The 115,343-nt window shown below is 69.1% G+C and carries 93 protein-coding genes, 1 tRNA gene, 1 other RNA gene and 1 riboswitch (2 of these 96 cut by a window edge); of the genes, 53 read left to right on the top strand and 42 right to left on the bottom strand.

Going from position 1 to position 115,343, the window contains the following annotated elements; all coding sequences use genetic code 11:
- Window positions 1–702, bottom strand: the 5' portion of a protein-coding gene (locus tag BLTE_RS00215) for an acyl-CoA dehydrogenase family protein (protein WP_126396493.1). It extends 1,089 nt beyond the left edge of the window; 702 of the gene's 1,791 nt are visible here — the first part of the coding sequence; the start codon lies at window positions 700–702; its stop codon lies beyond the left edge, outside the window.
- 401 nt (window positions 703–1,103) lie between these two features.
- On the opposite strand from BLTE_RS00215, the gene BLTE_RS00220 reads away from it, so the two are divergent.
- The 11 genes from BLTE_RS00220 to BLTE_RS00270 all read left to right on the top strand — a co-directional run bounded on the left by BLTE_RS00220 (window position 1,104) and on the right by BLTE_RS00270 (window position 16,025).
- Window positions 1,104–2,108, top strand: a complete 1,005-nt coding sequence (locus tag BLTE_RS00220) for an L-threonylcarbamoyladenylate synthase (RefSeq protein ID WP_126396495.1) — start codon at window positions 1,104–1,106, stop codon at window positions 2,106–2,108.
- 95 nt (window positions 2,109–2,203) lie between these two features.
- Window positions 2,204–2,280 (top strand) — tRNA-His (locus BLTE_RS00225).
- Window positions 2,281–2,421: 141 nt separating this feature from the next.
- Window positions 2,422–4,050 (top strand): hypothetical protein, encoded by a 1,629-nt coding sequence (locus BLTE_RS00230; protein ID WP_126396497.1) that lies wholly within the window; start codon window positions 2,422–2,424, stop codon window positions 4,048–4,050.
- 33 nt (window positions 4,051–4,083) lie between these two features.
- Window positions 4,084–6,501 (top strand): glycosyltransferase family protein, encoded by a 2,418-nt coding sequence (locus tag BLTE_RS00235; RefSeq protein ID WP_126396499.1) that lies wholly within the window; start codon window positions 4,084–4,086, stop codon window positions 6,499–6,501.
- Window positions 6,502–6,902: 401 nt separating this feature from the next.
- Window positions 6,903–7,664, top strand: coding sequence for an acylneuraminate cytidylyltransferase family protein (locus BLTE_RS00240; protein ID WP_244600054.1), 762 nt, complete (start codon window positions 6,903–6,905; stop codon window positions 7,662–7,664).
- Between the two features lie 26 nt (window positions 7,665–7,690).
- Window positions 7,691–9,622 carry a transketolase family protein gene (locus tag BLTE_RS00245; protein ID WP_126396501.1) on the top strand — a complete coding sequence of 644 codons (1,932 nt, stop codon included), beginning with the start codon at window positions 7,691–7,693 and terminating at the stop codon, window positions 9,620–9,622.
- Complete coding sequence (locus BLTE_RS00250; RefSeq protein ID WP_244600055.1) at window positions 9,619–11,304, top strand: capsular polysaccharide export protein, LipB/KpsS family; 1,686 nt, start codon at window positions 9,619–9,621, stop codon at window positions 11,302–11,304. The genes BLTE_RS00245 and BLTE_RS00250 overlap by 4 nt, the downstream gene beginning before the upstream one ends.
- Before the next feature lie 91 nt (window positions 11,305–11,395).
- Entirely contained in the window at window positions 11,396–12,436 is a 1,041-nt protein-coding gene (locus BLTE_RS00255; protein WP_244600056.1) for an N-acetylneuraminate synthase family protein, read from the top strand.
- A gap of 3 nt (window positions 12,437–12,439) precedes the next feature.
- The gene (locus tag BLTE_RS00260) at window positions 12,440–13,255 is read left to right on the top strand and encodes an SDR family oxidoreductase (protein ID WP_126396505.1); all 816 of its coding nucleotides are present in this window, start codon (window positions 12,440–12,442) and stop codon (window positions 13,253–13,255) included.
- 50 nt (window positions 13,256–13,305) lie between these two features.
- Window positions 13,306–14,769 carry an aldehyde dehydrogenase family protein gene (locus BLTE_RS00265; RefSeq protein ID WP_126396507.1) on the top strand — a complete coding sequence of 488 codons (1,464 nt, stop codon included), beginning with the start codon at window positions 13,306–13,308 and terminating at the stop codon, window positions 14,767–14,769.
- Window positions 14,770–14,978: 209 nt separating this feature from the next.
- Window positions 14,979–16,025, top strand: coding sequence for a glycosyltransferase family 4 protein (locus BLTE_RS00270; protein ID WP_126396509.1), 1,047 nt, complete (start codon window positions 14,979–14,981; stop codon window positions 16,023–16,025).
- A gap of 22 nt (window positions 16,026–16,047) precedes the next feature.
- Here the strand turns inward: BLTE_RS00270 and asnB are convergent, their stop codons facing one another.
- The 10 genes from asnB to BLTE_RS00320 form a co-directional block, all read right to left on the bottom strand.
- Entirely contained in the window at window positions 16,048–17,955 is a 1,908-nt protein-coding gene (gene asnB / locus BLTE_RS00275) for an asparagine synthase (glutamine-hydrolyzing) (RefSeq protein ID WP_126396511.1), read from the bottom strand.
- A gap of 136 nt (window positions 17,956–18,091) precedes the next feature.
- Window positions 18,092–18,997: a class I SAM-dependent methyltransferase gene (locus tag BLTE_RS00280; RefSeq protein WP_126396513.1), complete on the bottom strand. Its 906-nt coding sequence runs from the start codon at window positions 18,995–18,997 to the stop codon at window positions 18,092–18,094.
- 132 nt (window positions 18,998–19,129) lie between these two features.
- Window positions 19,130–20,923 carry an ABC transporter ATP-binding protein gene (locus BLTE_RS00285; protein WP_126396515.1) on the bottom strand — a complete coding sequence of 598 codons (1,794 nt, stop codon included), beginning with the start codon at window positions 20,921–20,923 and terminating at the stop codon, window positions 19,130–19,132.
- On the bottom strand, window positions 20,920–22,053 hold the full coding sequence (locus BLTE_RS00290; protein ID WP_126396517.1) for a polysaccharide pyruvyl transferase family protein: 1,134 nt from the start codon (window positions 22,051–22,053) through the stop codon (window positions 20,920–20,922). The genes BLTE_RS00285 and BLTE_RS00290 overlap by 4 nt, the downstream gene beginning before the upstream one ends.
- 87 nt (window positions 22,054–22,140) lie before the next feature.
- Window positions 22,141–23,196 carry a pseudaminic acid synthase gene (gene pseI / locus BLTE_RS00295; RefSeq protein WP_126396519.1) on the bottom strand — a complete coding sequence of 352 codons (1,056 nt, stop codon included), beginning with the start codon at window positions 23,194–23,196 and terminating at the stop codon, window positions 22,141–22,143.
- The gene (gene pseG, locus BLTE_RS00300) at window positions 23,193–24,734 is read right to left on the bottom strand and encodes a UDP-2,4-diacetamido-2,4,6-trideoxy-beta-L-altropyranose hydrolase (protein ID WP_126396521.1); all 1,542 of its coding nucleotides are present in this window, start codon (window positions 24,732–24,734) and stop codon (window positions 23,193–23,195) included. The genes pseI and pseG overlap by 4 nt, the downstream gene beginning before the upstream one ends.
- Window positions 24,735–24,738: 4 nt before the next feature.
- Window positions 24,739–25,449 (bottom strand): cytidylyltransferase domain-containing protein, encoded by a 711-nt coding sequence (locus tag BLTE_RS00305; protein ID WP_126396523.1) that lies wholly within the window; start codon window positions 25,447–25,449, stop codon window positions 24,739–24,741.
- Complete coding sequence (gene pseC, locus BLTE_RS00310; protein WP_244600057.1) at window positions 25,446–26,636, bottom strand: UDP-4-amino-4,6-dideoxy-N-acetyl-beta-L-altrosamine transaminase; 1,191 nt, start codon at window positions 26,634–26,636, stop codon at window positions 25,446–25,448. The genes BLTE_RS00305 and pseC overlap by 4 nt, the downstream gene beginning before the upstream one ends.
- Window positions 26,637–26,650: 14 nt before the next feature.
- A complete protein-coding gene (gene pseB / locus BLTE_RS00315; RefSeq protein WP_244600058.1) occupies window positions 26,651–27,676 on the bottom strand; it encodes a UDP-N-acetylglucosamine 4,6-dehydratase (inverting) in 1,026 nt (341 codons plus the stop codon).
- Between the two features lie 297 nt (window positions 27,677–27,973).
- Window positions 27,974–29,077, bottom strand: a complete 1,104-nt coding sequence (locus BLTE_RS00320) for a LysR family transcriptional regulator (protein WP_126396529.1) — start codon at window positions 29,075–29,077, stop codon at window positions 27,974–27,976.
- A gap of 461 nt (window positions 29,078–29,538) precedes the next feature.
- Here BLTE_RS00320 and BLTE_RS00325 point away from each other — a divergent pair, with 461 nt between their 5' ends.
- Window positions 29,539–29,763 carry a hypothetical protein gene (locus BLTE_RS00325; RefSeq protein ID WP_126396531.1) on the top strand — a complete coding sequence of 75 codons (225 nt, stop codon included), beginning with the start codon at window positions 29,539–29,541 and terminating at the stop codon, window positions 29,761–29,763.
- Between the two features lie 193 nt (window positions 29,764–29,956).
- Here BLTE_RS00325 and BLTE_RS00330 read toward each other — a convergent pair whose 3' ends face one another.
- Complete coding sequence (locus tag BLTE_RS00330) at window positions 29,957–32,362, bottom strand: ATP-dependent helicase (RefSeq protein WP_126396533.1); 2,406 nt, start codon at window positions 32,360–32,362, stop codon at window positions 29,957–29,959.
- A gap of 494 nt (window positions 32,363–32,856) precedes the next feature.
- Here BLTE_RS00330 and BLTE_RS00335 point away from each other — a divergent pair, with 494 nt between their 5' ends.
- Complete coding sequence (locus BLTE_RS00335) at window positions 32,857–33,777, top strand: 50S ribosomal protein L11 methyltransferase (protein ID WP_126396535.1); 921 nt, start codon at window positions 32,857–32,859, stop codon at window positions 33,775–33,777.
- A 378-nt stretch (window positions 33,778–34,155) separates the two neighbouring features.
- Here BLTE_RS00335 and BLTE_RS00340 read toward each other — a convergent pair whose 3' ends face one another.
- Window positions 34,156–34,665, bottom strand: coding sequence for a thioesterase family protein (locus BLTE_RS00340; protein WP_126396537.1), 510 nt, complete (start codon window positions 34,663–34,665; stop codon window positions 34,156–34,158).
- A gap of 141 nt (window positions 34,666–34,806) precedes the next feature.
- On the opposite strand from BLTE_RS00340, the gene BLTE_RS00345 reads away from it, so the two are divergent.
- On the top strand, window positions 34,807–36,210 hold the full coding sequence (locus BLTE_RS00345; protein ID WP_126396538.1) for an FAD-binding oxidoreductase: 1,404 nt from the start codon (window positions 34,807–34,809) through the stop codon (window positions 36,208–36,210).
- Between the two features lie 396 nt (window positions 36,211–36,606).
- A complete protein-coding gene (locus BLTE_RS00350; protein WP_126396540.1) occupies window positions 36,607–39,105 on the top strand; it encodes an AsmA-like C-terminal region-containing protein in 2,499 nt (832 codons plus the stop codon).
- Here BLTE_RS00350 and BLTE_RS00355 read toward each other — a convergent pair.
- The 3 genes from BLTE_RS00355 to ssrA form a co-directional block, all read right to left on the bottom strand.
- Window positions 39,083–39,595 (bottom strand): dihydrofolate reductase, encoded by a 513-nt coding sequence (locus tag BLTE_RS00355; RefSeq protein ID WP_126396542.1) that lies wholly within the window; start codon window positions 39,593–39,595, stop codon window positions 39,083–39,085. The genes BLTE_RS00350 and BLTE_RS00355 overlap by 23 nt on opposite strands.
- A gap of 4 nt (window positions 39,596–39,599) precedes the next feature.
- The gene (locus BLTE_RS00360; RefSeq protein WP_126396544.1) at window positions 39,600–40,187 is read right to left on the bottom strand and encodes an SspB family protein; all 588 of its coding nucleotides are present in this window, start codon (window positions 40,185–40,187) and stop codon (window positions 39,600–39,602) included.
- 73 nt (window positions 40,188–40,260) lie between these two features.
- Window positions 40,261–40,624, bottom strand: a transfer-messenger RNA (tmRNA) gene (ssrA, locus tag BLTE_RS00365).
- A 96-nt stretch (window positions 40,625–40,720) separates the two neighbouring features.
- Between ssrA and BLTE_RS00370 the strand changes: the two genes are divergently transcribed.
- Window positions 40,721–41,515 (top strand): thymidylate synthase, encoded by a 795-nt coding sequence (locus BLTE_RS00370; protein WP_126396546.1) that lies wholly within the window; start codon window positions 40,721–40,723, stop codon window positions 41,513–41,515.
- A 318-nt stretch (window positions 41,516–41,833) separates the two neighbouring features.
- Here BLTE_RS00370 and fumC read toward each other — a convergent pair whose 3' ends face one another.
- Window positions 41,834–43,234 carry a class II fumarate hydratase gene (gene fumC / locus BLTE_RS00375; protein ID WP_126396548.1) on the bottom strand — a complete coding sequence of 467 codons (1,401 nt, stop codon included), beginning with the start codon at window positions 43,232–43,234 and terminating at the stop codon, window positions 41,834–41,836.
- Window positions 43,235–43,925: 691 nt separating this feature from the next.
- Here fumC and BLTE_RS00380 point away from each other — a divergent pair.
- The 7 genes from BLTE_RS00380 (at window position 43,926) to BLTE_RS00410 (ending at window position 49,433) form a co-directional block, all read left to right on the top strand.
- Complete coding sequence (locus BLTE_RS00380) at window positions 43,926–44,108, top strand: DUF4169 family protein (RefSeq protein WP_126396550.1); 183 nt, start codon at window positions 43,926–43,928, stop codon at window positions 44,106–44,108.
- A 1-nt stretch (window position 44,109) separates the two neighbouring features.
- Window positions 44,110–44,331 (top strand): ribbon-helix-helix domain-containing protein, encoded by a 222-nt coding sequence (locus BLTE_RS00385; protein WP_126396552.1) that lies wholly within the window; start codon window positions 44,110–44,112, stop codon window positions 44,329–44,331.
- Window positions 44,332–44,909: 578 nt separating this feature from the next.
- Complete coding sequence (hflK, locus tag BLTE_RS00390; protein WP_126396554.1) at window positions 44,910–46,034, top strand: FtsH protease activity modulator HflK; 1,125 nt, start codon at window positions 44,910–44,912, stop codon at window positions 46,032–46,034.
- Window positions 46,031–46,927, top strand: coding sequence for a protease modulator HflC (gene hflC / locus BLTE_RS00395; RefSeq protein WP_126396556.1), 897 nt, complete (start codon window positions 46,031–46,033; stop codon window positions 46,925–46,927). Before hflK ends, hflC begins: the two co-directional genes overlap by 4 nt.
- Before the next feature lie 19 nt (window positions 46,928–46,946).
- Window positions 46,947–47,132 (top strand): DUF2065 domain-containing protein, encoded by a 186-nt coding sequence (locus BLTE_RS00400; RefSeq protein ID WP_126396558.1) that lies wholly within the window; start codon window positions 46,947–46,949, stop codon window positions 47,130–47,132.
- 130 nt (window positions 47,133–47,262) lie between these two features.
- Window positions 47,263–48,765: a Do family serine endopeptidase gene (locus tag BLTE_RS00405; protein ID WP_126396561.1), complete on the top strand. Its 1,503-nt coding sequence runs from the start codon at window positions 47,263–47,265 to the stop codon at window positions 48,763–48,765.
- A gap of 203 nt (window positions 48,766–48,968) precedes the next feature.
- The gene (locus tag BLTE_RS00410; protein ID WP_126396563.1) at window positions 48,969–49,433 is read left to right on the top strand and encodes an Lrp/AsnC family transcriptional regulator; all 465 of its coding nucleotides are present in this window, start codon (window positions 48,969–48,971) and stop codon (window positions 49,431–49,433) included.
- 34 nt (window positions 49,434–49,467) lie between these two features.
- On the opposite strand, the gene serB is transcribed toward BLTE_RS00410, so the two are convergent.
- Window positions 49,468–50,385 (bottom strand): phosphoserine phosphatase SerB, encoded by a 918-nt coding sequence (gene serB, locus BLTE_RS00415; protein WP_425290283.1) that lies wholly within the window; start codon window positions 50,383–50,385, stop codon window positions 49,468–49,470.
- A 75-nt stretch (window positions 50,386–50,460) separates the two neighbouring features.
- On the opposite strand from serB, the gene miaA reads away from it, so the two are divergent.
- The 7 genes from miaA (at window position 50,461) to BLTE_RS00450 (ending at window position 57,781) form a co-directional block, all read left to right on the top strand.
- The gene (miaA, locus tag BLTE_RS00420) at window positions 50,461–51,372 is read left to right on the top strand and encodes a tRNA (adenosine(37)-N6)-dimethylallyltransferase MiaA (protein WP_126396565.1); all 912 of its coding nucleotides are present in this window, start codon (window positions 50,461–50,463) and stop codon (window positions 51,370–51,372) included.
- Between the two features lie 296 nt (window positions 51,373–51,668).
- Window positions 51,669–53,429: an acetolactate synthase 3 large subunit gene (locus BLTE_RS00425; RefSeq protein WP_126396567.1), complete on the top strand. Its 1,761-nt coding sequence runs from the start codon at window positions 51,669–51,671 to the stop codon at window positions 53,427–53,429.
- A gap of 113 nt (window positions 53,430–53,542) precedes the next feature.
- Window positions 53,543–54,079, top strand: coding sequence for an acetolactate synthase small subunit (ilvN, locus tag BLTE_RS00430; protein WP_126396569.1), 537 nt, complete (start codon window positions 53,543–53,545; stop codon window positions 54,077–54,079).
- 169 nt (window positions 54,080–54,248) lie between these two features.
- A complete protein-coding gene (ilvC, locus tag BLTE_RS00435) occupies window positions 54,249–55,268 on the top strand; it encodes a ketol-acid reductoisomerase (RefSeq protein WP_126396571.1) in 1,020 nt (339 codons plus the stop codon).
- Between the two features lie 96 nt (window positions 55,269–55,364).
- A complete protein-coding gene (locus BLTE_RS00440; RefSeq protein ID WP_126396573.1) occupies window positions 55,365–55,679 on the top strand; it encodes a BrnT family toxin in 315 nt (104 codons plus the stop codon).
- 19 nt (window positions 55,680–55,698) lie between these two features.
- On the top strand, window positions 55,699–55,899 hold the full coding sequence (locus tag BLTE_RS00445) for a hypothetical protein (protein ID WP_126396575.1): 201 nt from the start codon (window positions 55,699–55,701) through the stop codon (window positions 55,897–55,899).
- Window positions 55,900–56,074: 175 nt separating this feature from the next.
- Complete coding sequence (locus BLTE_RS00450; RefSeq protein WP_126396577.1) at window positions 56,075–57,781, top strand: carbamoyltransferase C-terminal domain-containing protein; 1,707 nt, start codon at window positions 56,075–56,077, stop codon at window positions 57,779–57,781.
- Between the two features lie 64 nt (window positions 57,782–57,845).
- Here BLTE_RS00450 and BLTE_RS00455 read toward each other — a convergent pair whose 3' ends face one another.
- A complete protein-coding gene (locus tag BLTE_RS00455; RefSeq protein WP_126396579.1) occupies window positions 57,846–58,334 on the bottom strand; it encodes a hypothetical protein in 489 nt (162 codons plus the stop codon).
- Window positions 58,335–58,600: 266 nt separating this feature from the next.
- Window positions 58,601–58,707, top strand: a riboswitch (TPP riboswitch).
- 157 nt (window positions 58,708–58,864) lie between these two features.
- Here BLTE_RS00455 and thiC point away from each other — a divergent pair.
- The 3 genes from thiC (at window position 58,865) to BLTE_RS00470 (ending at window position 62,481) form a co-directional block, all read left to right on the top strand.
- Complete coding sequence (gene thiC / locus BLTE_RS00460; protein ID WP_126396581.1) at window positions 58,865–60,703, top strand: phosphomethylpyrimidine synthase ThiC; 1,839 nt, start codon at window positions 58,865–58,867, stop codon at window positions 60,701–60,703.
- A 216-nt stretch (window positions 60,704–60,919) separates the two neighbouring features.
- On the top strand, window positions 60,920–61,783 hold the full coding sequence (gene pdxY / locus BLTE_RS00465; protein WP_126401968.1) for a pyridoxal kinase PdxY: 864 nt from the start codon (window positions 60,920–60,922) through the stop codon (window positions 61,781–61,783).
- Window positions 61,780–62,481: an NUDIX hydrolase gene (locus BLTE_RS00470; protein ID WP_126396583.1), complete on the top strand. Its 702-nt coding sequence runs from the start codon at window positions 61,780–61,782 to the stop codon at window positions 62,479–62,481. Before pdxY ends, BLTE_RS00470 begins: the two co-directional genes overlap by 4 nt.
- A 3-nt stretch (window positions 62,482–62,484) precedes the next feature.
- On the opposite strand, the gene BLTE_RS00475 is transcribed toward BLTE_RS00470, so the two are convergent.
- Together BLTE_RS00475 and BLTE_RS00480 are read right to left on the bottom strand one after the other, a co-directional pair.
- Window positions 62,485–63,858, bottom strand: a complete 1,374-nt coding sequence (locus tag BLTE_RS00475) for a patatin-like phospholipase family protein (protein ID WP_126396585.1) — start codon at window positions 63,856–63,858, stop codon at window positions 62,485–62,487.
- Window positions 63,859–63,916: 58 nt separating this feature from the next.
- Window positions 63,917–64,318, bottom strand: a complete 402-nt coding sequence (locus BLTE_RS00480) for a hypothetical protein (protein WP_126396587.1) — start codon at window positions 64,316–64,318, stop codon at window positions 63,917–63,919.
- A 521-nt stretch (window positions 64,319–64,839) separates the two neighbouring features.
- On the opposite strand from BLTE_RS00480, the gene BLTE_RS00485 reads away from it, so the two are divergent.
- The gene (locus BLTE_RS00485; RefSeq protein ID WP_342211502.1) at window positions 64,840–66,372 is read left to right on the top strand and encodes a DEAD/DEAH box helicase; all 1,533 of its coding nucleotides are present in this window, start codon (window positions 64,840–64,842) and stop codon (window positions 66,370–66,372) included.
- Between the two features lie 17 nt (window positions 66,373–66,389).
- The gene (gene infA, locus BLTE_RS00490; protein ID WP_126396589.1) at window positions 66,390–66,665 is read left to right on the top strand and encodes a translation initiation factor IF-1; all 276 of its coding nucleotides are present in this window, start codon (window positions 66,390–66,392) and stop codon (window positions 66,663–66,665) included.
- Window positions 66,666–66,698: 33 nt separating this feature from the next.
- Here infA and BLTE_RS00495 read toward each other — a convergent pair whose 3' ends face one another.
- On the bottom strand, window positions 66,699–67,271 hold the full coding sequence (locus tag BLTE_RS00495) for a DUF1003 domain-containing protein (protein WP_126396591.1): 573 nt from the start codon (window positions 67,269–67,271) through the stop codon (window positions 66,699–66,701).
- A gap of 385 nt (window positions 67,272–67,656) precedes the next feature.
- Between BLTE_RS00495 and BLTE_RS00500 the strand changes: the two genes are divergently transcribed.
- The gene (locus tag BLTE_RS00500) at window positions 67,657–69,249 is read left to right on the top strand and encodes a 2-isopropylmalate synthase (protein WP_126396593.1); all 1,593 of its coding nucleotides are present in this window, start codon (window positions 67,657–67,659) and stop codon (window positions 69,247–69,249) included.
- 272 nt (window positions 69,250–69,521) lie between these two features.
- Here BLTE_RS00500 and BLTE_RS00505 read toward each other — a convergent pair whose 3' ends face one another.
- The gene (locus BLTE_RS00505; protein ID WP_126396595.1) at window positions 69,522–71,378 is read right to left on the bottom strand and encodes a phosphoenolpyruvate carboxykinase (GTP); all 1,857 of its coding nucleotides are present in this window, start codon (window positions 71,376–71,378) and stop codon (window positions 69,522–69,524) included.
- Window positions 71,379–71,563: 185 nt separating this feature from the next.
- Window positions 71,564–73,009 (bottom strand): O-antigen ligase family protein, encoded by a 1,446-nt coding sequence (locus tag BLTE_RS00510; RefSeq protein WP_126396597.1) that lies wholly within the window; start codon window positions 73,007–73,009, stop codon window positions 71,564–71,566.
- A 124-nt stretch (window positions 73,010–73,133) separates the two neighbouring features.
- On the opposite strand from BLTE_RS00510, the gene BLTE_RS00515 reads away from it, so the two are divergent.
- Window positions 73,134–74,171, top strand: a complete 1,038-nt coding sequence (locus BLTE_RS00515; protein ID WP_244600059.1) for a metallophosphoesterase family protein — start codon at window positions 73,134–73,136, stop codon at window positions 74,169–74,171.
- A gap of 49 nt (window positions 74,172–74,220) precedes the next feature.
- Here BLTE_RS00515 and BLTE_RS00520 read toward each other — a convergent pair whose 3' ends face one another.
- On the bottom strand, window positions 74,221–74,910 hold the full coding sequence (locus BLTE_RS00520) for a transglutaminase-like cysteine peptidase (protein ID WP_126396600.1): 690 nt from the start codon (window positions 74,908–74,910) through the stop codon (window positions 74,221–74,223).
- 186 nt (window positions 74,911–75,096) lie between these two features.
- Here BLTE_RS00520 and BLTE_RS00525 point away from each other — a divergent pair, with 186 nt between their 5' ends.
- Window positions 75,097–76,053 carry a 1-phosphofructokinase family hexose kinase gene (locus BLTE_RS00525; RefSeq protein WP_126396602.1) on the top strand — a complete coding sequence of 319 codons (957 nt, stop codon included), beginning with the start codon at window positions 75,097–75,099 and terminating at the stop codon, window positions 76,051–76,053.
- Here BLTE_RS00525 and BLTE_RS00530 read toward each other — a convergent pair.
- Window positions 76,046–76,525, bottom strand: a complete 480-nt coding sequence (locus BLTE_RS00530; protein WP_244600060.1) for a hypothetical protein — start codon at window positions 76,523–76,525, stop codon at window positions 76,046–76,048. The genes BLTE_RS00525 and BLTE_RS00530 overlap by 8 nt on opposite strands.
- Before the next feature lie 632 nt (window positions 76,526–77,157).
- The gene (locus BLTE_RS00535; protein ID WP_126396604.1) at window positions 77,158–77,724 is read right to left on the bottom strand and encodes a carboxymuconolactone decarboxylase family protein; all 567 of its coding nucleotides are present in this window, start codon (window positions 77,722–77,724) and stop codon (window positions 77,158–77,160) included.
- 511 nt (window positions 77,725–78,235) lie between these two features.
- Here BLTE_RS00535 and BLTE_RS00540 point away from each other — a divergent pair.
- From BLTE_RS00540 to BLTE_RS00575, 8 genes are all read left to right on the top strand, one after another.
- Window positions 78,236–78,937, top strand: coding sequence for a hypothetical protein (locus BLTE_RS00540; protein ID WP_126396606.1), 702 nt, complete (start codon window positions 78,236–78,238; stop codon window positions 78,935–78,937).
- Between the two features lie 469 nt (window positions 78,938–79,406).
- Window positions 79,407–81,788: a polysaccharide biosynthesis tyrosine autokinase gene (locus BLTE_RS00545; protein ID WP_126396608.1), complete on the top strand. Its 2,382-nt coding sequence runs from the start codon at window positions 79,407–79,409 to the stop codon at window positions 81,786–81,788.
- Window positions 81,789–82,109: 321 nt separating this feature from the next.
- The gene (locus BLTE_RS00550) at window positions 82,110–82,853 is read left to right on the top strand and encodes a hypothetical protein (RefSeq protein WP_126396610.1); all 744 of its coding nucleotides are present in this window, start codon (window positions 82,110–82,112) and stop codon (window positions 82,851–82,853) included.
- A 44-nt stretch (window positions 82,854–82,897) separates the two neighbouring features.
- On the top strand, window positions 82,898–83,419 hold the full coding sequence (locus tag BLTE_RS00555; protein WP_126396612.1) for a lysozyme inhibitor LprI family protein: 522 nt from the start codon (window positions 82,898–82,900) through the stop codon (window positions 83,417–83,419).
- A 275-nt stretch (window positions 83,420–83,694) separates the two neighbouring features.
- Window positions 83,695–83,988, top strand: a complete 294-nt coding sequence (gene groES / locus BLTE_RS00560) for a co-chaperone GroES (RefSeq protein ID WP_126396613.1) — start codon at window positions 83,695–83,697, stop codon at window positions 83,986–83,988.
- Window positions 83,989–84,091: 103 nt separating this feature from the next.
- Window positions 84,092–85,726: a chaperonin GroEL gene (gene groL, locus BLTE_RS00565; protein WP_126396615.1), complete on the top strand. Its 1,635-nt coding sequence runs from the start codon at window positions 84,092–84,094 to the stop codon at window positions 85,724–85,726.
- Window positions 85,727–86,344: 618 nt separating this feature from the next.
- Complete coding sequence (locus BLTE_RS00570; RefSeq protein WP_160140476.1) at window positions 86,345–86,611, top strand: PilZ domain-containing protein; 267 nt, start codon at window positions 86,345–86,347, stop codon at window positions 86,609–86,611.
- A gap of 417 nt (window positions 86,612–87,028) precedes the next feature.
- Window positions 87,029–88,816, top strand: coding sequence for an ABC transporter ATP-binding protein/permease (locus BLTE_RS00575; RefSeq protein ID WP_126396619.1), 1,788 nt, complete (start codon window positions 87,029–87,031; stop codon window positions 88,814–88,816).
- Here the strand turns inward: BLTE_RS00575 and BLTE_RS00580 are convergent, their stop codons facing one another.
- Complete coding sequence (locus BLTE_RS00580) at window positions 88,817–89,641, bottom strand: ChbG/HpnK family deacetylase (protein ID WP_126396621.1); 825 nt, start codon at window positions 89,639–89,641, stop codon at window positions 88,817–88,819.
- Window positions 89,638–90,660, bottom strand: a complete 1,023-nt coding sequence (locus BLTE_RS00585; protein WP_126396623.1) for a glycosyltransferase family 2 protein — start codon at window positions 90,658–90,660, stop codon at window positions 89,638–89,640. Before BLTE_RS00585 ends, BLTE_RS00580 begins: the two co-directional genes overlap by 4 nt.
- A gap of 779 nt (window positions 90,661–91,439) precedes the next feature.
- On the opposite strand from BLTE_RS00585, the gene BLTE_RS00590 reads away from it, so the two are divergent.
- A complete protein-coding gene (locus tag BLTE_RS00590) occupies window positions 91,440–92,267 on the top strand; it encodes a universal stress protein (protein ID WP_126396625.1) in 828 nt (275 codons plus the stop codon).
- Window positions 92,268–93,100: 833 nt separating this feature from the next.
- Window positions 93,101–95,821, top strand: a complete 2,721-nt coding sequence (locus tag BLTE_RS00595; RefSeq protein ID WP_126396627.1) for a bifunctional acetate--CoA ligase family protein/GNAT family N-acetyltransferase — start codon at window positions 93,101–93,103, stop codon at window positions 95,819–95,821.
- A gap of 40 nt (window positions 95,822–95,861) precedes the next feature.
- Here the strand turns inward: BLTE_RS00595 and BLTE_RS00600 are convergent, their stop codons facing one another.
- From BLTE_RS00600 to BLTE_RS00610, 3 genes are all read right to left on the bottom strand, one after another.
- Window positions 95,862–96,281 carry a DUF3597 domain-containing protein gene (locus BLTE_RS00600; RefSeq protein ID WP_126396629.1) on the bottom strand — a complete coding sequence of 140 codons (420 nt, stop codon included), beginning with the start codon at window positions 96,279–96,281 and terminating at the stop codon, window positions 95,862–95,864.
- Between the two features lie 84 nt (window positions 96,282–96,365).
- Window positions 96,366–97,349, bottom strand: a complete 984-nt coding sequence (gene hisG / locus BLTE_RS00605; RefSeq protein ID WP_126396631.1) for an ATP phosphoribosyltransferase — start codon at window positions 97,347–97,349, stop codon at window positions 96,366–96,368.
- On the bottom strand, window positions 97,346–98,488 hold the full coding sequence (locus tag BLTE_RS00610; protein WP_126396633.1) for an ATP phosphoribosyltransferase regulatory subunit: 1,143 nt from the start codon (window positions 98,486–98,488) through the stop codon (window positions 97,346–97,348). The genes hisG and BLTE_RS00610 overlap by 4 nt, the downstream gene beginning before the upstream one ends.
- 272 nt (window positions 98,489–98,760) lie before the next feature.
- Between BLTE_RS00610 and BLTE_RS00615 the strand changes: the two genes are divergently transcribed.
- The 3 genes from BLTE_RS00615 to BLTE_RS00625 all read left to right on the top strand — a co-directional run bounded on the left by BLTE_RS00615 (window position 98,761) and on the right by BLTE_RS00625 (window position 100,410).
- The gene (locus tag BLTE_RS00615; protein ID WP_126396635.1) at window positions 98,761–99,072 is read left to right on the top strand and encodes a hypothetical protein; all 312 of its coding nucleotides are present in this window, start codon (window positions 98,761–98,763) and stop codon (window positions 99,070–99,072) included.
- 61 nt (window positions 99,073–99,133) lie between these two features.
- Window positions 99,134–99,607 (top strand): low molecular weight protein-tyrosine-phosphatase, encoded by a 474-nt coding sequence (locus tag BLTE_RS00620; RefSeq protein WP_126396638.1) that lies wholly within the window; start codon window positions 99,134–99,136, stop codon window positions 99,605–99,607.
- The gene (locus tag BLTE_RS00625) at window positions 99,604–100,410 is read left to right on the top strand and encodes a fructosamine kinase family protein (protein WP_126396641.1); all 807 of its coding nucleotides are present in this window, start codon (window positions 99,604–99,606) and stop codon (window positions 100,408–100,410) included. Before BLTE_RS00620 ends, BLTE_RS00625 begins: the two co-directional genes overlap by 4 nt.
- A gap of 105 nt (window positions 100,411–100,515) precedes the next feature.
- Here BLTE_RS00625 and BLTE_RS00630 read toward each other — a convergent pair whose 3' ends face one another.
- The 3 genes from BLTE_RS00630 to BLTE_RS00640 form a co-directional block, all read right to left on the bottom strand.
- The gene (locus BLTE_RS00630) at window positions 100,516–102,297 is read right to left on the bottom strand and encodes a potassium/proton antiporter (RefSeq protein ID WP_126396643.1); all 1,782 of its coding nucleotides are present in this window, start codon (window positions 102,295–102,297) and stop codon (window positions 100,516–100,518) included.
- Window positions 102,298–102,396: 99 nt separating this feature from the next.
- On the bottom strand, window positions 102,397–102,969 hold the full coding sequence (locus BLTE_RS00635) for a copper chaperone PCu(A)C (RefSeq protein ID WP_126396644.1): 573 nt from the start codon (window positions 102,967–102,969) through the stop codon (window positions 102,397–102,399).
- Between the two features lie 222 nt (window positions 102,970–103,191).
- Window positions 103,192–104,673, bottom strand: a complete 1,482-nt coding sequence (locus tag BLTE_RS00640) for an EAL domain-containing protein (protein WP_126396646.1) — start codon at window positions 104,671–104,673, stop codon at window positions 103,192–103,194.
- 49 nt (window positions 104,674–104,722) lie between these two features.
- Here BLTE_RS00640 and BLTE_RS00645 point away from each other — a divergent pair, with 49 nt between their 5' ends.
- Together BLTE_RS00645 and BLTE_RS00650 are read left to right on the top strand one after the other, a co-directional pair.
- Window positions 104,723–104,923: a hypothetical protein gene (locus BLTE_RS00645; protein ID WP_126396647.1), complete on the top strand. Its 201-nt coding sequence runs from the start codon at window positions 104,723–104,725 to the stop codon at window positions 104,921–104,923.
- Between the two features lie 256 nt (window positions 104,924–105,179).
- Complete coding sequence (locus tag BLTE_RS00650; protein WP_126396649.1) at window positions 105,180–105,377, top strand: heavy-metal-associated domain-containing protein; 198 nt, start codon at window positions 105,180–105,182, stop codon at window positions 105,375–105,377.
- A gap of 43 nt (window positions 105,378–105,420) precedes the next feature.
- Here BLTE_RS00650 and BLTE_RS00655 read toward each other — a convergent pair whose 3' ends face one another.
- The 7 genes from BLTE_RS00655 to BLTE_RS00685 form a co-directional block, all read right to left on the bottom strand.
- Window positions 105,421–107,277: a [FeFe] hydrogenase, group A gene (locus BLTE_RS00655; protein WP_126396651.1), complete on the bottom strand. Its 1,857-nt coding sequence runs from the start codon at window positions 107,275–107,277 to the stop codon at window positions 105,421–105,423.
- Window positions 107,278–107,279: 2 nt separating this feature from the next.
- The gene (locus tag BLTE_RS00660) at window positions 107,280–109,280 is read right to left on the bottom strand and encodes an FAD-dependent oxidoreductase (RefSeq protein ID WP_126396653.1); all 2,001 of its coding nucleotides are present in this window, start codon (window positions 109,278–109,280) and stop codon (window positions 107,280–107,282) included.
- A gap of 242 nt (window positions 109,281–109,522) precedes the next feature.
- A complete protein-coding gene (locus BLTE_RS00665) occupies window positions 109,523–110,668 on the bottom strand; it encodes a hypothetical protein (RefSeq protein WP_126396655.1) in 1,146 nt (381 codons plus the stop codon).
- A gap of 98 nt (window positions 110,669–110,766) precedes the next feature.
- A complete protein-coding gene (locus BLTE_RS00670; protein WP_126396657.1) occupies window positions 110,767–111,405 on the bottom strand; it encodes an ATP-binding cassette domain-containing protein in 639 nt (212 codons plus the stop codon).
- On the bottom strand, window positions 111,402–113,075 hold the full coding sequence (locus tag BLTE_RS00675; RefSeq protein ID WP_126396659.1) for an ABC transporter permease: 1,674 nt from the start codon (window positions 113,073–113,075) through the stop codon (window positions 111,402–111,404). The genes BLTE_RS00670 and BLTE_RS00675 overlap by 4 nt, the downstream gene beginning before the upstream one ends.
- A 7-nt stretch (window positions 113,076–113,082) precedes the next feature.
- The gene (locus BLTE_RS00680) at window positions 113,083–114,291 is read right to left on the bottom strand and encodes an ABC transporter substrate-binding protein (protein ID WP_126396660.1); all 1,209 of its coding nucleotides are present in this window, start codon (window positions 114,289–114,291) and stop codon (window positions 113,083–113,085) included.
- A 60-nt stretch (window positions 114,292–114,351) separates the two neighbouring features.
- Window positions 114,352–115,343 carry the 3' portion of a radical SAM/SPASM domain-containing protein gene (locus BLTE_RS00685; protein WP_126396662.1) on the bottom strand. The gene runs 76 nt beyond the window's last position, so only the last 992 of its 1,068 coding nucleotides appear in the window; the start codon falls outside the window, past its right edge — the gene reads right to left on this strand; the stop codon is at window positions 114,352–114,354.

Below are 115,343 nucleotides of genomic sequence, written 5' to 3' on the forward strand. Positions count from 1 at the left end.
CAGCACCTTGGGCACCAGGAACAGCGACAGCCCGCGCGTGCCCTCGGGCGCGTCCGGCAGGCGGGCCAGCACGAGGTGGATGATGTTGTCGGTGAGGTCGTGCTCGCCATAGGTGATGAACACCTTGGTGCCGTGCAGCCGGTAGCTGCCGTCGGGCTGGCGCTCGGCGCGGGTGCGCAGCGCGCCGAGGTCGGAGCCCGCCTGCGCCTCGGTGATGTTCATCGTCCCCATCCATTCGCCGGAGACGAGCTTGCCGAGATAGATCCGCTTCAACTGGTCGCTGCCATGGGCGGCAATCGCCTCGACGGCGGACATGGTGAGCAGCGGCCCCAGGCCGAAGGCCATCGAGGCGGCGTTCCACATCTCGATGCAGGCGGCGTTGACGAGGTGGGGCAGGCCCTGGCCGCCGCAGTCGACCGGTGCCGACACGGCGTTCCAGCCGGCGTCGCACCAGGCGCGGTAGACTTCGCGCCAGCCGGGGGGCATGCGAACCGCGCCATCCACGAGTTGGGCGCCGCAGCGGTCGCCGATCTGGTTCAGCGGCGCGATCCGCTCGCCGGCGAACTTGCCGGCCTCCTCCAGGATCTGGCCCACCAGATCGGGCGTCAGATCGGGGAAGGCGCCCTCCTCGGCCAGACGGTCGAGACCGGCGACGTGACGAAGGGTGAAGGCGATGTCGGCGACCGGCGCGTGGTAGCTCATGTGTGGCAGCTCACGGGTGGCAGCGAATCTCGGACAGCGGAATTCGAGCAGGTCATCTTGGGCAGGTCACCTTGAGCAGGTCATTTTGGGCAGTTCATGGCAGGCTCCTGCCCCCGGCGGTCCCCCATTTTCTGCACGAGCGGGTCACGCGGGGAGGTTCTTGCGTGGCGCTCGCGGTGGCGTTAGAGCCTGCGCCGATCCGCCTGGATCACGCGGACGCTCTTGGTTTCTCGTCTGTCGCATTCTCTTTCGCAAAACCGGTATCCACTTTTGCGGAGAATGCCCCAAGTTCCCAACGAACGCCCCAGGTCCCCAACTCCTGCGGTTGTCTTTTATCGGGCGCAGGCGTGCGTGCGTCAACGCGACGTTCGGCCCGCGAAGCCCTTTGGAATCCGTTCACCGTGACCGATCCGTCCACGACGCCGGCCCGCTGCCTGTCCGCCACGCCCGAGGCGATTGCCGAGGCCGTCGCCGTGCTGCGCGCCGGCGGGCTCGTCGCCTTTCCCACCGAGACGGTCTACGGGCTCGGCGCCGATGCCACCAATGAGCGGGCGGTGGCCCGGCTCTATGCGGCCAAGGGCCGGCCGCGCTTCAACCCGCTGATCGCCCATGTCGACAGCGCCGAGGCGGCGGCCGCGCAGGGGCTGCTCGGCCGCCGCGCCCGCGTGCTGGCCGAGGCGTTCTGGCCCGGGCCGCTGACGCTCGTCGTGCCGGCCTCCCGCAACTGTCGGGTGTGCGAGCTGGCGCGCGCCGGCCTCACGACCATCGGCCTGCGGGTGCCGGCGCACGAGACGGCGCGCGACCTGCTGACGGCGTTCGGCGGGCCGGTGGTGGCGCCCTCGGCCAACCGCTCGGGCCACGTGTCGCCGACCACGGCGGACCATGTGATCGAGGATCTCGGCGGGGCGGTCGATCTGGTGCTCGATGGCGGCTCGACGCCGCTCGGCATCGAATCGACCATCGTCGCCTGCCTCGGCGGGCCGGTGCGGCTGCTGCGGCCGGGCGGCATCCCGCGCCGCGAGATCGAGCGGACCCTGGACGAGCGGGTGGCGCCGCCGGACCTGCGGCCGGCCGAGGCGATGGACGGCGACGGGCCGCTGGCGCCGGGGCAGCTCGCCTCGCACTATGCGCCGCGGGCGCGGCTGCGGCTGCTGGCCCGCGAGGTGCGCCCCGGCGAGGCGCTGCTCGCCTTCGGCCCGGCCGAGATTGCGGGCGCGGCCGGCGCCGTGGCAAGGCGGGATCTGTCGGCGGCGGGCGATCCGGTCGAGGCGGCGGCCAATCTCTATGCGCATCTGCGCGAACTCGACGCCACCGGCGTGGCGTCGATCGCGGTGGCGCCGATCCCCGAGGAGGGGCTGGGCGAGGCGATCAACGACCGGCTGCGACGGGCCGCCGCGCCGCGGTGAGATCGCACACCGGATCGGGATTTTGCCGGGAGAGGCACCGGCATGCTTGAATTCCGGCTGCCCCCGGCTTACAGAACGCCCCTCGACGGCCGCGTGCAGCTGTAGCTCAGTTGGTTAGAGCGCCTGACTGTGGATCAGGAGGTCGGTGGTTCGAGTCCACCCAGCTGTACCATTGCCCGCGCCGATCCCCACCCGTCCAAGTCTCTCGGTTTTCCGGCGCAAGGTGTTGGCGCACTGCGGCCCTGCGCGATCCGGGCGAGCGGCCGTCCTGCCGGCCGGCCCGGGCCGGCGCCTTCCAGCTTTCGGGTGACACGTGAAGTATTTGGTCGTTCTGCGCCATCCCCTGTTCCTGAAGAACGTCACACCGGGACTGGGCCGGCTGATCGCGCGCGGCCATCAGGTTCGGCTGGTGTTCAGCGAGCCGCCGCGCGGGCGGGTGGGCGAGGAGCTCATCGCCCAGGCGCGCGAGATGCTGCCCGCGCTCGAGATCGGTCATGCGCCCTCGGCGAGGAACGCCCGCTCGGGCGCGGCGTCCATCGTCGCCACCGCGCTGGACGCGCTGCGCTACGACCTCGACATGTACAGGAATTCCCGCTTCCTGCGGCAGCGCGCGCTGACCATGGTCACGCTGGCGCCCGGCGCCAATGTGTTCCTGCGGCTGGCGCGGCGGGATGCCGAAAAACGCGGCTATCAGGCCGCCCATGACGCGCTGATGGGCGTGCTCGACAGCCTGCCGGCGCCGCGCCATCTGGTCGAGTTCCTCAAGAGCGCGCAGCCGGACGTGATGATCGTCTCGCCGCTGACGCCGTTCGGCTCGGAGCAGGCGGCGTTCATCCTGGCGGCGCGGGCGTGCGGCATTCCCACGCTCTACAGCATGTACAGCTGGGACAATCTCACCAACAAGGGCATGCTGCGGCCGCTGCCCGACTATGGGCTGGTGTGGAACGAGTCGCACCGGCGCGAGGCGGCCGAGTTGCACGGCCTCGCGGCCGAGCGCACGGTGCTGACCGGCGCGCCGGGCTTCGATGCCTGGTTCGAGCCCCAGCCGGCGGGGGAGCGCGCCGCGTTCTGCGCCGCGGTCGGCCTCGATCCCGCCGTGCCCTTCATTCTCTACACCTGCTCGTCGGTGGCGATCGGCGGCCGGGGCGAGGCGGGCTTCGTCGAATCCTGGCTCGCGGCGATCCGCGCAAGCGGCGACGAGCGGCTGGCCCGCCTCGGCGTGCTGGTGCGGCCGCATCCGCAGAATGCGGCGATCTGGAACGCCATCGATCTCAGCCGGTTCGGCAATGTCGCGGTCTATCCGCGCGCAGGCGCCATTCCGTTCGCCGGCGGGGCGCGGCAGGACTTCTTCCTGTCGATCCACCACGCGCTGGCGGTGGTCGGCATCAACACCTCGGCGATGATCGAGTCGGCGATCGTCAACCGGCCGATCATCGCCTTCGAGGATCCGACCTTCGGCGAGGGGCATCTCGGCACGCTGCATTATTGCGAGCTGCTGAAGCACGACTTCATGATCCGCACCCCCGATCTCGCGTCCAACATCGCGGTGCTGCGCCGGTTGGCCGGGGGCGATCGCGAGATGCTTGAGCGCAGCCGCGCGGCCAACGCCCGGTTCATCGATTATTTCATCCGGCCGCTTGGCCGCGGCCGGCCTGCGGCCGAGTGCTGGGCCGAGGCGGTGGAGCAGGTGTCGGCGCGCGCCGTTGCCGAACAGGGGGCAGGCCGCAGGCCCGGCGGGGGAGGCGCGGCGCCGCGCCTCGCCATCGGCTTCGCCCTGGTGGCGGGATGGCTCTATTCCGTCGTGGTGCAGCCGGCCGAGGATCTGATGTTCAAATATGTCTGGCGGCGCTCGCCGCGCGACATCGCCGCCAATGTGCTGCGCGGCCTGGGCCTTCGCCCGACGACCGAGGCGGGCCAGGACGTGGACAACCGGCCGGGGTGATGGGGTTTCCGGCCGCTTCTTGAATGCGGGATCGTGGCGATGGCTTCCCTGTGCAGCGCGTTCGGCCTGCGATTGCTGGTGGTGCTGCCGGCGCCCAACGAGGTGCGGCGCTTCATGCTGGCGCGCGCCTTCGGCGGGCTCGCACCGGAATTCGCCATCACCTATGTGCTGCCGGCCGCATCGCGCGCCGAGTTCGAGCCGCTGATCCGGGCGATCGATCCCGAGGCCGATCTGCGCTTCGTCGAGATCGACACGGGCCGGCTCAAGGCGTGGCGGCGGCTGTTCAAGGCGGCGTGCTACCGCTACGCCGAGCGCTCGCCGTCCTTCGCCCTCCAGGCCGATGCGCGCTATGCGGGGCCCGGGGGGGCTGCGGCGCTGAAGGATGACCGTACGCTGTTCCGCCAGCCGGCGGGTTTCGTCGGCAATACCCGGATGCGGCGGGTTCTGGCGCGGATTCTGGCCCGGGTGCAGGCGCTCTGGCAGCGGCTGCGGCGGGCGCCCGTCCGCGTGGTTGCGCCCGAAGATCCCCGGCGCATGCTGGATGCCCGTGCGTTCGAGGCGTTCAAGGCCCGCACGCTCGCCCGGCTCGGTCCGGACCGCGCGCTCGCGGCGCTGATCGACGAGATCGAGCCTGCGCTGGTCATCGTGCCGACCGCGCTGTCGTTCGGCGTCTGCAACGACGTACTGTGGCTGTGCGCCGAGCGGCGAACCGGCACGGTCGTGCTGCAGAGCGGCTGGGACCATCTCTCCAGCCGCGGCGTCCTGTTCCACCGGCCGGATTTCGTCGGCGCCTGGGGGCCGCAGGGCGCGCGCCACGCCGCCGGCATCCAGGGCCTCGATGCGTCCCGCGCGGTGGCGCTGGGCGCGCCGCATCTTGACGCGATCCAGCCGGATCCGGCCGCGCGCGCCGAGCTTCGCCGCAAGCTTGGCGTGCCGGAGGATCGCAGGCTGATCCTGGTCGCCGGATCGCTCGGCCAGTTCGACGAGCTTGCGGCCCTGCGCCGGCTCGACGAGCTGATCGCGGGGCAGGGGTGGGATGTCACGCTGGTCTACCGGCCGCACCCGGACCGGCCGGCGGCTGGCGTTCTTGCTCAGGCATGGCGCAACGTGATCGTGGCGCGGGAGCCCGAGGCCGCGCTGCTCTCCGCCGCCGATGCGGTCATCGCGCCGCTGTCGACGCTGCTGGTCGAGGCGCTGCTGAGGGGCCGACCGGTGCTCGCCATCGCCTTTGGCGATGCGCCGCAGGGCGGCGCGGCGCTCGCGGCGGAGATGGCGCATTTCGAGCCGCTCAAGCGCAGCGCGGCGGTGATCTGGTGCGACGACGCCAAGGCGCTGGCCGACGACGCGGCCCGGCTGGTGGCGCGGATCGAGTCGGGCGTCGACGACGAGGCCCGCCGCGCCGTGCTGGCCGACATCCTGGTTCGCGCGCCCGGCAGCTATGGCGAGCGCCTCGCCGCCTTCGTCCGCGATGTCGCGGTGCCGTTCGTCCTGCGCCGGGCCGAAAGCGACACTGGGCCTTATGCCACGTCGATCTCCCACCATTACGGCGCCGACGCCATCGCCAAAATCCATGTCGGGCTCGACCCCGACGCCGCTGTCGCCGTGCCCGGCTACTGGATGCACGGCTGGCTGCCGGCCTCCTGCAACCGGCACGCCGGGCTGGTGGCCCAGCACAAGATGGACGGCGTCGACCGCGTCGCCCGGCGCAGGCAGATCGGCTGGGAGAAGCAGGAGATCTGGCAGTGGGTCGGCCGGCCGGATCAGGCCGAAAGCCTGAAGGCCGCCGGCTATCGCAAGGTCGAGGCGATCGGCGTGCCGTTCGCCTATCTTCCCGCGGTGGAGGTGGAGCGCCGGCCCGGCTCGCTGCTGGTGATGCCGCCGCATGGTCTCAAGACGTTCTACGATCCCGCTCTCGCCAGCCGGTACGCCGCCGAGATCGCCGCCATCCGCGGCGAATTCTCCGAGGTGGTCGTCTGCCTCACCGAGCGCGACTATTATCGCGGCGAGTGGCGCTGCGCCTTCCAGTCGTTCGGCATCCCGGTCATCGTCGGCGCCGACCATCGCCAGCCCAACACGCTGCTGCGGATGAAGCGGATGTTCTCCAGCTTCGAGTTCGTCACCACCAATGCGATGGGCTCGCAGATCGCCTATGCCGCGCACTGCGGCGCCAAGGTGTCGGTCTATGGCCCGTTCGTCGGCTGGGACAAGGGGCGCTCCTCGACCGCCATCCGGCTGTTTCCCGACTCCGCCGTCGTGCTGCAGGCGTCGCTGTCGGAAGAGGGCATGCGGGCGGAGATGCCGTTCCTATTCTGCCACCCGGCCCGGGCCGAGCTGCGCACGGCCTGGGGCGACGCGCAGATCGGCTGGCCGTGGCGGCGCCCGCCGCACGAGCTCAAGCGGCTGTTCGGCTGGGAGGATGCCGAGCGCGAGGACGCCCTGTTCATGGAGTGAACGCGGCGGCGGGGGCGCGTCGTTGCCGCCCCGGCGTCAGCTTGACGGGTCAGCTTGACGCCTCGGACCCCGGCGCGTAAGCCGGCGCCGTTGCCGCCGATGTGATGCGTCAAGATGTTTCCGGCGGATCGGTTCGGGCCAACCGCTGGCCAAGGGGCGCGCTCTTTCCCTCTCCCCTTGCGGGAGAGGGTGCCGAGCGATCATCAGATCGCGAGGCGGGTGAGGGGTGACATCAAGCTGGCTTGAAGCGACCCCTCACCCGGCTCGACCTCGCTTCACTCGGTCTCGCCACCCTCTCCCACAAGGGGAGAGGGAAGAAGGGCCGCGCCAATCAGGCGCGTTTTCGGCGAGACCGTTTCCGGTATCCTGAGGGGATCGACCGGAAACCTTATGAGGGCATCGTGAAGATTGTTGCACTTGTGCCGGCCCGGTCAGGTTCCAAGCGGGTGCCCCACAAGAATATCCGCCTGCTGAACGGCCATCCCGTTTTGGCCTATACCATCTGCGCCGCGCGGGCCTCGGGGATCTTCGATGACGTCATCGTCTCGACCGATTCCGAGATCTATGCCGATGTCGCCCGCCACTATGGCGCTGAGGTGCCGTTTCTGCGCCCGGCCGAGATCGCCGGCGACCGCTCGCCGGACATCGACTGGGTCAAGCTGACCATCGCGCGGCTGGAGCAGGCCGGGCGCGTCCACGACGCCTTCTCGATCCTGCGGCCGACCTCGCCCTTCCGCAAGCCGGAGACCATCCGGCGGGCGTGGCAGCGCTTCCAGGCGGCCGAGGGCATCGACTCGCTGCGCGCGGTCGAGCGCGTCGAGCAGCACCCCGGCAAGATGTGGGTGGTGCGCGGCGACCGCCTGCTGCCGCTCCTGCCGCTGTCGCCGGAGGACGCGCCCTGGCACAGCCAGCAGATGGCGGCGCTGCCGGCGGTCTATGTCCAGAACGCCAGCCTGGAGATCGCCTGGACGCGGGTGGCCCACGCCTCGACCATCTCCGGCACCGTGATGCTGCCGTTCTTCACCGAGGGCGACGAGGGCCTGGACATAAATCGGCCGAAGGACTTGTGGTATGCCGAGCTCTTGATCGAGCGCGGCGAAGCCAGCCTGCCGCATGTCGACCGCGATCCCTATCCGGCCGATCGTCTTCCCGCCGACGTCTGAAATTCCCTGCCCCGAGGAGCCTTGCCGTGGGTGATCTGATCGGATCGGTCGTCGATTCGGAACTCTATTACATTCCCCAGCCGGAATTCGGCCGGGTGCGCAGCCTCAACGGTGCCCGCGAGGACGTGGTCGCGCTCTATGCCGACATGGCGCGGCTGAATGCGCTCTACATGATCGCGCGGGCGGGCTCCGGCCATATCGGCTCCTCCTTCTCCGCGCTCGACATTCTCAGCCGGCTCTACATCGCCGAGATGGCCGGCGACGACCTGTTCTTCTCATCCAAGGGCCACGACGCGCCGGGGCTCTACGCCGTGCTGATCGGGCTCGGCCGCCTGCCTGAGGACAAACTGCATGTGCTGCGGCGGCTCAACGGCCTGCCCGGCCATCCGGACGTGTCGATCGACGGGCTCGCCACCAACACCGGCTCGCTCGGCATGGGCATCTCCAAGGCCAAGGGCATGCTGATGGCCGACCAGCTTGCCGGCCGGCGCCGCCGCATCTTCGTGATGACCGGCGACGGCGAGCTGCAGGAAGGCCAGATCTGGGAATCGCTGTTGTCGGTGCCCAAGGCGATCGCCGGCCGGCTGACGGTGGTGGTCGACCACAACAAGTTCCAGTCGGACTTCTCGGTCGAGCGCACCTCCAGCCTCGGCGATCTCGTGGCCAAGTTCGCCGCCTTCGGCTGGCACGTGGTGCGCGCCGACGGCCACGACCCGCAGGCGCTGGCAAAGACCTTCGCCGAGCTGTCCGCCATCGACGACAAGCCCAAGGTGTTCATCGCCGACACGGTGAAGGGCAAGGGCGTGTCCTTCATGGAGGGCACCTCGATCGATTCCGACGTCGAGATGTTCCGCTACCATTCCGGGGCGCCGAAGGCCGACGAGTACCGGCGGGCGGTCGAGGAGATCGAGGCGCGGCTGTCGCGCCTCGCCGCCGCGGCCGGGGCCGGCGCCATCGCGGTGCGCCGCACCGACCGGCCGGCGGTGGTGCCGATGCCGGCCGAGAGCGTGCGGCTGTTTCCCGCCTATACCGAGGCGCTATTGGCCGCCGCCGGCCGCCATCCCGAACTGATCGCGCTCGATGCCGACCTCAGCCTCGACATGGGCCTTCTGCCGTTCAAGGAGAAGTATCCCGAGCGCTTCGTCGAATGCGGCATCGCCGAGCAGGACATGGTGAGCCGGGCCGGCGGCATGGCGCTGGCCGGCGCGCTGCCGGTGGTCCACTCGTTCTCGTGCTTCCTGTCGACGCGGCCGAACGAGCAGATCTTCAACAACGCCACCGAGCGCACCCGCATCGTCTATGTCGGCGGCCTGTCGGGCGTGCTGCCGGCCGGGCCCGGCCATTCGCACCAGAGCGTGCGCGAAATCTCGGCCGTCGGCGGCATCCCCAATCTGGTGATGGCCGAGCCGTGCTGCCCGGAGGAGGTGGGGCCGCTGCTCGACTGGTGCCTCGCCTATGACGGACCGAGCTTCCTGCGGCTCGCCTCCATCCCCTTCGTCACCGCGGCGAAGCTGCCGGCCGGCTATGTGCCGAAGCTCGGCACCGGCGTGACGCTGCGCAGCGGCGCTGAGGCGGCGATCGTCACCTCAGGGCTGGTCGGGGTGGCGCAGGCGCTGGCCGCGGCCGAGCTTTTGGCAGGCGCCGGCCGCTCGGTCGGCGTCGTCCATCTGCCGTGGCTCAACCGGGTGGATGCCGACTGGATCGCCGGCCTCGCCGCCGAGGTGCCGGCGCTGATCACCCTCGACAATCATTTCCGGGCGGGCGGCCAGGGGCAGTATGTGCTGGCGGCGCTGGCCGCCGCCAATGTGGCGCGCATGCCGCGCTGCCTGCAGATCGGGCTGGAGGACGTGCCGCCCTGCGGCCGCAATGACGAGGTGCTGCGCGAGATCGGGCTCGATGCCGCGGGGCTGGCCGCGCGCATCGGCCGCTTCCTCGACGGGGCGCAGGCGCCCCGATGAGCCTCGACCTGCGCACCCTGCTGCGGTCCTCGCCCAAGGCGCTGCTGGCGCGGCTGGTGCGCCTCAATGTGCTGGCGCGTACCGGCCTGCACCAGGATCTGCGCCCGCTCCTCGCCACCGATGCGCCGGCGTGGCAGGCGGCGCTCGACGCGGCCCGCAATGGCCGAAAGGTGGTGATTGCCACCAACAATGGCGGGCAGTTCGGCCTGTCGGCGATCGACCGGCTCTTGGCGGTGGCGCTGACGCTGCGCGGCGCCAGCGTGCATACCGTGCTGTGCGACCGGGCGCTGCCGGCCTGCATGATGTGCGAACTCAATCTGCAGCCCGATCCGGCGCGGTTCGCCGCCAGCGGGCCGTCGCGCCTGCTGTGCGGCTATTGCCACGGCCCGGCGGCGGCGGCGCAGCACAGGCTTGGACTCGCGGCCGAGCGGCTGGGGGATTTCATCACGCCGGAGGATCGTGTCGAGGCCGAGCGCATCGCCGGGGCCCTCGACCTCGACGCGCTGCGCAACTGGACCTGGGACGGCCTGCCGCTGGGCGAGCACGCCTATGCCGGCACGCTGCGCTATTTCGCCCGCGGCACGCTGGAGGATGAGCCGCAGGGGCTGGCGGTGGCGCGCCGCTACCTCGCCGCGGCGGTGATGACGGCCCGGGCCTATCGCCGCCTGTTCGAGCGGCTGAAGCCCGAGGTGGTGGTTGCCCATCACGGCATCTATTCGCCGCAGGGGGTGGTGGCGGCGGTAGCGCGCGCCGCAGGCATCCGGGTGGTGACGTGGAACCCGGCCTATCGCCGGCACTGCTTCATCTTCAGCCACGACGACACCTATCACCACACGCTGATGACCGAGTCGGTGGCGCGCTGGGCCGACACGCCACTCACCGAGGCGCAGCGGACGGGGATCATCGACTATCTGCTGAGCCGCCGCGAAGGCCGCGAGGACTGGATCCGCTTCCACAAGGATCCCGACTATGCCACGCGGGCGCGGCTCGCCGAGCTAGGCCTGGCGCCGGACAAGCCGCTGGTGGTGGCCTTCACCAACGTGTTCTGGGACGCCCAGCTCCACTATCCCACCAACGCCTTCGCCAGCCAGATCGACTGGCTCGCCGCCACCATCGAAGTCTTCGCCGGCCGGCCGGACCTGCAGCTCGTCATCCGCGTCCATCCGGCCGAGGTGTCGGGCAGCCCGGCCTCGCGCCAGCGCGCCGCCGACGAGATCGCCAAGCGCTTCCCGGTGCTGCCGGCCAATGTGGCGATCGTGCCGCCGGAGAGCCCGCTGTCGTCCTACCAGCTCGCCGACCTCGCCAATGCGGTGCTGATCTATGCCACCAAGATGGGGGTGGAGCTGACCGCCATGGGCATTCCGGTGGTGGCGGCCGGCGAGGCGTGGGTGCGCAACAAGGGCATCACTGAGGACGTAACGTCACCCGAGCACTACCGGGCGATCCTCGCCCGGCTGCCGTTCGACCGGGTGGACGAGCCGGCCCGGCGCGAGCGCGCGCTGCGCTATGCCCATCATTTCTTCTTCCGCCGCATGATCCCGCTCGCCTTCGTCATGCCCGAGCATGGGCCGCGCCGCTTCACCGTGGCCGCGCGCACGCTCGACCAACTGCGCCCGGGCGGCGATGCCGGGCTTGAGACCATTTGCCGGGGGATTCTGGCGGGTGCGCCCTTCGAGGCTTGAACAAGCCGGACTAGGCTTCTATCAGCACCGGCATCGGCCGGGGCAGGGAGGACAACCGTTGCAACGGGTTTTTGTTTTTGGCGACAAGAAGGTGACGGACGACAGCCCGTCCTTCGTCATTGCCGAGGTGGGCCACAACCACCAGGGCAATCTGGAGCGGTGCAAGGCCATCTTCCACGCTGCGGCCGAGGCGGGTGCGGACGCCGTCAAGATCCAGAAGCGCGACAACCGCACGCTGTTCACCCGCGAGATGTACGATTCTCATTACGACAGTGAGAACGCCTACGGGCCGACCTACGGCACCCATCGCGAGTTCCTGGAGTTCGATGCGGCGCAGTATCGCGAGCTCAAGGTCTATTGCGACAAGCTCGGCATCCAGTTCTTCTCGACCGCGTTCGACGATGCCTCGGCCGACTTCCTCGCCGAGCTCGACATGCCGGGCTACAAGATCGCCTCGGGCGACCTGACCAACACGCCGCTGCTGAAGAAGGTCGCGGCCTTCGGCAAGCCGATCATCGTCTCGACCGGCGGCGCGACGATGGACGACGTCCAGCGCGCCTATGACGCGATCATGCCGATCAATCCGAACCTGTGCATCATGCAATGCACCTCGGGGTATCCGCCGCCGCACGAGGAGCTCAACCTGCGGGTGATCGAGACCTTCCGGCGCGCCTTCCCGGACATCATCATCGGCTTCTCGTCGCACGATTCCGGCATCGCCATGCCGCTGATCGGCTACATGCTGGGGGCGCGGGTGTTCGAGAAGCACTTCACCCTCAACCGTGCCTGGAAGGGCACCGATCAGGCGTTCTCGCTGGAGCCCGCCGGCCTCAAGCGCGTGGTGCGCGACCTCGATCGCGCCCGCATCGCGCTCGGCGACGGCAACAAGTGCCCGTATCCGTCCGAGACCGGGCCGCTCAACAAGATGGTCAAGCGCGTGGTGGCGGCGCGCGAGCTGCCGGCCGGCACCGTGCTCGCCGCCGACGATCTCGCCTTCCGCATCCCGGTAAGCGCCAAGATCACCGCGGCGGCGCTGCGGCCGTTCGAGGCCGAGCGGCTGGTCGGCCACCGGCTCAATCGCAGCGTGTCGGCCGAGGAGATCGTGACGCTGGCCGATGTCGGGATCGGTTAGGCGATGACGTCGCCCTTCGACATCCAGGGCCGGGTGATCGTGGTCACCGGCGGGCTGGGGCAGCTCGGTCGCCGGTTCGCCACGGCCCTGCTCGCCGGCGGCGCCCGCGTGGCGCTGATCGACCAGAGCGTGCCGGCCGATCTCTCGCTCGGCGGCGCGGTGCCGGCAGCGCTGCAGGACAATCTCCTGTGCCTCGCCAGCGACGTCACCTCGCGGGAGGCGCTGGAGGCGGCGCTGGCCGCGATCGAGCAGCGCTGGGAGGCGCCGTTCGGCCTGATCAACAATGCGGCGATCGACTCGCCGCCCAACGCGCCGGCCACCGAGAACGGCCCGTTCGAGACCTATCCGGAAGCGTCGTTCGACCGGATCATGGACGTCAACGTCAAGGGCGTGGTGCTGTGCTGCCAGGTGTTCGGCGGCCGCATGGCGGCGCTCGGCCGCGGCTCGGTCATCAATATCGGCTCGATCTATGGCGTGGTGTCGCCGGATCAGGCGCTCTACCAGTACCGGCGCGACGACGGCGAGGTGTTCTTCAAGCCGGTGGCCTATTCGGTGTCGAAGTCGGCGCTCTACAATCTCACGCGCTATCTCGCGGTGTATTGGGGGGCGCAGAAGGTGCGGGTCAACACGCTGACCTTCGCCGGCGTGTTCAACCGCCAGGATCCGCGCTTCCTGGAGCGCTATCTGCCCAAGGTGCCGCTCGGCCGCATGGCAGAGCCCGACGATTATGTCGGCCCGATCATCTTTCTCCTGTCGGATGCCGCCCGCTACATGACCGGCGCCAACCTCGTGGTCGATGGCGGCTTCACCGCGATGTAGTGCCCAGTCCGGCTGATCAACCGGATTTGGTGTGACGCAGGATGGACCCGATGACCCTCATTCCCGACTTCGTGCCCAACCGCATCGGCGGCATCGAGCCGCCGCGCGGCGGGCTGGCCGCGATCGACGTCGTCAACCCGCACGATGCCCGGGTGCTCGCCGCCATTCCGCGCTCGGGCACGGCTGAGATCGACGCTGCGGTGGCGGCGGCGCGGGCGGCGCAGCCGGGCTGGGCGGCAACGCCCGCCGTGCAGCGCGGCGAGGTGCTCCACCGCATCGCCAACCTGATCGAGGCGCGGAAGGACGACCTCGCCCGCATCGTCGCGCTGGAGGCCGGCAAGCGCCTGCCGGACGCGCTGGGCGAGGCCGGCGCCGCCATCCAGTGTGCGCGCTTCTTCGCGGGCGAAGGCCAGCGGCTGTTCGGCCGCACCACCACCAGCGGCATGGCGCTGCGCTGGGCGATGACGGTGCGCCGTCCGTGCGGGGTGGCCGGGCTGATCATCGCCGCCAACACGCCGGCCCCCAATTTCGCCTGGAAGGTGTTCCCGGCGCTGATCTGCGGCAATGGCGTGGTGCTGAAGACCGCCGAGGACACGCCGGTCTCGTCGTGGTTCCTGGCGCGGCTGTGCGAGGAGGCAGGGCTGCCCGCGGGCGTGCTCAATGTCGTGCACGGGCTCGGCGCCGAGGCCGGCCAGGCGCTGGTGGAGCATCCGGGCGTCGACGTGCTGAGCTTCACCGGCTCGACGCGGGTCGGGCGGATGATCGCCGAGGTCGCCGGGCGGCAGCTCAAGAAGGTGTCGCTTGAACTCGGCGGCAAGAACCCGCTGGTGGTGTGCGACGATGCCGACCTCGACAACGCGGTGCGCTGGGCTCTGCTCGCGGCCTTCTCCAATGCCGGCCAGCGCTGCGCCGCGGCGAGCCGCATCATCGTGTTCGACAGCGTGTTCGAGGCGTTCGCCGCCAAACTGGTGGCGGCGGCGCGCGGCCTCAAGCTCGGCGTCGCGCCCGATTGCGACCTCGGCCCGGTGATCAATGCCCGCCAGCTTGCCAACATGCTGGCCGCCATCGACCGCGCCCGCGCCGAGGGTGCCGAAATCCTGTGCGGCGGCGCACGGGCCACGGCGCCGGGGCTCGCCGACGGCTTCTATCTGCAGCCGACGGTGATCTCGGGCCTCGCCCCGGAGGCCGAGATGTCGTGCACCGAGCTGTTCGGGCCGATCACCTGCCTCTATCGCGCCGCCGGCTTCGAGGCGGCGGTCGAGCTTGCCAACAACACGCCCTACGGCCTCACCGCGGCGATCCACACACGCGATATCGACCGGGCGCTGGCCTTCGCCAGCCGGGTGCGCAGCGGCGTCGCGGTGATCAATGGCGGCACCCACGGCTCGGAGCCGCACATGCCGTTCGGCGGGGTGAAGGCGTCGGGCAATGGCACGCGCGAGCCGGGCACCGAGGCGCTTGACGTCTATTCGGACTTGCAGGACGTCTATCTCAACGCCCAAATGCCGCGATAGCGGATCCCCGCAAGTTGCCGGCTCGACCCCATTGATACGGTTTCCGGCCGATCAGGCCGGAGAACCGTATTCCGATCGCCGAAAATCCCGTTATCGAACAGGGGATTTTCGGCGAGACCGTTTCCGGTATCCCGAAGGGATCAACCGGAAACCGGATAAGGATTGACGTCTTGCGCGTTCTCTTTCTGTTTTGGGGTCGGCGCGGCGCGATGAGCCAGCATCTGCTGGATATCGGCGCAGCGGCGCGCGAGCTGCCGGGGTTGGAGGTGCACTTCTCGGTCTCCACCGGCTGCGAGCAGTTCCAGGAGATCGCCGCCACCGGGCTGCCGCTGTTCGCCGTCGACACTTTCTCCGGCCCGCTGTCGCTCATGGGCCGCACGCTGATGCTGCCGGGCCTGCGGCGCCGGCTCGCCCGCTACATCCGGGAGAACCGGATCGAGCGGGTGGTGGTCGCCATGTCCCACGTGTGGGGGCCGCTGGTGGCCTCGGCGGTGCGCGATGCCGGCGCGAAACTCACGGTGGTGGTGCACGACGCCGAGGGCCATCCGGGCGATCCCACCGGGGTGGTCGCGCGTTGGCTGCTGCGGGAGGCGCGGCAGGCCGATCTGGTGGTGACCTGGAGCCGCCACGTCGCCGAGCGGCTGGCCGCCACCACGCCGATTCCGCGCGAGCGCATCCGGCCGCTGTTCCACCCGCTGCTGAACTATGCTGCCGACGGCCCGGCCGCCGCGGCGCGCGGCGCGGGGCCCTGCCAGTTCCTGTTCTTCGGCCGGCTGCTTGCCTACAAGGGGCTGGCGGTGCTGGCGGCGGCGGCGGAGATGCTGCGGGCCTGGGGCGTGCCGTTCCGGCTCGCGGTGGTGGGCGACGGCGATCTCGGCCCGCTGGCGGACCGGCTGGCCGCGGCCGGCGCCGAGGTCGAGAACCGCTGGGTGGCCTCGGGCGAGATCGCCGGCCTGCTCGCCCGCCACGACGTGCTGGTGCTGCCCTATCTGGAGGCCAGCCAATCGGGCGTGGTGCCGGCGGCCTGGGCGGTCGGCTGCCCGGTCATTGCCAGCCGGGTCAGCGGACTGGCGGAGCAGGTGACGGACGGGGTGAACGGGCTCCTGGTGCCGCCGGGCGACGCCGCGGCGCTGGCCCAGGCCATGCGGCGGCTGTGCGAGGATGCGGACCTGCGCCGCCGGCTCGCCGACGGCGTGGCGGCGACGCGCGACAGCCTGAGCGTGCGGTCCTATCTGCGGGCGCTGCTGGAGATGTGAGCCGCCGGGGGTGGCGGGTGGATCACATCCACCGCCGCCGCCACGCCTCGAACATCGCCAGCGTCCAGAGAGCATAGGCGTGGTTGCGCCTGCCGGAGAGATGTTCGCGCCACATCGCGCGGGCCGGCGCGGGGTCGAGCACGCCGGCGTCGCTCTCGATCAGGTCCGCCGCCCAGTCACGCAGGGGCCCGCGCAGCCAGTCGGCCAGCGGCACGCCGAACCCCATCTTCGGCCGGTCGATCAGCGCGCGCGGCACGTAGCGGTCGAGCACCCGGCGCAGGATCCATTTGGTCTCGCCGCCGCGCACCAGGAAACGGGGCGGCAGCCGCCAGGCGAATTCGACGATGCGGTGGTCGAGCAGCGGCGGGCGCGCCTCCAGCGCCACCGCCATCGAGGCGCGGTCGACCTTCTGCAGGATGTCGTCGGGCAGATAGGTCACGGTGTCGGCAAAGCGCATGCGGTCGAGCAGGTCGAGCCCGTCCGGCGGCGTGCCCAGGCCCGCCACGCATTCCGGCGCGGCGAGATGGAGCGCGGGATCGGGCCCTTGGCTCACCAGCCGCCGGTAGAGCGCGTCGGGGTCGAGCGCCAGGATGCCGGCGAGCTTCGCGATCTTGTCGGCCGGCTGCGCCGGCACCAGCCGGCGCGGCAGCAGGCGCGCCGCGCCATCCACCAGTTGCGGTGGCAGCGCGCCGAGCCCGAACGCCGCGATCCGGCGCAGCGGCAGCGGCAGGCGGGCGATGCGCGGCCAGTCCCGCGCCGCCACCAGATGGCGATTGTAGCCGGCAAACAATTCGTCGCCGCCGTCGCCCGACAGCGCCACCGTGACGTGGGCGCGGGTGAGCTTCGAGACGAGATGGGTCGGGATCTGCGAGGAATCGGCGAACGGCTCGTCGAACATGTCGGCGAGTTGCGGCACCACGGCGAGCGCGTCGGCGGCGGTGACGACCAGCTCGGTGTGCTCAGTGCCGAGATGGCGGGCGACGGCGGCGGCGTGCACGGATTCGTCGAAGCCGAACTCGGGAAAGCCGATCGAGAAGGTGCGCACCGCGCCCTTGTTGGCGCCAACCATCAGCGCCGCCACCGTCGAGGAATCGACGCCGCCCGACAGGAACGCGCCGAGCGGCACATCGGCGATCATCTGGCGGCCGATGGCATCGGCGAGCAGGGCGGCGAGCCGGTCCTCAGCCTCGCCATCGGGCACATCGAGCGGATCGGCGCGGCCCGCCGCCACAGCATCCTCAAGCCGCCAATAGCGCGACCGGGTGAGCGTGCCGTCGGCCGAACAGGTCACGGTCTCGCCCGGCAGCACCTTCTCGACGCCGACGAAGATCGCGTGCGGCGCCGGCACGTAGCCGAGGCGCAGGAAGCTCGCCACCGCACCGGGGTTCAGCTGGCGCGGGCCTTCGTCGATCGCCCGCAGCGCCTTCAGCTCCGAGCCGAAGGCGAGGCGTCCGTTCGATGCCTCGAAGAACAGTGGCTTGATGCCGAGCCGGTCGCGCACCAGATGCAGCCGGCGCTGGCGCCGGTCCCACAGCGCGATGGCATACATGCCGTTGAGGTCTTGAAGCGTTTCCGCGAGCCCGCGCCGCGCCACGCTCTCGACGATCGCCTCCGTATCGGAATGGCCGCGCCAAGCGATGCCGTCCAGCGCCGGGTGCCGGCGCAGCTCGGCGGCATTGTAGATCTCGCCATTGTAGCTGATCGCCCAGTTTCCATCGGCCGAGACCATCGGCTGGGCGCCGGCCGGCGACAGATCGACGATGGCGAGGCGGCGATGGGACAAAGCGAGCCCCGCCGCGGCATCGACCCACACGCCCGCGCCATCCGGCCCGCGATGGGCGATTGCATCGGCCATCGCCTGGACGGCGCGCGCCAGCGCCGGCTCATCGCCGCGGCGGCGGGGATCGATCAGACCGGCAATGCCGCACATGACGGGTGTCCTGGGTTGATACGGTTCTCCGGCCCGGTCGGCCGGATCTGGACTGATGGATCGAACGGCATCATCCGCAAGCGGCCGACCCGGGACGATCCGATCCGGCAAGACATCGGACTGGAAACACGCCGCATCAAAACGACATCGCCGATGTCATCACCGCGGCGTCCGCGCGCAGGATCGGGATGCCGCCGATGATCGGGTAGGCGAGCTTCGACCGGTCGCTGAAGAAGCAGTCCGAAAGCCGCGTCATCGGCAGCCCGGCGGAGGGACACTGCCAGGGCTCGTCGACCTGGGCGGCGTCGCCCGGCACGCGGACGATGAGAGCCTCGGTGGGATTGAGCGGGTTCGCCACATAGTCCAGCATCAGCCGGCCCTCGATGATGCCGCCCTCTGCGGTCACCGCGTCGGCGAGCCCGCGGACATAGCCCAGCCGCTCCATGCGCGCGCGCCCTTCGGCGGTGTTGTTGTCGAAGGACGGCTCGAACAGCACGACATGGCGGCGCGCCACCCGAAGCAGCTCGCGCGCGGCCTCGCGCTCGCGCCCGCCGTTCGGCTCCAGGGCATGGTAGGTCCACACGACATCGACCGCATTGTCGCGCAGGGGCAGGCCGAACAGATCGGCGACGAACGGCGTGAGGCGCGGGCGCTTCGCGGGCGACAGCCGTTCCTGGGCGAAGCGCGCGCCGACGCTGAGCCGGCTCCAGCTCAGGTCGCAGGCATAGGAGGCGGTGGCGTCGTCGTAGCAGGCGTTCGCGACGCCGACGAGCGTCGTCATCTCGCCGGTGCCGACCTCGATGGCGGAGGCGGCGCCCGCGACCAGCGGGCGCAGGATGCCGGCGATCTCGGCGGTCTTGCGCTGCCACCCCGCCTCGTCCTGGCGCACGGCATCGACATAGCTGCCGGCCTGAAGATCATAGGCGATCTCGATGATCTGCGGCGTGTTGACGGGCGAGTCGAGGAGGCGCCGCAACGTCGCCGTCACGTTCTCCCCGCGCTGAAAGGCGTCGATGGCGGGTTGCAGGTCGCAATAGCGCATGGTGGCCGATGTCCCGGTTCCGGCGTCAGGTCCGATATGACTTCCTCGGGATCATTGTGTGACCCCCGTGGGCAGGCGTGAATCCGCCCTCATACGGTTCCCGGTTGATCCCTTCGGGATCCCGGAAACGCATCAGCCAACGGGCTGTTGGCTGACCGACAGCACGCCCTTCTTGATCTCCACCCGCATGTCGCAGCGCTCCACGGTGCGCAGGCGGTGGGCGATCATGATGATGGTGCGGTCGCGGTCGAGCGCGTCGATCGCCGCCATCACCGCGTCCTCGGTGGCGGAGTCGAGTGCGCTCGTCGCCTCGTCGAGGACGAGGATGGCCGGATCGCCATAGAGCGCGCGGGCGATGCCGAGGCGCTGGCGCTGGCCGCCGGACAGCCTGACGCCGCGCTCGCCGACGCGGGCGTCGTAGCCGCCGGGCAGCTCGTTGACGATGAAGTCGTGCAGTTGCGCGGCGCGGGCGGCGCGCTCCACCGCCGCGCGGTCGATCGCCTGATGCGGGCGGCCGAAGGCGATGTTGGCGGCCACCGTCTCGTCGGCGATGAAGATGTGCTGGGGCACGTAGCCGATGCCGGCGCGCCAGCGGCGCAGCGTCTCGTCGCCGTCGAGCGGGCAGTCGTCGGCGAGGATGCGGCCCTCGCTTGGCACGATCAGGCCGAGCAGCAGGTCGATCAGCGTGCTCTTGCCCGATCCGGTGGGGCCGACCACGCCCACCCGCGCGCCGCGCGGGATCTCGAGCTCGACCTCGCGCAGCGCCGGCCGCTCGGCATTGGGATAGGCGAAGGTGACCGTCTCGAAGCGGATCGCCCGGGTCAGCGGCAGCGGGGCGGCGGCCTCCACCGGCTTGGCCGGCGGGCGCATCGTCGTCAGGTCGCGGTGCAGCGCCTCGATGGTCGGCGCGGCGAAGCGGATGGTGGTCAGGCTGGCATAGATCTCCTGCAGGCCGGGCAGGATGCGGTAGCCGGCGAAGGCGAACAGCGCCACCACCGGCAGCGCATTCTCCAGCGACTGGCGGGTGTCGAGCAGATAGAGCACGAGGCCGAGCACGCCGCCGAAGGCGATGGCCTCCAGGCTGTGGCGCGGCGCCAGCGAAATGATCTGGTTGCCGGCCTGGGTGCGGGCGAAGCGTTCGGACGGGCCGGCGAAGCGCGCGGCGTAGACGCTCTCCAGGCCGAGCATCTTGATCTCCTTGATGCCGGCGAAGCCTTCCGAGACCACGTGGTAGCGGAGCTGGTTGGCCTCGTAGCGCACCTGGCCGCTGCGGGCGATGACGCCGCGCAGCGCGAGGAAGATGAGCGAATACGCGCCGCCCAGCACGACGACGACCAGGAGCGCGACCAGCGGGTCCGCCATCACCAGCACGGCGCCGATGAACACCGTCACCACCAGCCGCGACAGCACCAGCATGGCGGGCTGGATGATGCGGTTGGTGACCTGGGACACCTCGTCGAGAATGCTTTTCGCGAACTCGGCCGAGTGGCGGGTGAGAAAGAAGGCGTAGGGCTGGGACAGATAGGCGCTGACCAGCCGCAAAGACAGCTCGTGGCCGACAAGATTGGTGAACAGCGCGATCCGCCACGCGGTGAAGGTCCTGAAGGCGTTGCCCAGCACCAGGACCGCCAGCACCGCGAAGCCGACCAGGAGCAGGAAGCTGCGCTCGCTCGTCACGCCGGACATCGCATAGGCGGTGCCCAAGAGCCCGCCCTTGGTCAGCGCCGCCGGGTTGGCGACCAGCGAGATGAACGGCACGATCGAGACGACCGACAGCGTCTCGACCAGCGCCGTCAGGGTGATGAGCACCGACACGCCGAGCGCGCGCCGGCGCTGCCAGGGTTCGAGAATCTCCCAAACGCGGCGGAAGATGGCCGAAAAGCCGCCCGGCGGCAGCTTGCGCGTGCCTGTGCGGGGCGCCTTCATCGCGGCATGCTCTCCGCGCGCGCTGCCGCGCAGCTGCCTGCGGCAGCGGACTGCGCCTGCCACCAGTCGCGAATGGTGCGCTGGTTGGCGCGGCTGAAGCCCAAGAGCTGCTCCTCCAGATTGGCGAACTTGGCGAAGCCGTTCGACTGGTCGGCGGCCAGGATCAGCAGCATCTTCTGGATGGCCTCGATCGGCTCGTTGCGCAGGAAGTTGGCCATGAAGCGGTAGCGCGGCTTGCGGTCCTTCAGCTTCATGTAGTGCGGGGCGGAGATGTTGCGGTTGAGGGTCAGGCTGTAGTCGGCGCCGCGCCCGTCCTGCTCCAGCAGATAGGAGGGCTTGCGGCGCTTGAGCGCCGAGACGTGGCCATGCACGCGGTAGCCGACGTGCAGGTCGTAGTCGTCATAGAGGTCGAGCGCGCCCTCCGGCGACACGAACAGCTTGCGGATCGGCAGCGACAGGTCGGCGGCGAGCTGCTCGATCACCCAGTTCCTGGAGTGCATCAGGAGGTCGATCTCCGCCTTGGGGAACAGCTGCCGGAGGCCGTGGCAGAGCGCCGCGAACGATTTCCGGTAGCGGATCGAATGGTGCGGGTCGGACACGGCGATCCGCCGGACCCGCTCGACCGGACGGAAGACGCGGTCATCGAAGCGCGGATCGTAGAAACAGACGTCGCCGCCGAACCGGACGTTCTCGCAGCCGGCATCGCGCAGCAGGTATTGGCTGATCACGCCGCGGCTGGTGAAGAACTGCGCCTTCCGGTCGAACTCGCGCAGGAAGGCGAGCGAGGTGTCGGTGAACTCGGTGGCGGCGGAGATTGTCGTCGCGTTCATGTTGGCCGAGGTGCCCGACGCGATGGCGCCGAACGGCACGCCCGAGCGGATGATCTCGAGCCCGGACGGATAGATCGCCTCCATCCGCCGGCGCGCCGACAGGCAGGCGAACAGCACGAAATCGGCGGCGAGGACGGTGGCCTTGATGTCGTCCCAGCCGGAGCCGCAGAAGACGCGCGTGAAGCCGACATCGACGCCGCAGACGTCGCGGATCAGCCGCTCGGTCGTGACGGTGATCAGCCGGTCGCCGACGTTTCTAGACTTGTGCTCCGGATAGGTCGAAACCAGACAGATCTTCATGGGGTCACCTGTATCGGGAGCAGTCTTCGCAAAACCGGTTCCCGCCTTTGCGGGGGAGGTTCAGGAGCGTCCGCCGATCCGGTTGGATCAGGCGGGCGCCAGATCGTTTTCTGCGAGCGGCGTGCCGCGGGCGAGCGCGCGCGCCGCGCGGGCACCGAGCACGCGGGGCAGCTCGCGCGGCGGAAGGCCGAAGCCGGGCCGGATCACCCGCACATTGGCCGGCGTGAACGGCTCGCCCGCGGCGATGTCGGCCACCACATAGATCGAGCGGCGGAACACCAGGCTCGCGGCCTCGGCCTCGGCGCGCGCGGGCGTGCCGGAGCCCAGCGCGAGATGGGCCGTCCGCACGCTCCTGCACAGGCGCTCCAGCTCGTGCGGCTCCAGCGAGAAGGCGGCGTCGGGGCCGCCATCGGCGCGCGCCAGCGTCACGTGCTTCTCGATCACGCTGGCGCCCAGCGCCACCGCGGCGATCGCCGTCTCGTCGCCCAGCGTGTGGTCGGAGAGGCCGAAAGCGCAGCCATGGTCGGCGCCGAGACGCGGCATGCGGCGCAGATTGGCCTGCTCGGCCGGCGCAGGGTAGGCGCTGATGCAGTGGAGCAGCACCAGTGGTCCGCCGCCATTGGCGCGGAAGGTCTCCACCGCCTCGGCGATCTCGGCCGGCGAGGCCATGCCGGTGGAGAGAATGGTCGGCTTGCCGGTGCGGGCGACGCAGGCGATCAGCGCCAGATCGACCGCTTCGAACGAGGCGATCTTGTAGGCCGGCGCATCGAGGCTTTCGAGGAAGCCGACGGCGGTCTCGTCGAACGGCGTCGAGAAGCAGGCGATGCCAAGCTCGCGGGCGCGCGCGAACAGCGCCGGGTGCCAATCCCAGGGCGTGTGGGCCTCGGTGTAGAGGTCATAGAGCGTGGAGCCGCCCCACAGCCCGCCCTCGATCCGGAAACCCGGGCCGTCATGGTCGATGGTGAGCGTGTCAGCGGTGTAGGTCTGCAGCTTCACCGCATCCGCCCCGGCGCGGTGGGCGGCCTCGATCAGCGCCAGCGCCCGGCCGAGGTCGCCATTGTGGTTGCCGGACATCTCGGCGATCACATAGGGGGCGTGGCCGGGGCCGATGGCGCGGCCGCAAATGGCGAAGGGCTGGGTCATGGCTGCGCCTCCGTGCTGGTGGCATTGTCGATGCGTCCGGCCGGCGCCTCGTAGCGGTGAAACCCGTTCTCGTCGCCGGACGCTGCGGCCATGACAAAACCGGCAGAGAGAAAGGCGCGGTGGGAGGCAATGTTGGTGGCCTTCACCGCCGCGATGAGGCGTCTGGCGGGAAGCGCCTCGCGGATGAGGCGCAGGGCCATCCGGCCAAACCCGCGGCCGCGGTGGCGTTCGGCGATCAGGATCGAAATCTCCAAGGCGCCGCCGTCGAGCTCATCGAGGCGAAGGCTGCCGACCGTCTCGCCCTCGGCGCGCATCAGGAACAGCCGTCGGCGGCCGGAGGTCAGGGTCTGGGCGAACCAGCGGGCGTGCCCATCGCGCGACGGCGGCCGGGGATCGCGCGACTCGGCGCGGGCGCCGGGCTCGGACTGCAGCGCGAAGGTCACCTCTTCGTCGTGGGCGGTCGCTGGCACCAGGGTGAAGGGGCGGTTGCGGGTGGCCTCGCGAATGTGCATCAGCGCGAGCACCCTCTCCACCACCCGCCCGCAGCCCCTGCCGTCGCAAATGCCGGCGGCCGCCGCGCTCATCGCGCCGAGCCGCACCGGATCCGCCGCGAGCGCGGCGATCCGCCCGGCCGCGGTGGACGGATCGAGCGCATCCGCCTCGCCCAGCAGCAGCACGGCGCCGGCCTGCTCGAGGGCCGACGCGATGGCGCGCTGGTTGTCGGCGGTGATGACCATCGCCGCCGGCAGGCCCAAAGCGCAGCGCTCCCAGCTCATGCCGCCGGCCGCGCCGACCGCGAGATCGGCCTCCGCCATCAGCGATGCCATGTCGTCGATGCGCTCGATCAGCCGCACGCGCTCCGGGGCGGTGGCGGCGGCGCGGGCGAGGGCGTCGGAAATGTGCCCTCCCGCCACGACGTCGAACATTGTGCCGGGCAGGGCGGCGAGCAGCGGATCCAGCAGGCGCGCCGCTGTGCCAGTGGGATCGCTGGCGCCGAACGACAGCAGGATGCGCCGGGCGGGTGTGGCGTCGTTGCGGCGCGCCAGCGAGGCCGCCCGCGCCGCGGCGAAGGCCGGGCGCAGCAGCGCATGATCGGGTCCGAGCAGCAGGGTCGCGGTGGCCGGCACCAGCGGCCGGTAACTGGCTTCGGTGCGCCCCAGGGTCGGATCGACCAGCCAGTCGCAATCGTGCGGGCGGTCGGCGAGATCGTCGATCGCCAGGATCGCGCGGGCGAAGCGGCGGCAGGCGCGCTCGAACGCCGCGTCGCGGCGATAGTGATCGACCACCAGCAGATCGACGCCGCCGGGGTGAAGCCTCGCCAGCGCTTCGGCCTCGTCGGGCGCGTCGCAGGCGATGACGTGGTGGCGGTGGCGCGCGAGCCCCGGCACCAGCGCGGCCGCCTCCGGATTGGTGGCGAAGCTGCACGCCGCGCCGTGCTCTGCGAATGCATCGGCCAGCGCGAGGCAGCGCATGGCGTGCCCGCCGCCGAGGGCGGGCGAGGCGTCGCAGCGGATCAGCACGGTGTGCGCCACGGCCATGCCCTCAATATTGCCGGTGCATGGCGTTGATGTCGCGCAAGGACGGCTCGGCGGCGAGTACGGCCAGCACATCGGCGGTCGTGGCGATGCGGTCCGTGGGAAGCCGGGCGAACACCGCGCGCAGGAATGCCAGATCCTCGGGATGGTCGAGCGTCCAGCGTTCGGAGACGTGCGACGGATCGGCCGCGGCGAGGTTGACGCCGTTGAGCGTGCGGCGCAGCCAGGGCGTGACGTGCTCGCGATCGAACGGCTCGGCTGTCGCGCGGTCGGCCCGCGCCAGCGCCTCGGTGGTGAAGGCCTCGCAGTCGAGCCCGTGCGGAAAGGTCCGGGTGAGATTGTTGGCGGCGTAGTCGGCGCCGGTGCGGGCGCGCAGCGCCAGAACGTCGGCGCAGATCGCGGGGTCGATCAGCGGGCAGTCGGAGGTCACCCGCATCACCACGTCGGCGGAAACGGCGCGGGCGGCGGCGAGATAGCGGCCGAGCACGTCGGTCTCGTCGCCGGCCACGGCGGCGCAGCCCAGCGCGCGGGCCGTCTCGACGATCAGCGCGCTCTCGGGCGCGTCGGGCACCGCGCACACCACGATGTCGGCGCCGACGACCGCACGGCAGCGCTCCAGCACGTGGGAAAGCGCCGGCTTGCCGGCGAGGTCCATCATCACCTTGCCGGGCAGCCGGGTCGAGGTCATGCGCGCCTGGACGATGATGGCGGTGGTCATGCGCCGACGCTCCGTTTGAGCGCCGCGGCGACGCGGGCGACGTCGTCGTCCGTCATCTGCGGGAAGAACGGCAGCGACAGGCAGCGCGCATAATAGGCGTCCGCGCCCGCAAGCCGGCGGGGGCCGTAGCGGTCGCGGTAATAGGGCTGCTCGTGCACCGGGATGTAGTGGACCTGCGTGCCGATCGCCTCGCGCCGCAGCGCCGCCATCACCTGCGCCCGGGTGGTGCCGAAGCGCGCAAAATCGATCAGCGCGACGAGAAGATGCCAGCCGTCCGGCCGCTCGCCGCGCGGCACCAGCGCGATGCCGGGGGCCAGCGGCGCCACGAGGCGCGCATAGAGCCCGGCGAGGTGGGCGCGGCGGGCGTGCAGGCGCGGCAGCTTGGCAAGCTGGCTCAAGCCCAGCGCGCACAGCACGTCCGGAATGCGGTAGTTCCAGCCGATCTCCGGCAGCTCGTAGTACCAGGGCTGCGTCTGCCCGTCCTCGAACGCCATGTCGGGCCGCATGAAGGATGCCGGCTCGCGCACCAGCCCGTGCGAGCGCAGCCGGCGCATATGGTCGGCGAGCGCGGGATCGGCGGTGGTGGTGACGCCGCCCTCGCCGGTGGTGATGCCCTTCACCGGGTGGGTGGAGAAGGCGGCGGCCCGGCTGTGGCGGCAGGCGCCGGCGGCGGCCGCGCCGATGGCGTGGCAGGCGTCCTCCACCAGCCACAGGCCACGTTCGGCGGCGAGCGCGCCGAGCCCCGCCATGTCGCAGAGCTGGCCGTTGAGATGGACCGGCATGGCGCCAACGATGCGCGTGCCGGCGGGCGGCGTCTCGGCCAGCGCGGCGCGCAGCGTGTCCGGCGTCATCAGGCCGGTCATGGGGTCGACATCGGCGAACACCACCTCGGCGCCGGTCATGCGCACCACATTGGCGGTGGCGACGAAGGTGATGCTGGGCACCACCACGGCCTCGCCCGGCCCGAGGCCGAGCGCCAGCAGCGGCAGGTGCAGCGCCGCGGTGCCGCTGTTGGAGGCGACGGCATGGGCGGCGCCGGCCGCCTGGGCGAAGGCCGCCTCATAGGCCTCGACCCGCGGTCCGGTGGTCAGATAGTCGTCCGTCAGCGCCGCGGCGACGGCGGCGACGTCGTCGGCCTCGATGGTCTGGCGGCCATAGGGCAGGAAATCCGGCATCGCGTCACCCATGCCCGAACGGCGGCTCAGGCGGCCAGCATGGCGTGCAGGCCGGCGGCGTCCAGCCATTCCGCGTTCTGGTCCGACGAGTAGCGGAAGCCGTCGGCGACCCGCGCCAGCGTGCCCTCCGTCAGCCGGCGGTCGTCGCCCGGCAGGATGATGTAGCGGTCTTCGAGCTCCACCGTGGCGCGGGCGTCGTCCTCGGTGATCATCACCTCGTGCAGCTTCTCGCCGGGCCGGATGCCGACGATGCGGTGCGGCAGGCCGGGCGCCAGCGCGGTGGCGAGATCGACCATCTTCATCGACGGGATCTTCGGCACGAAGATCTCCGAGCCGGTCATCATGGCGAGCGAGGAGACGACGAAATCGACGCCCTGCTCGAGCGTGATCCAGAACCGCGTCATGCGCGGGTCGGTGATCGGCAGGCTGTCCGCCCCCTCGCGGATCAGCCGCTGGAAATAGGGGATGACCGAGCCGCGCGAGCCGACGACATTGCCGTAGCGCACCACCGAGAAGCGGCAGCCATTGGTGCCGGAGAGATTGTTGGCGGCGACGATGATCTTGTCGGCGGCGAGCTTGGAGGCGCCGTAGAGATTGATCGGGTTGGCGGCCTTGTCGGTGGAGAGCGCCACCACGCGCGAAACGCCGGTGCGCAGCGCCGCCTTCACCACGTTCTCGGCGCCATGCACATTGGTGAGAATGCACTCGAAGGGGTTGTACTCGGCGGTCGGCACGATCTTGAGTGCTGCGGCATGCACGACGGTGTCCACCCCGCGCATGGCGAGCTCCAGCCGGCTCTGGTCGCGCACGTCGCCGATGAAGAAGCGCATCCGCCGGTCGGGGTCGATGCCGGTCTCGCGGATCGCCTGTTCCATCTCCCACTGCTTCTGCTCGTCGCGCGAGAACACGACGAGGCGGCGCGGCGGCATCGTCGCGAGCAGGTGGCGCACGAACGCCTTGCCGAAGGAGCCCGTGCCTCCGGTGACGAGAACGGACCGGTCGGCGAGATCGCCGCCGGACAGGGCGAAACGGCGCAGGGAAATGGAGGTCACGGGCGTGGAACCTGCTTGAAAAGGAGACGAGGCGGACGGCGAGATGGCTGGTACACGGGATCGTTGGGACGCGAGCTTTCTTGACGTGGGGTCTTCGGGACGAGATGCCCTTGACGGCCGGGACGCGCCCGGGAGGCGGGGCGGCGGCGTGACCGCACGCCGCGCCGGATTGCGGCGGAGGACGGCCCGGCCCGGCCCAACGACGCCGCGCGTGTTCACGCTTTGAACGGCGGATAGCAGCATCGGCCCGGTTCGGCAACGGTTGGCGGCCGGCCGGGGGTGCCCTAACGGAACGCCCTACAGGCCGAACGGGTCGCCGGACGGAGCCCCATCCGGCACGCCGCCCACACCACCACCCATCCCGGCAAAGCCCTCGAACAGGCTCGCCACCGGCGCCCCGGCGAGGTCGGCGGGGAAGTCGCGCGGATGGATGAAGTCGTCGCGGAACCAGGGAAATCGCTCGGGGTCGAAGGCGGCGATCATCCAGTCGATCAGCCGGCGCACGCGCGCGATCTTGGCGGCGTCGGGGTGGTAGGTCAGGCAGATGTCGCACTGCATGCGCAGCGGCAGGTCGACCGGCACCACCCGCGCGCCGATCGCCTGGGCGTAGGTCGGCAGCAGGCCCAGGCCGGCGCCGCGGGCGATCGCCCAGTAATGGGTGCTGCTGACATTGGAGCGGATGGCGACGAAGCCCGGCTGGGGAATGCCCGGGAAGATGCGGTCGTAGTCGGCGAAATCGGCGACCTGATCGGCAAGCTGCAGCACGATCCTGTGCTTCAGCAGATCCCCGAAGGTGGTCGGCGTGCCGTGGCGCTCGAGATAGGCGGGGGCGGCGAACGGCATCACGTGCAGGCGGCCGATCTTCACCACCTTCAGGTCCTTGGCGGTGGGGCGGGTGAGCTGGATGGCGACGTCGGCCTCCATTCGCAGCACGTCGGCCGACTTCATGGCGCAGGAGATATCCACCAAGAGGCCGGGATTGTGGCGCTGGAACTCGACCAGCCGCGGCACGATCCAGAAGGCGCCGAGCCCCTCGGTGATCGCAAGCCGCACCTCGCCGGTGATCGACGGGTCGATCTGCTCGCGCTCGCGCAGCACGCCGAACGAGGCCTGCTCCATGCGCTGGGCGGCGGCGAGGATGCGCTTGCCCTCCTCGGTGGCGCGCACGCCATCGACGTGGCGGGTCAGCAGCACGATGTCGAGGGCGCCCTCCAGGTCGCCGATGCGGCGGCGCAGGACGTTCACCGACACGCCCAGCACCTCGGCGGCGGCGCGGAAGCTGCCGCGGCGCGCGACCTCCAGGAACACCCGGATCGCCTCCCAGTCGAAGGCGGCCGGCGCGCCTGCGCCGGAGCCGCCGTGTTCCTCCTTCGGCACACGCCGTTCACGCTGCGGATACATACAGGGGCGCCTCCCTGGCGTTAGTCTAATTCAAATGTACGGCACTGGCCGTGACCGCAGATGCGAACGTCCCGACCGCGGTCGCGGCGCAGCAGATTCGACGGGCACGTACGGTCACGCCCCGTCAGGCAGGGTCATGGTGCGGTCGCGGTCCGGGCGATCTTCGCAATCCAGCGTGGAGCCCTACAGCAACCGCCGGGCGGCGGGAATCCGGATCCCGCCGGTGGGGTTGCGGTGGCGCGCGGGTTCAGGATGCCGGCCCAGACCGCGCGCGATCTTCTCGGGAATTTTCGGCAAAACTGACGTGCGGTTTTCCGGAGATTTGAAAGGTCGTGTCAGCAAGAATGCACTGAAATAGGCCCGCTTCGGCGCGGTCTGACGTGTCGGTTCGATTGGGTTGCTGTGACTGTCGAATAAAAACGTTCCAGATTTGAAGAGTTCCGAATTCCGAGGGGGAGACGATGAGCCAGACGCTGCAAGCAAAGCTTGATGGCATGTGCCAGTCGCTCGGCGATTACATTTCCACCGCCAAGGACTACAATCTTCAGGATATCGCTATGTATTTGAAGATGGCGCGTCTGGCGATCCAGATGGAAATGAACATGGTCTCCAATGACGAGCTGAAGCAGTTCTGCGAGGCGCTCGGCGACTGCCGCAGCGTGCCGCCGTCGCACGCCAACCATTGAGACTAGTAGCCTCTCCACGGTTGCCGCCGTCCTGAAGGCGTCGAGCCGAGATCGCACCGTCCGGGCCGCGGTCGTCCCCGGCGAGCATCGCGACAGCGATGCGAGGGAAGGGGACCCATCAACGGCGTGGTGAGGGATCGCATGTTGCAGAACTCGGACTGCAAACGCTTGGTTCTGCGGGCCGGAAACCGTCTCACACCCGCTCGACGAACGTATCCAGCACCCGCTTCTCGCCGGCCTTGTCGAACTGCACGGTGAGCTTGTTGCCGTCGAGCCCGACGATCTCGCCATAGCCGAACTTGACGTGGAACACCCGCTCGCCGCGAAGGAAACCGGAGGCGCCCGAGCTGCCATTCGGCGCGGCGGCCGATCGCGACACCACCCGGCCCTCGATCAGCTTGCCATTGCCGCCGCGGCCGCCATTGGCGGGGCCGCGATAGGATGAGGCGGCCTCGCTGAAGCCCGAGCCGGAGCGGGCGCGCTGCCAGCCGGGCGTGGTGTAGTCTGATCCGGTGAACGCCTCGGCGCTGTCGAACCGGCTTGCGAACCGGCCCGCCATGCCGCCGCCGCCCCAGCCGGGCTTGCCCTTGCTCTCCTCGACCTCGACGTGATCCTCGGGCAGCTCGTCGACGAAGCGCGAGGGGATGGTCGAGGACCACAGGCCGTGGATGCGGCGGTTGGCGGAGAAATAGATCTTCGCCCGGCGGCGCGCCCGCGTCAGCCCGACATAGGCGAGGCGGCGCTCCTCCTCGAGGCCGGCGCGGCCATTCTCGTCCAGCGCGCGCTGGTGCGGGAACAGCCCTTCCTCCCAGCCGGGCAGGAACACGGTGTCGAACTCCAGCCCCTTGGCGGAATGCAGCGTCATGATCGAGACGGCCTCGGCGCCGTCGGCGCGGTCGCTCTCCATCACCAGCGACACGTGCTCCAGGAACGCCGGCAGCCCGGCGTAATCCTGCATCGAGCGCACCAACTCCTTCAGATTCTCCAGCCGGCCCGCGGCCTCGGGCGAGCGGTCCTGCTGCCACATGCCGGTGTAGCCCGACTCGTCGAGGATGATCTCGGCCAGCTCGGTGTGCGGCTTGGCGTCGAGCTCGCCGCGCCAGCGCGCGAAGCTCTGCAACAGTTCGCGCAGCGCCAGGCGCTGCTTGGGCTTGAAGCCGTCGGTGTCGATGAGGTCCTGGGCGGCGGCGATCAGCGGAATCTCGGCGGCGCGGGCATGGTCGTGGAGCAGCTTGAGCGCGGCGTCGCCCAGGCCGCGCTTGGGCACGTTGACGATGCGCTCGAACGCCAGATCGTCGGCCGGCTGCACCACGCAGCGGAAATAGGCGAGCGCGTCGCGAATTTCGGCGCGCTCATAGAAGCGCGGGCCGCCGATGACGCGATAGGGCAGGCCGAGCGTGACGAACCGATCCTCGAACTCGCGCATCTGGAACGAGGCGCGCACCAGAATGGCGATCTCGTCGAGCGTCAGGCCAGTGCGCTGCAGCGCCTCGATCTCCTCGCCGACCGCGCGCGCCTCCTCCTCCGAATCCCAGGTGGAGGTGACGGTTGGCTTCTCGCCCGGCGCGTCGTCGGTGAACAGCGTCTTGCCGAGCCGGCCCTCATTGTGGGCGATGAGGTGGGAGGCCGCCGCCAGGATGTGGCCGGTCGAGCGGTAGTTTCGCTCGAGGCGGATCACCGCGGCGCCGGGAAAGTCGTGCTCGAAGCGCAGGATGTTGTCGACCTCGGCGCCGCGCCAGCCATAGATCGACTGGTCGTCGTCGCCGACGCAGCAGATGTTCTTGGCCTCGAGCGCCAGCAGGCGCAGCCACAGATACTGCGCCACGTTGGTGTCCTGGTACTCGTCGACCAGCATGTAGCGGAAGCGCCGCTGATAGTCGGCGAGTACGTCGGGGTGGGCGCGGAACAGCCGGATCGGCTCCAGCAGCAGGTCGCCGAAATCGGTGGCGTTCAGCGTCTTCAGCCGCTGCTGGAACATGGCGTAGAGCGCGGCGCCGCGGCCGTTCGCGAACACCGCGCCTTCGCCGGCCGGCACCTGCTCGGGGGCGAGCCCGCGGTTCTTCCAGCCGTCGATCATCCCGGCCAGGGCGCGGGCCGGCCAGCGCTTCTCGTCGATGTTCTCGGCCGCCAGGATCTGCTTGATCAGCCGGATCTGGTCGTCGGTGTCGAGAATGGTGAAATTGGGCTTCAGCCCCACCAGCTCGGCGTGGCGGCGCAGGATGCGGGTGCCGATGGCGTGGAAGGTGCCGAGCCAGGGCATGCCCTCCACCGCCTCGCCGACCATGGCGGAGATGCGCTCCTTCATCTCGCGCGCCGCCTTGTTGGTGAAAGTCACGGCCAGGATCTGCGAGGGGTAGGCGCGGCCGGTGGCCAAGATGTGGGCGATGCGGGTGGTGAGAACCCGCGTCTTGCCGGTGCCGGCGCCGGCCAGCACCAGCACCGGGCCGTCGAGCGTCTCCACCGCGCCGCGCTGCTCGGGGTTGAGGCCGTCGAGATAGCTCGGCGCACGCTGCGTCAGCGCCGCGGCGCGGGCGGCGAGCCCGCCCGGCCGTGGGGCGGGCGGGGCGGCGCTAGGCGACGGGTCGCGATGGTCGGTCAATCCGGTCTCCCGGCCGCGACAGGCGGCCTGATTCTGTTTTCGGGAACAAAATGGCACCGGCAGGGCGCAATGGCGAGGGCCGGGGGTATGTTGGGGGTATAGAGCGGCGCCCACCCGGGCGGCGAGGCAGAGTTTGATTTGGCCGCGGTTTCATCGCAGAACCACGTTGAACGGATTCCGGGTGATTGGCCCGGCTCTTTCTTCCCCTCTCCCCTTGCGGGAGAGGGTGCCGAGCGATTGAAGATCGCGAGGCGGGTGAGGGGTTCATTCTCCAGAACACGCCGTATGTACCCCTCACCCGGCTCGACCTCGCCTTGCTCGGCCTCGCCACCCTCTCCCACAAGGGGAGAGGGAAGAGGCGGCTTCCGGCCGAAGGCCGCTTCGAGCCGATCAGCCGGGGTTCGCTTCACAGGTTTGCGGAAAACGCTCCGGTTTCCGGTTGGTCGCGTTTTCTGTCGCAAAACCGCTTCACACTTTTGCGGAAAACGCTCCCCATGCGCGAAGGTCTCCAGCCCGTCAGCCCCTCCACCCTTGCCCGGCTTCTCACCAGCGAGGCGGATGCCCGCCGCGTCGCCGACCTGATCGGCGAGAGCTTCGATCCGGCCGAGACCGCGGTTGCGGCGTTCGAATTGCCCGATGAGTCCGGCTGGAGCGTCGAGGCCTATTTCGCCGATCCGCCGGATGAGGCGGCGGTGCGTGACCTCGTGGCGCTGGCGGCCGGCGCGGAGGCCGCGGCTGCCCTCGTCTTCGAGGCGCTCACGCCCAAGGACTGGGTGGCCGCCTCGCTCGACGGGCTGAAGCCGGTGCAGGCGGGGCGCGTGGTGGTGCACGGCGCGCACGACCGCCACCGCGTGCCGGCCAATGCGCTGGGCATCGAGATCGAGGCGGCGCTGGCCTTCGGCACCGGCCACCACGGCACCACGCGTGGCTGCCTGATCGGCTTCGATCAGTGGAACAAGGCGCGGCGCGCCGGCGGGGCCACTCTGCGGGCGCTCGATGTCGGCACCGGCACCGGCGTGCTGGCGCTGGCGGCGGCGCGGGCGGCGCGGCTGCCGGTGGTCGCCACCGACATCGATCGCGATGCCGTGGTCACCGCCCGCGCCAATGTCCGCTTCAACAAGGCGGCCGATCGGGTGCGGGTGCTGCAGGCCGGCACGCTGACGCGCGCCGGCGTGGTGGATGCCGGCCCCTATGATCTGGTGTTCGCCAATATCCTGATGCGGCCCTTGATCGGGCTCGCGCCGCAGATCCGCCGGCTCTTGGCGCCCGGCGCGCGGGTCATCCTGTCGGGGCTTCTGCCCGGCCATGCCCGCGCGGTGGTCGCGGCCTATCGCGGCCAGGGCCTGCGACTGATCCGCCGCCGCACGCTGGAGGGCTGGGTGAGCCTCGACATGGAGCTGCCGCGGTCATCGTGAGGGGCTGTCGTCCCGGACGGCGCGTCGCGCCGAGCCGGGATCGTTGTGGCGTTCGTCTTTGTTCTGCGGACGATCCCGGGTCTCGCAGCTTCGCTGCTTGCCCGGGATGACGCGGGGGAGGGTTGTCATCCCGGCCAAGCGGCCAAAGGCCGCGCGAGCCGGGATCGTTTTGGGAGTTCGTGTTCTTTCGGCGGACGGTCCCGGGTCTCGCTTTGCTCGCCCGGGACGACGAAGCTCTCCCCAGCAATCGTAGGGCGGAATAGCGCAGCGTATTCCGCCATTTGGCCATGACCGCCGGCCGGCCTGACCGGCGCAATACGCTTTCGCTATTGCGCCCTACGCGCCGGCGCTATCGCTCGCCCGGGACGACGGCTTCCCTCACGCCGGGCGCGGCATGGCGATGCGGCGGCCGGCGCCTTGAGGCGGCGTCAGCCGGTCGTGCGCCTGCTTCATCAGCGCCAGCCGGCCAAGGATGTCGTCGGGGAAGTGCGCGGTCTTCTTGCGCATCAGGTCGACATGCAGCGCCATCTGCTCGGAGGTGGCCGAGATCCAGCCTTCGGTGGCGTGATAGAGCTGCTGGAAGACGTGCACGCGCTTGTCGTCATAATCGAGCAGCTGCACCGTCACCCGTACCGGGTCGTCGGCCTTCAGCTCGCGCATGTAGCGCACGTGCACCTCCGCCGTGACGTAGGACGCGCCCTTGTGGCGGACATAATAGGGGCCGAGCCCGACCAGCAGCATCGCCTCGTCCATCGCGCGATCGAACAGCACGTTGTAGTAGGCCATGTTCAAATGGTCGTTGTAGTCGATCCAGCCGGGATCGACCACCATCGGCGAAGAAACGAACGGCGCGAAAAAGACAGGCACGAAGTCGACGCGGTCAAGCATCGGACCCTCCGCATTCATGGTCCGTGGGGCGGCATTGTGCCTCCTTTTCCGTCGAACGGAAACGGTCGCATGACTGACGGTTGTTTTGCTAAGAGGAAACGGTGGAACCGCGGCACGGGTTCCGGATCCGGAAGGGCCATCATGTCCGCATCATTCTGCCGGCCGCCCGCGGAGGCGGTCGAAGCCGTCGTCTCCGCCCTCGGCCAACGCTTCGGCGCCCGCTGCACCACGTCGCAGGCGGTGCGCGACCAGCACGCCCACACGCTGACCTGGGTGGCGCCGCAGCCGCCGGATGCGGTGGTGTTTCCGCATTCGACCGAGGAGGTGCAGGAGATCGTGCGGCTGTGTGCCGCGCACCGCGTGCCGGTCATTCCCTACGGCACCGGCTCGTCGCTGGAAGGCCAGGTCAATGCGCCGTTCGGCGGCATCTCCATCGACACCCGCGAGATGAACCGCATCGTCGCGGTGCATGCCGAGGATCTCGACGTGGTGGTGGAACCCGGCGTCACCCGCTCGACGCTGAACAGCTATCTGCGCGACGCCGGCCTGTTCTTTCCGATCGATCCCGGCTTCGATGCCTCGTTCGGCGGCATGGCGGCGACGCGAGCCTCCGGCACCAATGCCGTGCGCTACGGCACGATGAAGGACAATGTGCTGGCGCTGAAGGCGGTGCTGGCCAATGGCGAGGTGATCACCACCGCCAGCCGCGCCAAGAAATCCTCAGCCGGCTACGATCTCACCCGCCTCTTGGTCGGCTCCGAAGGCACGCTCGGCATCATCACCGAGCTGACGATCCGGCTGTCCGGAATCCCCGAGGCGATCTCGGCCGGCATCTGCCCGTTCCCGTCGATCGAGGCGGCGTGCGAGGCGACCATCGCCACCATCCAGAGCGGCATTCCGGTGGCGCGCATCGAGCTGCTCGACGAGGTCGCGGTCTCTGCCTCCAACCGCTACTCCAAGCTCGATCTGCCGGTCACGCCGATGCTGTTCCTGGAATTCCACGGCACCAAGGCGTGGGTGGCCGAGCAGGCGCAGCGCTTCGGCGAGATCGCCGCCGAGCTGGGCGGCGGCCCGTTCGACTGGGCGACCGAGCCCGAGCGCCGCTCCAAGCTGTGGCAGGCGCGCCATGACGCGTTCTGGGCGGCGCTGGCGCTGCGCCCCGGCTGTTCGGGCCTGTCGGGCGACGTCTGCGTGCCGATCTCGCGGCTCGCCGACTGCGCCGCCGAGACCAAGCGCGACGCGGCCGAGCTCGGCCTCACCGTGTCGATGGTCGGCCATGTCGGCGACGGCAACTTCCATGCGCTGGTGGTGATCGACAATGACGACGCCGACGAGGTGAAGCGCTGCAAGACGTTCCTGAAGCGCATGGTCGACCGGGCGATCGCCATGGAGGGCACCTGCACCGGCGAGCACGGCGTCGGCCAGGGCAAGATGGGCTATATCGGCGCCGAACTCGGCGACGGCGCGCTCGACGCCATGCGCGCGGTCAAGCGGGCGCTCGACCCGCACAACATCCTCAATCCAGGCAAGATCTTCGCGCTGTAGATCTTTGCGCTGCAGATCTTGGCGCTCCGAATCTTGGCGCTCCGAATCTTGGCGCAACAGGATGTTGACGCTGTAGCCGGCAAACGATCCCGCCCTCGCAGCAGGCCGGGCGGTTTGGGCCGCCCGGGCCGCCTCCGGCCGTCCTTCGCGACCCCGGAAACCGCCATGGCGGCGATCCTTTGTTCGCCAAGGGCGATTTTCGGTGGCCGGAGTGCGGCTCGAAGGCTTGTGCGGCCGGAGCCCTATTCTTCATTGTGACACGTCTGCGTGATATTCTTTGCGGTCACAATTCTTGCGCGAGACCTGTTCTTGCGCGGAGGGTGGCTGTGCGGACCATCACCGTCGCAGCCGGTCCGACGGCCGACGCACCGGAAAATCCATCGCGCCGGAGTATCCATGAAGTCGACGCTGCTCGGTCTCGCCATCGCCGCCGTGGTCACCGCGCTCGGCGCGCTGGCGGCGGCGTTCCTGATCGACTGGGGGGCGCAGCGCGCGCTGTTCGAGTCGCGGCTCGCCACGGCCTTCGGCGCGCGGGTCACCATCGCCGGGCCGATCGATGCCCAGCTTTTGCCGACGCCGCGCTTCGTGCTGCGCGAGGTCGCGATCGGCGGCGAGGGCCGGCGGCTCGATGCGGCCGAGGCGTTCGGCAGCCTCGAACTGTGGCCGCTGCTGCGCGGCGAGATCCAGGCGCGCGAGCTGGTGCTGGTCGAGCCCCGCATCGAGATCGATACCGAGGCGCTCGGATCGCCGGGGCTCGCCATTCCCATCGCCGCCCGCCGGCTGGTGGTGGAGGGCGGGGCGGTCGCGATCCGCGACCGCGCCGCCGGCCGCACGCTCGCCATCGACGATCTCGATGTCACCGGCGATTTGCGCGGGACCGAGGCGCTGGCGCGGCTGCAGGGTCGGGCGACCGTCGCCGGGGTCGGCGCCACGCTGCGGCTCATCGCCTCGGCCGCGCCGGACGGGGTGCGGCTGCGGTTCGCCGCCGACGATCTCAGGCTGGACGGTCCGCGCGGGCGGCTGACCGGCCGGCTCGCCTGGGACAGCGCGGGCGCGCCCGGCGGCCTGCTCACCGCCGAGCTTGACGCAACGTCGCTCGATCTCGATGCCCAGCCGGCGCTGGCCGATGCCGCCGGGTTCCTGCGGGCGCTGGCGCGCGGCGGCGAGGCGCGGCTGAACTTCGGCGCCGATGCGCTGCGCTACGCCGATGCAACGGCGCGCCGCGTCGAAGCAAGGCTCGTCTACGGCGCCGCAACGCTGGCGATCGAGCGTCTCGGCGTCGCCGATTTCGGCGGGCTGACGGCGACGGCGCAGGGCCGGCTGGAGCGGCTCGACGGCGAGGTCGATGGCCGCATCCGGCTCGATCTCGCCGCCGACGGCACGGCCGGGCTCGAGGCGCTGGCGGCGGCCGCAGGCCTGCCACAGGCCTTCGCCCGGCGGCTGGTGCCGGCGCTGGTGCCGGCGCGGCTCACGGCCGATATCGTCGCCGGCAACCTGTTGGTGGAAGGCGATATTTCTCCCGAGGAGGCGGCCCGCACGCTGGCCCTCGGGCTGCGTGGAAGCACCGGTTTGGGTGCCGTCAATATGCGGGCCGGCGTGCCGCTCGACGCGCCGGAGACGGTGGTCGCCGCCGTGACGCTCTCGGGCGGCAGCGCCCGCACCTGGGCGTCGCTGGCCGGCCTCGATCTGCCCGCGGGCGACGCCCGGCTCGGCCTCAACTGGAACGGCCAGTCCGGCGGTGCCGGCGAGGTGGAGGCGCGCCTGTCGCTGCCGGCCTTCGAGGCCGACGCACGCGGCCGGCTCGCCCTCCGCGACGGGCGGCTCGACCCCGATCTGGGACTCGCCATCGCCAAAGGCGATCTCGCCAAGCTCTTGCCGGCGCAGGCGGATTCACCCCTGCCGGTGTTCGGCTCGCTGTGGCTGACGCGCGCCGGCGACACCCTGCGGGCCGAGGCGATCGACCTCCAGCTTGCCGGCACGCCGGTGAAGGGGGCGCTCGAGATCGGCGCGGGCGATCCGCTGCCGCTGGCCGGCGCGCTGGCGGCCGGGCGGATCGACCTGCCGCAGCTCCTGGCGGTGCTGGGCCGCGACACGCTGCCCGTGGCGCTCGACCTGACACTGTCGACGCCGCAATTGATCCTGCCGCTGGGCTGGACGGTCGCCGATGCCAAGGGCACGCTCACCCATGCCGCGCCGCGCAGCGAACTCATTGTCAACGAAGGCAGATTTGCCGGCGGTCAGGCGCGGGGCCGGCTGGCGATGGCGACGGCGGAAGACGGCGTGAGCGCCGATCTCGCCGTCTCGCTCAGCGGCGCCGACCTTGCGCTGCTGCCGGCTCAGGAGGGGGGCGCCAAGCCGGCCGGCCGGCTCGATGCCGAGATCGAAGCGGCCGGCACCGCCCGCACGCCCGCCGACCTTCCGGCCGCGTTCACCGGGCACGGCACGCTGAAGGTGGCGGCACTGTCGTGGCCGGGGCTGTCGCCCAACGCGCTGGCCGTCCTCGCCGGCCTTGCCGGCAAGACCGCGCCGTCCGAGAGCGCGGTGCGCGCCGCGGCCGAGGCCGCGCTGGCGGCGGGGCCGCTCGACCTGCCGCGCGTCGCGGCGACGCTCGCCCTTGCCGGCGGGCAGGTGCGCATCGGCGATGTGCAGGCGGAGACGGCGGAGGCCACGCTGCGCGGCTCGGCCGAGCTCGATCTCGGGGCGCGCAAGCTTCAGGCCCGGCTCGATATTTCGCCGCGCGCCACCGCTCTTCCCGGCTCGCCGGAACTCGCGGTGCGCTGGGCCGGGCCGTTCCTGGCGCCGCGCCGGGAGATCGACGTGTCCGCGGTGATGGCGGCCCTCGCGCGGGCCGCGGCCGAGCGCGCGCCCTCGGTCAGCCGGCGCGGCAATAGGTGACGAAGCTCATCGCCGCCTCGTCGGCCTCGCCTTGGACCGGGCCGACGCGCGCGGTCTCCCGCCACCGGCTGCGGTCGAACGGCGGAAAATGGACGTCGCCCTCCGGCCGCGCCGCCACCTCGGTCAGCACCAGCCGGTCGGCCAGCGGCAGCGCTTCGGCATAGAGTTCGCCGCCGCCCACCACCATGATCTCGCCGGTGCCGCGGCGCAGCGCCTCGCCCTCGGCCGCCCGCAGCGCCGCCGTCAGCGATGCCGCAGCCAGCACGCCGGGCGCGGCGAAGCCGCGGTCGCGGGTGACGACGATGGAAAGGCGCCCGGGCAGCGGCCGGCCGATGCTGGCATAGGTCTTGCGGCCCATAACCAGCGGCCGGCCCAGGGTGGTGGCCTTGAAATGCTTGAGGTCGCTGGGCAATCGCCACGGCAGGGCGGCGTTCCGGCCAATCACGCCGTTCTCGGCGACCGCCGCGACGATCACGATCGCCGCCGCCATGCCGTCATTTCTTCCGGAAGGTGTCGAGCCGCACGATGGTGGCGCCGCCCTCGGGCTGGCTCTCGCCGGTGCCGGTATCCTGGCCGATGGGCGTCTCGCCCGCCTCATGCACGGCATGCACCTGCGGCGTGCCGGTCAACGGGACCGAGCCACGCGGCCTGCCCTCCTGGGCTTCAGTCGCCGGCTTCGGCTCGGCCTCGGCGCTCCCGGCCTCCGCATCGGCCGGTGCGGTCTCGTCGACCACCTCGAACTGCAGGCCGAACTGCACAGAGGGATCGAAGAACCCCTTGAGCGCGCTGAACGGCACGAACAGCCGCTCGGGAATGCCGGCGAACGACAGACCCACCTCGAAGCCATAGTCCGAGACCGACAGGTCCCAGAACTGGTGCTGCAGGATGATGGTCATCTCCTCCGGATAGCGCTCCAGGAGGCGCGGCGACAGCCGCACGCCCGGCGCCCGTGTGTCGAAGGCGATGTAGAAATGATGCTCGCCCGGCAGGCCGTCGCGCATCACGTCCTGCAGCACGCGGCGCACGACGCCGCGCAGCGCGTCCTGGGCGAGAAGATCGTAGCGGATATGGTCGACGGTCATGCGTTGATCAAATTTTTTACGCCCGTGCGGCGTCACGCCCAGTAGACTTCAGGGAGGCCACGCCGGGGGCGTGAGTGGAGGCTTCTGTTGCCAGGTGCCTCCGAACCCCGCCTAGTACGCGCAAGGCACTAGGACTTTGAGTGGTCTTTCAAACCGCGTCACGCGGCCTGAGCAACCGGCGCATAGTTGTCATTCGCAACTACACTAATGGCCCGATAACGGCGGAACCATGCCGAGCGAAAGCACATCCTTTACGCCCTCGTCGATCCTATTTCGCCCCCGCCGCAGCCGGCTCGCGCCGTCGCGCAACCGGCTGGGGTGGAGGCGCCGGGTACCGCCCCCGGGTCCGATGGGTTTATTCCGATAGCCATTTATCGCCATAGCCGGCTTGCGCCGGCCCGCTGAATATAGGGGTGGACGGCCGGCAAAGGAAGGGCGCAAGCGCGCTGCGTCGCACGTCGTCATCCACAGGGTGGCTGAAACCTCCGACATGGACGGGCTATAGAGAGCCGTCCGACACGCGAGCAGCCCCCATGCGCCAGTATCTCGACCTGATGGCCCGCATCCTCGACCAGGGGGTGGAGAAGCGCGACCGCACCGGCACCGGCACGCGCTCGGTGTTCGGCCATCAGATGCGCTTCGACCTCGCCGACGGCTTTCCGCTGGTCACCACCAAGAAGCTGCATCTGAGATCGATCATCGTCGAACTGCTGTGGTTCCTGCGCGGCGACACCAACATCCGCTTCCTGCACGATCATGGCGTCACGATCTGGGACGAGTGGGCCAATGCCGAGGGCGAACTCGGTCCAGTCTATGGCCGGCAGTGGCGCTCGTGGCCGGCCGGCGACGGGCGCACCGTCGACCAGATCGCCGATCTCCTCGACCAATTGCGCCGCAATCCCGATTCGCGCCGGCTGATCGTCACCGCCTGGAATCCGGCGGAGGTGCCGGACATGGCGCTGCCGCCCTGCCACTGCCTATTCCAATTCTATGTCGCGGAGGGGCGGCTGTCCTGCCAACTCTACCAGCGCTCGGCCGACGTGTTTCTCGGCGTGCCGTTCAACATCGCCTCCTACGCGCTGCTCACCCACATGGTGGCGCAGGTGGCGGGGCTTGAGCCGGGCGAATTCATCCACACCTTCGGCGACGCCCACCTCTATCTCAACCATCTCGATCAGGCGCGACTGCAGCTTTCCCGCTCGCCGCGGCCGCTGCCGGCGCTGCGGCTGAACCCGGCGGTGCGCGACCTCTTCGCCTTCCGCCTCGAGGACGTCGCCGTCGAGGGCTACGATCCCCACCCGCACATCAAGGCTGTTGTGGCGGTGTGAGACGGACGCCGGAAGACGACGGCGGGACCAAAGCGGAGGAAGTCGGGTCGACAGTCGTCGTCCCGGCCAAGCGGCGGGATGCTCAGCATCCGCCGCGCGAGCCGGGACGTTTTCAAGAAGAGATCCATTTTTCGGATGACGACCCCGGGTCTCGGCTCCGCCTCGCCCGGGGTGACGCGGAAAGAGTCGTCGTCCCGGCCAAGCGAAGCGCGAGCCGGGACCGTTTTCAGGAATGGGACTTCTTCTGCATGACGATCCCGGATCTCACGGCTTGGCCGTTCGCCCGGGACGACGAGCGGATTTCCCGTTTAAGCCAGGTCACTCCGGCGCGATCATCTTTTCCGGCCGGACGATGGCGTCGAACTCGGCGTCGGTGACATAGCCGCCGCCCACCGCCTCCTGGCGCAGCGTGGTGCCGTTCTTGTGCGCGGTCTTGGCGATCTTTGCGGCGTTGTCGTAGCCGATCTTCGGCGCCAGCGCGGTGACCAGCATCAGCGAGCGGTCGAGCGCCGCCTTGATGTTGTCCTCGCGGGCCTGGATGCCGACCACGCAATTGTCGGTGAAGCTCACCGCCGCATCCGCCATCAGCCGGACCGACTGCAGGAGGTTGTAGGCCATCACCGGATTGTAGACGTTGAGCTCGAAGTGGCCCTGGCTGCCGGCGAAGGTGATGGAGGCCTGATTGCCGAAGATGTGGGCGCACACCATGGTCATCGCCTCGCACTGGGTCGGGTTGACCTTGCCGGGCATGATCGACGAGCCGGGTTCGTTCTCCGGCAGCGACAGTTCGCCGAGGCCCGAGCGCGGGCCGGAGCCGAGAAGCCGGATGTCGTTGGCGATCTTGAACAGCGAGGCCGCCACCGTGTTGATGGCGCCGTGGGTGAACACCATGGCGTCGTGCGCGGCCAACGCCTCGAACTTGTTGGGCGCCGAGGTGAAGGGCAGGCCGGTGATGGCGGCAATGCGCTCGGCCACCTTCTCGGCGAAGCCCTTCGGTGCATTCAGCCCGGTGCCGACCGCGGTGCCGCCCTGGGCAAGCTGCATCAGTCCCGGCAGGGTCATCTCGATGCGGGCGATGCCGTTCTCGACCTGCTGGGCGTAGCCCGAGAACTCCTGGCCGAGCGTGAGGGGCGTCGCATCCTGGGTGTGGGTGCGGCCGATCTTGATGATGTGGGCGAACGCCTTGGCCTTTTCGTCGAGGGCGGCGTGCAGGTGGCGCAGCGCCGGCAGCAGGCGGCGGACGATCTCCTCGGCGCCGGCGATGTGCATCGCCGTCGGATAGGTGTCGTTCGACGACTGGCTCATATTGACGTGGTCGTTGGGATGCACCGGCGTCTTCGAGCCCATCACCCCGCCCAGCATCTCGATGGCGCGGTTCGAGATCACCTCATTGGCGTTCATGTTGGACTGGGTGCCCGAGCCGGTCTGCCACACCACCAGCGGGAAGTGGTCGTCCAGCCGGCCGTCGATCACCTCCTGGGCGGCGGTGACGATGGCGTCGGCGAGCTTGGGGTCGAGCCTGCCGAGGTCGCGATTGGTCTCGGCGGCGGCGCGCTTGACGATGCCGAGCGCGCGCACCACCGGCAGCGGCTGACGCTCCCAGCCGATCTTGAAATTGCCGAGCGAGCGCTGGGTCTGGGCGCCCCAGTAGCGGTCGGCCGGAACCTCGATCGGGCCAAACGTGTCGGTTTCGGTGCGGGTCTGAGGGCGCGTCGTCATGTCGGGAACGGTCCGTTGGTCTGAGGCGGGAAGCGGACGACCGCGGTGCGGTTGCGGCTCCCCAGGTCGCCGCGAAGGCGCGGTGGTGACACCGGGCTTCTCGGCGCGCGGAAGGCGAAGCGCCGGCGCGCAGGCGAGCCGGCATCCGTGAAAGGCGGAGCGCTCATATCACACAGGCTGCGTGCCACACAGGCTTGCCGATACGGCGCGGCACCCGTCCGCTCGAGGTTCGGCCGAAGGGTGTTGCCCGGGAACGGCTTTTCGGCCTGGGGAGAAGGCTTGGCCGCGCCGTCTCGCCGCAGTCCGTTTCGCGCGGTTTTCGGTCAGAAATGGAAATGGCCGGTGCGAATCTGCCGCACCGGAAGTCGGGCTGGGAATCCGCGTGCGATACCTGGGAATTGGGTCCGTGGCGAAGGATATTCGATATTGCGAAATGATTGTATGGCTGCGCTTTTCGCATCAGCGGTATTCTGCTGGAGAGTCTTCCGGAAAGTGCTGGCTTGGAATACATCAATATCGTTCAGCGCTTAACCTTGGCGGAGCGGAGGGGGGAAGAGCGGGTGACGGAACTTTACCTTGACGCGCAGAATCGGTATAAATTCACAACATCCAGGATGTGCATCGCTTCGGCCTGCATTCGTCTTGCCGCAGGCGCATCCGACTTGGCAGTGGGGCACCGGGCCTGTCGTCCATGACTGAGGTGATCAACCTGCGGCAGGCGCGCAAGAACAAGGCGCGCGCTGCAGCCGGGGAGGCTGCTGCCGAAAACAGGCTGCGCCACGGCCGAACCAAGGCCGAACGAGAGACTGAGGAGGCGCGGCGGACCAAGGCCGCCCGCGTTCTCGATGCGCACAAGCGTGAAAAGGGCGAATGAAATGAAGAGTCCGGTCGTCAAGCGATCGATCGTGATCGCGGGCCACAAGACCAGCGTGAGCCTGGAAGATGCCTTCTGGGACGCGCTGAAGGAGATCGCCTCGCTGCGCAGAACGACTCTGTCCGAGCTGGTCGCCTCCATCGATGGCGGCCGCAACCACGGCAACCTGTCTTCCGCCATCCGGCTGTTCGTGCTCGACTATTACCGTAATCGCCCGCGCTGAGCGCCTGCGGCGCCAGTGATCTCTGCCGGCCTGCACCGGCGGCAGTTCCCGCTCAAACCGATTTTCCGGCCATTCCCGTCGCTGTCCGTGGCACGTGCCGCCGCCTTGGGCGGGCCGTTGTGCAGCGGGCCTCGCTGGCGGACGGCGGGCGGAAGGCTGTCGCAGCCGGATGCGCGCCTTGACGCGTCCGCTCCGAGTTCGCTCCAAACAATCGACCTGTCCCATTCGCGTTCGCAGAATCGGCTGCCGCTGTTGCGGAGCAGGCTCTGGCGCAGACGGATCAAGACGATCCCCGCCGTAAGCCGGTGATCCGCACTGATCTTTGGCGAAGTTTTTTTTACTTGTTTCAGTTCGACGTGGGTTGCGCCGGTGCTGTTTCGGCGCAAACCGGGCCATCAACCTTCCGCTCGCGCGCCGTGCCGAACTTTTGCGGCGGTCCGTTGAAAGGGCTTGCCTCCTTCCTATATCCCGGCCAAGACCGATATCTTGGCCAAGACCAGTGCCGGCCAGGATCGCGTGCGAGGACCGCGTCATGCCCGGCGTCGGTCGCGAGATGCGGTGACAGGAAGGAACACTCAATGCCCTGGAGCAACCAGAGCGGCGGCGGCGGACCGTGGGGACAGGGGCCGCGCGGCCCCTGGGGCAGCGGCCCCCAACCCAGCGGACCCACGCCCCCCGATCTCGAAGACCTCATCCGCAAGGGACAGGACCGCTTGCGCAGCGTGCTGCCCCCGGGCGGCTCGCTTGGCGGGCGCGGCTTGGCGCTGGCCAGTCTGGCGCTGGTTCTGCTGTGGTTGGCGACGGGATTCTATCGGGTCGAGCCGGACGAGCAGGGGGTGGTGCTGCGCTTCGGCAAGTATGTCTACTCCACCGACGCCGGTCTGAACTATCACTGGCCCTGGCCGATCGAGACGGCTCTGACCCCGAAGGTCACCACCGTCAACCGCATCGATATCGGCATGCGGCAGTTCGACGATTCCCGTCGCAACACCATCACCCGCGACGTGCCCGAAGAAAGCCTGATGCTGACCGGCGACGAGAACATCGTCGACATCGATTTCACGGTGTTCTGGCAGATCGCCAAGGCCGGCGACTTCCTGTTCAACATCCAGAACCAGGAAGGCACCATCAAGGCGGTGGCCGAGAGCGCCATGCGCGAGGTGGTCGGCCGGCGCGACATCCAGCCGATCCTCACGGGTGCGCGTCAGGCGATCGAGTCCGGCGTGCAGGAGTTGATGCAGAAGACGCTCGACGAATACGGTGCCGGCGTCCTGGTCCGCCAAGTCCAGTTGCAGAAGGTTGACCCCCCCAATCAGGTGATCGATGCGTTCCGTGACGTGCAGGCGGCGCGCGCCGACGCCGAACGCCTGCAGAACGAGGCTCAGAGCTACGCCAACCGGGTGGTGCCGGAGGCGCGCGGCGAGGCGGCCCGCGTGATCCAGTCGGCCGAGGGCTATCGCGAGCGGACCGTGGCGGAAGCGCGCGGCGCGGCCAGCCGCTTCACCCAGATCTTCGACGAGTATCGCAAGGCGCCGGAAGTGACGCGCCAGCGCATCTATCTCGAAACCATGGAGCGTGTGTTCGGCGGCATGGACAAGGTGATCATCGACCAGCGCGGCGGCCAGTCGCAGGGCGTCGTGCCCTTCCTGCCGCTCGATGCCCTGCAGCGGCGCGCCGCTCAGCCGCAGGGGGGTGCGCGATGAAGGGGGGCATTCTCAGCGGCATCGCCCTGGTGGTGCTGACGGCGTTGGTGATCCTCGGCTATTCGTCGGCGTTCATCGTGCACCAGACGCAGCAGGCGCTGGTGCTACGGCTCGGCGAACCGGTGCGGGTGATCACGCAGCCCGGCCTTGCCTTCAAGGTGCCGTTCGTCGACAGCGTGACCTTCTTCGACAATCGCGTGCTGGACCTCGATGCCCAGCCGCAGGAAGTGATCGCCTCGGACCAGAAGCGGCTGGTGGTGGACGCCTTCGCCCGCTACCGCATCTCGAACGCGCTGCGCTTCTTCCAGACGGTGGGCACGGTGCAGGGCGCCAATTCGCGCCTGTCGGTGATCCTCAACTCGGCGGTGCGCCGCGTGCTGGGCGAGGCCACCTTCACCCAGTTGGTGCGCGACGACCGCGCCGGCCTGATGTCGCGCATCCGCCAGCAGGTGACACCCGAGGCGCAGAACCTCGGCGTCGAGATCGTCGACGTGCGCATCCGCCGCGCCGATCTGCCGGAGGCCAACAGCCAGGCGGTGTTCGAGCGCATGAAGACCGAGCGTCAGCGCGAGGCCAACGAGATCCGTGCCCAGGGCCGCGAGCAGTCGCAGCGCATCACCGCGCGGGCCGACCGCGACGTGACGGTGCTGATCGGCGAGGCCAACGCCAAGGGCGAGCAGGTGCGAGGCGAAGGCGATGCCGAACGCAACCGCATCTTCGCCGAGGCGTTCGGGCGCGACCCCGATTTCTTCACCTTCTACCGGTCGATGCAGGCCTACGAGGCGGGCCTCAAGGCTGGCGACACCCGCATGATCCTGGCACCGGATTCGGCCTTCTTCCGCTACTTCGGCGACCCCGCCGGAGGCCGGAAGCCGGAGCCCGGAAAGCCCTGAGGCGGGACGTCCCAAGGCCATGGAGGACTTCATCGTCGCGTTCGGTCTTCTGCTGGCCATGGAGGGGCTGCTTTATGCCGCCGCTCCGGACCTGGCGCGGCGGGCGGTCGTCAGCATCCTGCAGACCCCCGATTCGGTACTCCGGATCGGGGGACTCGCGGCGGCGGTCGTCGGCGTCGTGCTGATCTGGATCGTCCGGGGATGAGGCCCTCTGCGATCCGCCGCGGCGGCCTGTTCGGCTCGCCGGGGCGGCGCGCCGCGGCGTTCGGAGGGCTTGCGTGCCGGCGGCGTTCGCGCGAGCGTCTGTTCGATTCGAAACAAGGAGCTTCAGAGCCATGCTCTCTCACGCCCGTGCCTTGACCGTCGCGCGTCTCGGGCTGGCAGCCGCGCTGGCTCTGGCCGTCGTGCTGCCGCTGCCGGGCGCCCAGGCGCAGCAGCTGGCGAGCCGCGAGCTTCCCGACGTCGCCGACGTCGTCGACAAGGTCATCGACGCGGTGGTCTACATCTCCACCACCGCCCGCGTCGAAACCAAGCAGGGCCCGATTCCGCAACTGCCGCCCGGCTCGCCGTTCGAGGAGTTCTTCGAGGAGTTCTTCAAGAAGCACGGGGGTGAGGGCGGCGGCAACGGCTTCGATCCGCACCGCCAGCGCCGGCAGACCTCGCTCGGCTCCGGCTTTGTGGTCGATCCCAGCGGCGTCATCGTCACCAACAATCACGTCGTCGAGGGCGCCGACGAGATCTTCGTGACGCTGAACGATTCCACCCGCCTCAAGGCGGAGCTGGTCGGCCGCGACAACAAGATCGATCTCGCGGTGCTGAAGGTGAAGCCGGAAAAGCCGCTGAAGGCGGTGAAGCTCGGCGACTCCGACAAGCTGCGGCTCGGCGAATGGGTGATCGCCATCGGCAATCCGTTCGGCCTCGGCGGCACGGTCACGCTGGGCATTGTCTCGGCCCGCAACCGCGACATCAGCTCCGGTCCGTACGACAACTTCATCCAGACGGACGCCGCCATCAACCGCGGCAATTCGGGCGGGCCGCTGTTCAACCTCAAGGGCGATGTGATCGGCATCAATACGGCGATCATCTCGCCGTCGGGCGGCTCGATCGGCATCGGCTTCGCGGTGCCGGCCGCCACCGCCGCTCCGGTGATCGATCAGCTGCGCAGTTTCGGCGAGACCCGGCGCGGCTGGATCGGCGTGCGCATCCAGCAGGTCAGCGACGAGATCGCCGAGCGCCTCGGCCTCACCAAGGCCAATGGCGCACTGGTTGCGGGGCTGACCGATGGCGGGCCGGCGGAAAAGGCCGGCCTCAAGTCCGGCGACGTCATCGTCAAGTTCGACGGCCACGAGGTGAAGGAGATGCGCGACCTGCCGCGGGTGGTGGCCGCCACCCCCATCGGCAAGGCAGTCGACATCGTGTTCCTGCGCAACGGCAAGGAGCAGACCACCAAGGTGACGGTCGAGCGGCTGGAGGAGGCCGAGAAGCAGGCGTCCACCACCAAGCCGTCACCCCAGCAGCAGCAGCCGGCAGCGGCCCGGCCCGGCCAGGTGCTCGGCCTCGACCTCGCGCCGCTCACCGACGACCTGCGCAAGCGCTTCCGGATCAAGGAGACGGTCAAGGGCGTGGTGATCACCGCGGTCGACCGCGACTCCTCGGCGTCCGAAAAGGGCATCCAGGCCGGTCAGGTGCTGGTCGAAGTCGAGCAGCAGCCCGTCGGCACCCTGGCCGATGTCCAGCGCCGGCTGGAGGCGGTCAAGAAGGACGGGCGAAAGTCCGTTCTGCTGCTGGTCGCCAATGCCGAAGGGGAACCGCGTTTCGTCGTCGTCGCCGTCCGGTGACGGTCGGGCAGGATTTCACTTGCGAAAAACAGGTTGCGCAAGGGCAGGTTCCGTAGCGTTTACAGGCAGATTTCGGTTACACGGCCGCTTTTTTTGCTTGTTTCGGCCGGCACCCGCACTTTGCTCTTGAATGCACGCCTCCGCTGAATTTGTCTACTGGCGCGTGGATTGGCACGAGCCGGTTGAAACGCGGAGGGGGCAGCATGGATGCGATCGACCGCAAGATCCTGGCCTATGTCCAGAAGAGCGGCCGCGATTCCTATGCGGAGATTGGCGCGGCGGTTGGGTTGTCGATTTCGGCGGTCAACGAGCGGCTGAAGAAGCTTCACGCCAGCGGCGCGATCCAGCACTGGTCGGCGGCCGTCGACCCCAAGGCGGTGGGGCGGCCCATCCTGGCCTTCACACAGGTTCTCACCGCCGCCGGCCGGGCCGACGACGAAGCGGCGTTCCTCGGCGCGGTGCGCGGCAATGACGCGGTGCTGGAATGCCACCACGTCACCGGCGACTGGTCCTACCTGCTGAAGATCCGGGCGGAAAGCCTGTCGGCGCTTGAGACGCTGCTGAACGGCATCGCGGCGACGCCGGGCGTCAAGCAGACCCACACCGAGCTGGCGCTGTCGTCGCTCAAGGAGACGTCGGTGGTGCCGCTGGCGGCCGAGGGCGCGTGATACGGTTGTCCGGCTTGATCGGCCGGCAACCGTATCAGGCTTCCGGCGCGAACGCCTCGCGCCGGAAGCCCTGGATGTAGAGCAGGGCGGTGAGATCGGCGTGGTCGAGCCGCACCGCGGCAGAGGCTGCGACCTTCGGCTTGGCGTGGAAGGCGACGCCGAGCCCGGCTTCTTGGAGCATGGCGAGGTCGTTGGCGCCGTCGCCGACCGCCAGCGTCTCGGCCGCACTGAGGCCCAGCCGCGCGCGCAGCTCGATCAGCGCCGCCAGCTTGGCTTCGCGCCCGACGATCGGCTCGGCAACCGTGCCGGTGAGCCGGCCGTCCTCGACATCGAGATGATTGGCGCGGGTCTCGTCGAAGCCGATCATCGCGGCGATGCGGTCGGTGAACAAGGTGAAGCCGCCTGACACCAGACAGGTGTAGGCGCCGGCCGCGCGCATGGTGGCCACCAGCGCCGGTCCGCCGGGCGTCAAAGTGATGCGCTCCTCGATCACGCGCGCAACCATCTCGACCGGCAGGCCGCGCAGCAGCGCCACCCGTTCGCGCAGCGCCGGCTCGAAGGCGATCTCGCCGCGCATCGCCCGCTCGGTGATGGCGGCGACGTGTTCCTTGCAGCCGACGAGGTCGGCGAGCTCGTCGATGCACTCCTGGCCGATCATGGTCGAATCCATGTCGGCGACGAACAGCCGCTTCCGGCGGTGCGCCGCCGGCTGCACGCAGATATCGACCGGGGCCGGGCCGACCGCCTCGCGCAGGCGCGCGGCGATGGCCGCAAGGTCGGTGTCGGGCCGCGCGAAGGGCAGGTCGGCGGCGATGCCGGGGGCGAGCCAGTCCGGTCCGCCGGGGTGGGGCAGAGCATCGGCGGCGCGGGCCAGCAGCGCTCCGTCCACAGCCGGGGCGGCGGGGTTGGCGATCAAGGTGGCGACGTGGGCCAAGGCGGTAACGTGGGCCATGCCGATGCTTCCGGTTCGGGCTCGTGATACCACGCGCCGACGTCTGATCGAGGCGGGCAATTCGGGGAACGGCGCGTGCGGCCGCGTGTGGTGCTCATTGCAGGTCCGACCGCTAGCGGCAAGTCGGCGGTGGCGCTGGCGGTGGCCGAACGGCTGGGCGGCACCGTCATCAATGCCGATTCGATGCAGGTCTATCGCGACCTGAGGATCCTCACCGCGCGGCCCTCGCCCGAGGAGACGGGCCGCGTGCCGCATCTGCTCTACGGCCATGTCGATGCGGCGGTGAACTATTCTGCCGGCCGCTGGGTCGCGGACGTCATGGCGGCGCTCGCCGCGGTGCAGGCGGCGGGCCGCCTGCCGGTCCTCGTCGGCGGCACCGGCCTCTATTTCAAGGCGCTGACCCAGGGGCTGTCCGACATTCCGGCGGTTCCGGAGGCGGTGCGGGCGGCGGTGCGGGCGGACGCCGAGGGTGTCGCCAGTGTTGATCTGCACGCCCGGCTTGCGGCGTGCGATCCTGAAACCGCGGCCCGGCTCAATACGGGCGACCGCCAGCGGGTGCTGCGGGCGCTGGAGGTGCTGGCGGCCACCGGCCGGCCGCTTGCCGCGTGGCAGGATGAGCCGCGCCGGCCGAAGCTCGATGCGGCCTCGACGCTCGGCGTCTTCCTCGCCCCCGAGCGGGTCTGGCTTACGGCGCGGATCGATGCGCGGTTCGACACGATGATCGCGGCTGGGGCGCTGGCGGAGGTGGCCGCCCTGAAGGCCCGCCATCTCGATCCGGCGCTGCCGGCGATGCGCGCCCACGGCGTGCCGGGGCTGATCGCCCATCTCGATGGCGAGATCACGCTGGAGGCGGCGATCCAGCGCGGCAAGGCCGACACCCGCGCCTATGCCAAGCGGCAGGTTACCTGGTTCCGCCACCAGATGCCGGGCTGGCAGGCGGTGGAACCCAGGGCCGCGACGGCGGCCGTGCTCGCTGCCCTGAGGTGAGGGCGCCGAGGTGAGGGCTCATAGGTCAGGCACTTGCGAGCCGCTTGACGGCGGTTGCGAAGACCAGTAGGTTCCGCGCAACTTTCAACAAGGGGCGGCCGATGTCGCGCAATTTCCTTATCGTATGTGAGGCGCCATCGTCGGGACGGATCTGATCCGTCATCCGACAGATGGCGCACGGGCCCCCTTGCGGGGCTTTTTTGTTGCCGCGAGGCCACCACGCACCGGCGCGCCGACCGGACACCGTCCGGCGCCGCCACTCTGCTTCACAGGAAACATCCGAAGGACGCACACCCATGACTCGCGAGATGACCGGAGCCGAGATGGTCGTCCAGGCCCTGATCGACCAGGGCATTACCCACATCTTCGGCTATCCCGGCGGCGCCGTGCTGCCGATCTATGACGCGCTGTTCCACACCGACAAGGTGAAGCACGTCCTGGTGCGCCACGAGCAGGCCGCGGTGCATGCGGCCGAAGGCTATGCCCGCTCGTCCGGCAAGGTCGGGGCGGTGCTGGTGACCTCGGGCCCCGGCTCCACCAATGCGGTGACCGGGCTTGCCGACGCGATGATGGATTCGATCCCGGTGGTGTGCTTCACCGGTCAGGTGCCGACGCATCTGATCGGCTCGGACGCGTTCCAGGAGTGCGACACGGTCGGCATCACCCGCCACTGCACCAAGCACAATTATCTGGTCAAATCGATCAACGACCTGCCGCGCGTCCTGCACGAGGCGTTCTATGTCGCCAGCGCCGGGCGGCCGGGTCCGGTGGTCATCGACATCCCCAAGGATGTGCAGTTCGCCACCGGCACCTATTCGCGGCCGACCAGCAACCAGCACAAGACCTACCGGCCGCAGATCAAGGGCGAGATGTCCAAGATCAAGTCGGCGATCGAGATGATGAAAACCGCCAAGCGGCCGATCTTCTACACCGGCGGCGGCGTCATCAATTCGGGCACCGAGGCATCGGCGCTGCTGCGCGAGCTGGTGCGGGCGACGGGCTTCCCCATCACCTCCACCTTGATGGGGCTCGGCGCCTATCCGGCCTCGGACCGGCAGTGGCTCGGCATGCTCGGCATGCACGGCACCTATGAGGCTAACCTCGCGATGCACGATTGCGACCTGATGATCGCGATCGGCGCCCGCTTCGACGACCGCATCACCGGCCGGCTCGACGCCTTCTCGCCGGGGTCGAAGAAGATCCACATCGATATCGATCCGTCCTCGATCAACAAGAACGTCAAGGTCGATCTCGCCATCGTCGGCGACTGCGCCCACGTGCTGGAGGACATGGTGCGGGTGTGGCGCACCTCCAACGCCTCCGCTGACAAGACAGCGATCAAGGACTGGTGGGGCAAGATCGACGGCTGGCGCCAGCGCAACTGCCTCGCCTACCGGCCCTCGGACGAGATCATCAAGCCGCAGTACGCGCTGCAACGGCTCTATGACCTGACCAAGGACAGGAACGTCTACTTCACCACCGAGGTCGGCCAGCACCAGATGTGGGCGGCGCAGTTCCTCAAGTTCGAGGACCCCAACCGCTGGATGACCTCGGGCGGCCTCGGCACCATGGGCTACGGCCTGCCGGCGGCGCTCGGCGTGCAGTTCGCCCATCCCGGCGCGCTGGTGATCGACGTCGCGGGCGAAGCCTCGATCCAGATGACCATGCAGGAAATGTCGACGGCGGCGCAGTATCGTCTGCCGGTCAAGGTGTTCATCCTGAACAACCAGTACATGGGCATGGTGCGGCAGTGGCAGGAGCTCCTGCACGGCGGCCGCTATTCGGAGACCTATTCGGAAGGGTTGCCGGATTTCGTCAAGCTGGCCGAGGCCTATCACGCCCGCGGCATCCGCTGCGACAAGCCGGCCGACCTCGATGCGGCGATCCTGGACATGATCAATTATGACGGGCCGGTGCTGTTCGACTGCATTGTCGATCCGGCCGAGAACTGCTTCCCGATGATCCCGTCGGGCAAGGCCCACAACGACATGCTTCTCGGCGATGCGGCCCAGGATATCGGCAGCGTCATCGATGACAGGGGCAAGATGCTCGTCTGACCTTTCCTCCCTCGACGCGGCCTGACGCCACACGCCGTGGCGGCAGGCCCGCGCCGTCCTCCTCGCGCCGGCGCTCCGCCGGCCCCGATCGATTTCGACGCTGAGTTCCAGCCATGAATCAGACCCATTACCCGGCCCAGACGCGCAGCGAACCGGTCAGCCGCCACACCCTGGCGGTGGTGGTCGACAACGAGCCGGGCGTGCTGGCCCGTATCGCCGGCCTGTTCTCCGGCCGCGGCTACAATATCGAAAGCCTGACGGTGTCCGAGACCGAGCATGAGGCGCACATCTCGCGCATCACCATCGTCACCGCCGGCACCGCCCAGATCATCGACCAGATCAAGAACCAGCTCGAACGGCTGGTGCCGGTGCATCGCGTCGTCGACCTGACGCTGACCAACGAGGCGCTCGAACGCGAGATGGCGCTGGTCAAGGTGGTCGGCAAGGGCGAGCAGCGCGTCGAGGCGCTGCGGCTCGCCGCGGCCTTCGGGGCGCGCACGCTCGATGCTTCGCTGGTGTCCTTCGTGTTCGAGCTCACCGGCACGACCGAGGAGATCGAACGCTTCATCCGCCTGATGACCGCGGTCGGCCTCGTCGAGGTGTCACGCACCGGCGTCGCGGCGATCTCGCGCGGCGCGGACAGCATGTGAGACGGGCTCCGGCCGATCAGGCCGGCGACCCGCCTCCCACACGATCCGGTGTCCGGCCAAGCAGGCCGGACATCTCTGCTCGGTGCGAGTCTCATGCCCGCAGCCTTGGCCAGCCTCGCCGACATCTGCTAACGCAAGCACATCCGAAAACCCCGGGGGACCGAACGCCATGCGCGTATACTACGATCGCGATGCTGACCTGAACCTGATCAAGGGCAAGAAGGTCGTCATCATCGGCTATGGCAGCCAAGGCCGCGCGCATGCGCTCAATCTGCGCGATTCCGGCGTGAAGGAGATCGCGGTGGCGCTGCGGCCGGGCTCCTCCACAGCCAAGAAGGTCGAGGCCGACGGCCTCAAGGTGATGTCGGTGCCCGACGCCGCCGCCTGGGCCGACCTGATGATGATGGCCACCCCGGACGAGCTGCAGGCCGACATCTATCGAAACGAGATCGCCCCCCACATCCGCGACGGCGCGGCGCTGGCCTTCGCCCACGGCCTCAACGTCCATTTCGGCCTGATCGAGCCGAAGAAGACCGTCGACGTCATCATGATCGCCCCCAAGGGCCCCGGCCACACCGTGCGCGGCGAATACGAGAAGGGCGGCGGCGTACCGTGCCTGATCGCGGTGGCGCACGACGCCTCGGGCAACGCCCACGACCTCGCGCTGTCCTACGCCTCGGGCGTCGGCGGCGGTCGCTCGGGCATCATCGAGACCTCGTTCCGTGAGGAATGCGAGACCGATCTGTTCGGCGAGCAGGTGGTGCTTTGCGGCGGTCTGGTCGAGCTGATCCGCAACGGCTTCGAGACCCTGGTCGAGGCCGGCTACGCGCCGGAGATGGCCTATTTCGAGTGCCTGCACGAGGTGAAGCTGATCGTCGACCTCATCTATGAGGGCGGCATCGCCAACATGAACTACTCGATCTCCAACACCGCCGAGTGGGGCGAATACGTCACCGGCCCGCGCATCATCACGGCCGAGACCAAGGCCGAGATGAAGAAGGTGCTGAGCGACATCCAGACCGGCAAGTTCACCTCGGAATGGATGCAGGAATACAAGGCGGGTGCAGCGCGCTTCAAGGCCATCCGCCGCAACAACGACTCCCACCAGATCGAGGCGGTCGGCGAGAAGCTTCGCGGCATGATGCCGTGGATCAAGCAGAAGGCGCTGGTGGACAAGAGCAAGAATTGACGAATCTGTTGATCGACTGCCGGTGTCGTTCGGCACCGGTCGGGGCCCTGTTGCAGATTTTGAATGGGCGCCCCCTAATCAGGTCGGAGGTGCGCAATGGGCGAGACCGACGACCTGGAATGGGACGATACCAAGGACGCGGCAAACCGTGAAAATCGCGGTTTGCCGTTTCCGCTCGCCGCAGCGCTGTTTGATGGCCGGCCGCGGGTCGATGCCGTTTCCCTGAAGTCGCCCCCTGACGAGCCCCGTTTCGAAACGATGGCGGTGTTCGAAGGCCGCGTGCTATTCTGCGTGTGGACATGGAACGGCGAGCGACGCCGGATCATTTCCCTTCGGATGGCCCATCGGAGCGAACGCCGTGCCTACGAAAAAGCAATTGGAGGAGGCGGAGCGGCTCGCCAAGACAATTGACTGGGCGAGGTTCGACGCCATGACCGACGAGGAGATCCGTCAGGCGTGGGCCTGGGATCCCGATATGACGTGGCCCACTGACGAAGAACTCGCCGAGTTCGACCTCGTGATTCCGGCCAAGGCGCGGCGCGAGATGGCTGCCGCCCGCGCGGCTGCCAAGCAGAAGTCCGAGGCCGCGGCAGACGACGAGCCGGCCAAGCCCAAGGACGCCGCCGAGTAGTCCCGCCCTCTTTCAGCCGCCTCCACAAGCAAGGCTCCGGCCCGGCTTGCTCCCCCATCGCCACCGGTAGACAACGCCGCCCGTGACCGTTAACCCGGGCCACGGCAGGCGCCGCGCTCCTGGAGAGGGGCGCCGCCGAGGGCGGCCGGGCGGTGCCCAGGTCAGGGAAGGCGTCATGATCATTCTCGGCATCCACACCAATCACGACGCCTCGGCCGCGCTGTTCGACGACTACCGCATGGTGTCGGCGGTGGCGCTGGAGCGGCTGACCCGCATCAAGAGCGACGGCTACCGCTACCCGGCCGAGGCGGTCGAGGAATGCCTCGCCATTGCCGGCCTGCGGCGCGAGGATGTCGACGTCATCGCCTTGCCGCGCTCGGAGTTCGCGCCGAAATATTTCAAGCGCCGCGCATGGTGGGCCAAGAACAAAGCCGACGGCGAGGGCCGCATCGACCTGTTCCGCCAGATGGCGCTGCATCTCGGCGCCGCGCCGGATACCATTTTTGACGTCGCGCTGTGGCTCGACGACCACGGCTTCGCCCCCTCCACCCGCGTCCATTTCTACAATCATCACGATGCCCACGCGCTGGGCGCGCTGTTCCATACCGACTGGCCGGACGCGCTCCTCTATACCGCCGATGGCTATGGCGACCGCGTCAACGCCTCCGCCCGCATCCTCAAGGACGGCAAGCTCACCGCGCTGTGGGGCGACGACCGCGACGGCCTGAAGCTGCTCGGCTATGAGGGCGCGCGCTCCTCGATCGGCCAGCTCTATCTGGAGGTGACGGCCGCGCTGGGCTTCAAGCCGCTGCGCCACGAGGGCAAGGTGCTGGGGCTCGCCGCCTGGGGCAAGCCGGTGTTCGCGCCGGAGCTGCGCGCCAACTACACCGTCGACGCGCTGGGGCGCACCCACGGCAAGATGCGCCTGAAGGATCTGCGCCGCCGCGTCCAGGAGATGGTGAAGAGCGCGCCGCGCGAGGACGTCGCCGCCTCGGTGCAGACGGTGCTGGAAGAGGTGGTGCTGGAGGCAGTCGGCAACATCCTGAAAGCCCACCCGGCCAAGGCGCTGGGTCTGGCGGGCGGCGTGTTCGCCAACGTCAAGCTCAACCAGCGCCTCGCCGAGCGCTTTCCCTTTAAGGAGCTGTTCATCTATCCGGCGATGTCGGACGCCGGCATCGCCGCCGGCGGCGTGCTGGAGTTCCTGCTCCAGCGCGACGGCCTGCCGGCCTGGCTCGGCCACCGCTATCGCTTCGACACCCTCTATTTCGGCCGCAACTTCGATGCGGAGGCCGAGGACGCCTTTTTCGCCGCCGGCGCCTTGGCCGAGCATGTCGGGGATCCGGCCGCCGAGGCGGCCCGGCGCATCGCCGAGGGCGCCATCGTCGGCACCTTCCTGGGTGCGATGGAGTACGGACCGCGGGCGCTGGGTGCCCGGTCGATCATGGCGCGGGCCACCGACCGCTCGATCAACGACACGCTGAACAAGCGGCTCGACCGCACCGAGTTCATGCCGTTCGCGCCGGTGGTGCGGGTCGAGCGCTATGGAGAGGTGTTCGATCTGCCGGCAAGCCTCGTCTACCCGGCCAATTTCATGACCACCACCTGCGACGTGAAGCCCGGCTGGCGCGACAAGGTGCCGGCCATCACCCATGTCGACGGCACCGCCCGGCCGCAGCTGATCAGCCGCAGCCAGAACCAGGTCTATTGGGACATCCTCGACGAATACGAGAAGATCACCGGCCTGCCGGTGCTGATCAACACCTCGTTCAACGTCCACGAGGAGCCGATCATCAACGCGCCCTCTGAATGCGTGCGCGCGCTGAAGGACCGGCGCGTCGATTTCGTCGTCACCAGGAACGCGATCTGGAGCCATCCGGGCTGATCGGGCGGCACAGACGGAAATGGCCGGGCTCGAGGCCCGGCCATCGTGACGGCGTTGCTTCTGCTCAGTCGATCTTCTTGATGGAGTCAACGATCGTCTTCAGCGCGGCGGCGTTGGCCTTCTCGCCGTCCGGCGAGCCCCAATAGGTGACGATCACCGCCGTGGTCGGGCTGGCGACGATGACGCCGATGCTGACCTCGGTGGCCTCGTCGTCCTCGTCCTTGCCGCTGTACTCGACGAAGATCGCGTCCATGCCGCCGATCTTGCCTTCGCCCCGCGTCTCGGTCTTTTCGTCGATACGCACGCCCTCGCTGATCAGATAGGCCACCGCCTGGGTGACCGCGTCCTCAAGCTTGGCGATGCTGACGACCTCGGCGGCGATGTAGATCTCCTCGTCCTTGGAGGTCGACTCCACCCCCTTGTCGATTTCCGAGGATTCCCAGTCGTCTGGCAGGGCGATGGAGAACACCGGCGGTGTGCCGAGGCGGAAGGTGGCGGCCTCGGCCGTGGCGGCGAACGCCAGCGAGGCGATGACGGCGAGAATCAACCGCATTTGAAGTCCTCTATTGAAGAGGTGGTCAACGTGGCATGCGACACGATCCGCCGCCAGTGTAGTTTCGGCTCATATTGAATCAAACCTAAAGCATCCGGCTTCTGTATTTGCCGGCTTCTGTCGCTGCAGCGTTTTGCCTGCCGGCGCGCGCTCTTGCTAAAGACATTCTTGCCCTCGGCGGGAGGCACGGGCTTGACGCACGTCCCGCGTACCGGTTTGCCGCAGCCCGCGCCGCTTGACGCCGGCCCGGCCTTTCCCCAAAGTCTCGCCGTCCGAAGGGGGGCCCCGTGCGGGGCTGAGATCGGGAGCGCCCGACCACCCTTTGAACCTGAACCGGTTCGTACCGGCGGAGGGATGCGGACGTCGCGGGCCAGGACGAGTCGTTTCGCCAGGGGCCAGCGCCTTTCAATCGTCTCCCCCGTACGCACCCCGTCTCGTCATGCGGCGGAATCCGCCGCGCGGCGGGTGGTGTCGTCCGCCAGTCCGGGCGCCGGTTCAGCGGGGGAAACGACAAGCAAACAAGGCGCCCGATGACCATTCACACCAAGCCCGAACCCGAGAAGCCCGCCTTCGCCGTCACCACCGGCCCGCTTGCCGGCTCGCGCAAGGTCCACGATTCCGGCCGGCGCTTCCCGGACCTTCGGGTGCCGGGCCGGGCCATCGAGGTCGAGGGCGAGCCGGTGGTGCGGGTCTACGATCCCTCGGGCCCCTACACGGATGCCACTGCGACCATCGACATTTCGGCCGGCCTGCCGCGCCACCGCGGGCCTTGGGTTCGGGCCCGCGGCGACGTCGAGGAGGTCGATGCCACCGTCATTCCGCCGCTCGGCCAGGGCGGCGCGGTGCCGCCGTTCCCGATCAAGCATCGCCCATTGCGCGGAAAGCCGGGACGGACGCCGACCCAGCTTGCCTATGCGCGGGCCGGCATCATCACGCCGGAGATGGAATACGTCGCCATCCGCGAGAACCTCGGTCGCACCGAGGCCGCGAAGGCGCGCGACGGCGAGGATTTCGGCGCCGCGATCCCCGACCTCGTGACGCCGGAGTTCGTGCGCGACGAGGTGGCGCGGGGGCGTGCGATCATTCCGGCCAACATCAACCACGCCGAGCTGGAGCCGGCGATCATCGGCCGCAACTTCCTCACCAAGATCAACGCCAATATCGGCAATTCGGCGGTGCTGTCGTCGGTGGCCGACGAGGTCGATAAATTGGTGTGGGCGATCCGCTGGGGCGCCGATACGGTGATGGACCTCTCGACGGGCCGCGACATCCACAACATCCGCGAGTGGATCGTGCGCAACTCGCCGGTGCCGATCGGCACCGTGCCGCTCTATCAGGCGCTGGAGAAGGTGGGCGGCGTCGCCGAGGATCTCACCTGGGAGATCTATCGCGACACTCTGATCGAGCAGTGCGAGCAGGGCGTCGACTATTTCACCGTCCATGCCGGGGTGCGGCTGGCCTATATTCCGCTCACCGCGAACCGTGTCACCGGCATCGTGTCGCGCGGCGGCTCGATCATGGCCAAGTGGTGCCTCGCCCATCACACCGAGAGCTTCCTCTACACGCGCTTCCGCGACATCTGCGAAATCCTCGCCGCCTACGACGTGGCGTTCTCGCTCGGCGACGGCCTGCGCCCCGGCTCGATCGCCGACGCCAACGACCGCGCCCAGTTCGCCGAGCTTGAGACGCTTGGCGAACTCACCAAGATCGCCTGGGAGCACGGCGTGCAGGTGATGATCGAGGGCCCCGGCCACGTGCCGATGCACAAGATCAAGGTCAATGTCGAAAAGCAGCTTCAGCTGTGCGGCGAGGCGCCGTTCTATACGCTCGGCCCGCTCGTCACCGACATCGCGCCGGGCTACGACCACATCACGAGCGCGATCGGCGCCGCCATGATCGGCTGGTTCGGCACGGCGATGCTCTGCTACGTCACGCCGAAAGAGCACCTGGGGCTCCCCGACCGCAACGACGTGAAGACCGGCGTCATCACCTACAAGATCGCCGCCCACGCCGCCGATCTCGCCAAGGGTCACCCCGGCGCCCAGGCGCAGGACGACGCGATCTCCAGGGCGCGGTTCGAGTTCCGCTGGCATGACCAGTTCAACCTCGCGCTCGACACCGACACCGCGCGCAGTTTCCACGACGAGACGCTGCCCAAGGAGGCGCACAAGACGGCGCATTTCTGCTCGATGTGCGGGCCGAAATTCTGCTCGATGAAGATCAGCCAGGAAATTCGCGCGTCTGCGGCGGCGCAGCCGTCGGACGCCGTGGCCGCGGGCATGGCGGAGATGTCGGAGAAGTTCAAGGCGCTCGGCAGCCAAGTCTATGTCGAGATCGACGAGGTGGCGGCGGCCGGCAAACGTCCTTAGCGCGCTGCCCGATCTGACGGGATCAGATCGGGTGGCGCTCTAACTCTCTGAGTTGTCGCATTCTCTTCCGCAAAACCGGTTCCCACTTTTGCGGAGAATGCTTTAGTATCTCTGCCGCCAGCTGGGAGATGCGCTCTCCCCGTCCCCTCGCGGGATAGAGAAAGCAAGAAGGAAGGCGGGGCCGGTCACGCCGGCTCGAACGCCCACGTGTCCATCATGAATTTCCTGTCGATCCAATCCCACGTTGCCTATGGCCACGTCGGCAACGCCTCGGCCGTGTTTCCGCTACAGCGGCTCGGCGTCGAGGTGTGGCCGATCCACACCGTGCAGTTCTCCAACCACACCGGCTATGGCGCCTGGACCGGCCGGGTGTTCGACGGCGCGATGATCCGCGAGGTGATCGACGGCATCGAGGCGCGTGGCGTGCTGCCGGCGTGCGATGGCGTGCTGTCCGGCTATATGGGCGGCGCCGACATCGGCGAGGCGATCCTCGACGCCGCTGCACGCGTGCGGGCCGCCAACCCGGCCGCGCATTATTGCTGCGACCCGGTGATCGGCGATGTCGGCCGCGGCGTGTTCGTGCGGCCGGGCATTCCCGACTTCATCCGCGACCGCGCGGTGCCGGCGGCCGACGTGGTGACGCCCAACCAGTTCGAGCTGGACTTTCTCGCCGGGCACGCCACGCCGACACTGGCCGCCGCGCTCGATGCGGTGGAGGCCGTCCACCGGCTCGGCCCCAAGGTGATCCTGGTCACCAGCCTGATCACCGACGACACGCCCGCCGACGCCATCGACCTTCTGGCCTCCGACATCCTGGGCACGTGGCGGCTGCGCACGCCGCGACTCGATCTGTCGGTCAATGGCGCGGGCGATGCCATCGCCGCGCTGTTCTTCCTGCACTGGAAGCGCACCGGCTCGGCGCGCGAGGCGCTGGTGCGGGCGGCCTCCTCCACCTGGGGCCTGCTCAGGCGCACGTTCGAGGCCGGCTCGCGCGAGATCCTCACCGTCGCGGCGCAGGACGAGTTCGTGACGCCAAGCCGGGTGTTCGAGGCCGTCATGGTCGGGCGGCCGCAGCCGTGAGCGCGCCGGTCGTCCGCCGCATCGCCTCCGCCGAGTTCGCGGTGGTGGCGGCGGATTGGCCGATGGCCCGCGCGCGGCGGTCCGAGATCGATGCCCATTTTGCGCGGCTGAAGCGCGACCGGCCGAAGCTGTGGAACGGCAAGGTGCTGGTCGCACGCGATGTCGAGCTGGTGGGCGACCGCCTGACCGGCCATGCCTTCGAGACCGACTTCGCGTCCTTCCAATGGTGGCTAGGTACCGGCTTTCCCGATCCCGCCATCCGCAACATCTTCGGCATGGCGGTGGTGCGCGGCGCCGACGGCGGCTTCCTGCTGGGGGTGATGGGCGGCCACACCGCCAATGCCGGCAGCGTCTATTTTCCGTCCGGCACGCCCGATCCCGGCGACATTTCGGGTGGCCGGCTCGATCTTGCCGGTTCGGTGGTGCGGGAGCTGAAGGAGGAGACCGGGCTGGAGGCTGCGGCCTTCGTTGCCGAGCCCGGCTGGACCGTGGTGCTCGACGGGCCGCGTGTCGCGCTGATGCGCACCTTCTTGGCCGACGAGGCGAGCGGGCTCCTGGTTGCGCGGGCGCGGGCCTTCATTGCCGCCGATCCCGGCGCCGAGCTGGCCGACGTTATCGCCGTCCACGGGATCGACGACTTGCCGCCGGTGGCGCCGGCCTTCGTGCGGGCCTTTCTTGAATCGCGCCTCGCGGACTGAAGGTCAGCGCCCGAGGAGACTGCCGCGCAGCACGGGGTGGGCGCGGGTGGCCTCGATGCCGGCTTTCACCACCAGTTCGACCTGCTCCGGCTCCAGCCGCAGTCGGGTCGGCACCGCATTGAGCGTGGCGGTGAGGCTGCCGAGCTGGTCGAAGGAAACCTGGGCGAGATCAAACGAAACGTCGTTGCAGCGCCAGCCGGGGCCGGCGCCAAGCCGCTTCGCCTCGGCGGGCGACAGGCCGCAGCGCCATTTGCGGGTCGACGTCTCCCATTGGTTCATGGTCAGGCGGAAAGCGTCGAACGAAGAGATCGCCGCCGCATCGATGGCAGTGTCGGTGACCGCGCCGAGCAGCTCCTGGCCCGAGGGTCCCTCGGGCGAGAGCGTCCAATTGCCGGCCGGTCCGCGGCCGGCATTGACGACGATGAACACGAGGCGGCGCAGCTGGACGGCGCGCTCGGCATTGAGCGGCGCGTAGGGCCGGTCGCCGATCTCGCGGGCAATGACGAGGCCGGCCAGACCGAAATTGTCGACGAGTCCGCCATCGGCCAGCTTGACGTAACGGATCTGGCCGGGATCGCGATAGCGGATCAGCGCCTGGGCGAAGGCGCGGGCCTGACCGCCGGAACTCGGGTTCTTCAGCACCCGGTCGACCCACGGCGGCAGCGGCGCGCGGCAGGAATCGGGGAAGGTCTTGAGCACGATCGGCGCAAAGGCGACCGGCACCGCGGCGGACGCGGCCACCGCCTGGGACACCGGGTAGGAGGTGACGTCGCTGCACAGCGCGGCGAAGGTCGACGGCGTGAAGTGGAACGGCGTGCGGTTGAACAGGTCGGAGGCGTTGATCCACACCATCGGCCGGTTCTTGCCGTGGAGGTCGGCCAAAGTGGCGCCGTGGAACAGCTGGCGGTCGAGCCAGGCCGGCAGGCGCGAGGCGTCGTTGACGCCGCCCTCGATGCCGCGCACCAGATTGGCGAGGCTGATCCTTGTGTCGAGGCTTTCCTCGGCGTTCTGGAGCAGGAAGCGCTCGCGGAAGTCGTTCATCGCCGCCCGGCCCTTCAGGCCGAAATAGGCGGCGGCGACCGAGCCGCCCGACACGCCCGAGATGAACACCACCCGGTCGAGATAGCTGCCGCCCTCGCGCGAGGGCATGGTGTCGAGCGCGGTCAGCACGCCGTGGGCGAAGGCGGCGGCGCGGGTGCCGCCGCCCGAGAAGGACAGCGCAACGGCGACGTCGCCGGTCATTTTTGGCGGCGAGCTCGCATCCTGCGTCGGCGACGCGGGGTCGATCGGCTGGTTGATCGGCAGGTTGAAGACCGTTCCGCATCCGGCGACGAAGACGCCGAGCAGTGCGGCCAGGGTCAGGCGGCGTCCCGTCATATGTCTGGTCCGTTGCTGGCGGTTGGGGGAGTGCGGCCGGCGTGGCGGCGGCGTGGTCTCAGGACCGTCCGGCGAGGTCGCGGCTGCGAACCATGCTCTCGCCCTGGGACACCGGATAGCCGAAGCGGCGCTTGGTGGCGTTCATCAGCGCGATCGCCTCGTAGCTGCGCGCCGCCTGACAGGCGGCGACGGCCGGGCGCAGATCGTTGATCACCCTGTCGTAGACCGGCTTGTTGACGTGCCCCGTGCGCAGGTCATTGTCCATCACCGCCTTGTAGGCGGACAGCTCGGCGCCGCACGGCTGACCGTTGGGAATGTCGAGCGCCGCCACCTTGGCGCCCGGATTGACCGGCTCGGCGGTGGGGGCCGGCGCGGTCGATGTCTCCAGCGTATTGCAGGCGGCGAGCGAAAGCGCGACGGCGATCGTGGCGAAAAAAGTGGCGGGACGGAGCGGGGACATCGTTGGCCTCTTTGGAAACCATGGTGGCTGGCTCGTCATAGCAGCGAGAATGTGGCCTTGAAATAACCATACGAAGGCGTCATGAAGGGAACGCTGGGTTCGCGGCCAAGTGTGGCCGGAGGGCCATGCGTGCGCGCCACCTTCGCCTGAAGGTTTCGGCCTATTTCGCCCAGCTCTCGACAACCGACAGCCCAAGTCACGCGGGGCGCGTCTTACGGCTCCCCGCGCCGCGCGGCCGGTGCCCTTCGGGCGCTGCCGTGTCGCGTTTGCGCTGTCGAGTTCGGGAGTCGCGCGATCACGTCGTGGTCCGCGGCCCCGGCCTCGCCGGAACCCCCTTGTGCGAAAACGGGATTTCGGCAACCGGACTATGCAACGCCGGCCATGCGGGCCGGATCTCTTGAATCAAGCGTCCGCCGGCCCGATGGCCCGGAGCGGGCGCGCCCAATGTTGGTTTGATGCATTTTCGCTCGCAGGACCGGTTTCCCGCTTTGCGGACGATGCGCCAGCAAGAAAGACAGACCTTGACCGATTTCAACACGCTCGGCCTTGCCGCGCCGATCCTGCGCGCCCTCGCCGAGGCGAATCACGTCAATCCGACCCCGATCCAGAGCCAGGCGATCCCGCCGGTGATCGCGGGACGCGACCTCGTCGGCATCGCCCAGACCGGCACCGGCAAGACCGCAGCCTTCACGCTGCCGATCCTCAACCGGCTTGCCGTCCATCGCAGCCCCGCCCGGCCCGAACGGGGCGCGGTGCGCGCGCTGGTGCTGGCGCCGACCCGCGAGCTGGCGGGCCAGATCCTCACGGCCGTGAAGACCTATGGCAAGCACCTGCGGCTGAAGACCGCGCTGGCGATCGGCGGGGTGTCGATGAACCCGCAGGTCCGCGCGCTGGCCCAGGGCGTCGACGTGCTGGTCGCCACTCCCGGCCGGCTGATGGATCTGGCCAACCACCACGCCGTGCGGCTCGACGGCGTCGAGGTGCTGGTGCTGGACGAAGCCGACCAGATGCTCGACATGGGCTTCATCCACGCTATCCGCCGGATCGAGGCGCTGCTGCCGCACGCGCGCCAGAGCCTGCTGTTCTCGGCCACCTGGCCCAAGGAGATCGAGGCGCTGGCCGCCAAGATGATGCGCGATCCGGTGCGGGTGGCGGTCACCCCGGTGGCCAAGACCGCCGACCGCATCGACCAGCGCATCCTGCTCGTCGACAAGGCCGACAAGACGGCGATCCTGGCCGATGTGCTGCGGCGCGAGCCGGTGGAGCGGGCCCTCATCTTCGCCCGCACCAAGCACGGCGCCGATAAAATCGTGCGCATGCTCGACAAAGCCGGCTTGCCGGCGGCAGCAATCCACGGCAACAAGTCGCAGAACCAGCGCGAGCGGGTGCTGGCCGCCTTTCGCGACGGCAGCCTGCGCACGCTGGTGGCAACCGATATCGCCGCCCGCGGCATCGACGTCGCGGGCGTCAGCCATGTGGTGAATTTCGACTTGCCCAACGTGCCCGAGAGCTATGTGCATCGCATCGGCCGCACCGCCCGTGCCGGCGCCACGGGCGTGGCGATCTCCCTGTGCGATGCCGAGGAGCGGCCCTATCTCAAGGCCATCGAGTGCCTGATCCGCAGCTCCATCCCGGCGGTCGATCTGCGCGGGCGGGCACGGTCGGGGACGGGCACGGCTGCGCCCAAGGTCGATTTGCCCAAGCGTGAGGGCGAGTCCGCGGCGGCTCCGCGCGCCGCCAGGCGGACGGCCGATCCGGCGTCACGGCCTGCGGCCAATCCGGCGTCAAGGACGGCATCCAAGCCTGCGGCAAAGCCGGTGGCGGGTCGGGCTGCCGGTCCGGCCTCCAGGCAGGACACCAAGTCGAGTCACGAGCGCGGGCACACGGGCGGCAAGGCCGCCCAGCGGCCGGCCGCCGCCCGGACCGGGACGGGACGGCCGGCGGCGCGCGAAGCGGGCCCGGACACCGGCTTCGCGGCCATGGCGTTCCTCAAGCCGGCGCGACGGCCGGGCCGGAACACCCGGTTTGCGCCTGCGGCGCGTCCGGTGGGCTGAGATTTCAGGAGCAAGGCATGTCGAAGGAAGAACTGCTGGAATTCGATGGGGTGGTGACCGAGGTGTTGCCGGACGGCAATTTCCGGGTGAAGCTCGACAACGACCACGAAATCCTCGCCTATGCCGCCGGCAAGATGCGCAAGCACCGCATCCGCACCATTGCCGGCGACCGGGTGGTGGTGGAAATGTCGCCCTACGACCTGGAGCGCGGCCGCATCAACTTCCGCCACAAGTCGGAGAGCGCCGGCCCGATCGGCAGCGGCCAGCGCCGCCCGCAGTTCCGCCGCCGCTGACCGCACACACCGGGGCGCCCGCGCGGGCGGGCGTCAGCGGGGCGCGTGGCTGGGCGCGTGGTTGGGCTCTTGGCGGGGCTCTTGCAGGAGCGCCTCGATCTTGCCCTCGATGCGGGCCACGGCCGCCGCCAGATCCTGGCTGCGCAGGCGGTCGAGCTTGTCGTGCAGCGCGACGATCTCCACCTCGGCCTTGAGGTTGACCTCATAGTCGTGCAGCGCCTGGATGCGGTCCTTCGCCGCCTGCCGGTTCTGGCTCATCATGATGATCGGCGCCTGGATGGCGGCCAGCGTCGACAGCACCAGATTGAGCAGGATGAACGGATAGGGGTCGAAGGGCTGCCAATTGGCGAGGCCGAGATTGATCGCGATCCAGGCCGCCATCACCAGCGAAAAGCTGATGATGAACGGCCACGAGCCGCCCCACGCCGCCACCCCGTCGGCGAGGCGCTGGCCGAAGGTCAGGCTCTCCTCGTACTCCGCCGACCAGTCCAACCGGGTGCTGAGGCGCTTGGCGATGTGCTCGATGACCCGGCGGTCGCGCGGCGGCAGCGCGTCCGGTCCCTTGTCGAGCAGCCGTTCGGCGAAGGTGCGGATATGGTCGGTCATGGCGGGGGTCTCTCGGCGGGGTCTCGCAGTGCGCTCTTCGGCCTTCATGCCAGCCGGGAGCCGATGATCGCATCATCTTGCCACCAGCCCCGGCAACCGCTACAAACGATCATTCGTGGTTTGTGATCCGCCTGTAACGCGGGTCCATTGGCGCGAGACAGAGGGCAATACGGTGATCCGCTCGACGACGAGCCGCACCTGGAACCGGACCGCACACGCGGTGCTCCGGCGCGCCCTTGCGCTTCGCGGGATCCTGCTCCTTAGCCGCCCCTGAGGGCCGGCCGGGCTCATGCCTGGGCGCTCAGGGGACCGTGCGAGCAACCTCCCGAAACCGCAGACGGGGCCACGCGAACCGGCCCGCGATCTCCACGACAAGGATTTCCCGATGACTGCCAAGCCGCAGACGGAAGGCGCGCAGGGCGTATCCGCCCAGACCGAGGCCGCCCACGACCGCGTCATCATCTTCGACACCACGCTGCGCGACGGCGAGCAGTGCCCCGGCGCCACCATGACGCTGGAGGAGAAGCTGCAGGTCGCCGACCTGCTCGACGAGATGGGCGTCGACGTGATCGAGGCCGGTTTCCCGATCGCCTCCAATGGCGACTTCGAGTCGGTGTCGATGATCGCGGCGCGGCTGAAGAACGCCTCGGTCGCCGCTTTGGCGCGCGCCGCCTTCAAGGACATCGACCGCGCCGCCGAGGCGATCAAGGCGGCGCGCCGGCCGCGCATCCACACCTTCATCTCGACCTCGCCGGTCCACATGAAGTGGAAGCTGCAGAAGACGCCCGACGAAGTGCACGAGATGGTGATCGCCCAGGTCAGCCGGGCCAGGAACCACGTCGACGACGTCGAGTGGAGCTGCGAGGACGGCACCCGCACCGAGCATGATTTCCTGTGCCGGGTGATCGAGAGCGCGATCAAGGCTGGCGCCACCACCATCAACGTCCCCGACACCGTCGGCTACACCACGCCGGACGAATACTTCGCCTTGATCAAGATGATCCGCGAGCGGGTGCCGAACTCCGACAAGGCGATCTTCTCGGTGCACTGCCATGACGACCTCGGCATGGCGGTGGCGAACTCGCTGGCCGGCGTGCGCGCCGGCGCCCGCCAGATCGAATGCACCATCAACGGCATCGGCGAGCGCGCCGGCAATGCCGCCATGGAAGAGGTGGTGATGGCGATCAAGACCCGCGCCGACGTCCTCCCCTTCACCACCGGCATCAAGACCGAGATGCTGACCCGCGCCTCCAAGCTGGTGTCGGCGGTGACCTCGTTCCCGGTGCAGTACAACAAGGCGGTGGTCGGCCGGAACGCCTTCGCCCATGAGAGCGGCATCCACCAGGACGGCATGCTCAAGCACACCCAGACCTACGAGATCATGACCCCCGAGAGCGTGGGCGTGAAGCAGACCTCGCTGGTGATGGGCAAGCATTCGGGCCGTAACGCCTTCCGCGAGAAGCTGAAGATGCTGGGCTACCAGCTGGGCGACAACGAGTTCGAGGATGCGTTCAACCGCTTCAAGGACTTGGCCGACCGCAAGAAGCACGTCTATGACGAGGACATCGAGGCGCTGGTCGACCAGGAGATCGCCACCGCCCAGGACCGCATCAGGCTGGTGTCGCTGAGCGTGATCGCCGGCACCCACGGGCCGCAGCGCGCCACCATGCGGCTCGAAGTCGATGGCACGCGCATGCTGGAGGAGGCCGAGGGCAATGGCCCGGTCGATGCGGTGTTCAACGCCATCAAGGCGCTGGTGCCGCACGAGGCCAAGCTGGAACTCTACCAGGTGCACGCCGTTACCGAGGGCACCGACGCGCAGGCCGAGGTGTCGGTGCGGCTGTCGGAAGGCGGCAAGACGGTGACCGGCCGCGGCGCCGATCCCGACACGCTGGTGGCCTCGGCCATGGCGTATCTGGCGGCGCTGAACAAGCTGGTGCTGAAGCGCCAGCAGATGCACTCCACTGCGGCGGAGTGATACCAAGGGCCGAACGGTGTGACTCGTCATGCCCGCACTTGTTGCGGGCATCCACGACTTGAAACGCCTTTTGAACCAAAGACGTGGATGGCCGGGACAAGGCCCGGCCATGACGACGGCGGAGCAATGGCAAGGGCCGCAGGCATGAGCCTGGCGGCAGAGAACGTGATCAGGATCTTCTATGACGAAACGGCCGCGGCGAAACTTCGCCGCGGCCGTTTTGCATAGATCGCCCACCGGGCGGCGCGGGCCGCCCGGTCATCGCAAATGGCTCACTGGTTCTGGGCGTAGTCCGGCAGTTCCCAGTGGTTGGGCGAGCGCCACAGGTTCGACAGCAGAAGCTGGCGCATGGCGATGAATTCCTTGGGCAACCGGTCGAAGAGTTTGATGAACAGCTCCTCGTGGCCCAGCACTTCCTTCTGCCAGACGTCGCGGTCGACCGACATCAGCTGGTGGAACTGCTCGCGCGAGAACGACAGGCCGCGCCAGTCGATGTCGTCATAGGTCGGCACGTAGCCGAGCGGGCCCTCGATGGCGCGGGCGGTGCCGGCCGCGCGTTCGACGATCCACTTCAGCACGCGCATGTTCTCGCCGTAGCCGGGCCACAGGAACTTGCCGTCCTTGTCCTTGCGGAACCAGTTGACGCAGAAGATGCGCGGCGGCTGGCTGACCTTGCGGCCCATGCTGAGCCAGTGATTGAAGTAGCTGGCCATGTGGTAGCCGGCGAACGGCAGCATCGCCATCGGGTCGCGGCGAACCTCGCCGATATTGCCGAAGGCGGCGGCGGTCATCTCCGAGCCCATGGTGGCGCCGGCATAGACGCCGAACGCCCAGTTCACCGGCTGATAGACCAGCGGAACGACCGTCGAGCGGCGGCCGCCGAACACGATGGCCGAGATCGGCACGCCGGCCGGGTTCTCCCATTCCTTGTCGACCGCCGGGTTCTGGCCGGCGGGGACGGTGAAGCGGGAATTGGGGTGGGCCGCCTTGCGGCCGCAATCGGGCGTCCAGTCATTGCCCTGCCAGTCGATGGCGTGGGCCGGGGGCGGGCCGTCCATGCCCTCCCACCACACGTCGCCGTCGTCGGTCAGCGCGACATTGGTGAAGATGGTGTTGGCACGGATCGTATCCATGCAGTTCGGGTTCGAGGTGTAGTTGGTGCCCGGCGCCACGCCGAAATAGCCGGCTTCGGGATTGATGGCGTAGAGCCGGCCGTCGGCCCCGGGCTTCAGCCAGGCGATGTCGTCGCCGATGGTGGTGACCTTCCAGCCCTCCATCTCCTTGGGCGGGATCAGCATGGCGAAGTTGGTCTTGCCGCAGGCCGAGGGGAAGGCGGCGGCAACAAAGGTCTTCTTGCCCTTGGGATCCTCGACGCCGAGGATGAGCATGTGCTCGGCCATCCAGCCCTCGTCGCGGCCCAGCACCGAGGCGATGCGCAGCGCGAGACACTTCTTGCCGAGCAGCGCGTTGCCGCCATAGCCCGAGCCGTAGGACCAGATCGAGCGCTCTTCCGGAAAGTGGACGATGTACTTGACGGTGGGGTTGCACGGCCAGGCGACGTCCTTCTGGCCGGGGGCGAGCGGCGCGCCGACCGTGTGCACGCACGGCACGAACACGTCGGACTCGCCCAGCGCGTCATCGACGGCGCGGCCCATGCGGGTCATCAGCTTCATATTGACGACGACGTAGGGCGAGTCGGTGATCTCGTAGCCGATATAGGAGATCGGCGAGCCGATCGGTCCCATGCAGAACGGGATGACGTACATGGTGCGGCCGCGCATCGAGCCGTCGAACAGCGGCTGCAGCGTCGCCTTCATCTCGCGCGGGTCCATCCAATTGTTGGTGGGCCCGGCATCCTCCTTGTTGAGGCTGCAGATATAGGTGCGGTCCTCGACGCGGGCGACGTCGGAGGGGTCGGAGAAGGCGAGGAAGCTGCCCGGGCGCTTCTCGGGGTTGAGGCGCTTGAAGGTGCCGCTCTTCACCAGCTGATCGCAGAGCGCGTCATATTCCGCCTGCGAACCGTCGCACCAATGGATCTGATCCGGCTTGCACAGCGTCGCGATGTCGTTGACCCATGCGCGCAGACGTTGGCTCTTGACGTGCGCGGGAATGCTGGTCGTTGCGGGCATGTTCGTTCTCAACCCCTCATGAATTCCGGATGCGGATAGCATCTTTCCTCGGCGGTCGGCGGCAAAGATGCGTCGGTCGTCGAATTTGGGAAACGCCGGCATCTGTATCTCAGCCGTTGCGCTGTTGCCATCCATACGGCGGATGGGCTGCAATTGCAGCCGGAATCCGGCCTGCAGGGGCGGGGTCAGCGGTGCAGTGCGACCTCCGGTCGCGCCGCGGCGGACCTTATGTCCCTGGGCCGGGGCTCCCTGCCGCCCTCGCCGCTGCGTCCGTGTTGCATCTCGGGCATGCTTGATATGCTCTGTGCCAGGGCCGCGCCCAGGATCGCCCAGAACGGCAGAAAGAAGCCTGCTGTCTGCAGGTGGAAATCCACCAGCGCGTGCAGGAAGGTCAGCGTTGCCACCGCTGCCCCGGCGATGGGGAGGGCGCGGTCGCGGCGGCGGGTCAGCGCGCCGCGATAGATCAGCGCGAGGGTTGTCAGGCAGGCCAGGACCACGGCGCCGGCGGCGGGCAGGCCGAGCTCCACCGCCACTTCGAGCGGGGTGTTGTGGGCGCGGTCGACGATGCCGAAGATGAACTGGTCGGGCCGGTAGGCGGGAAAGACGGTGGCGAAGGTGCCGAGCCCGGTCCCCCACCAGGGATGATCGGCGATGATCTCCGCGCTCGACTGGAAGATCAGAAGCCGGCTGAAATCCATCACGCCGCCCTGCTGGATGCGCTGCTCCAGCATGCCGCCCCACATCTCGACCGCCGCCACTCCGACCGCAGCGGCCGCGGCAACGGCGGCGAGGCCGGGCGAGGCGCCCTTGAGCTCGCGCTGGAAGCTCAGCAGCACGGCGACGGCCACGGCGAGCAGGGTCAGGAGGCTGCCGGCGCGCGAGCCGGTGGCCAGCACCGCCCCCAGGCAGATGAGCAGCGCCAGCGTCGGCTGGGTGATTTCGCGCGGCAGCCGGCTGAAGCCGAGCCGCAGCACATCGGTCAGATCGGCGCGATCCTCCGGCAAGTGGCGGCGGATCCGCACGCACACCAGGGTGGCCCAGATCACCGCGCCCATGCCGAAAAAGGTCGCCGCGGTGTTGGGATTGACGAAGGTGCCGGTCATCCGCCCGGAATAGCTCGGCCGTTCCCGCCACAGCAGCATCTGCGGGTCGACGATCATCATCAGCAGGCCGTAGAGCGCATAGGCGATGCTGGCGAAGGCCACCACCTTCATCAGCCGCACCGCGCGGTCGCGATCGGTGGCGGCCACGAACCCGGCCAGGAAGGCCATGAAGGCGGCGGCGGCCGGCCCGATGGCGAGCCAGGGCAGATCGCGCGTCGCCGTCGGCACCGGCGCGGGCGCCGCCCCGCCGAGCAGCGGCGCCACCCGTTCATGCAACGGGTAGTCCGGCAGCAGACCGGGCAGGGCCGCCGACTGCAGGGCCACCACCAGCCCGTAGACGCCTGCGGCGATGAGCATCGGCGCGAGCAGCGCGAGGTGGGTGGCCCGCAGGCGCCGGTAGTCGGCGAAGGCCAGCGAAACCGCCAGCAGCACGATCCACAGCGCCACCCACAGCGGCTCGTTGGAGCCGAACGGCAGGGGCGCGAGCGCAACGACGGTGTAGAGGGCAGCGTGGGAGAGGCGGGACACGGTACCGGCTCACGGCTTGTCTTCGCCTGATTGTGGCGGACCGATCCATAGCCCAGCTCGGTTGCAGGCGGAAGCGGCTTGCAGGCCGGCGACGGGTGCGAGGATGACGCCGGCGATATTTGCCATGGCCAGGTTCCTGGCGGGACCGCGCCACCTATATATCGGTGTGGAGCGGCGCAGGGTCCGGTGGTGCATCAAGGGGCGGTCGGCAACCTTGAGCAGAAAGAGGCGCGTTTTCCGCAAAATACGGGAATTCGGCTGTGCGAAGGAACGTGCAACGAAACACAAGCCGGAGCATCCTGCGATCCGGGACGGCCGGCGTGCCGAGGACTTTGGAGCGGGACGGAACGGGTCGATGATCCTGCGTGCCTTGAGGCAGCGACGGCAGCCGGCCGCGACGGGGCGGTTGCCCCCGGTTGTGCATGCCCTGCCCGACGGATGCCGGGTGTATGCCATCGGCGACATTCACGGCCACGCCGACCTGCTGCGGCGCATGCTGGCGATGATCGATGCGGAAGAGGCGCGCCGTCCGCCTGCCACCTGGACGGTGGAACTGTTCCTGGGCGACGTGATCGACCGCGGGCCGGATTCGCGCGGCGTCGTCGACATGCTGCTCGCCCCGCCCGGCGGCGGCCGGCATCGCGTCTGCCTGCGCGGCAACCACGAGGACTGCCTGCTGCGCTTCCTCGAAGAGCCGAGCGTTCTGGCCAACTGGCGGGCGTTCGGCGGCCTGGAGACGCTCGCCAGCTACGGCCTGTCGCACCGCCCTCTGAGCACACTCGACGATTTCGACGCCGCGCGCATCGAGTTTCTCAGCAAGCTGCCGCCCGCGCACAAGACGTTCTTCGAGCATACCTGGATGTTCTATGAGCAGGGCGGATTCTTTTTCGCCCATGCCGGCGTCCGCCCCGGTATCCCATTGAACGAGCAGACGGCGGAAGACCTGATGTACATCCGCGGCCCGTTCATCTCCTATCACGGCGACTTCGGCAAGCGGATCGTCCACGGCCACACGCCGGCTGCCGCCGTCGAGATCCTGCCGAACCGCATCAATGTCGACACCGGCGCCTACGCGACCGGGCGGCTGTCGTGCGTGGTGATCGAGGGCGACCGGGTCGACGTCCTGAGCGTCGATCGCACCGCGCTCAGGGAGCGGGCCTGATCGGCCCGGCGCGACAGCCGTGCGCACCGCCGGCCCGCCGGCGGCGCTGTCACTGTGACAGCGTGTCTTTCCGGGCCTTTCCGGTGGGCGTGCCGTGATTGTACGCCACCGGCACGGCGCGGCGTCCGGGCCGGTCGCGGGCCGGTCCGGCGATCGCCATCCACAGGCGCGGGTCGTCCGCGCTCGACCGCATGACCCAGCGGTAGCCGGTGCGTGCCCACGGCACCACCCGGTCGCGCAGATTGTCCAGCACATAGTCGCCCCGGTCGGTGGCGACGACCGCGACGAGGTGGTACTCGGTGCTGGGGATGCGGGCGATGGCCAAGCCCACGGCACTGCGCGGCCAACCGCGCGAGATCAGGATGTGGCGCTTGCGCACCGCATAGTCGTCGCAGTCGCCGGCGGCGGTCTCCAGGGTCCAGGTGTCGAGGTCGGCGTCGCTGCGCGGCCGGATTGCCGCATTCACGGTGCGGTTGACGTCGTCGAGATCGGCCCAGCGCTCCTCGGTGAGCGCGACCCGGGCGGCGCCGTCCCCGCCGGCGCGGCATTCGTCCTCGTAATCCATGCAGAAGCGGACGGCGGCAATCGGCGCCAGCACCGCCGGACCGAGCTGCATCGGCGAACTCTTCGGGATGGGATTGGCTAGGCGCGTTGCCGACAGGGGCATGGCGCTGGCGGGGTCTTTCACCGTCAGCGTCACCGCTCCGACCACCAGCATGCTCGCAGCCAATCGCTTCATCTCGCGTCTCCTGAACGACCGTGCGAGATGACCATACCGACGGGGTGCTAAGAGTGACCTCTCCTCCGGGAAAACATTCGAGGAACGACCGTAATCCTTCGTTCATCAAAACCGGCGACAGCGGAAGGCCGCGGCCCGGCGACGACCCCGCCGGAGGATGAGCCCGAAACCCAGGGATATGCGCCGATGAAGCCGATCGTCACCTTGACCCTCAACCCGTCGATCGACGGCGCCGCGGAAACCGACACCATCCGCCCCACCCACAAGATCAGGACCAGCAACGAGCGCTACTATCCGGGCGGCGGCGGCATCAATGTCGCGCGCGTGGTGGCCGAGCTCGGCGGCGCGACCTGTGCGGTCTATGCCGCGGGCGGCGCCACCGGGCCGATCCTCGATGCGCTGATCGAGAAGCGCGGCATCGCCATCCACCGGGTCGACATCGCCGAGGACACCCGGATCAGCCACAGCGTGTTCGAGCGTTCGACCGGGCTCGAATACCGGTTCGTGCCCGAGGGGCCGGAGCTGCAGCCCAAGGAATGGCAGAGCTGCCTCGATGCGCTGGACGATGTGGCGTGCGACTATCTGGTCGCCAGCGGCAGCCTGCCGCGCGGCGTGCCGGAGGATTTCTACGTCCGCGTCAGCGCCATCGCCGGGCGCACCGGCGCCAGGCTGGTGGTCGACTCGTCGGGGCCGGCGCTGCGGGCGGCGGTGGCGGCGGGCGGCCTCCATCTCGTCAAGCCGAGCCTCGGCGAGTTCGAGGCCCTGGTCGGCCGCAAGCTGCCGGATGCCGAAGCCCAGCACGCGGCGGCGATGGAACTGGTCGGCTCCGGCAAGGTCGCGCTGCTGGCGGTCACGCTCGGTCATCTCGGCGCGTTCCTGGCCGAGCCGGGCGGCGTCCTGCGGCTGCCGGCGATGCCGATCCAGGCGAAGAGCGCGGTCGGCGCCGGCGACAGCTTCGTGGCGGGCATGACGCTTGGACTTGCGCGCGGCCTGCCGCCGCGCGAGGCGTTCAAGCTCGGCATGGCGGCCGGCACCGCGGCGGTGCTGACGCCGGGCACCGAACTGTGCTCCCGCGCCGATGTCGAGCGGCTGTTCGCCGAGCTGCAGGCGACGCCGGAGGGCCGGCCGGCATCGGTTATTTGAGGCGGAAGGCGCCGTGGCAGGCGTTGCAGTGGGTGGTGATCGCCGCAAGTCCGCCCATCAGCTCCGCCCAGCCGGCGCTGTCCGGCTTGTCGGGCAACCGCTCGGCAATGCGGGCGAAGTCGTCGGCGGCGCGGTGGAAGCCGAAGCCGATTTCACGGAATTCCGGCGTCATGTAGCGGCCGAAGCCCTTGCCGCGGCCGATGGCCATCTCCTTGCGGGCGAGTGTGCCCGCGCCCTTGATGTCGCCCGACGACAGAAGTTGGATGACGCCGTCGAGCGAGCCCATATGGGTGCGCATCTCCTCCAGGAATGCGACGCGGACATCGGGCGGCAGGTCGATGGCGGTGCGGCCATCGTCGGCGGCCAGGGCCGGGGATGCCGCCGCCAGCCACAGCGCGGTCAGGCCAATTCGGATGGAGAGCGATGCGCGCATGGCGGCCTTCTCCTTGTGATGCGGTTTCCGGCGGATCATGTCTTTTCTCCCGAAAGGGATGGAAGCGGGACCTTTCGCGGGCGGCTTCGTCAGGGTCGCGGTCGGCGGCGCGACCCTAGGCGCGCCGGCCTGACGGAGCGCTGACGGCAGCGGCCCCATGCCACGGCCATATTGCGGGCCCGTGTCAGACCAGCCGGTCGATCCGGCTGCCGGGCGGGAGAAGGGGGCGCTGCGAACCGGATGCGGCAGGGGTGGCCGGCGCGCCCACCGGTGCCGCCGCGGCCTGACGAGGTGCCGGTTGCTCGGCTGGGGCGGTCGCTTCGGCGGCGGGGGGCGCAAAGCCGGGTGAGCGCGAAGGGGCCTCGGCCGGGCGGCTGTCGGCCGCGGGCCTGGCAACGTCCTTCGCCTTGGCAAAATCCTCAAGATGCCGGGCGAGATGTCCACGCACGACGGGAGGCGTGCTCATGGGGATGCGTGCTCAAGGGGAGGCATGCTCATGGCAACCTATGTCCGCAGCCGCTTTGCCGCGAATAGGCCGAGACCTTGACCGAACCGGGCATTACCTACCGAAAACTTGGCCTTATGCCAATCCGGAACACCGCGTTGTGACGCCACGTCCGGCCGATCAGGCCGGCTCTTCGGCGCCGAGGACGCGGCGCACTTCGGTGCGCTCACGGCGCCTTGCCGTCTGCGATCGGCACCCGGCAGGTGCCCGCGGCCGGGATCTCGAGGGCGGCGTTGAACTTGCTCGACATGTTCTGGAAGGCGATCAGCGCAGCCAGCTCGACGATGGCGTCGGCTGAGAAGGCTGACGCGAGCCGCGCCTTCAGCGCGGCATCGATCGTGCGGCCGGTGATGGTGACGGCTTCGGTGAAGGCCAGCGCCGCCTTCTCGTGTTCGCTGAACAGGTCCGAGGTCTCGAAGCGGTCGAGCGCCCACAGCCTGTCCTCGGTGACGTTGCGTTCCAGGGCGCGCGCGGCGTTGAGGTCGACGCAGAACGGGCAGACATTGATCTGCGACACGCGCACCATGATCAGCGCGCGCAAGGCGGGCTCGATGGGCGAGGCGGCGCGGTCGATCGCCCGATAGAGCCCCAGAAACGCGCGCAGCACCCGCGGCGTGCGCGCCCATTGCCGCACCGGCTCGGCGACCGGCCGGCCGATGGCGTCGCGCATGGCGAACAGCGCGCGCAGATACCACGGATACTGCGTCGGGGCGGGCGTGGCGATCCAACTCATCGTCGTCTCCAGGATCGCGCCGCAGACGATGGCCAAGAGTGCCGCCGGCCGGCGCGGTGTGTAACGCGGTTTTCCGCCGATCCGACCGGTTTCCGGTCGATCCTGTCAGGATTGAAGGACGCGGTCTCGCCGAAGGCCCTTGAGCCGCGGGGAGATTTCTTTCCGCGGCCGGCATCGGTTTTCCGGCCTGCAGGCCGGAAGCCGTATCAGGCCGGACGGCGTATCGGCACGCAAGGGCGTTCGCGTGGTTTGCCGGGTGTGGACAGGTGAACAATTTGGTGCGGGCTGAGACGGGCTGGATCTCGCAAAAAGCCCGGCACCTCGCCGATAGCAACTGAAAGTAGAGGCGATGGACGCGAATCGGCGCATTTGCCGCCGGCCCGCCGGTTCGCGCGAGCCGGTTCGGCGGAAGAATGGGTTAAAATCAACCATCTTGCGTGAACTTTCCATGACGCCGGCCGGATTTTGCGGATGAGCGCGTCGTTAACGCAAGGTTGCAGAGACGAGGCAATTGCTGTACGTTGCCGCCGACGATAAAGGGATTTTTCGCATGACCTCGATCCGACTGAAGGCGATCGCACTTTCATTGGGGGCGGCGGGATTGTGGGCACTGCCGGTGACGGGTGTCAGCGCTCAGCAGGCGCAGCCTGCCGCGCAGGCGAGCGCCGTCCAGCCGATCGCGCCGATCACAGCTGAAACCACCGCGGCCGAGATCACGCAGCGCTTTCCCGCGGGCGGCGCGTCGTTTGCCAATGCGCTGCGCGGCTTTCTCGACGCCAACGCCAACCAGCTCGGCGTTGCGCTCAATCACATCAAGGGTCTGATGCCGAACCTGAATTCGGCCCAGTCCGAGACGGTCGGCGAGGTGCTGGGACGGCTCGCGGCCGATCTCATGGCGCGCAAGGATCTCGACAATCTACGGCTGGTCCAGGAACTCGTGGCGCGCGGCAACTCGTTCCTGATCGCCGGCTATAACCGCTCGACCGGGCTCAATCCGGACACTGCGGGCCTCGGCGGCGGTACCGGCGGTGGCGCAGGGCCTGTCGGTTCGATCGCCGGTGCCGGCGGGGGCGGCGGCGGCGGGGCCGCCCAGGGCAACTCTGCCTTTGGCACAAGCAGCTCCAACCCGATCACCGGCGGCGGTGGCGCCAGTGCGTCGGTGACCCGCTATAATTCATATTATTCGTACACAAACTCGATCAGCCCATTCTGAGCGGCTGTCCGGGCCTTTCGCGTTGCCGACGCGTCGTGCGCCATGGCAGATTTTGCCGGATGCCAGATCTTGCACCATGGCAGATCTTGCGCGATGGCAGGACGCGTTCGGCGGTGGCTCGGAACCGGTTGCGGGATTCTGGATGCGCCGAGCGGCAGGCATGAATCCAACAGGCGTGAGTTCGATGCGCGGCCGGGCGGGTGCGGTGCCACGGCCGCGAGGCGCCTGCTGGCGTCGCTCCTGAAGCGCGCGGACAGGGTTGGCGCGGATCGATGGGGTGTCCGGCTGACCAAGCCGGGAACCGTGTTCCGATCGCCGAAAATCCCGTTATCCAACAAGGGGGTTTCGGCGAGACTGTTTTTCGGCAAGGCGTTTCCGGCATCCCGACGGGATCAACCGGAAGCCGGATGAGACTTCACGGCGGCGTCCCAAGGACAAGCGGATCCGGGACATTCGGGGCAGGGTGATCATGCTGCAGGTCGATCGGACAGCCGGCGCGCCGGATCAGGCGGAGACGGCCGAAACCGGGTTCGATTTCGTCAGTCTCTATACGTTTCTTCGCCGCAACCTGACCGTGATCGCTGCCGGCGCGATGACTGGCCTCGTTCTGGGCGCCATCTTCATGCTGACCACGCCGCCGATCTATACGTCGGCGGGCCAGCTGATCATCGACACCCGCAAGATCCAGCTCTTCCAGCAGCAGTCGGTGCTCGCCGACGGCATGATCGACACGGCGGCGGTCGACAGCCAGGTGCAGCTGCTGCAGTCGGAGAACGTGGCGCTTTCGGTCATCCGCGACCTCAAGCTCACCGAGGATCCGGAGTTCGTCGGCGGAACGCCCAGCGTGCTCGGAACGGTGATCGGCGCGGTGAGCGACGGCATCTCGATTCTCTTCGGCGGCGGCGATGACGCAGACGTCTCCACCGAATTTCTCGAGCGCAAAGCCGTCGGCTATCTGAAGCAGAATCTCAAGGTCAAGCAGCTCGGCCGCTCCTATGTGATCGAATATTCGTTCTCATCGCTCGATCCCAACAAAGCGGCGCAGGTGGCCAACGCCCTGGCCGAGGCCTACATCGTCGACCAGCTCGAGGCCAAGTATCAGGCGACCCGCCGCGCCTCGGTGTGGATGCAGGATCGCATCAAGGAGTTGCGCGACCAGGCCCAGCACGCCGCCCGCGCGGTCGAGGATTTCAAGCAGCGCAACAACATCATCAGCTTCTCGACCGGCGGCAGCGGAACCCGGCTGATCGGCGAGCAGCAGCTGCAGGAGATCAACTCCCAGCTGACCCAGGCTCGTGCCCAGACGGCGGAAGCCAAGGCCAAGCTCGACCGCGTCGACGAGATCCTGCGCACGGGCGGCGAGATCGGCGATGCGGTGGTGGCGGATGTGCTGCGCAACGAGGTCATCACCCGGCTGCGCCAGCAACTGCTCGATGCCAACAAGCGCGAGGCCGATTGGTCGCAGCGCTATGGCACGGATCATATTGCCGTGCTGAAGCTGCGGTCGGAGATGGTCCAGCTCAAGCGCGTGATGCAGGAGGAGCTCAAGCGCATCGCCGAGACCTACAAGAGCGATTACGAGATCGCCAAGGTCCGCGAAGAGTCGATCCAGGCCAGTCTGAACGATGTGATCCGCGACGCCGGCACCACCAATCAGGCGCAGATCGCGCTGCGCGACCTGGAGAGCACGGCCCAGACCTACCAGACCCTCTATGACAGCTTCCTGCAGCGCTACACCGAGGCGCTGCAGCAGCAGTCGTTCCCGATCACCGAGGCGCGCGTCATCACCAGCGCCTCCAGGCCGTACGTCAAGAGCTATCCCAGGCTGTCGGTGGTGATGGCGATCGCGATCTTCATCGGCCTGCTTGGCGGGGTCGGCGTTGGCTTCCTGCGCGAGCAGCTCGATCGCGTGTTCCGCACGGTCAGCGATGTCGAGCATTTCCTGCGCATCAGCTGCTTCGGCCTGCTGCCACTGGTGCGGCCGGCGCGGCCGTCTGCGCGTCCGGCCGGCCGGCCGGGGTCAAGAGCGATCGGCAAGGCCGGGGCAAACGCGGCTGCCAACACGGCGCCCGGCTCCGATGCGCCGGCCGCCGAGGACGAGGGCCGGGGCGGTGTCTCGTCGGACGCCGGCCTGCTGCGCTACACGATCGATGCGCCGTTCTCGCGCTTCTCCGAGACGCTGCGGAGCGTCAAGGTGGCGGCCGATCTCGCCCAGATCAGCCGCCCGGTGAAGGTGCTCGGCGTGGTCTCGGCGATTCCCAACGAGGGCAAGTCCACCGTCGCCGCCAATCTCGCCCAGATGATCGCCCACAGCGGCAAGAAGACGCTGCTGTTCGATGCCGACCTGCGCAACCCGTCCCTGTCGCGGCGCATGGTGGCGGCGGACGCAAACGGCGCCCAGGCCGGCATCGTCGAGGTGCTGGCCGGTCAGGTCGCGCTCGATGCCGTGCTGATGGTCGATCCGGTCACCGGCCTTCACCTGCTGCCGACCGTGGTCAAGGAACGCATCGCCAACACCAACGACATTCTGACATCGGCGGCGATGAAGCAGGTGCTCGACCATCTGCGCACCCTTTATGACTACGTCATCATCGATCTGCCGCCACTCGGGCCGGTGGTCGACGCGCGGGCCGTGGCGCCGCAGATCGACGGCTTCCTGTTCGTGATCGACTGGGGCCGCACCAAGATCGACGTGGTCGCCGAGGCGCTGCAGTCATCCGAGGCCATCCGCGACCGGCTGCTTGGCGCCGTTCTCAACAAGGTCAACGTCAAGGCCATGTCGAAATTCGAGACCTACAAGGGCTCCTACTATTTCAACAAATACTATTCCCGTTACGGCTATCATGACTGATGTCGTTTCCGGGCGGTCATTCCGCCGTCCCGGAAACATGCTTGCCGTGTTCCCTTTATGAAGGGGATCCTCGACGGCCGGACTGCGAAATCCGGCTTGATCGGCCGGATTTCGTGTCGCAGTCTGTGTGTATCGAGCGCGATCCGGTCCGGTCCGGTTTCCGGGTGGTCCCTTCGGGGTGCCGGAAGCGGCCTCGCAGAAAGCCCGGTTCTGCAAGAGCCTTCCGGAAACGGGATTTTCGGCGATCGGAATGCGGTTCAAAGGCGGGATCAGCCGGAAACCGTGTGAGCGGCAAACGGGACGGCAACGGGCGGGGGACACGTGGCGGCTCTGTTCATCCGGCTGGCCTCCCTTGTGGTCGTCCTGTGCGGCCTGTGGTGGGTCGCGACCATCGTGCCGCTGACCGTTCGCGACGACGCCGTGCTTTCCGCCGGCCGGCGCATCCTCAATGAGGAGACCCTGCCGCCGCAGGCGATCGCGCGGCTCGGGCAGATCGCCGACCGGGTGGAGCCGCAGCTCGGCTGCGAGGTCGCAACCTGGCGGGCGGTGGCGCTGTTCCGCCTGCGCGTCGCCGAGGCGGCCGAAACCGACGATGCCGGCCGCATCGCCTGGAGCGACTTCCGCGATGCCGCGCAGCGACTGCTGGTCTGCTCGCCGCACGAGCCGCTGATCTGGTTTGCGCTGTTCTGGCAGGAGGCGACCCAGGAGGGCATTCTTCCCGGCAGCTACGACCGGCTGCGCCTGTCCTATGAGCTTGGACCGAACGAAGCCTGGATCATGCGCAAGCGCAGCCGGCTGATGCTGCCGCTGCTCGCCACCGTGCCGGAGGATCTGCGCCCGGCGATCCTGCATGAATTCCTCAGCCTGCTCAAAGGTCGGGTGATGCGCGAGGCGGTCGAGGCGTTCCAGTCGAGCGACACGGTGGTTCGCGAGATGGTGCTGCCGCAGCTGGTGGATGTGCCCGAACCGGTGCTCGCCAGCTTCGCGCGCGCGTTGCGCAATGCCGGGGTCGAGGCCAAGGTGCCGGGCATCGCCGAGCGGGAAAGGCGGCCGTGGAATCGCTGAGCGATCGCTCGCGTCTTCGGGCGCCGGGCTGCGGCGTCGCGGTTATGCTTGTCCTGCTGCCGGCGCTCCTTGGTGCGGTGGCCAGCCGTGCGGAGGAGGGGGCCGCGCCCGCCGTCCGCCAGATCGCGCCCGGCTTCATCCCCCGCTACGATCTCGGCGACCCGGCGGGACCGGCGCCGGCCGGCGCCCCGGCGTTCGAGGTGGTGCTGCCGAGCCGCGACCGCCCGCTCGGCGGCTGCGACCGCGGCCTGTCGCGCATCCTGTTCAACCGCTGCCTCCATGCGACGCTGGAGTTCAGCCGCCGTGTGCTGGAGATGACGGTGGTGGCGGCCCGCACCTCGGTCGAGGCGCGCAGCGATCTGCCTGCCGGCTACCGCTCGCGCTGGATCCGCATGCTGGACGAGGTGCATGCGCGCTGGAAGGAGGCGCGCAATCTCGAATGCGGCCAGCTGGTCTTTCTCGAACGCGGCCCCAAGGCCAACATCTTCGAGGAACGCGCGCAATGCATGCTCGCCGCCGACCGCGAGCGCATCGCCGATCTGAAGCGGCGCTACGGGCTGGAGTGACGGCGCCCTGCCGCATCATGCACCCGGGCTCGCTCGGCCGGCGCGCCATTTACCCTGCCGGCCCGGCGAGGGCCATCTGCGGCAGCCGGCGCCCTTGACTTGTCGGGAGCGGCTGACTATCTCGCCCACAGTCGCTTAGCACTCGTCCCAATTGAGTGCTAACAGCGCGGACCAGGACGCCGGCCTTCGCGGCAGGCGCCGGTCGAGACATCCGTTTCACGGTCGCTGACCCACGGCGCCGTTGATCAGGCACCGTAATTCAAGGACAGATTTCCATGGCGAGCACCTTCCGTCCGCTGCACGACCGCGTCGTCGTCAAGCGCATCGACGCCGAGCAGAAGACCGCCGGCGGCATCATCATTCCGGACACCGCCCAGGAAAAGCCCCAGCAGGGTGAAGTGATCGCGGTCGGCCCCGGCGCGCGCGACGAGTCCGGCAAGCTGGTTCCGCTCGACGTCAAGGCCGGCGACCGCGTGCTGTTCGGCAAGTGGTCGGGCACCGAGGTCAAGATCGACGGTCAGGACCTCCTGATCATGAAGGAATCCGACATTCTCGGCATCATCGGCTGAGCCACACGCGGCCGCAGCCTTGCGGCCGCTCCCCCACGATTTGTGAGCCTCCGTGCGCCCCGATCCCGGGGCCGGGGGCAGGAACCGTCAAGGAAGATTCGAAATGGCTGCGAAGGAAGTCCGGTTTTCGGCCGACGCGCGCGAGAAGCTGCTGCGTGGTGTCGACATTCTCGCCAACGCCGTGAAGGTCACGCTCGGCCCCAAGGGCCGCAATGTGGTGATCGAGAAGTCGTTCGGCGCGCCGCGCATCACCAAGGACGGCGTCACCGTCGCCAAGGAAATCGAGCTTGAGGACAAGTTCGAGAACATGGGCGCCCAGATGGTGCGCGAGGTGGCCTCCAAGACCAACGACACCGCCGGTGACGGCACCACCACCGCCACCGTTCTCGCCCAGGCCATCGTGAAGGAAGGCGCCAAGTCGGTCGCCGCCGGCATGAACCCGATGGACCTGAAGCGCGGCGTCGACCTCGCCGTCACCGCGGTGCTCGCCGACATCGCCGGCCGCGCCAAGAAGGTGAAGTCGTCGGAGGAGGTCGCCCAAGTCGGCACCATCTCCGCCAATGGCGACAAGCAGATCGGCGAGATGATCGCCAACGCCATGCAGAAGGTCGGCAATGAGGGCGTGATCACCGTCGAGGAGGCCAAGAGCCTCGATACCGACGTCGAGATCGTCGAGGGCATGCAGTTCGACCGCGGCTACATCTCGCCCTACTTCATCACCAATGCCGAGAAGATGGTGGCCGAGCTCGAGGACGCCTTCGTCCTGGTGTTCGAGAAGAAGCTTTCGGGCCTGCAGGCCATGCTGCCGGTGCTCGAAGCCGTCGTCCAGTCGTCGCGTCCGCTGGTGATCGTCGCCGAGGACGTCGAGGGCGAGGCGCTGGCCACCCTGGTCGTCAACAAGCTGCGCGGCGGCCTCAAGGTCGCGGCGGTCAAGGCGCCGGGCTTCGGCGATCGCCGCAAGGCCATGCTGGAGGACATCGCCATCCTCACCGGCGGCCAGGTGGTGTCCGAAGACCTCGGCATCAAGCTCGAGAACGTCAACCTTCAGATGCTTGGCCGCGCCAAGAAGATCATCATCGAGAAGGAAAAGACCACGATCGTCGATGGCGCCGGCCAGAAGGCCGACATCGAGGCCCGCGTCGCCCAGATCAAGGCCCAGATCGAGGAGACCACCTCGGACTACGACCGCGAGAAGCTGCAGGAGCGTCTGGCCAAGCTCGCCGGCGGCGTCGCGGTGATCCGCGTCGGCGGCGCCACCGAGATCGAGGTGAAGGAGAAGAAGGACCGCGTCGAGGACGCCCTCAACGCCACCCGCGCCGCGGTGGAAGAAGGCATCGTCCCGGGCGGCGGCACCGCGCTGCTGCGTGCCAAGCAGGCGATCGCCGGGCTCAAGAACGCCAATCCGGACGTCCAGGCCGGCATCAACATCGTGCTGCGCGCGCTCGAGGCGCCGATCCGTCAGATCGTCGAGAACGCCGGCGTGGAAGGCTCGATCGTGGTCGGCAAGCTGCTCGAGTCCTCGTCGCAGACGCTGGGCTTCGACGCCCAGACCGAGGCCTATGTCGACCTGCTCGAGGCCGGCATCGTCGATCCGGCCAAGGTGGTGCGCACCGCGCTGCAGGACGCCGCGTCGGTGGCGGGCCTCCTGATCACCACCGAGGCCATGGTCGCCGAGCTGCCGAAGAAGGAAGCCGCGCCGGCGATGCCGGGTGGCGGCATGGGCGGCATGGACTTCTGATCTTTGATCAGAAGGCCGAAATGCCGCCCATCACTTGAGGTACCGAAGCCGGCAACAGCCGGCTTCGGGTGCGGCATGGACTTCTGATCTTTGATCAGAAGGCCGAAATGCCGCCCATCACTTGGGGTGCCGAAGCCGGCAACAGCCGGCTGGGGATCCTGGCGCCGAAGTCGGCAGCAGCCGACTTCGGGTGCGGCATGGACGTCTGAGCCGTCTGCCAATCATCGGATGCGGAAGAGGGGGCTTTGGCCCCCTCTTTTCGTTTGTGCCCGGTTCGGTGACGGCTGCGTGGTCAGTCCAGGCCAGCGATCCGCAAGTCCGCCGCCGTGGCGTTATGCTAAAGGCCCTCGCCTTTGACCCGTCGTCGTCATGGCCGGGCAGGTTTCGACGGAGACCGACATATGTCGGTCATCCGTCATGGCCGGGCTTGTCCCGGCCATCCACGTCTTTGTTTTAAAATACATTTTAAGTCGTGGATGCCCGCGACAAGCGCGGGCATGACGAGTCACGTCTTATGGCCCCTGGCGTTAAGCTTAACGCAAGGTAAAATCCGAGCCGTCATCATAACCGGGGTGGCGTTGCGTTAGATTGATGCCCGCTGCAAGGCAGGAGGGAAGAATGAGCGAGGATCGGCGACAGCATGCGCGGCTGCGCAGCCTGATCGGCGGCCGCATCATCTTCAATGACGGGCGCTCGACGCTCGACTGCGTGCTGCGCAACATCTCCCCCGGCGGGGCGCGGATCGCCTGCAGCGCCGCGGTCTCGCTGCCGGAGACCTTCGACCTGATGCTGCCGAGCAAGAACCGCCGCCTGCGTGTCCGTCTCGTCTGGCGGCAGGAGGAGCACCTCGGCATCGCCACGCTGTCGCCGGTGCCGTCCTGGTGAGGCGTGCTGCGCTCCCGCGGCTAAAGCATTTTCCGCACAAGTGGATACCGGTTGTGCGAAAGACCCGAAGGGCCGCGTCAGCGAAAATGCGACAAACCAGAAACTTAGAGCATTTTCCGCACAAGTGGATACCGGTTGTGCGAAAGACCCGAAGGGCCGCGTCAGCGAAAATGCGACAAACCAGAAACTTGGAGCGTCCGATCTGATGCAGTCAGATCGGATCACGCTCCAGTGATGTTCTGACTTCCCGGCACAGCGGCAATCCCGGACGGGCGTGGCGAACACCGCGCCCGTTTTCGCATGCGGGCGATCCACGAGGGCGTCGCCGCGACGAGACGGCGCCGCCGCGGCCCCATCGCCGCCGGAATTGGCGCGCATGCGCCTCAGGCGAATTCCCTTCCGCAGGAGACGATCGGCGTGTCGACCGTGACCGAAACCCTGGCCGCGACCTGGCGGCTTGCCGCGCCCTATTTCCGCGCCGACGATATCGGCGAGGTCAGCGTCGGCCCGCTCGGGCGCTTTCGGCTGCGCGAGAAGTGGGCCGGGCGCGGCCTGCTCGCCGCGGTCATCGCCATCGAGCTGGCCATCGTCGCCATCACGGTGGCGCTGAATGCCTGGAACGCCCGCTTCTACGACGCGCTGCAGAACCGCAACTGGGACAGCTTCGTCTACGAGCTCGGCTTCTTCTGCGTGCTGGCGGCGGTGTTCATCCTGCTCGCGGTCTACCAGATCTATCTGAACCAGTGGCTGCAGATCCGCTGGCGGCGGTGGATGACCGAGCGCCTGCTCGGCGAATGGCTGGCCGGGGCCAACCACTACCGCATGCAACTGCTCGGCGAGTCCGCCGACAACCCCGACCAGCGCATCGCCGAGGACATCCAGCTCTTCGTCGGCCGCACGCTGTCGCTCGGCGTCGGCCTGCTCAGCGCGGTGGTCACGCTCATCTCGTTCGTCGGCATCCTGTGGGCGCTGTCGGCCCAGGCGCCGTTGATGATCGGCGGCACCACCTTCGCCATCCCCGGCTATCTGGTGTTCGCGGCGCTGATTTATGCCGCGCTCGGCACGCTTCTCACCCATCTGATCGGCCGCGCGCTGGTGCGACTCAATTTCGACCAGCAGCGCTTCGAGGCCGATTTCCGCGTCTCGCTGGTGCGGGTGCGCGAGAATGCCGAGCAGATCGCGCTTCTGGAAGGCGAGGAGGCCGAGCGCACCCGGCTGATGGACCGCTTCGCCAATGTGATGCGCAATTGGTGGGCGATCATGGACCGCCAGAAGCGCCTCACCTTCTTCACGGCCGGCTATTCGCAGGTCTCGACAGTGTTTCCGTTCATCGTCGCGAGCCCGGCCTATTTTGCCGGCGCCTTCCAGCTCGGCGGGCTGATGCAGACCGCCTCCGCTTTCGGTCGGGTGGAGAACTCGCTGGCCTTCTTCATCTCGGCCTACACGAGTTTTGCCGAGTGGCGCGCGGTGGTCGAGCGGCTTGGCGGCTTCGAGGCAGCGGCCCGCGCCGCGCGGAACGTGCCGGTGACGCCGCCGGTGGTGGCGGTCGCCCGTGATGGCGCAGGCGCGGTCAGCGCCCGCGATGTGGCCCTGGCGCTGCCCGATGGACGGCCGCTGCTCAAGGTGGAGGATTTCACCGTCGCGGCCGGCGAGCGGGTGCTGGTCACCGGCCCCTCGGGCTCCGGCAAATCGACGCTGTTCCGCGCCGTCGGCGGCATCTGGCCGTTCGGCGACGGCGTGGTGCGGGTGCCGGACGGCGCCAATGTGATGCTGCTGCCGCAGCGCCCCTATCTGCCGGTCGGCAGCCTGCGCGCTGCGGTGTCGTTCCCGGCTGAGCCCGGCACCTTCCCGGATGCCGAGATTGCGCAGGTGCTCGGCGAGGTCGGCATGGCGGAATTTGCCGAGCGGCTCGACGAGGTGTCGCTGTGGGGCCAGCGCCTGTCGGGCGGCGAGCAGCAGCGCCTCGCCTTTGCTCGCGCGCTGCTGCACGCGCCGGACTGGCTGTTCCTGGATGAGGCGACCGCCTCGCTCGACGAGGCCAGCGAAGCCGCGCTCTACCGGCTGCTGAGCGAGCGCCTGCCGGGCGTCACCGTGGTGTCGATCGGCCACCGCTCGACGCTCGCCGAATTCCACGGCCGCACCGTCCGGCTGGTCCGCGACGGCAGTGTCCACCGCGTCGCCGTGGCGTCGTCCCAGGCGGCGTGATCACTGAAGCTCGGCGCCCGCCGCGGCCAGCGCCGCCGGCAGCCGGTCGCTGGCGAGAAAGGCGAACTCGGCCTCGCGGTGGCGGGTCAGCGGATCGCGGGCGACGAGCTCGGCATCGACATGGCCGGGGTGGCACATCACCACCCCGCCATCCGGCAGCGCCTCGAGGAAGCCCGGGAACAGCGCCGCGAAATCGGCCTCCGGCTGGTAGAGATAGGCGCCGGCGAAGGCCGGATTGACGCGCACGCCGCGGGTCTCGGCGCGCGACTTGAAGGCGCGCGACAGGTGCGCCAGCACCGTGCCCTTGGGGTCGCGGAACAGGTTGCGCGGTGCGTTGGCCTGTCCGCACTGGCGCACCCAGGCGCCGTGCAGGCGGTCGGAGACGACATCCAGCACGGCGCTGCGGATGGTGGGCAGGAGCTGGACGTGCTGATGGCCGTCGACATGGTCGGGCATCCGCCCGAAGGCGATGGCGAAGGCGTCGAGCTGGGCCTCGATCTCGGCGCGGATGACGGCCGGCTTGAGGCGGCCGGCAAAGGCCAGCGTCATCAGCGTCGGCAGGTCGGGAAACGCGCCCGAACGGGTGACCGGCGCGAAATTGACGGTGAGCGGGTGGTGCGGTCCGGTCAGCGTCACGTGCAGGCCGATGCCGAACGGCCGGGGCGTGACGGTGTCGCGAAGGCGCGCCGCCTCGGCGCGGAAGCCCGGCACCACGGTCATCACCGAGGTCGCCGACAGCCGCCCGGCCGCCGCGAGGTCGCGGATCGCGGCAGAGACGCCGGGCGCCAATGCAAAGTCGTCGGCCACCAGTCGAATGCGTTTCATGCGTCGGCTCCGGAACCCGTTTTGGCACCGGGGGCGGCCTCGCGCACCTCGCGCTCGGCGATGAAATAGATCGGGCGGGCCTTCAGCTCGGAGAGGATCTTGCCGATATACTCGCCCACGACGCCGATCACGATAAGCTGTACCCCGCCGATGATGATGGTGGCCACCATAAGCGAAGCATAGCCGGGAACGGCAATGTCCCAGATCAGCTTCTCCAGGATGATCCACAGGCCGAAGACAAACGCGCCGCCGGCCATGGCGAAGCCGAATACGCTGGCGACGCGCAGCGGCGCCACCGAGAACGAGGTCAGCCCCTCGATCGACAGGCCGACCAGCGATTGGAAGCTCCAGCTCGAGACGCCGTGGATGCGCTCGGCCGGTTCGTAGGGCACGCAGATCTGTTTAAAGCCGATCCAGCTCGACAGACCCTTGAAGAAGCGGTTGCGCTCGGGAAGCTGGCGCAACGCGGCGGCGGCGCGCGGCGACAGCAGACGGAAATCGCCGGCATCGGGGGGAATCTTGTGGCGCGCCCCCCAGTTCAGCAGGGCGTAGAAGGTGCGCACGAACAGGCGGCGCAGCGCCGGCTCGTTGCGGCGGTGCGCCTTGGCGGTGAAGGCGACGTCATAGCCCTGGTCGAGCCACAGCGACACCAGATGCTCCACCATGTCCGGCGGGTGCTGGCCGTCGGCGTCCATGAACAGCACCGCGCCCTTGCCGGCGTGGTCGAGGCCGGCGACCAGCGCCGCCTCCTTGCCGAAATTGCGCGAGAACGACACCACCTGCAGGTCGACGCCGTCATTGGGCAGGCCACGCAGCACGGCCAGCGAGGCGTCGCGCGAGCCGTCGTCGACATAGACGATCTCGACCGCGAGGCCGCGGGTTGCGGCAAATCCGGCCGCCAACGCCGCAAGGCGGGCATGCAGCGCCGGCAGGTTGGCGGCCTCGTTATAGACCGGGACGACGATTGAAAGACCGGCCTCGGCGGGGGAGGCGGCGTTTGGGGCGGGTCGTGTTGTCATGATCTTGGGTATCACCGGGCGGCGCGGCCGACCTTATCACATGGTGTCCGGGTGGCCAGTTCGCCGGCAATGGAAACGGATTGGCCGGAAATCCCTGTTCGACGAGAGGATTAAGGGCGACCGCGGCACGATTCCGGCCCGCGGGCCGGGTTTCGCATCGATGCGGCGGGCGGCGGCCTTGGGCAGACCCATCCGGCGTGGGCGGGCCTGCCGTCCGGTGCCGTAGCCTGCCGGGGCTCGCTGCCCTCTCTGCCGGCGGTTTTGCCCGGGCTTGGCGCCGTTTCGATGGCCGGCTCACTTCACGTCCGCGTGAATGCGGCCGGGCCGGGTGATCCGGCCGGGCGGACCGTCCGTAAGCCGCCGTGAATGCCGGGATGCCACGTCGGCCGAACCCCCTCACGGCCCGATCCTGGGGATTCCGCCGCTCCTCCTCCGGGCGGTGACCATACTGTCGTCGCGGCCGTTCTCCCCCGGAACGGCCGCGACGTGTCTTTTCCATTCCCTTCCTTCTCGCTCGCGCCGCCGGTTGGTCTTCGCTGGTGACGGGCGCAGCTTATGAGGCTTTCCGGCCTCCCGCCTTGATCATTCGAAAACCCTGAGAGGTTTTCCCGCGGGACGGGCTGCGCCGAAGCGGTGTCCGATCCCGCCCCCACCGGACCGGGCGCGCTAAGCTCTTGAGTTGGCGCATTCTCTTTCGCAAATCCGGTATCCACTTTTGCCAGGAATGCTCTAGATTTCTCTGTGCGATTGCATCGTCGCGTCGGACAGCGAGGCCTGCCATGATCAAGGATATCCTCGTGCATCTTTCGCCCGGAGAGCGCCGCGATCCGGGAGCCGAATTCTCCCTTTCGGTGGCGGCGCTGTTCGGCGCCTCGCTCACCGGGGTGTCGTTCGCCTATGAGCCGGTCATTCCGCCGAGCGTGTTCGGCTCCATTCCGGCCGAACTCATCGCCGCCCAGAAGCAGCAGAGCGTGAAGGCCGCCGAGGCCGCCGCCGCGCGGTTCCAGGAGGGGCTGCGGCTGGCCGATCTGCACGGTGGAACGCGGGTTCTCGATGCCGGCGTCCCGGCCTCCGGCGACGTGTTCGGCCGCCTCGCCCGGCTGTTCGATCTGTCGATCGTCACCCAGGCCGAGCCCGATTCCCTCGGCGCCGAGGATCTGGTGGTCGAGGGCGCGCTGTTCGAGGCTGGACGCCCCGTGCTGGTGGTGCCCTATGTGCAGACCGCCGGGATCACGCTGGAGCGGGTGCTGGTGGCCTGGGACGGCAGCCGGCAGGCCGCGCGCGCCTGCGCCGATGCGCTGCCCTTCCTGACCAAGGCGGCGCGGGTCGAGGTGGTGATGGTCTCCGGCGAGCGGCCCAAGGCCGGCGAGGTGCAGGGCGCCGACGTCGCCCAGCATCTGGCCCGGCACGACATCAAGGTGGAGGTCAAGCGCATCTCCGAGGCCGGCGGCATCGGCGAGACGCTCCTGTCCTACGCCGCCGATTCGGGGGCCGATTTCCTGGTGATGGGCGGCTACGGCCATTCGCGGCTGCGGGAGTTCGTGCTGGGCGGGGCGACCCGCGGCATCCTGGATGCGATGACGCTGCCGGTCCTGCTGTCCCACTGACCAACTGCCGAGCGACGGCGCCTCGGTGCCGACGCCCGAGGCGCCGGCCTGACGGGTCGTTTGTTCCCGAGGTTGCGGCCCTACCGGAACCCGGCTCGACCGGGTTCCGGGAAGACTGGGTTTTGCGTCGCCCAACGCTCCGGCGCTGGCAGCAGGCGATTCGTTCCGGGTGGGAACGGTCGAGGGGCGAAAGACACAGGTTGAAGAGGCCAAGTCGCGTTCCAAGTCGCGTTCGCAGATGATGCGCGCCGGAAAAATTGTCGGGAATCGGCTGGGCTGCACGCCGCATCCGCAGATGTCTGGATCGGTTTGACCACAGGCAAATGAGTTTGTGGTGCGATGCCGCAGATATTTGGCTACCAAGTGCCGGCTTTCATCCCGTCGCGTGTTTCCCGGGTCCGGTGGAAGCCGGTTCTCTTGATCTGCTACGTTTTCCGGTTGATCCCTTCGGGATACCGGAAACGATCTCGCCGAAAAATCGTTGATCCGGAAGGGATTTTTCGGCGAACAGCATTCGGTTCTCCGGCTTGATCAGCCGGAAACCGTATGACAGGCGACGAAACAGGAGCTTGGAGCATCTTCCGCGGACGCAGGGGCCGGTGCTGCGAGCGGCGATTCGACAAGGCGGGAGCTGAGCAGGTCCGGCCGGCTTGGCGGATGCCCGCGTGACTGGACACCGGCACCGGGGACGCCGTTCGTTTCATATTTCATCCACAGACCCAATATCTGGTGGACCGATCCAAGCCGGCATTGGCGATTCCCGGCTCCAAAGGTCGGACGACCGGCACAGAATTCCTGGTGCGCGCAGGGCGCGCCCGAACCGTAGGCAGGCAATGAGCATCTACCGACTCGATACGCTGTTTGCGCCGAAGTCCGTCGTCCTGGCGGGTGCGAGCCCGCAGCCGAATTCGGTCGGCCAGGTCGTGTTGAACAATCTGCGGCGTGCGGGCTTCCCCGGCCGGCTGTCGCTGGTCAATCCGAATTATGCGGAGATCGACGGGCTGGCGTGCCACGCCTCGGTGGCGGACCTGCCCGACAAGACCGATCTTGCCGTCATCGCCACGCCGCTGCTGACCGTGCCCGATCTCGTCCGCCAGTTCGCCGAGCGGGGCACCAAGGGCTGCGTCATCATCACCACCGGCGCCGATGGCGGTCCGGAGGGTGTGGCGCGGCTGCGCGAGGAGGTGACCCAGATCGCCCGTCCCCACGGCATGCGCATCATCGGGCCGGATTCGATCGGCGTCAGCGTGCCGCGCGCCAAGCTCGACGCCTCGATCGCCGCCGCCGCCATGGAGGCCGGCGATCTGGCGCTGGTGTCGCAGTCGGGGTCGGTCATCACCACCATCGTCGACTGGGCCAACCGCCACAATATCGGCTTCTCGGCGGTGGTCGCCACCGGCGACATGGCCGATGTCGATTTCGCCGACCTGCTCGACTGGTTCGCGCTCGACTACAAGACCCGCGCCATCCTGCTCTATGTCGAGGCGATCTCGGACGCCGCCAAGTTCATGTCGGCGGCGCGGGCGGCGGCGCGCTCCAAGCCGGTGGTGGTGATCAAGCCCGGCCTGTCGCACGATTCGGTGCGCCGCTCGTCGCATGCCGGCTCGCTCGCCGGCGCCGACGCGGTCTATGACGCCGCCTTCCGCCGCGCCGGCCTGCTCAGGGTGCGCGATCTCGGCGAGATGTTCGATGCGGCCGAGACGCTGTCGCGGCTGAAGCCGTTTCAGGGGCGCCGCCTCGCCGTCGCCTCGAATGGCGTGGGGCCGGCCATCCTGGCGCTCGACCGGCTGGTGGAGCGCGGCGGCGTGCCGGCGATGTTGGCACCGGCGACGATGGAGCGGCTCGGCAGCGTGCTGTCGGAGCGGGCCTCTCGCAGCAACCCGGTCGATCTGGGTGCCGGCGGCGGCGCGGCACGCTATCGCGGCAGCCTCGAGGCGCTGCTGGCCGACCCCGGGGTCGATGCGGTGCTGATGATGAGCGCGCCGACCGCGCTGGCCGACGCCAAGGAGGCCGCAACCGCGGTGGTCGGCGCCGTCGAGCAGCACCGGCGGACCTCGTACCGGCCGAAGCCGGTGCTCGCCGCCTGGCTCGGCCAGAATGGCGAGCTGCACGACATTTTCGAGGCCGCCAAGATCCCGCTTCACGTGACGCCGCACGATGCGGTCGACGGCTTCATGCATGTGGTGCGCTACTCGCAGGCGCAGGAGGCGGCGATCGAGACGCCGCCCTCGCTGCCCGAGGAGTTCGAGCCGAACGTGGCCGCCGCGCGCGCCGCGGTTGCCAGCGGGCTTGCCGCCGGCCGGCGCTGGCTCGATCCCGAATCGGTGGCGCGGGTGCTGGAGGCCTATCGCATCCCCTGCGTCGCCGCCGAGGTGGCGAAGACGCCGGCCAAGGCGCGCATCGCCGCCGAACGGCTGCTGCCGGCCAGCGGCGGCTGCGTCATCAAGGTGCTGTCGGAGGACCTGCCGCACAAGAGCGACGTCGGCGGTGTCCGGCTCGGCCTGACCTCCGCCGACGCGGTGGAGGACGCCGCCTACGGCATGCTGGCGCGGGTGGCGAAGCTGCGTCCGGATGCGCGCATCGACGGCGTTGTGGTGCAGCCGATGGTCAACCGGCCCTACGGTCTCGAACTGATCGCCGGCATCACCGACGATCCGGTGTTCGGCCCGGTGGTGGTGTTCGGCCGCGGCGGCACGGCGGTCGAGCTGTTCGACGACAAGGCCTTGGCGCTGCCGCCGCTCGATATGAAGCTCGCCTTCGAGCTGATGGCCGAGACCAAGGTCGACAAACTGCTCAATGGATGGCGCGGCCAGCCGCCGGCCGACCGCACTGCGGTGGCGCTGGTGCTGGTGAAGCTGTCGCAGCTCACCGCCGACATCCCCGAGATCCGCGAGATCGACCTCAACCCGCTGATCGCCGACGAACGCGGCGTCATCGTGCTCGACGCCAAGATCGCCGTCGAGCCCTGTCCGAAGCTGCGCGGCTACTCCAATCCGCGCCTCGCCATCCGCCCCTATCCGAAGCAGTGGGAACGCCACGAGGCGCTGCGCGACGGCACGCGCATCCTGGTGCGACCGGTGCGGCCGGAGGACGAGAAGCTCTATCCCGATTTCCTCAAGCGGGTGACGGCGGAGGATCTGCGGCTGCGCTTCTTCGCGCCGATCAAGGAGTTCACCCACGCCTTCATCGCCAAGCTGACCCAGCTCGACTACGCCCGGGCAGTGGCCTTCGCCGCCATCCATGAGGACACCGGCGAGTTGTGGGGCGTGGTGCGGCTGCACGCCGACCCCAACCACGAAACCGGCGAATACGCCATCCTGCTGCGCTCGGAGCTGAAGGGGCGGGGGCTGGGCTGGCTCCTGATGCAGCGGATCATCGACTACGCTCGCAGCGAGGGCTTCAAGCGCGTCAAGGGCCAGGTGCTGCGCGAGAACACCACGATGATCTCCATGTGCCAGAAGCTCGGCTTCGAGGTGCACGACGACGCCGAGGACACCAGCCTGAAGATCGTCACCTTCGAGATCGATCAGGCCACGGCGGCAGCGGCGGAATAGCGGCAGGCCCGGATGCGGCTGAGCGGTTGCTGCGAGACGCTCAGGTCAGCAGTTCGGGCGGCAGCTTGCCGCCATTGGCGGCGAGCTTCGCCATGACCTGCTTGTGCAGCCAGACATTCATCTGCGCGGAATTGTCGGTGTCGCCGTCGAAGTGCAGTTCCCTGGCCAGTTCGTTGCGCGCAGACTTGCTGGAATCGATGTTGAGCAGCTTCATCAGATCGACGATCGAATGACGCCAGTCGAGCCGCTCCTTGCTCTTCGCTTCCAGGGCATCGAGGACGGCGGCGACATCGACGCCCTGACCAGGATGCGCCGCGGGTGCGGCCGGTGTCGCCTCAGCCGAGGCCGGTGTCGCCGTGGCTGCTGTCACCGTGGTCGGTCTCACCGTGGCCGAGGCTTGTGCGGCCTCCGCGGTGGATGTCCCGGTTATCTTGGCCAGGATCGTGCTGAAGATGCTCATCCGACATTCCTCGCATTCGGGACACTCGAATGTGAGGCAACGTTGAGAGCGTGGGATGGTTTCAACGGCGCGTGGCAAGGCGCTTCATTGACCCAGCCTTCCCTCCAGCGCCTCCCATAGTGGGTTGCCGGCGGTGAAGACGTATTCGATCGGCGCCACCGTCACCGCCTCGGCCCCGCGCTCGCGCAGGAAGACGGCCAGAGCGTGGATGGTGTTGGGCGGGCAGTGCAGCGTCACCATGCCGGTCGAGGTCGGGGCGCCGAGCGGGGCGGTGACGCCAAAGCGCGCCTTCGCCTCCTCCACCATGCCGGCGTCGAGCGCGGGAAAGCGCGCCCGCACCTCGCGCACGGAGCGCGCCAGCGCCTCGGCGGCGATTCGGTCGAGAATGGCGGCGGCGGCGGCGCGGTTGTCGTCCGACCACGTGGCGGTGAGCGAGGCGACGAGGTTCGCCTCCGAGCGCAGGATTACGCCGTCGTCGAGTACCTTCAGGGCGTTGGCCGCCAGCGTCGCGCCGGTGGTGGTGATGTCGACGATCAGCTCCGCGGCGCCGGTGGCGGGCGCGCCCTCGGTGGCGCCCAGGCTCTCGACGATGCGGTAGTCGACCAGCCCGTGCCCGGCGAAGAAGGTCCGGGTCAGGTTCACGTATTTGGTGGCGACGCGCAGCTTGCGCCCATGTCGGGCGCGGAAGGCGGTGGCGACGTCGTCGAGGTCGTGCATGGTGGCGACGTCGATCCAGGCCTGCGGCACCGCGACCACGACATTGGCGTGGCCGAAGCCGAGCGGCGTCACCATCGCCACGCGGGACTCCGCCTCGGGGATCGATTCGCGCACCAGATCCTCGCCGGTGACGCCGAAATGCACCGAGCCGCAGGCGATCTCGCGGGCGATCTCGGACGCCGACAGATACGCCACCTCGACGCCAGGCACGCCGGCCAGCGCGCCGCGATAGTCGCGGGCGCCGCGCGCCTGCACCAGCGCCATGCCGGCGCGGCCGAAGAAAGCGTGGGTGTTCTCCTGCAGCCGGCCCTTGGAGGGCACGGCCAGCACCAGCGGGGCGGAATTGCTCATGACAGTCCTCCCGCGGCGGTGAGACGTTCGATCCAGCAGGCGAGCCCCACCGCCGGCACCGGCACCGGGCTGCCGAGCAGCGTGCACAGCTCGTCATAGCGGCCGCCGGCCACCAGCGGCCCGGGCTCGGCATTGTCGGGGTCGTGCAGTTCGAACACGAAGCCCGAATAGTATTCCAGGCCGCGGCCGAACGAGGTCGAGAACCGCATGGACGATACCTCGAGCCCCTGGGCGGCGAAGAAGCCGGTACGCTGCTCGAAGGCGTCGATCGAGGGCGACATGTCGATGCCGGCCTCCCGCGCCAGCGTGCGTAGCGCGTCCGCCGCCTCGTCGGGGTCGCCCGAAATCTCCAGGAACTGCTCGATCACGCCGAGCGCCGAGGCCGGCACCGCGCCGGTGGCGCCCAGCGCCGCCTGTTCGAGGAAGCGCTCGGCGATCTCGCCGGCCGAGCGGCCGCCGACCGTGCTGATGCCGGCGATGGAGAGAAGGTCGGTGACCACCGCATGGGCGGCCGCCGGATCCTGGCCGGCCAGCGCCGCGAGCACGCCGGCATAGGGCATGGTCGGGCCGGGGGTCGCCAGCAGATCGAGCGCCTCGCGCAGCGAGCCGGTGCGGTTGAAGTCCTTCAGCAGGCGGCGGCGCCATTGCGGCGGCAGGTCGAGCGCATCGACGAGGCCGGCAAACAGGCTGCGGTCGCCGATCGAGATGCGGGGATGGGCCACGCCGAACTGGCCGGCCGCCTCGCAGCCCAGCGCCAGCACCTCGGCATCGGCGGCCTCGCGGTCGCGCCGTCCGAGCGATTCGATGCCGGCCTGCAGGAACTCGCCCGGCGCGTCGCCGCGGAAGCGGAAGACCGGGCCGAGATAGCTGTAGCCGACCGGCTCGGTGAGCCGGCCCGTCGCGATATGGTCGCGGCACACCGGAATGGTCAGGTCGGGCCGGAGGCACCAGTCGCGCCCGCCGGCATCCGTGGTGAGGTAGATGCGCCGGCGCATCTCCTCGCCGGCAAGGTCGAAGAACACGTCGGCCGGCTGCAGAATGGCCGGCGCCACGTGGCGGTAGCCGGCGCGCTCGAACTGGGTGAGCAGAGCCTGTCCCGGCGTCTCGCCGGCAGACGCCGCAGTGGTCGGACCGTCCATGCCTGTCTTTTGCCCCGTTTGCGGCTCTCTTAGAGCATTTTGCGCAAAAGTGGATACCGGTTTTGCGCGAGAAAATGCGATAAGCCAAAACCTTAGAGCCCTGGCCGGTCCCTGGCCGGCCTGGCGTCGCGAGATTGGCCAAGGCTCTAGCAAAGCCTGGCGGCGGGCGCGACGGCGCTTCGGCCTTACGATGAACGGGCCGGCTGATTGGCACCAGAATGTTATATTGTTGCATGTTGGGATAGGCAGGCAAACCAACGGATCGAGGTGGCATGGCGCGGTTCTTCTTCACCCGGCGCGGCGGCATCGAAGGCGAGGGGCGCGATGCCGCCCGGCGCATCGCCGAGCTGACGCGGGTGTATCTTTCGCTGCCGGAGGCCGCGACCGTCTCGGTGACGGAGCTGGCCTGCGGCGATCCCGGCTGCGTCGGCGGCGCCGAGACGGTGATCCTGGTGATGCGCCCCGGCCGGCGCACCGAGGCGGCCAAGATCCTCAAGGCGCTGTCGCAGGTGGAGGCGGTGGACCTGCCGGCTGCGTTGGCCGGTCTGGTCGAGGAGCCGGGCGGACTGTTGCGCAAGGAGTGAGTTGCGCGGATAAATCGTACCTGCGTTGATCTGGGCGCAGTCCAGTCAAGGGGTGTTCGGGGTGACGAAGAAGCCGGCGGTTCTGTTCGTCTGTCTTGGCAACATCTGCCGCTCGCCGCTGGCGGAGGCAGCATTCCGGCGTGTGGTCGCGAAAGCCGATCTCGACGTCGAGATCGATTCGGCCGGCACCGGCCACTGGCACGTCGGGGAGCCGCCCGATGCGCGCGCCCAGGCGATCGCCCGCCGGCACGGGGTGGAGATCGCCTCCTACCGTGCCCGGCAGGTGACTGTGGAGGACTTCCGCCGCTTCACCCACATCGTCGCGCTCGACCATGAAAATCTAGCGGTGCTCGAAGGGATGCGGCCGGCGGGTGCCTCCGTGCACCTCAGCCTGCTGCTCGACCATGTCGAAGGTCGGCGCGGCCAGGCGGTGGCCGACCCCTATTATGGCGGCGACGACGGTTTCGCGATGACCTGGGCTGACGTCACGACCGGCGCCGAGGCCCTGGCCCGGCGCCTGATGGCGCGGGAATGACGGCGCTCGCCGCCGTTGGCGCCCGGCTGCTCGGCGGGGTGCTGCGACGGGCCGAGCCGCTGGCGGGCGGGGATCTGTCGCAGATCCTGCGGATCGAACTGGCCGGCGGCCGCACCGCCATCGTCAAGAGCGGCCCGGCGCCGGAGACCGAGGCGGCGATGCTGCAGGCGATCGCTGCCGCCGGCGTGCCAGCCCCCAGGGTGCTGGCGGCGAATGCCGATGCGCTGGTGATCGAGGAGTTGCCCAGCGGCGGCAGCCTGCGCAGCGCCTGGGGCAGCCTTGGCGCGGCGCTGGCGCGGCTGCACGAGACCCTGGGCACGCGCTATGGCTGGCCGGCCGACTATGCGTTCGGGCCGGTCGCCATCGAGAATGCGTTCGTGGACGACTGGCCGCGGTTCTGGGGCGAGCGCCGGCTCGCGGCGAGCGCGCCGCACATCCCCGGTCCGCTCGCCCGCCGGGTCGAGAAGCTTGCCGCCGACCTCCCCAGCCGGCTACCGGCGCGCCCGGAGCCGGCGCTGCTGCACGGCGACCTGTGGGGCGGCAATGTGCTGGTCGATGGCGACCATGTGAGCGGGCTGATCGACCCCGCCTGCTATTTCGGCCATTGCGAGGTCGATCTCGCCATGCTGACGCTGTTCGACCGGCCAAGCGCGGCGTTCTACGACGCCTACGGCGCGCTGGAGCCGGGGGCTGAGGAGCGGCTGGTGATCTACCGGCTGTGGCCGGCGCTGGTACATCTGCGCCTGTTCGGCAGCGGCTATCGCGGCATGGTCGAGAGCATGCTGACGGCGGCGGGGGTGTGATACGGTTCTCCAGCTGATCCCTTCAGGATGCCGGAAGCGATCTCGCCGGAAAATCACTGATCTGGAAGGGATTTTTCGGCCAACGGCATATTGCTCTCCGGCCGGTCAATCCTTCGCCGACAGGCCCAGCCGCTGCAGCCAGCGCTGCAGCCACGGCGGCCGGGTCGACGCCTGGGCGATGTCCGGCAGGCGCAGGCCGGCCAGCGCGACGCGGCCGTCCGGCTCGATGCGGCGGGCGATCAGGGTCGCCGCGCCGAAGGCCACGCGGTCGCCCGGGCGGGCGCGGTCGGTGTAGCGCTCGGCGAACACGTCGGCGATGGTGTCCGCGGTGTCGCCAGCGATCTCCAGCCCGTAGAGCGCGGCCACCTCGGCCGAGGGCGCCTCGCCGACCAGCGGCAGCTCGCCGAAGGCGATCCTGGCCGCGCTCGGATCCTCGACGCCGGCCGCGAACAGCGCATCCAGCCGGCTGACGCGCGAAGGGGCGGCGAGCACGTAGACATAGTCGCCGCTCGTCAGGTCGCCGGCATCGCGCGGGTTGAGGATCACGCCGTTGCGGACCACCAGCGCCGGCTGGGCCCAGGCCGGCAGATGGGCGCCGCGGGCCAGCGGGCTTTCCGCCTCGACCGGGTAGCCGACCAACTCACGCCCGGTATTGCCCGGCAGGTCGATCTCGACGCGCTGCACCGGCAGGCTGGTCGCGGGTGTCGCCACCCCGGTCCAGCGGCCGGCGAGGCCCACCGTCCAGCCCTGCACCAGCAGCGACACCAGCACGACGACGAAGGCGACGTTGAAATAATCGTCCGCCCCCGGCAGGCCGGCGAGCGTCGGAATCGCGGCCAGGAAGATCGACACCGCGCCGCGCAGACCCACCCAGCCGATGAAGGCGATCTCGCGCGCCGGCATGCGGAAGGGCAGCAGGCAAAGCCACACCGCCAGCGGCCGGCCGACCAGCATCAGGAAGGCGGCGATGGCGGCGGCGGGAAGGCCCTGGTCGATGAGATCGGACGGCGAGGCGAGCATCCCCAGCATCAGGAACATGGCGATCTGGCACAGCCAGGTCGCCGCGCCCTGGAAGCTCTCGATCACCGGATAGGCCCGCACCGCGCTGTTGCCGACCACCAACCCCGCTAGATAGGCGGCAAGCAGGCCCGAGCCGCCCCACACCGAGGCCAGCCCGAAAATGCCGACGGCGGCGGTGGTGACGAAGGGCGGGTGAAGGCCGGCCGGCAAGTCGAGCCGGTTAAGCGCCTGCACCACCAGCAGGCCGCCGCCGACCCCGACCGCGGCGCCGACCGTGAAATCGCCGACGATCTCGGCCAGCACGGTGGCGGTGTCCGCTTCGCCGGCCAATGCGAGCCGGGTCAGCAGGATGACCAGGAACACCGCGACTGGATCGTTGGTGCCCGATTCGATCTCCACCGTGGCGCCGATCCGGGGGCTCAGCGTCAGGCCGGCGGTGCGCAGCAGGAACATCACCGCCGCGGCGTCGGTGGAGGCGACGATGGAGCCGAGCAGCAGCGACTGGATCCAGCCGGCTCCCGACAGCGCATGCACGAAGGCGCCGGTCAGCGCCGCCGTGAGCAGCACGCCGGCGGTGGCCAGGACGAGCGCCGGCGCCAGCGCGCGGCGGACCAGCCGCAGCTTGGTTCGCATCGCCCCGTCGAACAGGATGACCGACAGTGCGATCGAGCCGACCAGAAAGGTCGATTCATAGTCGTCGAACTTCAGCCCGCCCGGCCCGTCCTCGCCCGCCAGCATGCCGATCAGCAGGAACACCAGCAGCAGCGGTGCCCCGAAGCGTTTGGCGAGCAGGCTCGACAGCATGCCCGCCAGCGCCATTCCGGCGCCGACGAACAGGATCCATTCGAGGGCGGAGAGCTTGTCCATCGTCCTCCGGGTCGGGCTTTCGGGGTTCCAAGGATCGCGGACGGATCCCCGGAAACTTGGTCATTCGGCTTCCGGTTGATCCCTTCGGGATCGGCGGAATCAGTGCTTGGTGTGGCTGCCGGCGCCGATGCTGCGCACCGGGAAGGGCACCTCGATCGTTCCGGCCTTCGCGAACCGGAGCGTGACGGGGATGGTGGTCCCTTCCTTGAGCGGCTCCTTGATGTCCATGAACATCACGTGCAGGCCGCTGGGCTTGAGCTCCACGGTCTGGCCCGACTCGATGGCGATGCCGTTCTCGAGCTCGCGCATGCGCATCACACCGTCGACCACGGCCATTTCGTGGATCTCGCCGCGGCCGGCCACCGGTGCCGACATGCCGATCAGCCGGTCGGGCTCGGTGCCGGTGTTGGTGATGCGCATGTAGCCGCCGCCGACCTTGGCGGCCGGCGGGGTGGCGCGGGCCCAGGGCTCGGCGATGACGAGGGTGCCCACTCTAAGCTCGACGCCGGTGCCCGTATCGGCGGCCGTCTCGCTGCCCTGGGCCGCGGCCGGACCGGTGAGCGGCGCGGCCAAGGCAAGCGCGGCCAGGGCAAGTGCGGCAAGGCCAAGCGCGGCAACGGCGAAGGCGGCAGGGGCGCGGAGCCGCGAGACAAACCGCGTGACGAGTCCCATGGGGTTCGATCCTTCAAGCGATGGAATCAGGACCGCAAGGTGCCTGGCTCGGGATCCGGAGTTGGGAACCCGGCGCGGCCGTGCGGCGTCCGGATGGGCGGCAAGGCGCAGGAGCGCTCCGGAAGAGTACGGAGGCGCGGCGTGTTGGCAAGCCGTTTCCGGGATCCCGGCGGGATCGACCGGAAACCGAATGATGGATCGCAGCGGCGGGCCGAAACCGGGTCAGGCCCGGCGGATGGTGGTCTTGGCGAGGTCGGCGAGGCCGCCGGTACGGCGCGGTGCCGGCTCGTCGCGTTTGGGCTCATCGCGCTTGATCTCGTCGCGCCGAATGTCGGCCGCAGCGATCTCGACGCGCGGCGCGGGGGCGGCCTCGGCGGGATCGCGCATCGGCCGGCGCTCGGCGCCCAGCACGTCGGCGCGCACCGGCTTGGGCGGCGCGAACAGATTGCCCTGGCCGAACTTGACGTCATAGTCGAGCAGGTCGACCACCTGTCCCTCGGTCTCGATGGCGTCGCCGATCAGGGCGATACCGTGCCGGCCGAACAGGTCGCCCAGATCGGCCGGGTGGATCTCGGCGCCGACGGCGCGCGAGCGGTCGAGCAGGCCCACGGCGGGTACCTTGACGAAGCGCACGCCGCGCTCAGCGAGGTCGCGGGCATCGAAGCGCAGGTCCTGGATGTGGTGGAGCGCGAGCTTGAAGCCGCGATCGACCACGCCGGCCAGGGCCTCGGTCTCGACCGGACCGAGCAGGCGGAACTGCTCCTGGGCGACCTGGAACACCAGAGCCGGCGCGAGGGTGCGGTTGGCCTCCAGGAACTCGGCGTAGCGGGCCATCGCCTCGGTGTCGCCCAGCGTGTCGGCGGCAAGGTCGAGGAACAGGCCGATCTCGCGATTGCGGCTGGCCAGCCGCCGCACCACCTGCACGCAGCGCAGCAGCACCTGCAGGTCGATCTCGGGCTCCAGCCGGCCGGCGCGGGCGAGGTCGCCGTAATCGTCCGGGGTGAGCAGCGAGCCGTCCTCGGCCCGCAGCCGCGGCATGGCCGCGTAGTAGCGCACCTTGCGCTGCGGCAGGGTGACGATCGGCTGCAGATAAATCTCGACGCGCCCGGCCTTCACCGCGCGTTGCACCAGCGCCAGTCCGTCGGCCTCGGACAGGCCGGCCAGCATGCCGTGGCGCACCACCGGCGCCGGCGGCGCGGCGGCGGCCGCCTCCAGGGTGGCTGTGGCGGCGGCGGCACCGGACGCGGCCGGGGACATGATCACCTGCGGCCGGGCGGCGAGCGCCTGCAGATTCTGGTCGAAGACGGCGAGGTGCTGCTCGTGCGCGGCGGTGGCCTCCGCGAGGTCCTTGACCAGCCCGGTGAGGACGACAAGCTCGGCGGAGAGCGGCTGCACCGCCTTGCGGGCGGCCTCGCCCGCCGCGCCCTCGATCGAGGTGCCGCGGCGCTCGATCGCCTGCAACCGGTGATCGACGTCCGACACGCGCCGCGAGATATCGGCGAGGGCTCTGGCGATATCGGTCACGGTGGTGGACAGGTCGCCGATCTGGCGGCCGAGGTGGGCGCGATCGGCGGTCTGCAGCGCAGAGAACTGCCACCAGGCCAGACCGAGCAGCAAGGTTAGCGCCGCAAGCCCCGAAATGGCAGCGGGAACACCGGCCACCAGATACAGCAGCGCGCCCAGCGAACCGGAAATCATCACCATGCAAAAGGCGATAAACAACGTGCCGAGTCGTTGCATGGGGAGCAGTCCTGTGGCCGAATCAAATTGGAATATTCGCGATTTTACGCCAGAGGGCTACTGTCCGCCGATGACGTTTCGGCATAATCCTCAGCATCGCGCACAATACCATGACGCGGGCGGCGATTTCGTCGAGGCCGCGGCAAGCCGCGCGCAGGCGGTGCAAATCGCCGTGATGCAGGGCGAATGCGGCCCGGGCGGCCGATCCTGCTGAATCCCGAAGGGTGCGAATTTGGATTCGGCCCTTGTCAACCGTTCCGGCCTGCATAGCTGAATTGCTGCAACAAAAGGGCGCTCGGCGCGTCTTTCGGGTTTCGGCCCGCATTTCTTGTTCCCCGGAGGCCGGCTCGCCGCATCATCGCAGCTGATCGGCGGGCAGGGTGGGCCGCTTCCGCTTTCCCGGGCAGGGGCGCAGTGCCATATCCTGGTCACGCGCCGCGATGGCGGCCAGAACTGTGGAGACAATCAGCATGGTGACGCTGAACGTGACCGGCATGACCTGCGGCGGCTGTGCCGCGACCGTGGAAAAGCTGATCAAGCGCGAGGATGCCGCCGCAAAGGTGACGGTCGATCTCGCTTCCGGCCGCGTCGAGGCCGACACCGGCGTTCCGGCCGAGACGCTGATCAAGGCGATCGAGGCCGCCGGCTTCGGCGCCAGCGCCGGATAGGCGGGCATGGCCTGCGCGCCCGCTGCGCGAGACCGGCTGCCGGTCAGTACACCTTCCCGGTCATCTTGATGTCGGCCCAGATCTCGCGAACGGTCTGGGTCATCTCGATCCTGCGGTCGGTGTACCAAGTGTGCAGCAGGTCGTGCGCCTTCTCCGAATTGGGCCCGCCCAGGAAGTCGCGATAGAGCGCCTGGACCTGCCGGTTGTTGTGCGACTGGCGCACCGCGCGCTTGTGGTCGATGCCGAACAGCGTCTCGCGGCGCTTCAGCGCGTGCGGCAGATACTGCTTCTTGGAGCGCAGCGAGCCGCCGCCATCGACGCAGCCGCCGGGGCAGGCCATGACCTCGATGAAGTCGAAATCGGCAGTGCCGGCGCGCACCGTCTCGACGATCTGGCGGGTCGGCTTGAGGCCGTGGCACATCGCCACCTTCACCTCGCCGACCGCACCGCCGAGATCGACGGTGGCGGTGCGCACACCCTCGAAGCCGCGCAGCTGCTGGAGTTCCACCGTCTCAAGCTCGCGGCCATTGACGATGTAGTACATCGTGCGAACCGCCGCCTCCATCACGCCGCCGGTGGTACCGAAGATGGCGCCGGCGCCGGTGTATTCGCTCATATACGGGTTGTCGAAGGCCGACGGCTCCAGCGTCTTGAGGTCGATGCCCTCGCGGCGCAGGAGGCGCGCGAACTCGCGGGTGGTCAGCACCACGTCGACCTCCGGCACGCCGTCATGGATGAGCTGGCGCCGCGCGATCTCGTCCTTCTTCGCCGTGCAGGGCATGATCGAGATGACGCGGATACGCTTGGGATCGATGCCCATCCTCTCGGGCAGATAGGTCTTGGCCAGCGTGCCGACGCACTGCTGCGGCGACTTGGTCGAGGACAGCAGCGGCAGGATGTCGGGATAGTGCCGCTCGGCGAAATTGATCCACGCCGGGCAGCAGGAGGAGAAGGTCGGGCGCTTTCTGTGCGCCAGCCGGTGCAGCAGCTCGGTGCCTTCCTCCATGATGACGAGGTCGGCGCCGAAATTGGTGTCGAGCACGATGTCGGCGCCGAGCCTGCGCAACGCGGTGATGATCTGGCCCTCGACATTGGTGCCGGGCGGCAGGCCGAACTCCTCGCCGAAGCCGACGCGCACCGCGGGCGCGAATTGGACGACGGTGACAAGCTCGGGGTCGTACATCATGTCAAGCGCGCGGTCGGTCTCGTCGCGCTCGCCGAGCGCGCCGGTCGGGCATACCAGCACGCACTGGCCGCAGGTGACGCAGGCGGAATTCTTCTGGGTCAGGCCGTGGCGCAGGCCCACCGCGGTGTCGAGGCCGGTGCCGACCTGGATCAGCGCATCGACGCCCTGGCCGTCGCGGCACATGGCGATGCAGCGCTGGCAGCGGATGCAGCGCTTCATGTTGCGGATCAGGGCGGGCGAGGAGTCGTCGATCGGTCGCGTCGCCACCCGCGCGGGGTCGAAGAAGCGGTTTTGCCTGAGGCCGACGAACTGGGCGACATCCTGCAGGTCGCAGCGGCCGTGGCGGATGCAGGTGGCGCAGTCCTGGTCGTGGTCGGCGAGCAGCAGCTCGACCTGCAGGCGCTGCTTCTCGCGCACCTCGGGGGTGCGGGTGCGGATCTCCAGCCCGGCCTGCATCGGCGTGGTGCAGGCCGTCACCAAGTGGGTCTTGGCGCTGCCGTCCGTCCGGATCTCGACCAGGCACACCCGGCAGGTGCCCGGCGCGTGGTCGATGTCGGCCAGCTCGCACAGGGTCGGGATATAGACGCCGTAGCGGCGGGCGCAGGTGAGGATCGTCTCGTCCGAGCGGCCGGTGATCGGCGCACCATTGATGGTCGCCTCGAAATAGGTCACCTCGGCGCCGGGGCTGGTCTGGGGCAGGAATTGCGCGGCCATCCTCATGCTCCCTCGGGGATCGGCTGCTCGGTGATCACCGAATAGATGCGGTAGCAGCGCATGCAGCGCTTGGCCTCGCGATAGGCCTCCTCGGCGCTGATGGTCTGCTCCACCTCCTCGAACATCTGCGTGCGCACATTGGGGTCGAGCTCGGGGTGGTGGACGCGGTACTGCGGCTTCACCGGCACCTCGACGGCATCGTCGGCCAGCATGCGGTTGTCGTTGAGCAGGGCGCGCATGCGCGAGCGCGGCCGGAAGCGCACATAGCCCAGCCGGATCCAGTCGTCGATGCTGCGGGTGGCCTTCAGGCCATTGGCCATGGCGTGGATCAGGGTCGAGGGACCCGACGCGCAATCACCGCCGGCAAACACGCCGGGGCGCGAGGTGGCGAGATCGACAGGATCGACCGCGATGCAGTTCCAGCGGTCGAGCGCGATGCCGTCCTCCGGCTTCAGCACGTCCTTGTTGATCTGCTGGCCGATGGCGGCGATCAGGGTCGTGCAGGGCAGCACCGTCTCGGTGCCGGGCGCGGCCTCGACATTGCGGCGGCCGCGGCCGTCGGGCGCCGTCTGGCGCATCGCGATCAGCTCGACGCCGGTGATGCGCCCGCTTTCGGCGACGATCCGCACCGGATTGGCGAGAAAGTGGAAGATGATGCCCTCGGCCTCGGCGGCCGCCACCTCGTCGGCGTCGGCGGGCATGTCCTCGCGGGTGCGGCGATAGACGACGTGCACGGTGTCGGCACCCATGCGCAGGGCCGAGCGGGCGCAGTCCATCGCCACATTGCCGCCGCCGACCACCACCACGTCGCCGGACAGCTCGATGGTGCGGGTGCCGGCGACATGGTCGTGCACATCGAGCAGGAAGGCGATGCCGGGCTTGTAGCCGGCAAGGCTCGGATCCTCGCCGGCGACGCCGAGCCGGCTGCCCTGCTGGCAGCCCAGTGCCAGGAACACCGCGCGGTAGCCGCGCGCGAACAGATCGTCGATCGAGAAGTCGCGGCCCAGCGCATGGTTGAACAGGAAGCGCCCGCCAAGCTCGGCGATGATCTCGGTCTCCGAGCGCAGCACGTCCTTGGGCAGGCGATAGTTGGGAATGCCGATCGCCGCCATGCCGCCGGCCTCCCCCATCGCCTCCAGAATGTCGACGCGATAGCCGTGCAGCAGCAGATGATAGGCGCAGGAGAGACCGGCGGGGCCGGCGCCGACCACCGCCACCCGCATGTCCTGGCTCAAGGGGTGCGCGATCAGCTCGCGGCCGAAGGTCAGCGCATGCGCGCCCTTCTGCTGGTCGGCGACGTAGCGCTTGAGCGTCTTGATGCCGACCGCCTCGTCGACGAACTTGCGCCGGCAGGCCATCTCGCAGAAGCGCACGCACACCCGGCCGCAGGTCGCGGCCATCGGATACTTCTGCAAAATGACGCCGAGCGAATGCTCCGGCTTGCCGTCGCGGATGAAGTCGATGTAGCGCGGCACATTGATGCGCGAGGGGCAGGCCTCGATGCACGGCGCGGTCATGTAGGTGAGGCCGTTGGGCTCCGGCCGCGGGCCGCGCTTCAGTTCGCCCTCCACCACGTCGCGGAAATGGCGCAGCGCCGCCAACAGCGGCCGGGCGCAGGTCTGGCCGAGGCCGCACATTGAGGTGGCGGTCATCTGGTCGGCCAGCGTCTCCAATTCGTCGAGGCCGACCCTGGTCTTCCGGCCGCGGCGCAGCGCATCGAGCGCGTCGCGCACCAGCACCGTGCCCATCCGGCACGGCGTGCATTTGCCGCAGCTCTGCGCGGCGGCCTCGGCCATCTGCCGCCACAGCACGTCGATCAGCCCGACGTTCGCGTCGAAGATGAAAAAGCCGCGGTCGGCGAAGAAGGCGCGGATGCGGTTGCCGTCGTCGAAGCTGTCGAAATTGGCAAGGGTCGGCGGCGCCGGACGATCATCGGCGGCAGGCCGGCCGGCGCGGTTGTCGTAGACGATGCCGTCCCACACGCCGTAGACGATCTCGGTCATGCAGTCCTCTTGCGGGGGTCTCCGGAGGCGGATCCATACGGTCTTCCGGCAATCAACTCGTGACTGCCGAAATTCGACGGACATCGGCACCGGCCGCCGCAGCATCCACCCTGGATGCGAACGCGCCGAGCATAGTCCACGGCGGCGGGATGTCCTTGAGCTATGTCAGATGGTGCCTGGGTGGCCGGGCCCCAGACGCCGGGAGCCTCACTCTCTCTCGGGTGGGGTTGGCGGACTGCGGCTCAGCCGCCGACGATGCCGCCCGGGGTGAAGCGCAGGTCAAGCACGCGCCATTCCTCGTACTTGCCGGCCGGCAGCGCCGCGTAGGGCTGGCAGCGCTTCACGGCGGCCTGGGCGGCGCGCACCAGGGCCGGGCCGAGCTTGGAGGCAGGCGCCGCGATCAGCATCGGATCGCCGGCCAGCGCGCCGTCGGGCTTGAAGGAGACGCGCATCACCATCTGCAGCTTGGCATTGGCGGGAACGGTGTCCGGGCGCGTCCAGCATTTCTGCACGCTCGCCCTGAAGGCGGCAATCTCGTCGGGCGTGAGCTTCGCCTGATCCTCGGCGACGGCGTCGAACCCGTCCGCCTTGCCGAGCCGCGCCATCTCCATCAGCCGGTCGGGGGTGAGCGGCGGCGTTACCTCGCCGGCCGGCTGCTCCGCCATCGGTGGCAGGGGAATGCCGGCGAGAGCCGGGCCGGCGGGCGGTGCCTCGGCCGGCTGGGCGTCCTGCGGCGCGGTCTCGGGCGGTATCGGTGCGCTGCTTGGCTGCGCAAGCTCCGGCGGCCGGACAGGGGGCAAGGGCGGCGGCGGTCCAGCAGGCCGAGGCGGCCCTTTCGCCGGCTCCTTGGACGCCTCCTTGGGGGCTTCCTTGAGGGCGTTCTGGCCCGGCTCGTTGGGGGCGTCCTTGGCAGAGTCCCTGGCTGGCGCCTGCTCGGGCTGCTTTTCGGGCTGCCTTCCGGGGTCCTTTGAGGCGTCCCTGGCCGGCTCCTTGGGGGGCTCCTGCGCGGCTTCCTTGGCGGCTTCCTTGGCAGCCTCCTTCGGCGCCTCCGCCTGGGCCTCCTTCCGCAAATCCTGCAGCAGGTCCTGAGCCGCCGGCAGGATTTTCTCTTCCTTGGCCTTTTCTTCCTGCGCCTTCTCTTCCTTCTTCGTTTCGTCCTTGGCGAACTCTTCCTGTGTCTTCTCGATCTCGGGAACTTGCGGCTTCTCGGGCTCGTCGACCTTCGCCGTCTCCTCGGGCGGCTGCTCCTGCGCCTCCTCGGGCGTCACGAGATCGACCAGGATGCCTTCGGCCGGCTCGACCTCGAACGGCGCCGGCCCGGCCAGGACCACGGCCAGGGTCACGAGAATCAGGTGAGCCGTCGCGGACAGCGCGAAGCCGGTGCGCATGAATGCCCTGTTGAATTGGTGAATCACTTCTTAGCGTGATCGCCCGAGGCGCGCCAACCATCCCGGGCTGCGTCCACCCGGGAGGGCCGGAAACCGCCTCAAGCCCCAAGCCGGACGGTGCGGCCGCCGGCCGCTCTTGCGTCGTCGGCATCATGGGTCACCAGCAGCGTCGGCAGGCTGCGCTCGCGGGCGTGGCCGAACACGAAGCGGCGGATATCGTCGCGCAGATGGCTGTCGAGCCGGTTGAACGGCTCATCGAGCAGCAGCGTCCGCGGCTCGGCGAGCAGGGTGCGCAGCAGCGCAACCCGAGCGCGCTGGCCGCCGGACAGCGTTGCCGGGTCACGGTCGAAGAAGCCGGCCAGATCCGCCTGCGCCAGCGCCGTCTCGATCACGCGCCGCCGCGCGGCGCGCCCGCGCACGCTGGCGACGAGGCCGAAGGCGAGGTTCTGCCCCACCGACAGGTGCGGGAACAGCAGGTCGTCCTGGAACAGGATGCCGGCGCGCCGCGCCTCGGGCGGGCGGCGGGTGACGTCGGCGCCGTCGATCAGCACCTGCCCCGACACGCGAAAGACGGGATCGATGAAGCCGCCGATGAAGGCGAGCAGCGTCGATTTGCCGGAGCCGGACGGCCCCATCACCGTGACGACCTCGCCGGGGGCGACCGCAAGGTCGAGGCGCGGGATCAGCACCCGCCCATCGAGCGCGATCTCGACACCGGCGAGCGCGAGCCCGGTCACAACAGCCCCCGCCGGTTGCGAAACATCAGGCGCGGCAGGCCGAGCGCCAGGCCATAGACCAGCGCCGGCAGCGCCGCCTGCAGCACGGCATAGACGCCAAGCACGCGCCGGTCGGCGCCGGCCGCCAGCGTCACCGCCTCGGTGGTTAGCGTCGCCACCCGCCCGGCCCCGGCGAACAGCGTCGGCAGGTACTGGCCGACGCTGACCGCGAAGCCGATCGCCGCCGCAATCAGAATGGGCTTGGCCAGCATCGGCAGCTTGATCCGCACGAAGATACGGACGCGGCCGGCGCCGAGGGCCGCGGCGGAGCGGGCGAAGCGCGGGTCGAGCGCGCGGTAGGGATCGGCCAGCGACAGGAACACATAGGGCAGCACGAACAGCAGGTGCGCCCAGATCACCGCGGCCAGGGTGCCGTCGAGCCCGGTCTGCACCAGCACCACCTGGACGCCGAACAGGAAGGCGATCTGCGGTACCAAGAGCGGCAGATAGAGCAGCCACAGCGTGCCTGTGCCCGGTCGCAGCGCCGCGCGCTGCTCGTTCTCCAGGCAGGCGAGCGCCAGCACGAGCGCGATGACGGTCGCCGCCGCACCGGCGGCGAGCGTGGCCTCGATCGGCCGGCCGGCCTCGGGGAGATGGCGGATCCAGACATCGAGCGTCAGGGCGTCAGGCAGGGCGTCGGGAAACCGCCAGCCGGCCGCCACCGACCACAGCGCCATGCCGGCGATCGCCGCGAACGCCGCAACGCCCGCGGCAACCGCTCCGAGCGCAGCGCCAGCCGCCACCGGTTCGGCCGCCGGGGTGCGCCAGCCGCGCAAGATAATCGCCCGGCCCAGCCGGGCGGCCGCGATCTCGAACAGTCGCCAAAGGACAATGGTGCCAGCCACCACAGCGAGCTGCAGCAGCGCGGCGGCGGCGGCACGTGGGTAGAGTGCCAGATCATAGTCGGCAAACCATCGCATCGCCAGCACCGCCAGCGGCGGCGGCGTGCCGGGCGCCAGGATCAGCGCGACATCGACCGCCGACAGCGAAAAGGCGAGCACGGCGTAGACCGGCAGGCGGATCTGCGCGTAGAGGCGCGGCAGCACCGCAAACAGCCACGCCGCCGCCGGGCCGTAGCCGAGCGCGCGGGCGCTTGCCGTGAGATCGCGCACCCGCATCTGCACGCTGGCGGCGAGGATCATCAGCACCAGATAGGGCGTCTCCTTGAGCACGAGGCCGCCGGCAAAGGACAAGCCTTGCGGATCGCGCGCCGTGACGATCTGCGGCGGCGTATGCCAGCCGGTCAGGTCCGGCGACACCATGCGGACGAGCCAGCCCGACGGCAGGATGAGGAAGGCGAAGCCGATGGCGAGCGCGGCATGCGGGGTGGCCAGGATCGGCGCCAGCGCACTCTCGCAGCGCCGCATCCAAGGCCGATCGTGCGCCAGGGCGCAGAAGCCGATCGCCAGCACCACCGACAGGGCGGTTGCCAGCAGGCCGGCGCGCAGCGTCAGCGCCAGCGTGTCGGCAAGGCCCGGCGTCGCCATCAACTCCCGCCAGGCGTCGAGCGAGACCTCGGTGTGACCCAGCGCCGGCAGATAGCCGAAGGCCGGCAGGGCGGTGCCGGCGAGCCCCGCGGCGATCGGCAGCAGGAACAGCGCCAGCGTCAGAGGCGGGGCGGCCCTCAGCATGGTCTCATCAATGCGTGCGCGCTTCCCAGGCCGCGACCAGCCGCGTCATCCAGGAGGGATGCGGCTCGGGCAGCGGCACGCCCAATTCCTCATTGGTGGGCAGAGCGGGGTCCGACCGCAGGTCGAGGAAGCGCTGGCGGTCGGCGGCATCGAGCTTGCCCAGATCGAGCACGGTGAAATTGCCCATGTGGCGCGGATCCTGGGCATAGGCCTGGGTTGCCGGCTCCAGCAGAAAATTGGCGACCGCCATCGCCCCCTCCTTGTTCGCGGCATTGAACGGAATGGCGACGAAGCTGGTGTTGCCGATGGTGCCGCGCTCCAGCACGAACACCCGCGCGGTCGGCGGCAGGAGCCGGTTGGCGATCGACACCGCCGCCTCGGAGGGGTTGAACGAGATGGCGATGTCGATCTCGCCGTCGTCGAGCAGTTGGCGCTGCGCCGGTCCGGTCTCGGGAAACTCGCGGCCCTGCCGCCACAGGTTCGGCCGCAGCGCGGCGTACCAGACCCACAGCGGCGCGGCGGCCGTCTCGAACGCCGCATCGTCGGCCGGCCTCTGCAGCACATCCGGATCGGGCGCGAGTTCGGCCAGCGCCTGCTTGAGGAAGGTGGCGCCGAGGAAGTTGCGCACCGTGGGGTGGGTCAGCCGGCCGGGATGGCCTTGCGCCCAGGCCAGCATCGCTGGGATCGAGCGCGGTAGGTCGGCGGCAGCGAGGCGGGCGGAATCATAGACATAGACCACCTGCGCCATGCGCCAGGGGGCCGCAAAGCCCTCCACCGGCACGGTGAAGTCGATCACGTTGGAGCGCTTCCGGGTGGTGTCGACGAAGCGCCAGTTGGGCAGCGCCTCGGCGAACGGGCCGTGGAGCAGCCCTTGGGTCTTCATCGCCAGGAAATTCGGCCCGTTGATCCAGATCAGGTCGACCGAGCCGCCGGAGCCGCGCCCGGCCTGTTTCTCGGCCACCACGCGGGCGACGGCCTCGGCGGTGTCGCGCAGGCGGACATGGACCACCGCCACGCCGAAGCGGCGGCGCATCTCCTCGCCGGTCCAGGCGATGAAGGCGTTGGTGCGCTCGTCGCCGGCCCAGGCGTTCCAATAGACGGTCTGGCCGCGGGCGCCGGCGAGGATGTCCTCCCAGGGCCGCGTCTCGCTGCTTACGGCGGCGCGCGGCACAAGAGTTGCGGCGGCGAGGCCGGCAACGAACGAGCGGCGGTCCATGTCGGGTCTCCTGTCGAACTCTTGCGGCTTCCGGCTGGTCAGGTAGGAGAACCGTATCACTCACGCTGCCGGAACGAGCGGTCGGTGGCGGCGGCGCTGGCGTGCCGCCTCGATCACCGGCCCCAGCACCTCGCGGTGGAAGGCGTCGCAGCCGATGCAGAGATTTTCATAAGGCCGGCCGGCGGGCGTTACCGTCCGCGAGCGCTCGAGGAAGGTTTCCTCGAACCAGCCGTAGGAAAGTCCCATGCGCTCGGGCCGGCCGGCATTGATGGCCTGGAAGGCGGGCTCGGTGGCGAGGCTGTCGAGAATGTCGATCAGATTGTCCTCAAGCAGGCTGCCGAGCGGCAGCGCGGTCTTGATGCAGCAGGGATAGACCGCGCCGTCCGGCTCCACCGACACTTCCGAGCCGTCGACCCGGTGGTCGAGAAAGCCCATGCCGCCGGACCAGCGGGCGCAGAAATTGTCGGCCAGCGTCGCGGTCGAGAGGTCATTGTGCCAGCCGCGGCCGCGCGGCCAGATCTTGCCGATCCAACTGCCCTCGGACGCGCCGAAGAAGCTGTAGAGCGGGCCGGTCTCCTCGTCCCACTTGCGGCCGACGCCGGAGGACAGCATGGAGGGTTTCAGCCCGCAGGCGTCGAACAGCGCCGACAGTTCGTCGATGAAGGCCGCCTGCCGCTCCGGCGTGTCGATGCCGACGTGGAAACGGTCCGTGGAGGCGACCGCGATCATGTAGACGCCGCGGGCGAGGAGATCCTCGACGATCGGCCGGGTGAGGAGGTCGCCGGTGGTCTGCACCACGATGCGCACGCCCTGGCCGCGATATTTCGCGTTCAGCGCGTCGATGACCGGATAGGTGATCTCGGTGCGCACCGGATCGAGCAGGCTCTCGCCGCCCGACAGGACGATGCGCCCGCCCCGCCGCACCGGCAAACCGCCGGGCTCGCAGCCCTCGCGGTCGAGATAGGTCATGTCGGCCGGGAAGTTCGCCAGGATGCGCGGGAAGTTCCGCTTCGCCTCAGCCACCACCGCGTCGAGCTCATCGCGGACATAGG

This window comes from Blastochloris tepida, from assembly GCF_003966715.1.
Classification (GTDB): domain Bacteria; phylum Pseudomonadota; class Alphaproteobacteria; order Rhizobiales; family Xanthobacteraceae; genus Blastochloris; species Blastochloris tepida.

Bases quoted from the DNA above. Each gene is read 5' to 3' on its own strand.
- BLTE_RS00615 (WP_126396635.1), top strand. From the start codon at position 98,761: ATGGCGCGGTTCTTCTTCACCCGGCGCGGCGGCATCGAAGGCGAGGGG.
- asnB (WP_126396511.1), bottom strand. From the start codon at position 17,955: ATGTGCGGCATTGCCGGTCTGATCGATCCCCGCCGCCGCGGCGATGAG.
- BLTE_RS00590 (WP_126396625.1), top strand. From the start codon at position 91,440: ATGATCAAGGATATCCTCGTGCATCTTTCGCCCGGAGAGCGCCGCGAT.
- hflC (WP_126396556.1), top strand. From the start codon at position 46,031: ATGAAGGGGGGCATTCTCAGCGGCATCGCCCTGGTGGTGCTGACGGCG.
- pseI (WP_126396519.1), bottom strand. From the start codon at position 23,196: ATGACCCAGCCCTTCGCCATTTGCGGCCGCGCCATCGGCCCCGGCCAC.
- groES (WP_126396613.1), top strand. From the start codon at position 83,695: ATGGCGAGCACCTTCCGTCCGCTGCACGACCGCGTCGTCGTCAAGCGC.
- BLTE_RS00525 (WP_126396602.1), top strand. From the start codon at position 75,097: ATGAAGCCGATCGTCACCTTGACCCTCAACCCGTCGATCGACGGCGCC.
- ilvC (WP_126396571.1), top strand. From the start codon at position 54,249: ATGCGCGTATACTACGATCGCGATGCTGACCTGAACCTGATCAAGGGC.
- BLTE_RS00265 (WP_126396507.1), top strand. From the start codon at position 13,306: ATGACCCTCATTCCCGACTTCGTGCCCAACCGCATCGGCGGCATCGAG.
- BLTE_RS00570 (WP_160140476.1), top strand. From the start codon at position 86,345: ATGAGCGAGGATCGGCGACAGCATGCGCGGCTGCGCAGCCTGATCGGC.
- BLTE_RS00640 (WP_126396646.1), bottom strand. From the start codon at position 104,673: ATGGTGATGATTTCCGGTTCGCTGGGCGCGCTGCTGTATCTGGTGGCC.
- BLTE_RS00440 (WP_126396573.1), top strand. From the start codon at position 55,365: ATGGGCGAGACCGACGACCTGGAATGGGACGATACCAAGGACGCGGCA.
- BLTE_RS00555 (WP_126396612.1), top strand. From the start codon at position 82,898: ATGCTTGTCCTGCTGCCGGCGCTCCTTGGTGCGGTGGCCAGCCGTGCG.
- BLTE_RS00480 (WP_126396587.1), bottom strand. From the start codon at position 64,318: ATGTCCCCGCTCCGTCCCGCCACTTTTTTCGCCACGATCGCCGTCGCG.
- BLTE_RS00595 (WP_126396627.1), top strand. From the start codon at position 93,101: ATGAGCATCTACCGACTCGATACGCTGTTTGCGCCGAAGTCCGTCGTC.
- BLTE_RS00325 (WP_126396531.1), top strand. From the start codon at position 29,539: ATGAGCCAGACGCTGCAAGCAAAGCTTGATGGCATGTGCCAGTCGCTC.
- BLTE_RS00500 (WP_126396593.1), top strand. From the start codon at position 67,657: ATGACTGCCAAGCCGCAGACGGAAGGCGCGCAGGGCGTATCCGCCCAG.
- BLTE_RS00630 (WP_126396643.1), bottom strand. From the start codon at position 102,297: ATGGACAAGCTCTCCGCCCTCGAATGGATCCTGTTCGTCGGCGCCGGA.
- BLTE_RS00360 (WP_126396544.1), bottom strand. From the start codon at position 40,187: ATGACCGTCGACCATATCCGCTACGATCTTCTCGCCCAGGACGCGCTG.
- BLTE_RS00580 (WP_126396621.1), bottom strand. From the start codon at position 89,641: ATGAAACGCATTCGACTGGTGGCCGACGACTTTGCATTGGCGCCCGGC.
- BLTE_RS00320 (WP_126396529.1), bottom strand. From the start codon at position 29,077: ATGTATCCGCAGCGTGAACGGCGTGTGCCGAAGGAGGAACACGGCGGC.
- BLTE_RS00600 (WP_126396629.1), bottom strand. From the start codon at position 96,281: ATGAGCATCTTCAGCACGATCCTGGCCAAGATAACCGGGACATCCACC.
- BLTE_RS00625 (WP_126396641.1), top strand. From the start codon at position 99,604: ATGACGGCGCTCGCCGCCGTTGGCGCCCGGCTGCTCGGCGGGGTGCTG.
- BLTE_RS00655 (WP_126396651.1), bottom strand. From the start codon at position 107,277: ATGGCCGCGCAATTCCTGCCCCAGACCAGCCCCGGCGCCGAGGTGACC.
- BLTE_RS00675 (WP_126396659.1), bottom strand. From the start codon at position 113,075: ATGCTGAGGGCCGCCCCGCCTCTGACGCTGGCGCTGTTCCTGCTGCCG.
- BLTE_RS00260 (WP_126396505.1), top strand. From the start codon at position 12,440: ATGACGTCGCCCTTCGACATCCAGGGCCGGGTGATCGTGGTCACCGGC.
- BLTE_RS00290 (WP_126396517.1), bottom strand. From the start codon at position 22,053: ATGAAGATCTGTCTGGTTTCGACCTATCCGGAGCACAAGTCTAGAAAC.
- BLTE_RS00370 (WP_126396546.1), top strand. From the start codon at position 40,721: ATGCGCCAGTATCTCGACCTGATGGCCCGCATCCTCGACCAGGGGGTG.
- thiC (WP_126396581.1), top strand. From the start codon at position 58,865: ATGACCATTCACACCAAGCCCGAACCCGAGAAGCCCGCCTTCGCCGTC.
- hisG (WP_126396631.1), bottom strand. From the start codon at position 97,349: ATGAGCAATTCCGCCCCGCTGGTGCTGGCCGTGCCCTCCAAGGGCCGG.
- BLTE_RS00305 (WP_126396523.1), bottom strand. From the start codon at position 25,449: ATGACCACCGCCATCATCGTCCAGGCGCGCATGACCTCGACCCGGCTG.
- infA (WP_126396589.1), top strand. From the start codon at position 66,390: ATGTCGAAGGAAGAACTGCTGGAATTCGATGGGGTGGTGACCGAGGTG.
- pdxY (WP_126401968.1), top strand. From the start codon at position 60,920: ATGAATTTCCTGTCGATCCAATCCCACGTTGCCTATGGCCACGTCGGC.
- ilvN (WP_126396569.1), top strand. From the start codon at position 53,543: ATGAATCAGACCCATTACCCGGCCCAGACGCGCAGCGAACCGGTCAGC.
- BLTE_RS00335 (WP_126396535.1), top strand. From the start codon at position 32,857: ATGCGCGAAGGTCTCCAGCCCGTCAGCCCCTCCACCCTTGCCCGGCTT.
- BLTE_RS00385 (WP_126396552.1), top strand. From the start codon at position 44,110: ATGAAGAGTCCGGTCGTCAAGCGATCGATCGTGATCGCGGGCCACAAG.
- BLTE_RS00380 (WP_126396550.1), top strand. From the start codon at position 43,926: ATGACTGAGGTGATCAACCTGCGGCAGGCGCGCAAGAACAAGGCGCGC.
- BLTE_RS00610 (WP_126396633.1), bottom strand. From the start codon at position 98,488: ATGGACGGTCCGACCACTGCGGCGTCTGCCGGCGAGACGCCGGGACAG.
- BLTE_RS00535 (WP_126396604.1), bottom strand. From the start codon at position 77,724: ATGAGTTGGATCGCCACGCCCGCCCCGACGCAGTATCCGTGGTATCTG.
- BLTE_RS00545 (WP_126396608.1), top strand. From the start codon at position 79,407: ATGCTGCAGGTCGATCGGACAGCCGGCGCGCCGGATCAGGCGGAGACG.
- BLTE_RS00455 (WP_126396579.1), bottom strand. From the start codon at position 58,334: ATGCGGTTGATTCTCGCCGTCATCGCCTCGCTGGCGTTCGCCGCCACG.
- BLTE_RS00355 (WP_126396542.1), bottom strand. From the start codon at position 39,595: ATGGCGGCGGCGATCGTGATCGTCGCGGCGGTCGCCGAGAACGGCGTG.
- pseC (WP_244600057.1), bottom strand. From the start codon at position 26,636: ATGGGTGACGCGATGCCGGATTTCCTGCCCTATGGCCGCCAGACCATC.
- BLTE_RS00585 (WP_126396623.1), bottom strand. From the start codon at position 90,660: ATGACAACACGACCCGCCCCAAACGCCGCCTCCCCCGCCGAGGCCGGT.
- BLTE_RS00530 (WP_244600060.1), bottom strand. From the start codon at position 76,525: ATGATCCGCCGGAAACCGCATCACAAGGAGAAGGCCGCCATGCGCGCA.
- BLTE_RS00250 (WP_244600055.1), top strand. From the start codon at position 9,619: ATGAGCCTCGACCTGCGCACCCTGCTGCGGTCCTCGCCCAAGGCGCTG.
- BLTE_RS00520 (WP_126396600.1), bottom strand. From the start codon at position 74,910: ATGAAGCGATTGGCTGCGAGCATGCTGGTGGTCGGAGCGGTGACGCTG.
- BLTE_RS00405 (WP_126396561.1), top strand. From the start codon at position 47,263: ATGCTCTCTCACGCCCGTGCCTTGACCGTCGCGCGTCTCGGGCTGGCA.
- BLTE_RS00410 (WP_126396563.1), top strand. From the start codon at position 48,969: ATGGATGCGATCGACCGCAAGATCCTGGCCTATGTCCAGAAGAGCGGC.
- BLTE_RS00400 (WP_126396558.1), top strand. From the start codon at position 46,947: ATGGAGGACTTCATCGTCGCGTTCGGTCTTCTGCTGGCCATGGAGGGG.
- pseG (WP_126396521.1), bottom strand. From the start codon at position 24,734: ATGGCCGTGGCGCACACCGTGCTGATCCGCTGCGACGCCTCGCCCGCC.
- BLTE_RS00350 (WP_126396540.1), top strand. From the start codon at position 36,607: ATGAAGTCGACGCTGCTCGGTCTCGCCATCGCCGCCGTGGTCACCGCG.
- serB (WP_425290283.1), bottom strand. From the start codon at position 50,385: ATGGCCCACGTTACCGCCTTGGCCCACGTCGCCACCTTGATCGCCAAC.
- BLTE_RS00270 (WP_126396509.1), top strand. From the start codon at position 14,979: ATGAGCCAGCATCTGCTGGATATCGGCGCAGCGGCGCGCGAGCTGCCG.
- BLTE_RS00425 (WP_126396567.1), top strand. From the start codon at position 51,669: ATGACTCGCGAGATGACCGGAGCCGAGATGGTCGTCCAGGCCCTGATC.
- BLTE_RS00495 (WP_126396591.1), bottom strand. From the start codon at position 67,271: ATGACCGACCATATCCGCACCTTCGCCGAACGGCTGCTCGACAAGGGA.
- BLTE_RS00650 (WP_126396649.1), top strand. From the start codon at position 105,180: ATGGTGACGCTGAACGTGACCGGCATGACCTGCGGCGGCTGTGCCGCG.
- BLTE_RS00680 (WP_126396660.1), bottom strand. From the start codon at position 114,291: ATGGACCGCCGCTCGTTCGTTGCCGGCCTCGCCGCCGCAACTCTTGTG.
- BLTE_RS00340 (WP_126396537.1), bottom strand. From the start codon at position 34,665: ATGCTTGACCGCGTCGACTTCGTGCCTGTCTTTTTCGCGCCGTTCGTT.
- BLTE_RS00660 (WP_126396653.1), bottom strand. From the start codon at position 109,280: ATGACCGAGATCGTCTACGGCGTGTGGGACGGCATCGTCTACGACAAC.
- BLTE_RS00505 (WP_126396595.1), bottom strand. From the start codon at position 71,378: ATGCCCGCAACGACCAGCATTCCCGCGCACGTCAAGAGCCAACGTCTG.
- BLTE_RS00665 (WP_126396655.1), bottom strand. From the start codon at position 110,668: ATGCGCACCGGCTTCGCGCTGTCCGCGACGGCTCACCTGATTCTCGTG.
- BLTE_RS00515 (WP_244600059.1), top strand. From the start codon at position 73,134: ATGGCCAGGTTCCTGGCGGGACCGCGCCACCTATATATCGGTGTGGAG.
- BLTE_RS00475 (WP_126396585.1), bottom strand. From the start codon at position 63,858: ATGACGGGACGCCGCCTGACCCTGGCCGCACTGCTCGGCGTCTTCGTC.
- BLTE_RS00280 (WP_126396513.1), bottom strand. From the start codon at position 18,997: ATGCGCTATTGCGACCTGCAACCCGCCATCGACGCCTTTCAGCGCGGG.
- BLTE_RS00445 (WP_126396575.1), top strand. From the start codon at position 55,699: ATGACCGACGAGGAGATCCGTCAGGCGTGGGCCTGGGATCCCGATATG.
- BLTE_RS00450 (WP_126396577.1), top strand. From the start codon at position 56,075: ATGATCATTCTCGGCATCCACACCAATCACGACGCCTCGGCCGCGCTG.
- BLTE_RS00635 (WP_126396644.1), bottom strand. From the start codon at position 102,969: ATGGGACTCGTCACGCGGTTTGTCTCGCGGCTCCGCGCCCCTGCCGCC.
- hflK (WP_126396554.1), top strand. From the start codon at position 44,910: ATGCCCTGGAGCAACCAGAGCGGCGGCGGCGGACCGTGGGGACAGGGG.
- BLTE_RS00345 (WP_126396538.1), top strand. From the start codon at position 34,807: ATGTCCGCATCATTCTGCCGGCCGCCCGCGGAGGCGGTCGAAGCCGTC.
- groL (WP_126396615.1), top strand. From the start codon at position 84,092: ATGGCTGCGAAGGAAGTCCGGTTTTCGGCCGACGCGCGCGAGAAGCTG.
- fumC (WP_126396548.1), bottom strand. From the start codon at position 43,234: ATGACGACGCGCCCTCAGACCCGCACCGAAACCGACACGTTTGGCCCG.
- BLTE_RS00285 (WP_126396515.1), bottom strand. From the start codon at position 20,923: ATGAAGGCGCCCCGCACAGGCACGCGCAAGCTGCCGCCGGGCGGCTTT.